The 109,441-nt window shown below is 64.8% G+C and carries 122 protein-coding genes, 5 pseudogenes and 1 riboswitch (2 of these 128 only partly in view); of the genes and pseudogenes, 79 read left to right on the forward strand and 48 right to left on the reverse strand.

The features are described 5' to 3' along the window. The 6 genes in view from SPHME3_RS0118735 to SPHME3_RS0118760 are tightly spaced (at most 21 nt apart) and all read left to right on the forward strand, a layout consistent with a single transcriptional unit that may run on beyond the window. Window positions 1-520, forward strand: the 3' portion of a protein-coding gene (locus SPHME3_RS0118735) for a sulfite exporter TauE/SafE family protein (protein WP_018251198.1). 263 nt of this gene lie to the left of the window's left edge; only the last 520 of its 783 coding nucleotides appear in the window; the start codon falls outside the window, past its left edge; the stop codon is at window positions 518-520. After that, a complete protein-coding gene (locus SPHME3_RS0118740; RefSeq protein ID WP_018251199.1) occupies window positions 520-1,329 on the forward strand; it encodes a TlpA family protein disulfide reductase in 810 nt (269 codons plus the stop codon). The genes SPHME3_RS0118735 and SPHME3_RS0118740 overlap by 1 nt, the downstream gene beginning before the upstream one ends. Further along, window positions 1,326-1,952, forward strand: coding sequence for a DsbA family protein (locus SPHME3_RS0118745; protein ID WP_018251200.1), 627 nt, complete (start codon window positions 1,326-1,328; stop codon window positions 1,950-1,952). Before SPHME3_RS0118740 ends, SPHME3_RS0118745 begins: the two co-directional genes overlap by 4 nt. Window positions 1,953-1,954: 2 nt before the next feature. Beyond that, entirely contained in the window at window positions 1,955-2,596 is a 642-nt protein-coding gene (locus SPHME3_RS0118750) for a DsbA family protein (RefSeq protein WP_026189135.1), read from the forward strand. Between the two features lie 21 nt (window positions 2,597-2,617). Further along, complete coding sequence (locus tag SPHME3_RS0118755) at window positions 2,618-3,505, forward strand: MBL fold metallo-hydrolase (protein WP_018251202.1); 888 nt, start codon at window positions 2,618-2,620, stop codon at window positions 3,503-3,505. After that, complete coding sequence (locus tag SPHME3_RS0118760; RefSeq protein WP_018251203.1) at window positions 3,502-4,458, forward strand: c-type cytochrome; 957 nt, start codon at window positions 3,502-3,504, stop codon at window positions 4,456-4,458. Before SPHME3_RS0118755 ends, SPHME3_RS0118760 begins: the two co-directional genes overlap by 4 nt. Before the next feature lie 32 nt (window positions 4,459-4,490). On the opposite strand, the pseudogene SPHME3_RS0118765 reads toward SPHME3_RS0118760, so the two are convergent. The 4 genes and pseudogenes from SPHME3_RS0118765 to SPHME3_RS0118780 form a co-directional block, all read right to left on the reverse strand. After that, window positions 4,491-4,919 (reverse strand): annotated as a pseudogene (locus SPHME3_RS0118765) (IS5 family transposase); the annotation flags it as partial. Window positions 4,920-4,985: 66 nt separating this feature from the next. Next, window positions 4,986-5,483 carry a hypothetical protein gene (locus SPHME3_RS0118770; RefSeq protein ID WP_018250504.1) on the reverse strand — a complete coding sequence of 166 codons (498 nt, stop codon included), beginning with the start codon at window positions 5,481-5,483 and terminating at the stop codon, window positions 4,986-4,988. Window positions 5,484-5,805: 322 nt separating this feature from the next. After that, on the reverse strand, window positions 5,806-6,963 hold the full coding sequence (locus SPHME3_RS0118775) for an IS110 family RNA-guided transposase (RefSeq protein WP_172436192.1): 1,158 nt from the start codon (window positions 6,961-6,963) through the stop codon (window positions 5,806-5,808). A gap of 77 nt (window positions 6,964-7,040) precedes the next feature. Then, window positions 7,041-7,370, reverse strand: a pseudogene (locus tag SPHME3_RS0118780) (transposase); the annotation flags it as partial. 141 nt (window positions 7,371-7,511) lie between these two features. Between SPHME3_RS0118780 and SPHME3_RS20855 the strand changes: the two are divergent. Continuing rightward, a complete protein-coding gene (locus tag SPHME3_RS20855; RefSeq protein ID WP_231376781.1) occupies window positions 7,512-8,030 on the forward strand; it encodes a hypothetical protein in 519 nt (172 codons plus the stop codon). A 40-nt stretch (window positions 8,031-8,070) separates the two neighbouring features. Here SPHME3_RS20855 and SPHME3_RS0118790 read toward each other — a convergent pair whose 3' ends face one another. Continuing rightward, on the reverse strand, window positions 8,071-8,475 hold the full coding sequence (locus tag SPHME3_RS0118790; RefSeq protein WP_101750172.1) for a MerR family DNA-binding protein: 405 nt from the start codon (window positions 8,473-8,475) through the stop codon (window positions 8,071-8,073). Window positions 8,476-8,547: 72 nt separating this feature from the next. Between SPHME3_RS0118790 and SPHME3_RS0118795 the strand changes: the two genes are divergently transcribed. Beyond that, on the forward strand, window positions 8,548-9,315 hold the full coding sequence (locus SPHME3_RS0118795) for a glutaredoxin family protein (RefSeq protein WP_017980773.1): 768 nt from the start codon (window positions 8,548-8,550) through the stop codon (window positions 9,313-9,315). A 21-nt stretch (window positions 9,316-9,336) separates the two neighbouring features. On the opposite strand, the gene SPHME3_RS0118800 is transcribed toward SPHME3_RS0118795, so the two are convergent. From SPHME3_RS0118800 to SPHME3_RS0118860, 13 genes are all read right to left on the reverse strand, one after another. Further along, window positions 9,337-9,663 carry a copper-binding protein gene (locus SPHME3_RS0118800; protein WP_017980774.1) on the reverse strand — a complete coding sequence of 109 codons (327 nt, stop codon included), beginning with the start codon at window positions 9,661-9,663 and terminating at the stop codon, window positions 9,337-9,339. Beyond that, window positions 9,663-12,800: an efflux RND transporter permease subunit gene (locus SPHME3_RS0118805; protein ID WP_018251208.1), complete on the reverse strand. Its 3,138-nt coding sequence runs from the start codon at window positions 12,798-12,800 to the stop codon at window positions 9,663-9,665. The genes SPHME3_RS0118800 and SPHME3_RS0118805 overlap by 1 nt, the downstream gene beginning before the upstream one ends. After that, on the reverse strand, window positions 12,797-14,296 hold the full coding sequence (locus SPHME3_RS0118810; protein ID WP_018251209.1) for an efflux RND transporter periplasmic adaptor subunit: 1,500 nt from the start codon (window positions 14,294-14,296) through the stop codon (window positions 12,797-12,799). Before SPHME3_RS0118810 ends, SPHME3_RS0118805 begins: the two co-directional genes overlap by 4 nt. Further along, window positions 14,293-15,510 carry a TolC family protein gene (locus SPHME3_RS0118815; protein WP_018251210.1) on the reverse strand — a complete coding sequence of 406 codons (1,218 nt, stop codon included), beginning with the start codon at window positions 15,508-15,510 and terminating at the stop codon, window positions 14,293-14,295. The genes SPHME3_RS0118810 and SPHME3_RS0118815 overlap by 4 nt, the downstream gene beginning before the upstream one ends. A gap of 897 nt (window positions 15,511-16,407) precedes the next feature. Further along, window positions 16,408-16,860 (reverse strand): DUF411 domain-containing protein, encoded by a 453-nt coding sequence (locus SPHME3_RS0118820; protein ID WP_017980778.1) that lies wholly within the window; start codon window positions 16,858-16,860, stop codon window positions 16,408-16,410. A gap of 68 nt (window positions 16,861-16,928) precedes the next feature. After that, entirely contained in the window at window positions 16,929-17,294 is a 366-nt protein-coding gene (locus SPHME3_RS0118825; protein WP_018251211.1) for a DUF305 domain-containing protein, read from the reverse strand. A 160-nt stretch (window positions 17,295-17,454) separates the two neighbouring features. Next, complete coding sequence (locus SPHME3_RS0118830) at window positions 17,455-18,192, reverse strand: PepSY domain-containing protein (RefSeq protein WP_017980780.1); 738 nt, start codon at window positions 18,190-18,192, stop codon at window positions 17,455-17,457. Between the two features lie 25 nt (window positions 18,193-18,217). After that, window positions 18,218-18,802: a c-type cytochrome gene (locus tag SPHME3_RS0118835; RefSeq protein WP_024310687.1), complete on the reverse strand. Its 585-nt coding sequence runs from the start codon at window positions 18,800-18,802 to the stop codon at window positions 18,218-18,220. Between the two features lie 15 nt (window positions 18,803-18,817). Continuing rightward, window positions 18,818-20,110 carry a copper resistance protein B gene (locus SPHME3_RS0118840; RefSeq protein WP_024310688.1) on the reverse strand — a complete coding sequence of 431 codons (1,293 nt, stop codon included), beginning with the start codon at window positions 20,108-20,110 and terminating at the stop codon, window positions 18,818-18,820. After that, window positions 20,107-22,140 (reverse strand): copper resistance system multicopper oxidase, encoded by a 2,034-nt coding sequence (locus SPHME3_RS0118845; protein ID WP_018251213.1) that lies wholly within the window; start codon window positions 22,138-22,140, stop codon window positions 20,107-20,109. The genes SPHME3_RS0118840 and SPHME3_RS0118845 overlap by 4 nt, the downstream gene beginning before the upstream one ends. A 67-nt stretch (window positions 22,141-22,207) precedes the next feature. Next, window positions 22,208-22,777: an RNA polymerase sigma factor gene (locus SPHME3_RS0118850; RefSeq protein ID WP_018251214.1), complete on the reverse strand. Its 570-nt coding sequence runs from the start codon at window positions 22,775-22,777 to the stop codon at window positions 22,208-22,210. Between the two features lie 10 nt (window positions 22,778-22,787). Further along, entirely contained in the window at window positions 22,788-23,228 is a 441-nt protein-coding gene (locus SPHME3_RS0118855) for a periplasmic heavy metal sensor (protein WP_017980786.1), read from the reverse strand. Next, window positions 23,225-23,494 carry a hypothetical protein gene (locus SPHME3_RS0118860; protein ID WP_020486670.1) on the reverse strand — a complete coding sequence of 90 codons (270 nt, stop codon included), beginning with the start codon at window positions 23,492-23,494 and terminating at the stop codon, window positions 23,225-23,227. The genes SPHME3_RS0118855 and SPHME3_RS0118860 overlap by 4 nt, the downstream gene beginning before the upstream one ends. A 127-nt stretch (window positions 23,495-23,621) precedes the next feature. Here SPHME3_RS0118860 and copC point away from each other — a divergent pair, with 127 nt between their 5' ends. The 3 genes from copC to SPHME3_RS0118875 are packed head-to-tail and all read left to right on the forward strand — an operon-like array spanning window position 23,622 to window position 25,243. Then, window positions 23,622-23,990 (forward strand): copper homeostasis periplasmic binding protein CopC, encoded by a 369-nt coding sequence (gene copC / locus SPHME3_RS0118865; protein ID WP_026189136.1) that lies wholly within the window; start codon window positions 23,622-23,624, stop codon window positions 23,988-23,990. A 4-nt stretch (window positions 23,991-23,994) separates the two neighbouring features. Next, window positions 23,995-24,921 carry a copper homeostasis membrane protein CopD gene (copD, locus tag SPHME3_RS0118870; protein ID WP_017980789.1) on the forward strand — a complete coding sequence of 309 codons (927 nt, stop codon included), beginning with the start codon at window positions 23,995-23,997 and terminating at the stop codon, window positions 24,919-24,921. Between the two features lie 52 nt (window positions 24,922-24,973). Then, a complete protein-coding gene (locus SPHME3_RS0118875; protein ID WP_017980790.1) occupies window positions 24,974-25,243 on the forward strand; it encodes a flagellar biosynthetic protein FliQ in 270 nt (89 codons plus the stop codon). Window positions 25,244-25,288: 45 nt separating this feature from the next. Here SPHME3_RS0118875 and SPHME3_RS0118880 read toward each other — a convergent pair whose 3' ends face one another. The 3 genes from SPHME3_RS0118880 to SPHME3_RS0118890 form a co-directional block, all read right to left on the reverse strand. Next, window positions 25,289-25,621 (reverse strand): four-helix bundle copper-binding protein, encoded by a 333-nt coding sequence (locus SPHME3_RS0118880; protein ID WP_017980791.1) that lies wholly within the window; start codon window positions 25,619-25,621, stop codon window positions 25,289-25,291. Between the two features lie 89 nt (window positions 25,622-25,710). Beyond that, window positions 25,711-26,589, reverse strand: a complete 879-nt coding sequence (locus SPHME3_RS0118885; RefSeq protein ID WP_017980792.1) for a DUF4396 domain-containing protein — start codon at window positions 26,587-26,589, stop codon at window positions 25,711-25,713. 70 nt (window positions 26,590-26,659) lie between these two features. Then, window positions 26,660-27,973 (reverse strand): hypothetical protein, encoded by a 1,314-nt coding sequence (locus SPHME3_RS0118890; RefSeq protein ID WP_017980793.1) that lies wholly within the window; start codon window positions 27,971-27,973, stop codon window positions 26,660-26,662. A 331-nt stretch (window positions 27,974-28,304) separates the two neighbouring features. Between SPHME3_RS0118890 and SPHME3_RS0118895 the strand changes: the two genes are divergently transcribed. Together SPHME3_RS0118895 and cueR are read left to right on the forward strand one after the other, a co-directional pair. Beyond that, the gene (locus SPHME3_RS0118895; RefSeq protein WP_371262954.1) at window positions 28,305-30,662 is read left to right on the forward strand and encodes a heavy metal translocating P-type ATPase; all 2,358 of its coding nucleotides are present in this window, start codon (window positions 28,305-28,307) and stop codon (window positions 30,660-30,662) included. Continuing rightward, window positions 30,659-31,042, forward strand: coding sequence for a Cu(I)-responsive transcriptional regulator (cueR, locus tag SPHME3_RS0118900; protein WP_017980795.1), 384 nt, complete (start codon window positions 30,659-30,661; stop codon window positions 31,040-31,042). Before SPHME3_RS0118895 ends, cueR begins: the two co-directional genes overlap by 4 nt. 52 nt (window positions 31,043-31,094) lie before the next feature. On the opposite strand, the gene SPHME3_RS20335 is transcribed toward cueR, so the two are convergent. Beyond that, a complete protein-coding gene (locus SPHME3_RS20335) occupies window positions 31,095-31,616 on the reverse strand; it encodes a DUF6118 family protein (protein WP_017980796.1) in 522 nt (173 codons plus the stop codon). A gap of 212 nt (window positions 31,617-31,828) precedes the next feature. Between SPHME3_RS20335 and SPHME3_RS0118910 the strand changes: the two genes are divergently transcribed. Continuing rightward, the gene (locus SPHME3_RS0118910; RefSeq protein WP_017980797.1) at window positions 31,829-33,076 is read left to right on the forward strand and encodes a cytochrome P450; all 1,248 of its coding nucleotides are present in this window, start codon (window positions 31,829-31,831) and stop codon (window positions 33,074-33,076) included. 73 nt (window positions 33,077-33,149) lie between these two features. Here SPHME3_RS0118910 and SPHME3_RS0118915 read toward each other — a convergent pair whose 3' ends face one another. Next, the gene (locus tag SPHME3_RS0118915) at window positions 33,150-33,566 is read right to left on the reverse strand and encodes a MerR family transcriptional regulator (protein ID WP_017980798.1); all 417 of its coding nucleotides are present in this window, start codon (window positions 33,564-33,566) and stop codon (window positions 33,150-33,152) included. Between the two features lie 62 nt (window positions 33,567-33,628). Between SPHME3_RS0118915 and SPHME3_RS20860 the strand changes: the two genes are divergently transcribed. The 3 genes from SPHME3_RS20860 (at window position 33,629) to SPHME3_RS0118925 (ending at window position 35,731) form a co-directional block, all read left to right on the forward strand. Beyond that, entirely contained in the window at window positions 33,629-34,045 is a 417-nt protein-coding gene (locus tag SPHME3_RS20860; protein WP_017980799.1) for a mercuric transporter MerT family protein, read from the forward strand. Further along, window positions 34,045-34,266, forward strand: a complete 222-nt coding sequence (locus tag SPHME3_RS21725; protein WP_081609171.1) for a GDCCVxC domain-containing (seleno)protein — start codon at window positions 34,045-34,047, stop codon at window positions 34,264-34,266. Before SPHME3_RS20860 ends, SPHME3_RS21725 begins: the two co-directional genes overlap by 1 nt. A 262-nt stretch (window positions 34,267-34,528) precedes the next feature. Then, window positions 34,529-35,731: an aspartyl protease family protein gene (locus tag SPHME3_RS0118925; RefSeq protein ID WP_081614886.1), complete on the forward strand. Its 1,203-nt coding sequence runs from the start codon at window positions 34,529-34,531 to the stop codon at window positions 35,729-35,731. On the opposite strand, the gene SPHME3_RS0118930 is transcribed toward SPHME3_RS0118925, so the two are convergent. Beyond that, window positions 35,725-36,141: a MerR family transcriptional regulator gene (locus tag SPHME3_RS0118930; RefSeq protein ID WP_004212867.1), complete on the reverse strand. Its 417-nt coding sequence runs from the start codon at window positions 36,139-36,141 to the stop codon at window positions 35,725-35,727. The two genes, SPHME3_RS0118925 and SPHME3_RS0118930, sit on opposite strands and share 7 nt — an antisense overlap. 78 nt (window positions 36,142-36,219) lie before the next feature. Between SPHME3_RS0118930 and SPHME3_RS0118935 the strand changes: the two genes are divergently transcribed. From SPHME3_RS0118935 to copM (SPHME3_RS20340), 21 genes are all read left to right on the forward strand, one after another. Further along, window positions 36,220-36,846, forward strand: a complete 627-nt coding sequence (locus SPHME3_RS0118935; RefSeq protein ID WP_004212870.1) for a cation transporter — start codon at window positions 36,220-36,222, stop codon at window positions 36,844-36,846. Continuing rightward, window positions 36,846-38,813, forward strand: a complete 1,968-nt coding sequence (locus SPHME3_RS0118940) for a cytochrome c/FTR1 family iron permease (protein ID WP_018251218.1) — start codon at window positions 36,846-36,848, stop codon at window positions 38,811-38,813. The genes SPHME3_RS0118935 and SPHME3_RS0118940 overlap by 1 nt, the downstream gene beginning before the upstream one ends. A gap of 73 nt (window positions 38,814-38,886) precedes the next feature. Beyond that, window positions 38,887-39,183 carry a hypothetical protein gene (locus SPHME3_RS0118945; RefSeq protein ID WP_007406840.1) on the forward strand — a complete coding sequence of 99 codons (297 nt, stop codon included), beginning with the start codon at window positions 38,887-38,889 and terminating at the stop codon, window positions 39,181-39,183. A gap of 60 nt (window positions 39,184-39,243) precedes the next feature. Continuing rightward, window positions 39,244-40,521, forward strand: coding sequence for a TolC family protein (locus tag SPHME3_RS0118950; protein WP_013039111.1), 1,278 nt, complete (start codon window positions 39,244-39,246; stop codon window positions 40,519-40,521). Then, window positions 40,521-41,699, forward strand: a complete 1,179-nt coding sequence (locus tag SPHME3_RS0118955; RefSeq protein WP_004212877.1) for an efflux RND transporter periplasmic adaptor subunit — start codon at window positions 40,521-40,523, stop codon at window positions 41,697-41,699. Before SPHME3_RS0118950 ends, SPHME3_RS0118955 begins: the two co-directional genes overlap by 1 nt. A 3-nt stretch (window positions 41,700-41,702) precedes the next feature. Continuing rightward, window positions 41,703-44,948 (forward strand): efflux RND transporter permease subunit, encoded by a 3,246-nt coding sequence (locus SPHME3_RS0118960; protein ID WP_018251219.1) that lies wholly within the window; start codon window positions 41,703-41,705, stop codon window positions 44,946-44,948. 53 nt (window positions 44,949-45,001) lie between these two features. Further along, the gene (locus SPHME3_RS0118965) at window positions 45,002-45,490 is read left to right on the forward strand and encodes an SRPBCC family protein (protein WP_026189137.1); all 489 of its coding nucleotides are present in this window, start codon (window positions 45,002-45,004) and stop codon (window positions 45,488-45,490) included. Next, window positions 45,487-45,861, forward strand: a complete 375-nt coding sequence (locus SPHME3_RS0118970) for a hypothetical protein (protein ID WP_026189138.1) — start codon at window positions 45,487-45,489, stop codon at window positions 45,859-45,861. Before SPHME3_RS0118965 ends, SPHME3_RS0118970 begins: the two co-directional genes overlap by 4 nt. Window positions 45,862-45,906: 45 nt before the next feature. Further along, the gene (fliE, locus tag SPHME3_RS0118975; protein ID WP_026189139.1) at window positions 45,907-46,248 is read left to right on the forward strand and encodes a flagellar hook-basal body complex protein FliE; all 342 of its coding nucleotides are present in this window, start codon (window positions 45,907-45,909) and stop codon (window positions 46,246-46,248) included. Window positions 46,249-46,279: 31 nt separating this feature from the next. After that, window positions 46,280-47,167: a bestrophin family protein gene (locus SPHME3_RS0118980; protein ID WP_019368194.1), complete on the forward strand. Its 888-nt coding sequence runs from the start codon at window positions 46,280-46,282 to the stop codon at window positions 47,165-47,167. 5 nt (window positions 47,168-47,172) lie between these two features. Continuing rightward, window positions 47,173-47,556, forward strand: a complete 384-nt coding sequence (locus SPHME3_RS21635; protein WP_018251224.1) for a hypothetical protein — start codon at window positions 47,173-47,175, stop codon at window positions 47,554-47,556. A 3-nt stretch (window positions 47,557-47,559) separates the two neighbouring features. After that, the gene (locus SPHME3_RS0118990; RefSeq protein ID WP_018251225.1) at window positions 47,560-48,246 is read left to right on the forward strand and encodes a ZIP family metal transporter; all 687 of its coding nucleotides are present in this window, start codon (window positions 47,560-47,562) and stop codon (window positions 48,244-48,246) included. Then, window positions 48,243-48,851, forward strand: a complete 609-nt coding sequence (locus SPHME3_RS0118995) for a cation transporter (protein ID WP_007406859.1) — start codon at window positions 48,243-48,245, stop codon at window positions 48,849-48,851. The genes SPHME3_RS0118990 and SPHME3_RS0118995 overlap by 4 nt, the downstream gene beginning before the upstream one ends. Further along, window positions 48,848-51,349 (forward strand): heavy metal translocating P-type ATPase, encoded by a 2,502-nt coding sequence (locus tag SPHME3_RS0119000; protein ID WP_018251226.1) that lies wholly within the window; start codon window positions 48,848-48,850, stop codon window positions 51,347-51,349. The genes SPHME3_RS0118995 and SPHME3_RS0119000 overlap by 4 nt, the downstream gene beginning before the upstream one ends. Next, window positions 51,346-52,095 (forward strand): HAD-IIB family hydrolase, encoded by a 750-nt coding sequence (locus SPHME3_RS0119005; RefSeq protein WP_007406852.1) that lies wholly within the window; start codon window positions 51,346-51,348, stop codon window positions 52,093-52,095. Before SPHME3_RS0119000 ends, SPHME3_RS0119005 begins: the two co-directional genes overlap by 4 nt. 113 nt (window positions 52,096-52,208) lie before the next feature. Beyond that, a complete protein-coding gene (locus tag SPHME3_RS0119015) occupies window positions 52,209-52,664 on the forward strand; it encodes an MgtC/SapB family protein (RefSeq protein ID WP_018251228.1) in 456 nt (151 codons plus the stop codon). A 98-nt stretch (window positions 52,665-52,762) separates the two neighbouring features. Further along, window positions 52,763-53,140 carry a hypothetical protein gene (locus SPHME3_RS0119020; RefSeq protein WP_007406863.1) on the forward strand — a complete coding sequence of 126 codons (378 nt, stop codon included), beginning with the start codon at window positions 52,763-52,765 and terminating at the stop codon, window positions 53,138-53,140. A 12-nt stretch (window positions 53,141-53,152) separates the two neighbouring features. Beyond that, window positions 53,153-53,761 carry a DedA family protein gene (locus SPHME3_RS0119025; RefSeq protein WP_007406854.1) on the forward strand — a complete coding sequence of 203 codons (609 nt, stop codon included), beginning with the start codon at window positions 53,153-53,155 and terminating at the stop codon, window positions 53,759-53,761. Between the two features lie 245 nt (window positions 53,762-54,006). After that, on the forward strand, window positions 54,007-54,357 hold the full coding sequence (locus SPHME3_RS0119030; protein ID WP_018251229.1) for a DUF3147 family protein: 351 nt from the start codon (window positions 54,007-54,009) through the stop codon (window positions 54,355-54,357). Between the two features lie 5 nt (window positions 54,358-54,362). Continuing rightward, window positions 54,363-54,677: a hypothetical protein gene (locus tag SPHME3_RS0119035; protein WP_196801635.1), complete on the forward strand. Its 315-nt coding sequence runs from the start codon at window positions 54,363-54,365 to the stop codon at window positions 54,675-54,677. Further along, complete coding sequence (copM, locus tag SPHME3_RS20340; RefSeq protein ID WP_050794225.1) at window positions 54,664-55,059, forward strand: CopM family metallochaperone; 396 nt, start codon at window positions 54,664-54,666, stop codon at window positions 55,057-55,059. The genes SPHME3_RS0119035 and copM (SPHME3_RS20340) overlap by 14 nt, the downstream gene beginning before the upstream one ends. 418 nt (window positions 55,060-55,477) lie before the next feature. On the opposite strand, the gene SPHME3_RS0119045 is transcribed toward copM (SPHME3_RS20340), so the two are convergent. Genes SPHME3_RS0119045 through SPHME3_RS0119055 form a run of 3 tightly spaced genes read right to left on the reverse strand, consistent with a single transcriptional unit; the run spans window position 55,478 to window position 61,115 of the window. Then, window positions 55,478-58,714 carry an efflux RND transporter permease subunit gene (locus SPHME3_RS0119045; protein WP_018251231.1) on the reverse strand — a complete coding sequence of 1,079 codons (3,237 nt, stop codon included), beginning with the start codon at window positions 58,712-58,714 and terminating at the stop codon, window positions 55,478-55,480. Further along, window positions 58,711-59,859, reverse strand: a complete 1,149-nt coding sequence (locus SPHME3_RS0119050; RefSeq protein ID WP_018251232.1) for an efflux RND transporter periplasmic adaptor subunit — start codon at window positions 59,857-59,859, stop codon at window positions 58,711-58,713. Before SPHME3_RS0119050 ends, SPHME3_RS0119045 begins: the two co-directional genes overlap by 4 nt. Then, window positions 59,856-61,115, reverse strand: coding sequence for a TolC family protein (locus tag SPHME3_RS0119055; protein WP_007406848.1), 1,260 nt, complete (start codon window positions 61,113-61,115; stop codon window positions 59,856-59,858). Before SPHME3_RS0119055 ends, SPHME3_RS0119050 begins: the two co-directional genes overlap by 4 nt. 195 nt (window positions 61,116-61,310) lie before the next feature. On the opposite strand from SPHME3_RS0119055, the gene SPHME3_RS0119060 reads away from it, so the two are divergent. Next, window positions 61,311-61,523 carry a hypothetical protein gene (locus SPHME3_RS0119060; protein ID WP_043058994.1) on the forward strand — a complete coding sequence of 71 codons (213 nt, stop codon included), beginning with the start codon at window positions 61,311-61,313 and terminating at the stop codon, window positions 61,521-61,523. A gap of 152 nt (window positions 61,524-61,675) precedes the next feature. Here the strand turns inward: SPHME3_RS0119060 and SPHME3_RS20870 are convergent, their stop codons facing one another. Both SPHME3_RS20870 and SPHME3_RS0119065 read right to left on the reverse strand, forming a co-directional pair. After that, window positions 61,676-61,867: a DUF1289 domain-containing protein gene (locus tag SPHME3_RS20870; protein WP_037569978.1), complete on the reverse strand. Its 192-nt coding sequence runs from the start codon at window positions 61,865-61,867 to the stop codon at window positions 61,676-61,678. Next, window positions 61,867-62,991: a nickel/cobalt efflux transporter gene (locus SPHME3_RS0119065; RefSeq protein WP_018251236.1), complete on the reverse strand. Its 1,125-nt coding sequence runs from the start codon at window positions 62,989-62,991 to the stop codon at window positions 61,867-61,869. Before SPHME3_RS0119065 ends, SPHME3_RS20870 begins: the two co-directional genes overlap by 1 nt. Window positions 62,992-63,128: 137 nt before the next feature. On the opposite strand from SPHME3_RS0119065, the gene SPHME3_RS0119070 reads away from it, so the two are divergent. Next, complete coding sequence (locus SPHME3_RS0119070; protein WP_007406864.1) at window positions 63,129-63,398, forward strand: metal-sensing transcriptional repressor; 270 nt, start codon at window positions 63,129-63,131, stop codon at window positions 63,396-63,398. A gap of 68 nt (window positions 63,399-63,466) precedes the next feature. After that, window positions 63,467-63,637, forward strand: a riboswitch (yybP-ykoY riboswitch). A gap of 4 nt (window positions 63,638-63,641) precedes the next feature. Further along, entirely contained in the window at window positions 63,642-64,205 is a 564-nt protein-coding gene (locus tag SPHME3_RS0119075; RefSeq protein ID WP_018251237.1) for a manganese efflux pump MntP, read from the forward strand. A gap of 57 nt (window positions 64,206-64,262) precedes the next feature. On the opposite strand, the gene SPHME3_RS0119080 is transcribed toward SPHME3_RS0119075, so the two are convergent. From SPHME3_RS0119080 to SPHME3_RS0119120, 9 genes are all read right to left on the reverse strand, one after another. Beyond that, window positions 64,263-64,460, reverse strand: coding sequence for a hypothetical protein (locus SPHME3_RS0119080; RefSeq protein ID WP_018251238.1), 198 nt, complete (start codon window positions 64,458-64,460; stop codon window positions 64,263-64,265). After that, window positions 64,457-64,774 (reverse strand): DUF7673 family protein, encoded by a 318-nt coding sequence (locus SPHME3_RS0119085; protein WP_018251239.1) that lies wholly within the window; start codon window positions 64,772-64,774, stop codon window positions 64,457-64,459. The genes SPHME3_RS0119080 and SPHME3_RS0119085 overlap by 4 nt, the downstream gene beginning before the upstream one ends. A gap of 20 nt (window positions 64,775-64,794) precedes the next feature. Then, entirely contained in the window at window positions 64,795-65,448 is a 654-nt protein-coding gene (locus tag SPHME3_RS0119090; RefSeq protein ID WP_018251240.1) for a hypothetical protein, read from the reverse strand. Next, on the reverse strand, window positions 65,445-66,380 hold the full coding sequence (locus tag SPHME3_RS0119095; RefSeq protein WP_018251241.1) for an ArdC family protein: 936 nt from the start codon (window positions 66,378-66,380) through the stop codon (window positions 65,445-65,447). Before SPHME3_RS0119095 ends, SPHME3_RS0119090 begins: the two co-directional genes overlap by 4 nt. Window positions 66,381-66,819: 439 nt before the next feature. Next, window positions 66,820-67,443: a hypothetical protein gene (locus tag SPHME3_RS0119100; protein ID WP_037477083.1), complete on the reverse strand. Its 624-nt coding sequence runs from the start codon at window positions 67,441-67,443 to the stop codon at window positions 66,820-66,822. 207 nt (window positions 67,444-67,650) lie between these two features. Beyond that, the gene (locus tag SPHME3_RS20345; RefSeq protein ID WP_018251243.1) at window positions 67,651-68,484 is read right to left on the reverse strand and encodes a DUF3800 domain-containing protein; all 834 of its coding nucleotides are present in this window, start codon (window positions 68,482-68,484) and stop codon (window positions 67,651-67,653) included. Window positions 68,485-68,606: 122 nt separating this feature from the next. After that, window positions 68,607-68,885 (reverse strand): hypothetical protein, encoded by a 279-nt coding sequence (locus SPHME3_RS0119110; RefSeq protein ID WP_018251244.1) that lies wholly within the window; start codon window positions 68,883-68,885, stop codon window positions 68,607-68,609. 1 nt (window position 68,886) lies between these two features. Further along, complete coding sequence (locus SPHME3_RS0119115) at window positions 68,887-69,876, reverse strand: caspase family protein (RefSeq protein WP_018251245.1); 990 nt, start codon at window positions 69,874-69,876, stop codon at window positions 68,887-68,889. 13 nt (window positions 69,877-69,889) lie between these two features. Then, window positions 69,890-70,261: a TIR domain-containing protein gene (locus SPHME3_RS0119120; protein WP_018251246.1), complete on the reverse strand. Its 372-nt coding sequence runs from the start codon at window positions 70,259-70,261 to the stop codon at window positions 69,890-69,892. On the opposite strand from SPHME3_RS0119120, the gene SPHME3_RS21180 reads away from it, so the two are divergent. Further along, window positions 70,236-70,913: a hypothetical protein gene (locus tag SPHME3_RS21180; protein WP_125972932.1), complete on the forward strand. Its 678-nt coding sequence runs from the start codon at window positions 70,236-70,238 to the stop codon at window positions 70,911-70,913. The two genes, SPHME3_RS0119120 and SPHME3_RS21180, sit on opposite strands and share 26 nt — an antisense overlap. Window positions 70,914-70,932: 19 nt before the next feature. Here the strand turns inward: SPHME3_RS21180 and SPHME3_RS0119125 are convergent, their stop codons facing one another. After that, window positions 70,933-71,535 (reverse strand): hypothetical protein, encoded by a 603-nt coding sequence (locus SPHME3_RS0119125; protein ID WP_018251247.1) that lies wholly within the window; start codon window positions 71,533-71,535, stop codon window positions 70,933-70,935. Beyond that, entirely contained in the window at window positions 71,532-71,798 is a 267-nt protein-coding gene (locus tag SPHME3_RS0119130; RefSeq protein ID WP_026189140.1) for a hypothetical protein, read from the reverse strand. Before SPHME3_RS0119130 ends, SPHME3_RS0119125 begins: the two co-directional genes overlap by 4 nt. 288 nt (window positions 71,799-72,086) lie before the next feature. Here SPHME3_RS0119130 and SPHME3_RS0119135 point away from each other — a divergent pair. The 15 genes and pseudogenes from SPHME3_RS0119135 to arsH form a co-directional block, all read left to right on the forward strand. After that, a pseudogene (locus tag SPHME3_RS0119135) lies at window positions 72,087-72,416 on the forward strand (transposase); the annotation flags it as partial. Window positions 72,417-72,493: 77 nt separating this feature from the next. Next, window positions 72,494-73,651 (forward strand): IS110 family RNA-guided transposase, encoded by a 1,158-nt coding sequence (locus tag SPHME3_RS0119140; protein ID WP_172436192.1) that lies wholly within the window; start codon window positions 72,494-72,496, stop codon window positions 73,649-73,651. 322 nt (window positions 73,652-73,973) lie between these two features. Next, a complete protein-coding gene (locus SPHME3_RS0119145; RefSeq protein ID WP_018250504.1) occupies window positions 73,974-74,471 on the forward strand; it encodes a hypothetical protein in 498 nt (165 codons plus the stop codon). A 66-nt stretch (window positions 74,472-74,537) separates the two neighbouring features. After that, a pseudogene (locus SPHME3_RS0119150) lies at window positions 74,538-74,966 on the forward strand (IS5 family transposase); the annotation flags it as partial. 18 nt (window positions 74,967-74,984) lie between these two features. After that, window positions 74,985-77,330: pseudogene (locus SPHME3_RS20350) on the forward strand (efflux RND transporter permease subunit); the annotation flags it as partial. 25 nt (window positions 77,331-77,355) lie between these two features. Then, window positions 77,356-78,039, forward strand: coding sequence for a ZIP family metal transporter (locus SPHME3_RS0119160; protein WP_018251250.1), 684 nt, complete (start codon window positions 77,356-77,358; stop codon window positions 78,037-78,039). Further along, a complete protein-coding gene (locus SPHME3_RS21640; protein ID WP_018251251.1) occupies window positions 78,036-78,275 on the forward strand; it encodes a hypothetical protein in 240 nt (79 codons plus the stop codon). The genes SPHME3_RS0119160 and SPHME3_RS21640 overlap by 4 nt, the downstream gene beginning before the upstream one ends. Then, a complete protein-coding gene (gene copM / locus SPHME3_RS21645; RefSeq protein WP_231376782.1) occupies window positions 78,211-78,468 on the forward strand; it encodes a CopM family metallochaperone in 258 nt (85 codons plus the stop codon). The genes SPHME3_RS21640 and copM (SPHME3_RS21645) overlap by 65 nt, the downstream gene beginning before the upstream one ends. Continuing rightward, window positions 78,468-79,385 carry a cation diffusion facilitator family transporter gene (locus SPHME3_RS0119170; protein ID WP_018251253.1) on the forward strand — a complete coding sequence of 306 codons (918 nt, stop codon included), beginning with the start codon at window positions 78,468-78,470 and terminating at the stop codon, window positions 79,383-79,385. Before copM (SPHME3_RS21645) ends, SPHME3_RS0119170 begins: the two co-directional genes overlap by 1 nt. 30 nt (window positions 79,386-79,415) lie before the next feature. Continuing rightward, window positions 79,416-79,766 (forward strand): DUF3147 family protein, encoded by a 351-nt coding sequence (locus SPHME3_RS0119175; protein WP_018251254.1) that lies wholly within the window; start codon window positions 79,416-79,418, stop codon window positions 79,764-79,766. 78 nt (window positions 79,767-79,844) lie between these two features. Next, complete coding sequence (locus SPHME3_RS0119180) at window positions 79,845-80,177, forward strand: ArsR/SmtB family transcription factor (RefSeq protein WP_018251255.1); 333 nt, start codon at window positions 79,845-79,847, stop codon at window positions 80,175-80,177. 11 nt (window positions 80,178-80,188) lie between these two features. Beyond that, window positions 80,189-80,617, forward strand: coding sequence for an arsenate reductase (glutaredoxin) (gene arsC, locus SPHME3_RS0119185; protein ID WP_018251256.1), 429 nt, complete (start codon window positions 80,189-80,191; stop codon window positions 80,615-80,617). Further along, window positions 80,617-81,903 carry an arsenic transporter gene (locus SPHME3_RS0119190; protein ID WP_018251257.1) on the forward strand — a complete coding sequence of 429 codons (1,287 nt, stop codon included), beginning with the start codon at window positions 80,617-80,619 and terminating at the stop codon, window positions 81,901-81,903. Before arsC ends, SPHME3_RS0119190 begins: the two co-directional genes overlap by 1 nt. Beyond that, window positions 81,903-82,334: an arsenic resistance N-acetyltransferase ArsN2 gene (arsN2, locus tag SPHME3_RS0119195; RefSeq protein ID WP_018251258.1), complete on the forward strand. Its 432-nt coding sequence runs from the start codon at window positions 81,903-81,905 to the stop codon at window positions 82,332-82,334. Before SPHME3_RS0119190 ends, arsN2 begins: the two co-directional genes overlap by 1 nt. Next, window positions 82,334-83,074, forward strand: coding sequence for an arsenical resistance protein ArsH (gene arsH, locus SPHME3_RS0119200; protein ID WP_018251259.1), 741 nt, complete (start codon window positions 82,334-82,336; stop codon window positions 83,072-83,074). The genes arsN2 and arsH overlap by 1 nt, the downstream gene beginning before the upstream one ends. Window positions 83,075-83,335: 261 nt before the next feature. Here the strand turns inward: arsH and SPHME3_RS0119205 are convergent, their stop codons facing one another. Further along, window positions 83,336-83,722 (reverse strand): type II toxin-antitoxin system VapC family toxin, encoded by a 387-nt coding sequence (locus SPHME3_RS0119205; RefSeq protein ID WP_018251260.1) that lies wholly within the window; start codon window positions 83,720-83,722, stop codon window positions 83,336-83,338. After that, on the reverse strand, window positions 83,719-83,964 hold the full coding sequence (locus tag SPHME3_RS0119210; RefSeq protein WP_026189142.1) for an AbrB/MazE/SpoVT family DNA-binding domain-containing protein: 246 nt from the start codon (window positions 83,962-83,964) through the stop codon (window positions 83,719-83,721). Before SPHME3_RS0119210 ends, SPHME3_RS0119205 begins: the two co-directional genes overlap by 4 nt. 318 nt (window positions 83,965-84,282) lie before the next feature. Here SPHME3_RS0119210 and SPHME3_RS20360 point away from each other — a divergent pair, with 318 nt between their 5' ends. From SPHME3_RS20360 to SPHME3_RS0119260, 10 genes are all read left to right on the forward strand, one after another. Then, window positions 84,283-85,965: a Mu transposase C-terminal domain-containing protein gene (locus tag SPHME3_RS20360; protein WP_018251262.1), complete on the forward strand. Its 1,683-nt coding sequence runs from the start codon at window positions 84,283-84,285 to the stop codon at window positions 85,963-85,965. Beyond that, the gene (locus SPHME3_RS0119220) at window positions 85,962-86,891 is read left to right on the forward strand and encodes a TniB family NTP-binding protein (RefSeq protein WP_018251263.1); all 930 of its coding nucleotides are present in this window, start codon (window positions 85,962-85,964) and stop codon (window positions 86,889-86,891) included. Before SPHME3_RS20360 ends, SPHME3_RS0119220 begins: the two co-directional genes overlap by 4 nt. Before the next feature lie 3 nt (window positions 86,892-86,894). Then, on the forward strand, window positions 86,895-88,103 hold the full coding sequence (locus SPHME3_RS0119225; protein WP_026189143.1) for a TniQ family protein: 1,209 nt from the start codon (window positions 86,895-86,897) through the stop codon (window positions 88,101-88,103). Window positions 88,104-88,208: 105 nt separating this feature from the next. Next, window positions 88,209-88,478 (forward strand): HU family DNA-binding protein, encoded by a 270-nt coding sequence (locus SPHME3_RS0119230; RefSeq protein ID WP_018251265.1) that lies wholly within the window; start codon window positions 88,209-88,211, stop codon window positions 88,476-88,478. A 150-nt stretch (window positions 88,479-88,628) separates the two neighbouring features. Continuing rightward, window positions 88,629-89,348 (forward strand): S1 family peptidase, encoded by a 720-nt coding sequence (locus SPHME3_RS0119235; protein ID WP_196801637.1) that lies wholly within the window; start codon window positions 88,629-88,631, stop codon window positions 89,346-89,348. A 59-nt stretch (window positions 89,349-89,407) separates the two neighbouring features. Next, the gene (locus SPHME3_RS0119240; protein WP_156021424.1) at window positions 89,408-89,578 is read left to right on the forward strand and encodes a hypothetical protein; all 171 of its coding nucleotides are present in this window, start codon (window positions 89,408-89,410) and stop codon (window positions 89,576-89,578) included. 1 nt (window position 89,579) lies between these two features. Next, window positions 89,580-90,215 (forward strand): hypothetical protein, encoded by a 636-nt coding sequence (locus SPHME3_RS0119245; protein ID WP_018251268.1) that lies wholly within the window; start codon window positions 89,580-89,582, stop codon window positions 90,213-90,215. Between the two features lie 424 nt (window positions 90,216-90,639). Then, window positions 90,640-91,119, forward strand: coding sequence for a YciE/YciF ferroxidase family protein (locus SPHME3_RS0119250; RefSeq protein ID WP_018251269.1), 480 nt, complete (start codon window positions 90,640-90,642; stop codon window positions 91,117-91,119). Window positions 91,120-91,187: 68 nt separating this feature from the next. After that, complete coding sequence (locus tag SPHME3_RS0119255) at window positions 91,188-92,174, forward strand: aldo/keto reductase (protein WP_030541330.1); 987 nt, start codon at window positions 91,188-91,190, stop codon at window positions 92,172-92,174. Continuing rightward, window positions 92,171-92,995 (forward strand): SDR family NAD(P)-dependent oxidoreductase, encoded by an 825-nt coding sequence (locus SPHME3_RS0119260; protein ID WP_018251271.1) that lies wholly within the window; start codon window positions 92,171-92,173, stop codon window positions 92,993-92,995. Before SPHME3_RS0119255 ends, SPHME3_RS0119260 begins: the two co-directional genes overlap by 4 nt. A 147-nt stretch (window positions 92,996-93,142) precedes the next feature. On the opposite strand, the gene SPHME3_RS20365 is transcribed toward SPHME3_RS0119260, so the two are convergent. The 4 genes from SPHME3_RS20365 to SPHME3_RS0119280 form a co-directional block, all read right to left on the reverse strand. Next, window positions 93,143-93,838 carry a sigma-70 family RNA polymerase sigma factor gene (locus SPHME3_RS20365; RefSeq protein ID WP_018251272.1) on the reverse strand — a complete coding sequence of 232 codons (696 nt, stop codon included), beginning with the start codon at window positions 93,836-93,838 and terminating at the stop codon, window positions 93,143-93,145. A 144-nt stretch (window positions 93,839-93,982) separates the two neighbouring features. After that, complete coding sequence (locus tag SPHME3_RS0119270) at window positions 93,983-95,581, reverse strand: ABC1 kinase family protein (protein ID WP_018251273.1); 1,599 nt, start codon at window positions 95,579-95,581, stop codon at window positions 93,983-93,985. Continuing rightward, a complete protein-coding gene (locus SPHME3_RS0119275; protein ID WP_018251274.1) occupies window positions 95,581-96,219 on the reverse strand; it encodes a TetR/AcrR family transcriptional regulator in 639 nt (212 codons plus the stop codon). Before SPHME3_RS0119275 ends, SPHME3_RS0119270 begins: the two co-directional genes overlap by 1 nt. Window positions 96,220-96,381: 162 nt before the next feature. Then, complete coding sequence (locus SPHME3_RS0119280; protein ID WP_018251275.1) at window positions 96,382-97,326, reverse strand: MlaD family protein; 945 nt, start codon at window positions 97,324-97,326, stop codon at window positions 96,382-96,384. A gap of 240 nt (window positions 97,327-97,566) precedes the next feature. Between SPHME3_RS0119280 and SPHME3_RS21790 the strand changes: the two genes are divergently transcribed. From SPHME3_RS21790 to SPHME3_RS0119310, 6 genes are all read left to right on the forward strand, one after another. Then, complete coding sequence (locus SPHME3_RS21790; RefSeq protein ID WP_350027542.1) at window positions 97,567-97,830, forward strand: PaaI family thioesterase; 264 nt, start codon at window positions 97,567-97,569, stop codon at window positions 97,828-97,830. Next, complete coding sequence (locus SPHME3_RS20515) at window positions 97,827-98,231, forward strand: PaaI family thioesterase (protein WP_018251277.1); 405 nt, start codon at window positions 97,827-97,829, stop codon at window positions 98,229-98,231. Before SPHME3_RS21790 ends, SPHME3_RS20515 begins: the two co-directional genes overlap by 4 nt. 33 nt (window positions 98,232-98,264) lie before the next feature. Further along, window positions 98,265-99,503 (forward strand): HlyD family secretion protein, encoded by a 1,239-nt coding sequence (locus SPHME3_RS0119295; protein ID WP_018251278.1) that lies wholly within the window; start codon window positions 98,265-98,267, stop codon window positions 99,501-99,503. Beyond that, the gene (locus tag SPHME3_RS0119300) at window positions 99,503-101,029 is read left to right on the forward strand and encodes a DHA2 family efflux MFS transporter permease subunit (protein ID WP_018251279.1); all 1,527 of its coding nucleotides are present in this window, start codon (window positions 99,503-99,505) and stop codon (window positions 101,027-101,029) included. Before SPHME3_RS0119295 ends, SPHME3_RS0119300 begins: the two co-directional genes overlap by 1 nt. Next, window positions 101,029-102,456, forward strand: coding sequence for an efflux transporter outer membrane subunit (locus SPHME3_RS0119305; RefSeq protein WP_030541334.1), 1,428 nt, complete (start codon window positions 101,029-101,031; stop codon window positions 102,454-102,456). The genes SPHME3_RS0119300 and SPHME3_RS0119305 overlap by 1 nt, the downstream gene beginning before the upstream one ends. Before the next feature lie 100 nt (window positions 102,457-102,556). After that, entirely contained in the window at window positions 102,557-102,988 is a 432-nt protein-coding gene (locus tag SPHME3_RS0119310) for a MarR family winged helix-turn-helix transcriptional regulator (protein ID WP_018251281.1), read from the forward strand. A gap of 65 nt (window positions 102,989-103,053) precedes the next feature. Here the strand turns inward: SPHME3_RS0119310 and SPHME3_RS0119315 are convergent, their stop codons facing one another. Continuing rightward, on the reverse strand, window positions 103,054-103,623 hold the full coding sequence (locus tag SPHME3_RS0119315; RefSeq protein WP_018251282.1) for a DUF4142 domain-containing protein: 570 nt from the start codon (window positions 103,621-103,623) through the stop codon (window positions 103,054-103,056). Window positions 103,624-103,989: 366 nt separating this feature from the next. Here SPHME3_RS0119315 and SPHME3_RS0119320 point away from each other — a divergent pair, with 366 nt between their 5' ends. Then, the gene (locus SPHME3_RS0119320) at window positions 103,990-105,339 is read left to right on the forward strand and encodes a DUF4403 family protein (RefSeq protein WP_231376783.1); all 1,350 of its coding nucleotides are present in this window, start codon (window positions 103,990-103,992) and stop codon (window positions 105,337-105,339) included. A gap of 107 nt (window positions 105,340-105,446) precedes the next feature. Here SPHME3_RS0119320 and SPHME3_RS0119325 read toward each other — a convergent pair whose 3' ends face one another. After that, complete coding sequence (locus SPHME3_RS0119325; RefSeq protein WP_018251285.1) at window positions 105,447-106,103, reverse strand: recombinase family protein; 657 nt, start codon at window positions 106,101-106,103, stop codon at window positions 105,447-105,449. A 234-nt stretch (window positions 106,104-106,337) separates the two neighbouring features. Here SPHME3_RS0119325 and SPHME3_RS0119330 point away from each other — a divergent pair, with 234 nt between their 5' ends. From SPHME3_RS0119330 to SPHME3_RS0119355, 5 genes are all read left to right on the forward strand, one after another. Further along, complete coding sequence (locus SPHME3_RS0119330; RefSeq protein ID WP_018251286.1) at window positions 106,338-106,586, forward strand: AbrB/MazE/SpoVT family DNA-binding domain-containing protein; 249 nt, start codon at window positions 106,338-106,340, stop codon at window positions 106,584-106,586. Next, window positions 106,579-106,971, forward strand: coding sequence for a type II toxin-antitoxin system VapC family toxin (locus SPHME3_RS20380; protein ID WP_018251287.1), 393 nt, complete (start codon window positions 106,579-106,581; stop codon window positions 106,969-106,971). The genes SPHME3_RS0119330 and SPHME3_RS20380 overlap by 8 nt, the downstream gene beginning before the upstream one ends. Window positions 106,972-107,211: 240 nt before the next feature. Continuing rightward, on the forward strand, window positions 107,212-107,994 hold the full coding sequence (locus SPHME3_RS0119340; protein ID WP_026189148.1) for a DUF5131 family protein: 783 nt from the start codon (window positions 107,212-107,214) through the stop codon (window positions 107,992-107,994). Window positions 107,995-108,018: 24 nt separating this feature from the next. Further along, window positions 108,019-109,059: a three-Cys-motif partner protein TcmP gene (locus SPHME3_RS0119345; RefSeq protein WP_018251289.1), complete on the forward strand. Its 1,041-nt coding sequence runs from the start codon at window positions 108,019-108,021 to the stop codon at window positions 109,057-109,059. 60 nt (window positions 109,060-109,119) lie between these two features. Next, window positions 109,120-109,441, forward strand: a protein-coding gene (locus tag SPHME3_RS0119355) for an IS3 family transposase (protein ID WP_156002604.1) whose coding sequence is annotated in 2 segments (ribosomal slippage) — window positions 109,120-109,384 and window positions 109,384-109,441 — 1,173 coding nt in all; it runs 850 nt beyond the window's last position. Because the reading frame shifts where the segments join, the coding sequence is not laid out codon by codon here.

Genomic DNA, 109,441 nt, shown 5'->3' on the forward strand with positions numbered 1-109,441 from the left:
CGGCGCCCTGTTCGGCTCTACCGCGGGCAAGGCCGTCGACGGCGGCAAGCTCCTGTTCCTGTTCGCACTGGTCATGGTCGTCGTCGGCGTCCTGATGCTGCGCGGGCGCGGTGACACGGGCAACCCGGGGGCGGAGTGCAACCGGGAAAAGGCGCCGAAGGTGCTGGGCTACGGCCTCGGCACCGGTCTGTTCTCGGGCTTCTTCGGCATCGGCGGGGGCTTTCTGATCGTCCCCGGCCTGATCGGATCGACGGGCATGCCGATCCTGAACGCCGTCGGCACGTCATTGATCGCCGTCACCGCGTTCGGGCTGACGACGGCCGCCAATTACGCATTTTCGGGTCTGGTGGACTGGCCGCTGGCTTTCGTGTTCATCGCCGGTGGAGTTGTCGGCGGCTTGATCGGCACGCGCATCGCGAAGCGCCTCGGTACGGGCGGCACGCTCACCACGGTCTTCGCCGTCCTGATCTTCGTGGTGGCGGCCTACATGCTCTGGAAAAGCGCGGCCGCGTTTCTCTGATGGCGGGTGCGATTGCCATCGGGCCGCTGATGCTGGCCGTCGATCGCGGGCTTGCCGTGCTGTGCATCGTCGTGTTCCTTGGCCTCACGACACTGGCCGGTCGGTTCCGCTTCCCTCGCGTATCGACGGTCTCCACCAGCGCCATCGTCGCTGGACTGGTCACGGCACGGATCGGTTACGTCGCAGCGCATTGGTCGAGCTACACCGGCGCTCCGCTGTCCATCCTTGCCGTGTGGCAGGGTGGCTTTTCCCCCGTTGCAGGGCTTCTGGGCGCTGCGGCGATGCTGGCGATCCGGCTTGGCCGCTCAAGCGCGCTGGCGGCAGGCTGGGGAGCGTTGGCTGTTGCGGGTGGCCTCTGGTTCTCGCTTCAGGCGCTGATCCCTCCCGTGACCTACGGCCCGTTCCCCTATCATCTCAACCTGACAACCCCGTCCGGCGCGCCGCTTCCACTCGATCGCTTCCGTGGCAGGCCCTTCGTGGTCAACCTGTGGGCGACATGGTGCGGTCCGTGTCGGCGTGAGCTGCCGATGCTCGATGCGGTTGCGTCGCGCCCTGGCGAGGTCCCGATCCTTCTTGCCGATCAGGGCGAGGCGCAAGCGATCGTCAGCGGTTTTCTCGGCCGTGAAAATATCGGAGCGCGCCATGTCGCGCTCGACCCCGATCGTGGCCTTTCTCAAGCCCTGAAGGTGGCGGGGTATCCCGCAACGGCCTTCGTTGCGGGCGACGGCACGATCGTACAGCTCCAGCTCGGTGAATTGTCACGCGCTGCGCTCGCCGATGGAATCGAATTAGCAAGGAAACACCGATGAATCGTCGCAACCTGTTGTCTCGGGGCCTCCTGGCCGCGCTTGCCTTCGCCGCGCCGATCACGCCTCTCATCGCCCAGCAGCCCGATCTGTCGCGCAAGGCGGTCGTTGACGATCCCGTGGCTCCCAAGCGCGCCGGCAGGACCTACGACGTCACGGTTGTCGAGTTTTTCGACTATAACTGCCCCTATTGCCGTCGCATGGAGCCGGTGCTGAACGCCCTGCTTCGCTCCGACCCGAAGGTACGGGTCGTGTACCGGGACTGGCCGATCTTCGGACCTGCCTCGCGTGAGGCGTCACGCGCGGCTGTCGCGAGCCAATGGCAGGGCAGGCATGCCGCCTTTCACGAGGCCCTGATGACCTCGCCGGCGCGGCTCGACAGCGCGGGCGTCAAGGCAGCGGCTGCCAAAGCCAAGGTCGACTGGCCCCGTCTGCAACGCGATTTGAAGAACCGTGGCGCCGAAATCGACGCGCTGCTTACGCGCACCGATAGCATCGCCCAGGCGATCGGTTTCAACGGAACACCAGCGCTGATCGTCGGCTCGCAGGTCGTCGCCGGTGCTGTCGATCTCCCGACGTTGCGTCGTCTCGTCGCGGAAGCGCGCAAAAAACCAGCGGCGCGCTGACCATGCCCGGGCCGCTCAATCGGAGACAGCTTGCCGGCTTGGGCGCGGTGGTCGTGGGTGGTTGGGCAGTCGGGCAGGTTCTACGGCGTACCGCCCCGATCGGGCGCGACGTCGGGCCGACCGCCGACCTGATCCTTGCCGGTAACGGCTCGCCCGAGGACGGACCTGCCGATGCTACGCTCCGGCTTGCCGTGTTCACCGACTATCGTTGCCCGGCCTGCCGTCATGGATTTTCCGCCCTGGAAGAGGCTGTGCAACGCGACGGCAAGGTGCGGGTCATCTACAAGGATTGGCCCATCTTCGGTCCGCCATCCGAACGTGCCGCAAGCGTGGCGCTCGCGTGCGCCGAACAGGGAGTTTACCCGACCGTCCATCGTGCGTTGATGACGGACAGCCGCACGATCGACGACGACGTGTTGCGGGACGTCGTGATGCGCGCTGGCGGCGATTGGCTGCGCGCGATGACCTGGCTTGCCGCCCACGCGGACGCTGTCGCAGCCCGCCTGCGGGCGAACGGACAGGAAGCCTATTCGATCGGACTGGCGGGCACCCCGGGTTATCTTGCCGGTCCCATGCTGGTGATGGGCGCGATCGACGCCAGCGATTTCCAACGGCTGTTCGCGCGTGCGCGGGAAGAAAGCTGACGATGCGAGAGGATACGAAACATGATCGAGTATAATCACAAGGGCATGACGGTTGCGTCGCTCCATGACGAGCGCACCGGCAGCTTCCAGTATGTCGTGGTCGACGAAGCCACGAAGACCGCCGCGATTATCGATCCGGTCCTCGACTTCGATCCCCGTGCCGGTGCGACCGCAACCGACAATGCCGATATGATCCTCGAATATGTCCGCGCCAAGGGACTTACTGTGGAATGGGTGCTCGATACCCATCCCCATGCCGATCACTTCTCGGCCGCGCCGTATCTCGCGGAAAAGACAGGGGGCAAAACCGCGATCGGCACCAAGGTCGTGGAGGTGCAGAAGCTCTGGCAGGACATCTACTGCCTGCCTGACCTGCCCGTCGATGGTAGCCAGTGGGATCGCCTGTTCGCCGATGGCGAGCAGTTCAGGATCGGCTCGCTCGACGCGCACGTCATGCTGTCGCCCGGCCACACGCTCGCCTCGATCACCTACGTCGTCGGCGACGCGGCGTTCGTCCACGACACGCTGATGGTGCCCGACAGCGGCACCAGTCGGGCTGACTTTCCAGGCGGCAACGCGCGCGCGCTGTGGCGCTCGATCCGGGCGATCCTCGAACTGCCGCCCAGCACCGCGACCTATGTCGGCCACGACTACGGCAAGGACGGGCGCGAAGTCTTTGGACGATCGACCGTGGCGGACCAGCGTCGTGACAACATCCATGTGCACAACGGCATCGGTGAGGCCGAGTTCGTCGCCACCCGCGAGAAGCGCGACGCAACCCTGCCGCTGCCGGACCTGATGCTTGCCGCGCTCCAGGTGAACATCCGCGGCGGTCGCCTGCCGGAGCCGGAGGCGTGCGGCACAGCGTTCCTCAAGGTGCCGCTCAACCACTTCGGCGCGGGCAAATGACCGAACCAACGCCGCCAACGCCCGGTGATGATGGCGATGCCCAGCGTATCATCTTCGCCATTACCGCCGCGCTGCTCGTCCTCGTCGTCACCTACAAGGTAGGGCAGTCTGACGCGCCCGTGCAGGCACCCGTCGAGGTAGCAGCGGACGCCGCCTTTTCGCCACCGGCGGAAAGCACCATCCCCGCCGGGCCGGACGGCGACGCGATCCGGCGCGGTCGACTGATCTTCACCGCGAGCGCGGCTCATGCCGGCCAGTACGTCGGCAACGGCCTGACGTGCAGCAACTGTCACCTCGATGCCGGGCGGAAGGCCGATGCGTCCCCGATGTGGGCGGCCTGGGTCAGCTACCCAGCTTATCGCGCGAAGAACGGCCGGGTGAACACGATGGAGGATCGCATCCGCGACTGCTTCCTCTACTCGATGAACGCGCCCGCCTCGAAAGCCGGCGCCCCGCCGCCCTATGGCGACGATATCTACCGCGATCTCCAGAGCTATTTCGCCTGGCTCGCGACCGGCGCGCCATCCGGCAAGCCGCTGCCCGGTCGCGGGTTCATAAAGCTCGCCACAACCCCGATCGGGCACGATCCGGTTCGCGGCGCGATTGTGTTCGCCGGCCAGTGCGCATCATGCCACGGTGCGAACGGCCAAGGGCAGGCGAACCCGGACGGCAGCTATACTATCCCGCCGCTGTGGGGAGCGCGCTCCTACAATTGGGGTGCGGGCATGACCGGGCTGGCGTCGGCTGCCGGGTTCATCAAGGCCAACATGCCTTATGGTGAGGGCAACACGCTGACGGATCAGCAGGCGTGGGATGTCGCCGCCTATGTCGATAGTCGCGAGCGACCCCGCGATCCGCGGCAGACCGGGACTGTCGAGAGCGCACGTAAGCAGTTTCACCCCAAAGGGGACTATTATGGTCAGGAGATTGACGGAAAAATGCTTGGCAGCTGATCGCTCGGCTTCCTAGGGTCAGGACTCATTGGTCATAGCCAGAAGATGACGGTGGCCGCGAGGGCGACGGCAGAGAAGAAGACGGTTGGGCAGCGGTCGTAGCGAGTTGCGACGCGGCGCCAATCCTTCAGACGGCCGAACATGATCTCGATGCGGCTGCGGCGCCGGTAGCGGCGCTTGTCGTATCTGACCGGCTCGTTGCGCGATCTGCGGCCCGGGATGCAGGGCTGGATGCCTTTGGCTTCCAGGGCGTCTCTGAACCAATCGGCATCATAACCACGGTCGCCAAGCAGCCACTGTGCTTTCGGCAGATCGTCGAGCAAGGCTGCCGCGCCGGTGTAGTCGCTGACCTGCCCGGCGGTCATGAAGAAGCTCAAGGGCCGCCCGTCCGCATCGCTGACGGCGTGCAGTTTGGTGTTCATGCGGCCTTTCGTGCGGCCGATCAGACGGCCGAGATCCCCTCACATGGGAGTTCTCAGGTCAAGAGGCTGTGCGGTAGAGCGTGCAGCCTCTTTCCTTCCGCACAATCATATCTGTTCTACCTTGCCGGTTCGGCTGCCAGCCGCAGCAATGAACCAAAACAGCGCGCCTGCAATAGCGCCTAATAGGGCAATTTGGCCGACGTAGTAGAAGTTCATCAGCCATCCGTAAGCAGTCAAAGATCCGTCGATGACGGTTGATCGTCCATCAATGCTCGCATTATCCGGTCGACTTATTAACGCGAGCACGAGCCAGGGAAGAGCGGCGACCACTGCACCAGTCGCAGCGCAGTTGATGATTGTCGCATTGACGTGTCGGCGTAACATGAAGAACGCCGGGAGCCCGATGATAAAGGCTGGAGGGTAAGCGCCAAACACGGCAAATGCCACAGCGCTCCGCCAGATCCGTTCGAGCGGATCGGTGATGCCCTCATATGCTGGCATAGCAATAGCCATCAACAAGGCGGCTGCGCCCGGGACCACTACAAAGGCGAGGATCACCCGCCAAATTGAAGGATAGGTGCGCTTGGCTCGTGCGGCGTACATGACGCCAGCTTATCGCTTTGTCGTCGCCATTCCAGATCAATCGTCAGGAATGGTCAGAGCGTCAGGCCATGGTCGTCCTCCTCAATTTCTGGATCACTGGCCTGAGCCTGTTGCAACAAGCGTCCCGGTGACCGGTCCGCTCTAACCTCACATCCGGTCGCCGCTCGTGCGCGGCTGCACCACAATCCCGCTTGCGTCGGGTCTGGCTCAGGAGACGGGACCAACCTTTTTTTCGGCATCTGAAGCCAACAGGGACCTCCGGTCCGTCCACCTGGATCCGGCAGGGACGATGCCCTGCGGGAACTCGTATCGGGTTACGTGCTCATGCGGCCTTCAGCAGCGCGCCTGCGGGCACCACGCCGGCCGAGACGAACTGCCACAGCGCGATCAGCAGCTTGCGTGCGACTGCCACGATCATGACCCGCCGCGCGCGACCACCGTTCGCGCCCACCCGCTCCGCGTACCACTTCGTCAGCTCCGAGTCCGGCTGATGACGCAGCCACAGCCAGGCGACCTGGATCATGGTCGTTCGCAACCGCTTGTTGCCCGCCTTGGACACGCCCTGCTCCCGGTCCATGCTGCCGCTTTGCCACGGTGATGGGGCCAGCCCGGCATAGGCGGCGACCTGTCGTCGATTGCTGAAGCTGCGGAAGAACGCTTCTGCGTGCAGCACGCCGGCGAACTCAGGACCGATGCCGCGCAACTGGATGAGCCGGGGACCAGTGTCCGCCTCACCGGCGGCATCCGACCGCGGCTCGAGCAGCGCGTCGCGCTCGGCTTCGACCTGCTTGATCTGGCCGACGACCATCTCCAGCCGGTCCAGCTCGCGCTCGATCTCGCGGCGAACATGCCGGGGCAGCGGTCGTCCATCGCCGGTCACCAGTTCGTCCAGCCGCGCCCGCCGGTCGGCGCGCAGTGGCTCGTAGTCGCCGACCCCTTGCGCGAACAGCAGGCCCTTGATGCGGTTGACGTGCCGCACCCGCTCCACGACCAAAGCCCGCCGCTCGCGCGAGATGCGTCGCCGGTCCTCGTCCTCGACGCTCGGCACCGCCACCATCGCACACACCCGCGGCTCCCCGCGCTTGTAGGCCAGCAGCGTGCGGACCAGCGCCTCGCCGTCGAGCTTGTCCGTCTTGGCGCGCCGGCTGCGTCGTGAAGCGGCAATCGAGGCGGCGTCGACGACGTAGCTCTCGATACCCTCGCGCACCAGGCAGCGGTGTATCCAGAAGCCGTCGAGGCCCGCCTCCTGGATGACGACCAACGGGTACTGCTCGCCCATCCGCGCCTCGGCCTTCGCCTGTAACTGCGCGAACCGCTCCAGGAGTGCCGGCACGTCGCTGCCCTTCACCTGATGCCGCGAGATCCGCTCGCCGCGACCCGGCGACAGCGACGTCACCAGCCAGGTGGAGCGGCTCAGCTCCAGCGACACGAAGATTGCGTTCAGCTGCGTGCTGACGGCGGCATGGCATGAGACGGACACGGGCACGGGCAACCTCCTTCACGACAAAGCGGGAAGGTCAGTCTGCCTCAACCGGCGCCAGCCCGCGCCCATGGGATCTTTTTTACCCGCAGACTCGATGCCGTGCGGTGTGCCTTCAGGTAGGTCGCGTCGATCATGACGGTCTTCGGCACGGCCTCCGCTGCCGCGAGACCTTCCATCATTCGCAGGAAAATACCCCTCTCGCTCCACCGCTTCCAGCGATTGTAGAGCGTCTTGTGCGGCCCATAGTCCTTCGGTGCATCACACCAGCGTAGCCCGTTGCGATTGACGAAAATGATGCCGCTGAGCACCCGCCGATCATCGACCCGAGGCTTGCCATGGCTCTTGGGAAAGAACGGTTGCAGACGCGCCATCTGCTCATCCGTCAGCCAGTACAGGTCGCTCATCCACTCTCTCCTCACGGAGCCTGAATCAGATCGCGCCTCCCACATCAATGGGTCCTGACCCTAACCAGTGTCACAACCGAACGGTTTTGACACCATTCCTTGAGTAGCCAAGTCAGCTAATCGCTTAGTGACCTAGCCGTAATGGATAAGTTGAGTCACTGCTGTTTTCTGCTTTCGTTCTCCACGATACTGAATCATAGAATTGTTATGCCAATCGCGCGTGAACATCGCTGGCTCTACCCGATTGACTGGCGTGAACTATCTGCCTTCATCCGGTTTGGCCGCGCCAAAGGACGCTGCGAACATTGTCAGCGCCCGCATGGTCGTCATGTGCTGCATCTGGGCGATGGTGTTTGGTGGGATGAGGACATAAGCAGGTGGCGCAACGGGCAGGGCAGGTGCGTTCGCCGCCTGCCGCCGCCCGACGCCCTCTTATGCGCGCAACCTGGCTTCGTCGGCATTGATCCACCTTCACAAGTGCGGATCACGCGCGTGGTTCTTGCTAGCGCGCATCTGAACCATGATCCGAGCGATAACCGACCACGCAACCTCGCTGCACTCTGCCAGCGGTGCCACATGCGCCACGACGCCAGCGAGCATCGCCGACGTCGGTGGATCAACGCCTTCCGTATGCGTGCGATCGGCGATCTATTTGCCTGATCCGAAATCTCCTGCTGACCGCCTGGGAGCTAATCAAAGATCACTCAGTCGGTGAATCGAACGCTGTCAGGATTGGGCACGGCCCTGCCGATCCCGAGCCGCACTCGCTGGCAAGCCGACGCAGCGAAGCACGCGCCTGTTCAAGCTCGGCGATCTTCGCATCCAGCGCCGCCATCTGCTCATGGGCGAGCTGGCGCGCACGCGCGCGATCGTCGGTCGCATCCAGCGCCAGAAGCTCACCGATCTGCTCGAGCGTGAAACCGGCTGCCTGCGCCGAGCGGATGAAGCGAAGGCGGCGGGCGTCATCGGTGCCGTAGCGCCGGATGCCGCCTCCGGCGCCAGCCCCGGTCGGCCGGTCTGGCTCGTCCAGCAAACCGCGACGCTGATAGTAGCGCACCGTTTCGACGCCGACGCCGCCCTCGCGCGCGAGCGCCGCGATCGTCATGCCGGTCATGCCTTGACTCCGTACTATGGTACGGACCCTATATAGGCGGGGCGAGGATATTGGAGAAGCGGCATGGCGAGCGCCCCCGCCAAACAGGCGACGATCTACCGGATGGTGATGCCGGAACATACCTGCCCTTTCGGGCTGAAGGCGAAGGATCTTCTGCGCCGGGAAGGCTATGCGGTCGATGACCATTGGCTGATGACGCGGGAAGAAACCGACGCTTTCAAGGCGAAGCACGGCGTCAAGACGACCCCGCAGATCTTTATCGCCGGGGAGCGGGTCGGCGGCTATGACGATCTGCGCCGCTTCTTCGGCAAGATGGTCCGCGACCCCAAGGCCGTCACCTATCGCCCGGTGATTGCCGTGTTCGCGATGACGGCGCTGATGGCGCTCGCCGCCAGCTATGCGGTACTCGGCACGCCCTTCACGGTGCGGGCGGGTGAATGGTTCATCGCGTTCTCGATGTGCGCTCTGGCGATGCTCAAGCTCCAGAACGTCGAGAGCTTCTCGAGCATGTTCCTCAACTACGATCTGCTCGCGAAGCGCTGGGTGCCCTATTCCTATGTCTATCCCTACGCGGAAGGAGCGGCGGGCGTCCTGATGGCAGCCGGCGCGTTGACCTGGCTGTCGGTGCCCGTCGCGCTCGTTATCGGTACGATCGGCGCGGTGTCGGTGTTCAAGGCCGTCTACATCGACAAGCGTGAGCTGAAATGCGCGTGCGTGGGCGGGGACAGCAACGTGCCGCTCGGCTTCATCTCGCTCACCGAAAACCTGATGATGGTCGCGATGGCGCTGTGGATGATCGCTGCGCCGCCCGTGCTGGCGATGGCGCACTGACGCGAAGGTCGGCACGCGTCGTCAATGCGGGCTGATCGCCGTAACTTCTGCCGTCATACCCTTCGCCTTGGCGGTGAATGCGACCCGCTGCCCCGACCGCAGTCCCTTGAGCAGGGTCGGGGGGGATGCCCGGAAGGTCATCGTCATTGCGGGCCAGCCGATCGTCGGGATCGGGCCGTGCTTGATGGTTACGGTTCCACCTTTCGCGTCGACGGCAGTGATCGTCCCCGATCCGCTGCCGGATTTTACAGCCGATGCAGCCGGCCTGCTGCCTTGAGCAAGAGCGCTCGCTGCGATCGGCGTGACTAGTAGCATGAATGCGGCGCGCATGGAGAAAGTGGCTTTCATCAGATCTTCCTTTCGGGGCGGGTTGAAGCTCGCCGCCGCAAGAGCAAGTAGGCGGCTGGCAGGATGAACATGGAGAGGAAAGGGGCGGTCAGCATTCCACCGATCATCGGCGCGGCGATCCGGCTCATCACCTCCGATCCGGCGCCATGCCCGATCAGCACGGGGAACAGCCCGGCGACGATGACAGCGACGGTCATCGCCTTGGGACGTACCCGCAACAGCGCGCCCTCCCTGATCGCTTCCGATACTTGCTCGCCCGACGGTGACGGCCCGCGCTCGGCCAATGCGTGTTTCAGGTAGATCAGCATGACGACGCCGAACTCCGCCGACACGCCGGCGAGCGCGATGAACCCGACACCTGTGGCGACCGATTGCGCATAGCCGAGCAGCCATAATGTCCAGATGCCGCCGGTCAGCGCGAAGGGCAGTGTGCCCATGATAAGCGCCGCCTCGTCGAGGCGACCGAAGGTAAGGTAGAGGAGAAGGAAGATGATCGCGAGTGTCGCCGGCACGACGAGCATCAACCGAGCCTCGGCACGCTGCAGATACTCGAATTGTCCGGAATAGGCGATCGAGACGCCGGGGCTGAGCCGAACATCTTTGCCAACAGCACGGCGCAGATCGGCGACCGTGGAGGCCAGGTCGCGCCCGCGCACGTCGACATAGACCCATGTCGAGAGTCGACCATTTTCCGTCTTGAGCATCGGTGGACCTTCCGCGATCGACACGGATGCGACGGTGCCGAGTGTGATCTGCTGACCCGATGCGGTGACGATTGGGAGAGTTCGCAGTCCCTCCAGACTGTCACGCAGCTCGCGGGGGTAGCGGACGCTGATCGGGTAGCGGGCAAGGCCCTCCACCGTCTGGCCGATCGTCTCGCCGCCGATCGCGCCGGACACAATCTCCTGCACATCGGCGATGTTGAGACCGTAGCGCCCCGCGGTCACCCGATCGATATCGACATCGACATAGCGGCCTCCGGTCAACCGTTCTGCCAATGCCGAGCTGACGCCCGGCACGGTCCTGGCGACACGTTCGATGCTGCCGGCGATGCGGTCCAGCTCGGAGAGGTTGGACCCCGACACTTTCACCCCGATGGGACTCTTGATGCCGGTCGCGAGCATATCGATCCGATTGCGGATCGGAGGCACCCATACGTTCGTGAGGCCGGGCACGCGCACTGTGCGGTCCAGCTCCTCCACCAGCTTTGCCGGCGTCATCCCCGCGCGCCATTGATCGCGCGGCTTGAATTGGATGGTCGTCTCGAACATCTCGAGCGGTGCCGGGTCGGTCGCGGTCTCGGCGCGCCCGGCTTTGCCGAACACGGTTTTGACCTCGGGAACGGTTTTTATCAGCCGGTCTGTGCGCTGGAGCAGGGCCGAGGCGCTCGCGGCCGAAAGGCCGGGAAGCGCGGACGGCATGTAGAGCAGATCGCCCTCATCCATCGTCGGGATGAACTCGCCACCCAATCGGGTCAGCGGCCATGCCGTCGTCGCCAGTACCAGGGCGGCGATGCCGATCGCCGCCCAAGGCCGCGCCAACACGCGGTCGAGCGCCGGGCGATAGGCACGGGTGAGCACGCGGTTGATAATGTTGTCGTTCTCGGCCGGAATGCGTCCCCGGATCAGCCATCCCATCAGGACCGGCACGAGCGTTACCGACAGGATCGCCGCTGCCGCCATCGCATAGCTCTTGGTGAAGGCGAGCGGGGCGAACAGCCGTCCCTCCTGCGCTTCGAGCGTGAACACCGGCACGAACGACAGCGTGATGATGACGAGGCTGAAGAACAGCGCCGGCCCGACCTCGGCCGCGGCCTCGGTGATGACGCGCCAGCGTTCCTCGCCCGCCAGTGCCACGCCCGGATGGTCGTGTTCCCATCGCTCGATCCGCTTGTGCGCGTTCTCGATCATCACGATCGCGGCATCGACCATCGCGCCGATCGCGATGGCGATACCGCCCAAAGACATGATGTTGGCGTTCACCCCCTGCACACGCATGACGAGCAAGGCCGCGAGCACCCCCAGAGGCAAGGTGACGATCGCGACCAGCGCAGACCGGACATGCCACAGAAACAACCCGCAGATGATCGCGACGACGACGAACTCCTCGATCAGCTTGCCCGTCAAATTCTCCACCGCGCGGTCGATCAATTGCGAGCGGTCATAGGTGGTGACGATCTCGACGCCGGGGGGAAGGCTCGCTTTCAGTTCCGCGAGCTTGGCCTTGACGGCTTCGATCGTCTGCCGTGCATTCTTGCCCTGACGCAGGATGACGACTCCGCCCGCGACCTCGCCTTCGCCGTTCAGCTCGGCGATGCCGCGGCGCATCTCGGGGCCGATCTGGATCGACGCGACGTCGCCCAAGGTAACGGGGACGCCGGCACCGGCGACCTTGAGCGGGATCGCGCGGAAATCGTCGACGGTGCGCAAGTAACCTGACGCGCGCACCATATATTCGGCTTCGCCCAGCTCGAGGACGGACCCGCCGGCCTCCTGATTGGCGCGGCGAATGGCATCGACGGCCTGAGTGTGCGTGACACCGAATGCGGCGAGCCGCGTCGGGTCGAGCAGCACCTGATATTGCTTCACCATTCCGCCGATGCTCGCCACCTCCGCAACGCCGGGCAGCGTTTTCAGTTCATAACGTAGGAACCAGTCCTGCAAGGATCGGAGCTGCGACAGGTCACGGCGGCCGGTGCGGTCCAACAGCGTGTATTCATAGACCCAGCCGACCCCCGTCGCATCAGGACCCAGCGCGGCCTGCGCGCCTTGGGGAAGCCGTCCCTGCACCTGGCTCAGATACTCCAGCACGCGTGAGCGCGCCCAATAGAGGTCGGTCCCATCCTCGAAGAGGACATAGACGTAGCTGTCGCCGAAGAACGAATAGCCGCGCACGGTTTTCGCGCCAGGCACGGACAGCATCGTCGTGGTGAGCGGATACGTCACCTGGTTCTCGACGATCTGCGGGGCTTGGCCCGGCCAGCTCGTGCGGATGATGACCTGCGTGTCGGACAGGTCGGGGAGCGCATCGACGGGGGTGGCACGCATTGCGAACACCCCGGCCATGGCGAGCGCGATGGCCGCCAGGACGACGAGGAAGCGGTTCGCGACCGACCAGCGGATGATCGCGGCAATCATCGCCCAGCCTCGCGCGTCATGCGGCGCAGCGTTGGACCATCGGCGGGTTGATCAAAGCCGAACCGCACCCGCTCACCCTTGCGATACCCACGCACCAACGCGGGATCGGCGACGCGGAACGTCATTGTCATGGCCGGCCAGCCGATCGCCGGAACGGGCTGATGGGACAGGGTGACGGAACTGCGATCGATCGCCTCGATGCTGCCGACCGTCTCGTAGATCGACGCGGTGGGTTTCACGGCCGGCTTTGTTGCGGGTGACGCTTCGACACCAATCGGACGCGCATCGAGGCCAGCGAGGCTCGCTTCGGAGTCGATCAGGAACTGGCCCGACGCGACAACCTTCTCACCCTCGGTCAGGCCGGCGACTATCTCGGTTTTGCCGCCGCCTTCTGCGCCAGTGCGAACCTCGGCGGGTCGAAAGCGTCCACCCGGCCCTGCCAACATGACGAGTGTGCGCCGGCCGGTCCGGATCACGGCCTCACTCGGAACAAGGAGTGCATCGCGGCTCCCCTGGTCGAGCGCCACGCTGGCGAACATACCGGGGCGCAACCGGCCGGCACGGTTGGGGAGCTCGACGCGGATTGTGAGCGTGCGGCTCGCTGCCTCGGCCTGGGGCAGGATCGCAGCGATGCGGCCCCTGAAGCTTTCGCCCGGGAAAGCCGCCAGCGTGGCGATGACGGGCGTGCCGATCCGCAGGTTTCCTGCGAGGGCCTCAGGGACAGCCGCGTTCAGCCACACGGTGGCGAGGCCGTTCACCTCCGCCAGTGTCTGTCCTTGCGCGACCGTCATCCCCTGTCGGACGCCGAGCGTCTTGATGACGCCCCCCACGGGCGTGCTGATCGTCGTCACACCTTGCGGTCGGCCGCGCCACTCCGCCGATGCAATCGATCCGGCGGGCATCCCGAGAAGCAACAGGCGCTCTCGTGCCGCCCGCGTGAGCCCGGCATCCCCGGTGCGGCGCACGGCGAGATACTCCGCCTGCGCGCCCGCCCATTCGGGCACAAGGATATCGGCGAGCGGGGCGCCTGCCGGCACGACATCGCCTGGCGCGCGCGCATAGACGCGCTGAACGAAGCCGCCGCTGCGTGCCTGCACGACCGCAACGTTGCGGTCATTGAACTCGATGCTGCCGGTTGCCGAGGCCGAGTTTGACAACGATCCGCGTTCGACCGTGACGATCCGCGCGCCGACCCGCTGGAGGCTGGCCGGATCGATCGCTACGCCCGGTGCGGCGCTACCGCCTGCGCCCTCGTCGGCATAGCGGGGGATCAGTTTCATCCCCATCGACGAGAGACCCGGGCCGTCGTGCCGCTCCCCCGGGATCATCGGATCATACCAGTAGAGGATCTTCTTCTGCGGGGCTGGGGATGCCGTTTGATCGGCAGCCGAGGACGTGCCAAGTTTCGCGAGCCCGAAGCCCACGCCCCCTGCGACCAGCACCAGCGCGCTTACCGCGGTGACAAGGCGGGCGCGGGTAATGGTAGTGTCGCTCATCGATCGGCGCTCCCGAAGGTAATGGTGAGGCGGACAGAGTCTGCGGCGACGAGCGCCTCACGGTCGAGCACGGTCAGCTCGGCGTCGGCGAGCGCGGTCTTGGCTTCGATGGCATCCGCAAGACTCGCGCGACCGGCAGAGTAGCTCGCTATCTCCAGATCGGCTCGCTTCCGAGCGAGCGGAAGGAGCACGTCGCGCGCGCGCTGCCATTGGCTGTGATGCATTTGGTGGTCCGCCAGCGCGGCCTCCAGATCGGCTGCCAATGTGCGCCGGGTTTCTTCGCGCGCGGCCTCGGCCTGCGCCTGTGCGGATTTGCGGGCTTCGATGCGCGGGTTCTGACGCGATCGAGCGAACAGCGGCAGGCTCATCGAAACTCCCGCCGACACCATGTCGCCATACCGGGGGTCACGGCGTTGATAAGCTACCTCTACCCCCCAATCGGGTCGCTTCTCCGCTCGCGCCGCATCCACGTCGGCCTGGGCGCGCTGAATACCGGCCTCGGCGAGAACCATGTCGGAGTGAAGGCTGAGCGCGTCCCGCAGCCGCGCCGGAGCCAGATCGATCGCGGGCATATCGCCGGCAATCTCGGGCGCCGATACGCCGGTCCAGCGAGCCAGCATCGCGCGGGCGCGCGCAACGGCGGCCATCAACTCGTCGCGGCGGTCGTCGAGTGCCGCGATCTCCTGATCGGTCGTCAGTGTCTGACCAGGGCGGACCGAACCGGTCGTCACGGCGGCCCGCGCAGCGGAAGGGAGAGATCGAAGGAATAGCAGAACGGTGTCGAGGGCAGCTAGTCGACGCTCGGCATAAGCAAGGTCGATCCATGCCTGCCCCGCTCCCAATCGCACCTCCCGGAGCTTGGTCGCTTGCGATGCTTCTGCCGTTGCGATCACGGCGCGTGCCTGCGCTTGCGCGGCATGACGCTTGGCAAGGTTGGGTAGGTCCTGTTGGAAACCGACACGCCCCATCGTCATGTCGTCTCTGGATAGGGAGAAGGCGGGTGGCCCAGAGACAGGATAATTCTCGATTCCGATCGACACACGGGGGTCCGGAAGGCTTCCCGCCGCACGTGCATCGGCTTGGGCGGCGCTGACCCCCGCGCGACCGGCAACCGCTCCCGGGGCGTTGGCAACCGCATCGCGCAGCGCTTGGTCATAGGTAAGTGTCTGCGCGTGCGCGGCGCTCGTCGTGAGCGCGGCGACCGCGAGCATCATGGATGCGCGCATCCCTCTAGTCCCTTCATGTCATAATGATGGCCGGGCTCCAAATGGTTGATCGGAGCCCGGCACCTGTTCAGGCTCGCCAGCTTAAGTTGACTGGCCGCCCTTCATTGACATGCAGGCGTCGCGACCGCGTTCCATCATCGGGCACACGCAGGCGCTCGACTGGGGAACGTCCGTAACCCATACGCGACGTGGGGCTTGAAGCGGCGCCCGCGGGCCCGGCTGGTAATTGGAACGCCACTCCCAATGACCATTGCTTTTATTTTCAGATGTGGCCGCCGTCGCTGCCGACGCGGCGAGGCTAGCGGCAAATACCGCCAAGATGAACGTTTTCATGTCACTTTCCAATTTGATCGAGATTTAAAATCGGCAGAGCCGCAACCGGCGAACGGCTGCAGCCTGACACGGCTTGACTCGATCAAACGGTAGGCGGTTCGGGCTCGGGAGCGACGTTGAGGCCGGCAAGTGCCCGGCTGGCAGGCCAGATAACGATTTGAGATGCGATCGAGCGCTTCAGCACTCTTGCCGGCTCCTCAAACGTCATGGGAACAACGCATCCCATTTGGGCGATACACGCCAGCGTCAGTCCTTTGCATGGGTGTTCCGATGACGGATCCGGGGTCGCCATACCCGCGCAATCCATGCGGGATGGGGTGACATGGCTCATCGCCATCTTGGGTGAGAGCGATGGGCCGGCCGCATACGCAATTCCTTGGCCCAAAAGGCCAAGCAACGCTCCAACAAGAAGCAAGAGAGAAAGACGAGCTTTCAACACCCGGATACTATCCCAATTGTCAACGCCGAGGTCAATACGGGTGGTTTGCCGGGTGCCGTAGTGCCGGCATGAAGCGCCGGGGAAGATTTGCCGCTCACAAGACAACCTGTCGTTTAGGCGCCGTGGCTAGCAAAGACACGCCGGCCAGCGGCACCGAACGCAATGACGTCATAGGGCTGGGTTCTCATGCCGGGCACCTCCATGCCCGGTGAGCCCATCGGCATTCCGGCCACGGCCAAGCCGCGCACGCCTTTAGGATGCTGGGCCAGCGCGCGCTTCATGTCCGCGATCGGGACATGTCCCTCAAACGCCATGCCGTCGATGATCGCGGTATGGCAGGACGCGAGGTCAGCGGGCAGGCCGATCTTACGCTGCAGCACCTCACGGCGATCATCGTCGATGATCTGGACCTTGCGGCCGAACTGCTGACGCACCTGCGCCGCCCATTTCTCGCAACAGCCGCAACCCGGATCGCGGTGCATGGCGATGTCGGCCGCGGCCGATGCGACCGCTGGGATGGTCATTAGCAAGGCGGCGACGGCGCCACGAACACCATTCTTCATCATCAGCTCCTAAAAGGAAATCCCCGCCCTGCCGGGGGGTAGGGGGATCGACAGGGCGGGGCAGCGCTCCCTTATTGCGGGCGCTTGCCGTGCTTGCTGAGCCACGCCTGCAGCTCGGCAATATCCTTTTCCTGTTTCGTGATCGTCATCTGCGCCATGCGCTTGGTCTCGGCGTCGCGCGCGTCACGCACCGCAACGCGCGACATGGCGATGGCGCCTCGGTGATGCTCGATCATCTTGCGCGTCCACATTTCGGCCGCGTCGCCCTGCTTGGCCGCCATCATCTTCTGATGCATGTCCATCTCGGCCTGGCCGTAGGGATTGCCGGCCATCATGCCCGCCATGTCGTCGTGGTTCATGCCGGCCATCTGACCGTGGTTCATGCCCTGCATTCCGCCGCTCTGCTGCGCGAGGGCGGGCGTGGCGAGCAGCGCCAAAGCTGCGAATGTTGGTGCGAAGCGCATTATTGATCTCCCTGGGTTCTAAGACTTCTACGCGTGCGAGGCGGCTATCCCTCACCCGGGGTGCTAGAACGCGCGAGAAATTGTCAGGAAACAGGACTTTATTTCCGAGGGCTACGCTCCTGAGCCGCGTATATTATGCCTCGATCACGATGTTGCGACGCCGCGTTTTGGGCCATCGCATGTAGAGAAGCACTGCCCCCCCTAACCAAAGCGCAAGCCCACCGATCGCGAAGGCGAGCAGCCAGGGCGTGTTGAAGTTCTCGTGATTCGTCCAATCCATGATGTGAAGGCCCCAGAAGAAGTCGTAGAGCCGCCAAGTGCCGGTTCGGACAGCCGAGATCCGACCGGTGTCGGCCGCGACAAAGACGCGGGTGGAATCGAGGTCGGCGAACGCGACGCGCCAGGCGGGGAGCGTGCCGCGATATTCGGGGCTGGCGCGCTCGATCCGCTCTACCTTCGCCGCTGGTCGAGCACCGCCACGCCATGCCAAACGCGCGATCTCCTCGGCCTCACGAGCCGTTGGTGCTGGCAGCGCTTGGCCCGTCGCGGCGTCGAACAGGCGCGTTCCCTTGGCTGTCGCGACCTCGGCGACCGGGCGGCCAAGCCACATGCGATAGGTGATGGCCTCGATGGGCGCATCTGCTGCGCCTACGATCGCCGATGGTGGGGCGAACGTGCTGCCGCGGGGAAGGGGCGCCGCGGCTTTGCGGTCAACGAGGTGATCGCCATGCACCCGATCGATCGGCAGGAAGCTCATCAGGGCGCCGCTTGCGAACCATAGCAGGAGCTGCGCGCCGATGATGATCGCGAGCCATTTGTGCGTGCGGCTCGCGAGTAGATGCAGCCTCAGTTTCGCGCTTTTCAGAACCACTCCTCCCTCAACCTCGTCGCCGGGGTCACTTCATACCCGGCATGTCCTTCATCATCTCGTCGTGATCGGCCGGGGCGCTCGCGACCAGTGCCTTATACTGTTCGGGCGTCATGCCGGGGAGCTTGCGGACGAACGCGACCATATTCCAAATTAGGGGGTCGGGATGCGTCTTGCCCCATGCCGGCATGGCGCTGAGCTTCACCCCGTGCTTGATGATCCAGAATTGCTGGGCGGGGGTGAGATCTTGAGCGCGCGCGAGTTCCGGCGCCTGTGGATAGAGGCCCTGGCTCATCTCGGATTTCTCGACGCCGGGGCCGAGATGGCAACCGGAACACATTTCTCCGTAAAGGCCCGCGCCGACTGACACGCGCTGCGCCGATGCCAGATCGGCCGGGGGTGTTATGCCGCGCGCGCGTGCCTCAATCGACCGATCGCGCAGGCGTTCGAGCATTGAATAGACCGCCGGCGTGTGCGGTTCGTCGGCCGCGATGTTATACACGCCAAGGTAGATAAACGCGGCTGCGCCCAGCGCCAGGACGATCGCCAGGGCGCCTACGAACGGCAGGCTCGGGAAGTGCTGCCTTATCGAGCGCCTGCCGTCTTGAGCCATCTGTTCCTCCATCGATCAGAACCAGACACGAACGCCGGCGACGATGCTCTTGGACGTTGCGCGATCCCCATCGGCGCGCGCGTAGCGGGCGGTGTCGCCGAAGCGGCGATCCCATGACACGCCGACATAGGGGGCGAACTCGCGCCGGATCTCATAACGCAGCCGCAATCCAAGCTCGGCGTTGGATAGGCCCGATCCGATCCGGTTTTCCGGCACGTCCTGCGCAGCGAAATTGAGCTCGGCGCGCGGTTGCAGGATCAGCCGCTGGGTGATGCGCTGGTCGTAATAGCCCTCAAGCCGCCCTAGCAGGTCGCCCTTGTTGGACAGGAATACCGCGCCCTCTAGCTCGAAGAAGCCCGGTGCCAGCCCCTCCAGCCCGACGGTCGCATAGGTGCGTTTCGGGGACGGCCCCAAATCCTGGCGGACACCCGCTTGTAGATTGAAATAAGGGCCAATGGTCCGGCTATAGAGCGCCTGCACCTCGGCGCTCTCGATGCCCTCGCGGAAGGCTCCCTCGCCCTCAGACTTGATGAAGAGGCGGTTGATGTCACCCCCGAACCACGCCTCGCCATCCCAGCGATAGCCGTCACGACCGTTGCGGAATTGATACTCAGCGAGGTTCAATAGCACCTGGCTGAAGTTTTGACCGCCGTGATGCTGCTGAAGGTGATGGCGACCCATCGCCATCGCGTCCGCGCCGTAAACGCTGTCGGCCGCATGGTCGGTCGGCAGGGGCGGGGCGGGGGCGTTTCCTGCGGGAAGCGCGGTGCCAGTCTGCTGCACCCCATCGGCCGCCATGCCTGGCATTCCGGCCATTCCCGACATGCCCTGCATGTCGTGGCCGCTGTGCTGGTCGGCTGGCATGGTCATCCCCGGCATCGCCGAATGGTCCATGCCCTGCATCGGCTGCTGGGAGCCCTGAGGGACCGTTTGGCCGTTTCCGGGCATCTGCATCCCCGGCATGGCTTCCATGCCCTGCTGTGAGCCTTGCGGAGCCGCATGGTCCATGCCGGGCATAGACGAGTGATCCATGCCCGGCATGGTCCCGTGATCCATACCATTCATGCCGGCCGTTGGCGCGGCGCGGCGTTTCGTCGTCGAAGCTGATGGTCGCCTCGCAGGAGCTGACCTAGTCTTGGCCGGCTTGCCTTTGGCCGTGGGCTTCACCACCGGCTTCTTTTTCGCAGGCATCGGCATGGTCATGCCCGGCATTGCCGAATGATCCATGCCCTGCATCGACTGAGCGGCGACAGGACCGGCGATGCCGAGCATGGTGGTGGCGGCGAGCGCCGCGGTCAGCCGGTTCATGCCGCCTCTCCCGCGAACGGGCGAACGGTGACGACGCGCATCATGCCTGCGGTCATGTGGTAGAGATTGTGACAGTGGAACGCCCAATCGCCGGGTGCATCGGCGGTCAGATCAAAGGTCATCTTGCCTCCAGGCGGCACGTTGACGGTGTGCTTGCGCGGCGCATGATTGCCGTGCCCCGTCACCAGCTCGAAGAAATGGCCGTGGAGATGGATGGGGTGCGGCATCATCGTATCGTTGACCAACGTCACCCGCGCCCGCTCGCCTTTGCGGAACGGGATGGGGTCGGCGGGATCGCTCAGCTTCTGCCCGTCGAAGCCCCACATGTAGCGCTCCATGTTACCGGTCAGATGGATCTCGAACTGACGCGACGGCGCGCGCACGTCGGGGTTGGGCGCGAGCGAAACGAGGTCGCGATAGGTGAGGACGCGGTGATCCAGGCCCTCCAGACCCTGGGGCGGTTCACCGCTACGGTCCTTCGGCATCGGGGAGATGGTCTGCACGCCCGGCCCCATCTTCACGCCCGGCGCATTCTTCGGGTCGCGCATGTTCATGTTCATGCCGCCACCCGACCCGTGGTCCATCCCGGCCATGCCGCCAGCCTGGCCCGATCCGCCCGACATGGCACTATGGTCCATGCCGGCCATGCCAGCACCGCCCGCTGCCATTTGGCTATGGTCCATCCCGGGCATTACAGCGCCGCCCATCTGGCTGTGGTCCATGCCCGACATGCCGGACATGCCCGCCATCGCTGCGCCTGCCGCGACCGTCCCGTGATCGGTCGGCCCCTTCCAGCCCGTCAGCTTCCAAAGATTGCGCGAGGCGTTCTGCATCAAGGTGGGGTCCGGCCCGCGCGTGGCGACCGGGCTCTCGTCCTTCATGCCGGACATGCCCTGCATCCCGCCCATGCTCCCCATGTCCATGCCCATATCGGTCATGGTCAGCAGCGTGCGCGGACGAAGCGGCGGGACCGGGGCGACCATCCCCTCACGCGGGGCGAGCGTCGCCCGGCCCATGCCGGAGCGATCGATAGCCTCGGAGACGAAGCTGTAGGCCCGGTCCTCGGGCGTCACGATCACGTCGAACGTCTCGGCAACGCCGATCTGGAACTCGTCGATCTTCACCGGACGGACATTCTGCCCATCGGCCTGCACGACGGTCATCGGCAGGTCGGGGATGCGGACGTTGAAGTTGGTCTGCGCCGCGGCGTTGATGATCCGCAAGCGGACCCGCTCGCCCGGCTTGAACAGCCCCGTCCAGTTGTCATACGGCCCGTAGCCGTTGACCAGGAAGGTATAGGTCGAGCCGGTGACGTCGGCGATGTCGGCGGGGTCCATTCGCATCTTTCCCCACTCGATCCGGTCCTTGAGCGGCATTTCCCGACCCGCGAGCAAGCCCGCGAGGGTCGGCCGCTGATAGTTGAAATAGGCGCCGCCCATCTGCTTCAGCTTCCGGAAAATCTGCTCGCCGGTCATCTGGCTGTGGTCGGACAGCACGATCACATGCTCGCGGTCGAACGCGATCGGATCGGCACCGGCCGGGTCGATCACGATCGGCCCGTAAAGTCCGCCCTGCTCCTGCTCGCCGGAATGGCTGTGATACCAGTAGGTGCCCGACTGGATGATCGGGAACTCGTAGATGAAGGTCGAGCGCGCCTTGATGCCGGGGAAGCTGATGCCGGGCACGCCGTCCATCGCGAACGGCACGAGCAGCCCATGCCAGTGGATCGAACTGTCCTCGTCGAGATTGTTGGTGACGGAGAGGCGGACCTTTTGCCCCTCCTTCAAGCGAATGAGAGGGGCCGGCACCGTGCCGTTGACGCCGATTGCGGGCGTCGACTTGCCGTCGACGGGAAGTCTGAAACTGTCGATCGTCAGCGCGATGTCAGTGCCCGAGACGGTCGGCAGCGGTTTGACGATCCCGCCCGAGACAGGCTGCGCCCACGCGGGCATATAGGCGGTCAGCGCCATGCCACCGCCAGCAAGGGCGGCGCCGCGAAGCATCTGGCGGCGATCGATAGTGCGGCTCATACGGTCCTCAAGGCTCTCGAACGGGAGTGTCCCTCTAGCCTTGATACGCAGCTCAGGGCGCTATCCCTCAGCGCCCGCCCAATCGCTCCAGCAACTTCGATCGCGCGCGATAGAGGCGGGTTTCTACCGCCTTTTCGCTGATCGACAACACTGCCGCGGTTTCAGCCTGGCTCAACCCCTCGATCGTGCGCAGCACCAAGGATTCCTTCAATGCGGTCGGCAAGCCCGCAATGGCGCGCGTCACGCGGTCGAGTTCCTGTCGGTCGCCCGTCGCGTCGTCGATCGCCACCTGGTCGTCTGCAATGGCTTCGGCTTCCGGGCCGATCGGTGCGGCGAACGCCAGAAAGCGCCGCACGGTGCGCTTGCGCCCCCAATCGCGGCACTTGTTGATCGCGATCGTCGATAGCCACGCGCGCATCGATCGATCGCCGTCGTAGCGGGGCAGGGCCTGATGCGCCGCGACGAAGGTCTCCTGCAGAAGGTCCAGCGCCTCGTCGGCCTCGCCGACGCACGCGCGCACCATGCGGAAGATTGACTGCCGATGGCGGCGCATGATCTCGGCGAAGGCGGCTTCGCGCCCGGCGATGCTGAGGGTCGCCAGCTCGCCGTCCGTAAGCGTGGTCCAGTCGAGGCTCACGCGCCGAACCTCAACGTGCGTCGTCGGTGAGCGCCTTCACCACGGCCTGATCGAACTGGCCGGTCTGATTGGGCCGCAAGAGCTGGCGCATGGCGAAGATGTGCGCCAGCGTCGCTTTCTGGAGCTCGCCCATGACGGCGTGGCTCTGGTCGACCGCTGCGGCGACGCGCGGCCCGTTGCCATGCTCGGCCTCGATCGCTTCAGCGAGCCGGGCATTGTTCGCCCGCAATTCCAGCTCGAATGCGCGCCGCTGCACGGCGAAACGCTGCTCCAGCACTTCAAGTCGCGCTTCCTGGTTGGCGTCCAGCGCCAGCTTATGATGCAGCACGTCGTGCAGCTCCGAGCCGGGCTGGGCACGTGGCGGAAGTAGCGCCCGCCCCACGAACACACCGATGATCGCGGCGATGAAGCACGCGACAATGCCAAGCAGAAGGCGGATGCGGCCGCTCATTGCACGCCGACGAGCAGCGTGGAGGGCGCGAGCGGCGACACCGGCCCCAAGGGCGATAGCGAAGCCGCGCTGGCTTCCTTCGCGGGCACACCGGCACCGAAGATGCCCATGACGAGCGCCGCAGCGATCGTCATTGCCCCAACGCCTAAGCCGGCGCGCGCCGCTGGACGTGCGGCGACCCGCGCCAGCACGCGATCTTCCATGCCATCAAGGCTCGCGGGCACGGGTGCTTGCGCCAGCCTCATCAATACTGCGTCGAGGTCCATGTCGTTCACTCCACCCCTCTAGCATGGATTACGCAAGCGACGCGCCCATCCCTCAAATCCATCCGTGAGGGGTGGTCGATCGGGGCGCGTAATGAAGGACAGGAACCCTCCTGTCGAAAGGCCCCCTATGCGCCGCCTATCCGTTCTGACTGCTGCTGCCGCTCTCGTCATGTTCGCCGGAACGGCGAACGCCCATCCTAAGCTGGTGTCGGCATCGCCGGCCGCCAATGCGACGGTCGCGAAGCCCGCTCGTATCGAACTTCGTTTCAGCGAGAAGCTGATGCCAGCCTTCTCCAAGGCCGATCTCACGATGGCAGCGATGCCCGGCATGGCAGCCATGAAGATGGCCAGCGCCTCCGCGCTCTCGTCCGATGGCCGGACCCTCGTCATCACCCCGAAATCGCCGCTCCCATCGGGTCGGTATAGCGTCGCGTGGAATGTCGTCTCGACCGACACCCACAAGGTCGCAGGAACCTACGTCTTCGCGGTGAAGTGAGGCGATGGGGGACTGGTCGCTTATCGGCGTCCGCTTCGCGCTCTACGTGACGCTGGCTGCGCTGTTCGGCCTTGCCGCATTCAGCCTTTATGGGCTGCGGGCGCGCGAGCGCGGCGACGCGCTCGCGCTGCGTCCCTGGTTCATCGCCAGCGCTGGCCTGAGCCTGTTGTTTTCAGGCGCCTGGGTCGTGCTGATGGCCTCCTCAATGGCCGGAACGCCGGCCTGGCCGATCGACCGTGAAGCAGTCGGCGCGCTGCTCACCGGCTCTGCGATCGGAGCAGCATGGAAGCTGCGCATGGTCATGGTGGCCCTCGCGGCGCTGGCAGCGCTGGTCGCGGGCGGGCGCGGCATCTGGCTGAGCATCGTCGCGCTCTGCTCGGCCGTGGCACTCGCAACGCTGGCGTGGACCGGACACGGCGCGATGGACGAAGCCGTGATGGGCTGGGTCCACCTCATCGTCGACATTCTCCATCTGATCGCCTCGGGCGCTTGGGTTGGCGCACTACTGGGGCTGCTCCTGCTCGTCTCCCGACCCGCGGCGCGCGTAGACGCGGCGCATCTGGGGCTGACGCACCGCGCGCTGCACGGGTTCGGCGCGATCGGGACGGTTGTGGTCGGCACGATCCTCGTCACCGGCCTGGTCAACGGCTGGATGCTGGTCGGGATCGGCAACCTCGCCACGCTTCCTGCGACGCTCTATGGTCAGCTCCTGATCGCAAAGCTGGCGCTGTTCGTCGCCATGCTAGGGCTCGCCTCGCTCAACCGCTTCCGGCTCACGCCGGCATTCGAGCGGTCGATCGCAGCGGACGATCACAAGGGCGCCCTCGGCGCGCTGCGGACAAGTCTGGCGATCGAAACCGCCTGTGTCATCGCGGTTCTCGGGCTGATCGCCTGGCTCGGGACGCTCGCGCCGCCTGCATCGGCGATGTGATGCGCGGCCGGGGAGCCCTCGCGGTCCCCGGCCGTTCACGGGGCCGCGCCTGATGGATCAGTCGATCCTGCTCGACGAGACGGGGAGGATGCTGGCCGTGGCCGGCCTGATCTGCGTGGTGCTGCTCGTGCCGATGATGATCGTCGGGCTGATAATCAGCATCATCCAGGCGGCGACGTCGATTAGCGAACAGACGCTGAGCTTCGTGCCTAAGCTGATCGCGCTAGGCGTATGTTTGGTGATTTTCGGGAGCGCAGCGACCGAGCTCCTGACCAAGTTCACGGCCGAGCTGTTCGCTGTGATCGCGAGCATGGGCCGTTGATATGCAGATAGCTGCGCGGGCGGGCGACCGCCCGCGCAAGCCCCGCTATGCCGCCATCCGATCGCAGGAATCGGCGCACTTCCGGCACGCTGCCACGCAATCCTCCATGCCGCCCAGGGCCTCGCAGCTCGCTGCGCAAGCCCGGCAGATCTCGGCACACTCGCGGCAGATATGCTGATGGTGGGCGGACTTGCGCGCCATGAAGTCGATCGCAACCGCGCAAATTTGCGCGCAGTCGGCCATGATCTTCATATGCTCGGGCGCGGCGTGCTGGCCGCCCATTTCGAGGCAATGGTTCATCGCCATGTGAAGACAGGTCACATGGCATTCGTGGCAGGCGTCCATGCACGCCTTCATGCCGGGGTCGATCTGGTGCATCGCATTATCTCCGTATGAGCCCCCGCCTGTTCCTAGATACGCGCGCCGCGCGATCACCCCTTGCCGCGATCTCCGTCGTTCGCGGCAAGTTACATGGCCCACCGACCGAACAGCGTCGCAACGATGATGCCCGCGCCAAGCATGATGAGCGTCAACACTGTCATCGCGGCGATCTGAGGTCCGGTCACGCGCGCGCCGGCCGCCATGCCGCTCATCCCTGCCATTGCGTCGTGTCCCATGTCCGGCATCGGCGTGGCCGATTGCCGGTCCGCGCCGACTTCGTGTCCGCCATGCCCCAGCGCGCGCACCGTGCCCATGCCGTGCTTCAAGCGCACGCCAACCAGCCAAAGGTTGATCGGATAGGCGACTGCGAACCCGACGAGTGTCGCCAGCGACATGACGCCCCAAAAGCGGAGCGAGCTGGCGTGCATCGCGGCCATGTCGCGGCTCATCAACACCACCATCGTCGGGATCATGCCGGCCATGACGGCATTCATCGACAGCCATTCGGGGATGAACGACATGCGAAGCGCGCCCCAATAGGAACCGCCCGCCATGTCGCGCATGAAAAGCGCCTGGAAAATCAGCAGTCCGAACGCGAAGCCGAACACATATTCCGCGATCACGTCCTGCCACATCGGCAGGCCGAGCGCCGTGGTGATCGCGGCTGCGGCGATGACGCCGGTTGCATCGCCCGCCATGCAATGGATGGCCGAGCCGAACGCCTGCTTCCAGAGCGGTCGAACGAAATCCTCGTGCCGCTCGTTCGCCGGCTCCTGGCAGGACAGGACATAGGCCGCGGCCATGATCGGGCCACCATAGAGCGTGACCAACAGCCACCCCCATTTCATCACGCGCAGCTCGGGGTTGCGGGTGAAGGCATCCCACGCGACGTAAGCGACCGAAAGGGCGGTCAGCACGAACCACCCGATCAGCACGGCGTCGAGCCAGGGGGCCGGGGATGGCATCGTCACGGCAGCACTCCTCTACATGCTAGAGGATACGCGGCTCTCCGGATCATCCCTTGCGCGGAGCGGGCTAGGCGAGCTTGCTGGAAACGGCCTTGATCGCTTTCAGTCCCGATCCGAACCGCGCGATGGCCTCCCGGTTCTTCTCCAGCTCGCCATAGGGCAGGTAGGATATGTCGAGGTCGGCTACGCGGCTGAACGCGGGCCGCTGCAACTGCGCGCGAACGTCCGTCTCGCGCGCGTCGGGCGCGACAAGGAACAGCCCCGCGGTCGCGTGAAGGTCGCCACCGCTCAAGGCCAGGTCGAGCATCCTGACGATGCCCGAATAGATCGAGGTCGAATGCTCCACCTCGAACGCCGCGGCGACATGATCGCCGGCCTTCTCAAGCCACAGCACGTCGATCAGCCGGATCGAGTCAGCGCCCTTCGACGTCGCGATCGTGTCGGGCAGGCGCTCAAGGCATCCTGCGCCCAAGGGTGATCCGTCGAAGGCGCGGCTGCGGTCGTTCGCGGCGATCCATACGTCATAGCCGAGCGCCAACCCTAGATCGCGAAGCCATGCCTGGATTTCGGTATGGGTGCGCTCGTTCTCGCCCTCGCGCTGAGCGGCCTTGCTGAGCGTGCGCGCTTCCTCGCGCGCCGCCTCAAGCCGCTGCCCCCAGCTCGCCAGCGTCGCGCCGCTCACGTCGAGGGGCGGAGCCGGATAGCGATCGGAGCCGATGTCGAACAACAGACCGCCGATCGCGCCTAAATCATTCGATAGCAGCTCGCGGAAGCGGTCGTTGAGATCGAGGATGCCGGTCCGCATCGCCAGAAAATGCTCCCAGCTCCCGAGCTTCACATTCGCCCCCGTCAGCGCGTTGTAGCCCTTAACGATTGCGGTGTTGAAGGGCGGCACCAGCGTCGGGTGAAGGAAGTAGAGGAGGTTGGCGACCGCCGGACCCAGCCCCTTGATCTTCAAACGGTCGATCGCGTGGATATGGCTGATGATCTCCTCGGCCGTGTCGCAACAGGAACAGGCGTCGAGCAAGCGGCCGAACGCGCGCTGATTGTCGGGGCTCTCGTAAATGTCGGGGATGCGGAGCTTCGGCTTCCAGAGGAACGCATGGTCCGCGCCCTTGAAGATTTGCCGCTGCTCGGCGACGGAATGGACGACGGTTTCGAGCGACGATCCGCGGTAGGCGACGCCGAACGTGCCGCGCTCGATCTCGCCGACAACCTGGGTGATGCCGCGCCGGATTGATCGGAAGTTCTTCAACCGCTCGTCCCAAAGAAACCAGCTCCGATAGGTCGCGCCCTGATCGTCACGCCAGCGGGCAATTAAGCGGCGCACCAGGCCGTCATGGTCGGTGCCAGTAGAAAGACTGTCGATCTGCGCTGCCATATGTCCCCGATTGCCCCCGGCCCGCGTTTGGCGAGCTAGTAATAGACCTAAGCTGCGGCCCTTATGGCGTCGAGGGTGTAGAGCTGGCCCCCGCAATATGAGGGCAACGCCGCTCCCGCGCGTAGATTCAACATACACGCCAGCGGTGCCGACAGGGCCTTGACCCTAACACGGTGTCATACCCTACATGCTCTCGGGTCGAAGGAGTCTTGCCATGAACGACCCTCATTCCCATTCCCAAGCCGGGGGTTGCGGCTGTTCGAAGCCTGCGCCTGAATCGGTCTCCACGCCCTCATCCTGTTGCGGGGGCGGCTCGGCCGCTCCCGCAAAGATCGAGCACGAACATCATCACACCGAAGCGGGCGGCTGCTGCTCGGGCAGTAAGGACAACGATGCCGCAGCAGCAGTGATCGACGCGGTGTGCGGCATGACGGTCGATCCCGCAAAAACGACACACCATGCCGAGCACGCTGGTCATGCCTATCATTTCTGTAGCGCAGGGTGCCGGAGCAAGTTTGTCGCCAATCCTGACGCCTATCTGAGCGATAAGCCGAAACCGGAGCCGATGGCGACGCCGGGGGCGATGTGGACGTGCCCGATGCACCCGCAAATTCGCCAGGAAGGGCCGGGAACTTGCCCAATCTGCGGCATGGCGCTCGAACCCGAAGAACCGTCGCTCGACGATACTCCCAACCCTGAGCTGGTCGACTTCACGCGCCGACTGTGGGTGGCGGGCGCGCTCACGATCCCGCTGCTCGTCGTCTCGATGTTCGCGGAAATGTTAGGCCTGCATGTGGTTAGCCCTGCGGCCTCGCCTTGGGTCCAGCTCGCACTCACCGCGCCGATCGTGCTGTGGGCGGGCTGGCCGTTTTTCGAGCGGGGGTGGACATCGCTTCGTACCCGCCATCTCAATATGTTCACACTGATCGCGATCGGCGTAGGTGCCGCCTTCCTCTATAGCGTGGTCGCGACGCTCGCGCCGGGCATCTTCCCAGCGACCTTCCGCACGCATGGGAGCATGGTTCCCGTCTATTACGAGGCGGCCGGCGTCGTGGTGACACTGGTGCTGCTCGGGCAAGTGCTCGAACTGCGCGCTAGGGCGGCGACAGGGCGCGCGATCCGCGCTCTCATGGATCTCGCCCCCAAGACGGCGCGACGCTTGCAGCCTGACGGTTCTGAAGAAGAAGTCGGGCTTGCCGACGTGGCAACCGGTGACCGGCTGCGGGTCCGCCCCGGTGAAGCCATCCCGGTCGATGGCGTCGTGGTCGAGGGTCGTTCGTCGGTCGACGAAGCCATGCTCACCGGCGAACCCGCGCCGGTCCTCAAGGAAGTCGAGGCGATCGTTACCGGGGGCACCGTCAACGGGACGGGCAGCCTGGTGATGGAAGCCCGCGCGGTTGGTTCGGACACGATGCTCGCGCGTATCGTCCGCATGGTCGCGGAAGCGCAGCGAAGCCGCGCCCCGATACAGGCGGTCGCCGATCGGGTTTCAGGATGGTTCGTGCCGCTCGTCGTGCTGATCTCGATTGCGACCTTCATCACTTGGTCGCTGGTCGGCCCTGAGCCGCGCATGGGCCATGCCCTGCTTAACGCCATCGCAGTGCTGGTGATCGCCTGCCCGTGCGCGCTCGGGCTCGCCACGCCCATGTCGATCATGGTCGGCACGGGACGCGGCGCTCAGGCCGGCGTGCTGGTGAAGAACGCGGAAGCCTTACAGGGGCTGGAAAAGGTCGATACCCTTGTCATCGACAAGACGGGTACGCTCACGGAAGGCAAGCCCAAGCTGATCGCGGTCGAGACGGTCAGCGCGGTCGGAGAGAACGACATGCTCGCGCTTGCCGCGGCCGTCGAAGGCCAATCCGAACATCCGCTCGCGCACGCAATCGTCGTTGCCGCCAAAGAACGAGGATTGCAGCTCGGCACAGTCGCGGACTTTGCCTCGCAAACCGGGCTGGGTGTCAGCGCCACGGTGGGCGGCCGCTCGGTCGTGATTGGTAATGCGGTGCAAATGAGCCGGATCGGCGCTGATCTCAAGCCGGTCGACGCCGCGGCCGATCGTCACCGTGGCGAAGGCGCGGGCATCATCCTCGTCGCGATCGACGGGGCGCTCGCCGGTCTGCTCGCAGTCGCCGATCCGGTGCGCGCATCGGCGCGCGACGCTATTGCCGCGCTTCGCAAGGAGGGCCTGCGGGTCGTCATGCTCACCGGCGACAATCGTGGGACGGCCGATGCTGTCGCGCGCGCCGTGGGCGGTCTTGATGACGTGCGCGCCGATCTGCTGCCGGAAGACAAGGCGCGTATCATCGGCGAGCTGAAAGCGAGCGGCGCAAGGGTCGCAATGGCGGGCGATGGGATCAACGACGCCCCGGCGCTCGCCGCCGCGGATGTCGGCTTGGCGATGGGAACGGGAACAGACGTGGCGATCGAAAGCGCCGGCATGACGCTCACGCGCGGCGATCTCTCGGCGATCGTGCGCGCCCGCAAGCTCGCTCGCGCGACGATGCGAAATATCCGCCAAAACCTGTTCTTCTCGTTCTTGTTCAACGGAATCGGCGTGCCGGTTGCGGCCGGCGTGCTTTACCCGGTTGCCGGTATCCTGCTGTCGCCGATGCTGGCCGGTGCAGCGATGGCGCTCTCGTCCTTCACCGTGGTCCTGAACGCACTGCGGCTCAACGCGGTAAAGCTGTGAACATCGGAGCGGCGTCGGACGCCAGCGGCGTCTCCCAACGCATGATCCGCCACTATGAAAAGATTGGTTTGGTGCCCGCGCCGCCACGGCGCGGGAACTACCGGGACTACGCCGACGCTGACGTTCATCGGCTGCGATTTATCGCCAACGCGCGCGACCTGGGGTTCCCGATCGAGGAAATCCGCACGCTGCTGGGGCTGTGGTCGGATCGCGATCGGTCGAGCGCGGAAGTGAAGACGCTGGCGGAAGCCCGCGCTGCCGAACTGGGCCGCAAGGTCCGCGTCTTGGACGCCATGCGCCGCTCGCTTACCGGGCTCGCCCAAGCCTGTCATGGCGATGATCGGCCTGATTGTCCGATCATCGAACGCTTGGCTGAATAACTTGCGCGGCTAACTTTTACTCCACTTGAGCGTGATCGTGCGTCGCACCGTTTCACGCGTTTCGCGCTGCGGCTTTGCCGCACCCCTCGATCGCCGCGCGGTTGGCCGTCACGATCCTGTCGGCCCCGACGATGGCGCGGAACGCGGTGGGACTGGCGCTCTGGATCATACGCTGCCCGGCTTCCCAGCGGGGCAAGTCGAGCGTCCGCGCCGCCATGCGCTCGGGCCATTGCCAGCTCGCCGGTGCGATCTCGCGCGCGACCAGGCCCGGCACGATCGCCCATGCGAGGATGCCGGCCGCCACCCCACCCAGGGCAAACCATAGCTGCCGATTCTTCTGGTCGGCGCGTGTCCATGCGGACCCGGCGATGGCGCGAAGATCGGCCATGATGCGGGCCTTGTCCTCGCCCGCCTTGGCGAGCGCCGCCTGATCCTCGCGCCGGGCGGCGCTGCCCGCCGCGGCGATGCGCTGCGCCATCTGCTCCGGCGTCATCGCCAGCGCCGGGGCCGCTTTCAGGAATTGGCCGATGCGCGCGACGTTCTCGCCTGCCGTGTTCACGTTCTGCTGGAGCACGCCAAGCGTCTCGGTATGGTCGGGTATGTCGATCGCCGCGCTCGGCCGCCAAGCCCTCCACGGCGCAGCGCCAGCTCGCCGCGCATGGCCTCGAACGCCTCGGCCGCGCCTGCTCCGCCCTGATCGTCCTCGTTCGTCACCTGTCGTGAGCCTGCAACCCGTGATATTCCTCCGAGTTAATCAAAGGAGACCCAACAATCACCGGACCGGTCATGCCTAAGACACCACACACGAAAGGCCCGGACGAAACCCTTTCTCTCCTCGCCGATCCCTATCGGTTCATCTCCAGGCAGTGCCAGCGCCTAGGCGCAAACGCTTTTGAATCCCGTTTCCTGCTGAAAAAGACCAACTGCCTTAAGGGGGCCAAGGCCGCCGAAATCTTCTACGATACGACCCGCTTCGAGCGCGAAGGTGCCATGCCGGTCGCTATTCAGAAGACACTGCTGGGCCAAGGCGGCGTTCAGGGTCTGGACGGCGAGACCCATCGGCACCGCAAGCAGATGTTCATGGGCCTGATGACACCAGAGCGCGTGCGGGCGCTGGCGCAATTGTTCGAGGCCGAGTGGCGCAGGGCGGTGCCGGGCTGGACGCGCAAAGGAGAGATCGTCTTCTATGACGAGTTGCATGAGCCGCTGACGCGAGCGGTATGCGCTTGGGCGGGAGTTCCTCTTCCGGACGATGAAGCCGGCAACCGCGCGGGCGAGCTGCGGGCGCTGTTCGACGCCGCCGGCTCGGCGAGCCCAAGGCATCTTTGGTCACGGCTGGCCCGTCGTCGCGTCGACGCATGGGCGAAGCGGATCATTGAAGGCATTCGGGCCGGGAGCATCGGCTCGGGCTCGGGGACCGCGGCTTACGCGATAGCCTGGCATCGCGACCGGCACGACGATCTTCTTTCGCCGCACGTCGCAGCGGTCGAACTGGTAAATGTCCTTCGCCCGACCGTCGCGATCGCAGTGTACATCACCTTCGTCGCCCACGCGCTGCAAACCTGTTCAGGGATCAGGGCGGCCTTGGTTCAGCAGCCGGACTATGCCGAGCTCTTCGTCCAAGAGGTCCGCCGATTCTATCCCTTCTTTCCCGCTGTGGTGGCGCGCGCGAGCCAAGATTTCGAGTGGGAGGGGATGGCCTTTCCGGAAGGGCGTCAAGTGGTGCTAGACCTTTATGGGAGCAATCACGACGCAGCGACCTGGGCCGACCCCCAGGAGTTTCGCCCTGAGCGTTTCAGGGCTTGGGACGAAGACTCCTTCAACTTCATTCCGCAGGGCGGCGGCGATCACTATCTCGGCCATCGCTGTCCCGGCGAATGGATCGTCCTCGCGATCATGAAGGTGGCGGCACACCTCCTCGTCAACGCGATGCGCTATGACGTACCGGACCAAGACCTGAGCATCGATTTCGCCAGGCTGCCAGCGCTTCCGAAAAGCGGCTTCGTGATGCGCAACGTCCACATAGGTGGCTAGGGCCGCGTGCCGTGGTGATGGTGATCGGCTCCGTTATCGACCGTTTGCGCGAGTACGGGGTGCGATGCGACATCTACGCAGTCGAATGTTGGTTCAGCAAGTCGATCACGGCGCACCTCGCCGCCCCGTCGCCTTCGCAACGGTCGATGGTCGCAGCCAGCAGGCTTTCTAGTTGCGCCAGATCCTCCATCTTAGCGCGCACACGCTCTAGATGGTGAGCCGCGATCTCGCGGACCTCACTGCATGACGCCTGCGCAGAACCGCCAAGAGACAGGATCGCGCGCACCTCGGCCGGGGAGAAGCCGAGTTCGCGCGCGCGACGGACGAACCCAAGTGCGCGGACGTGACCGGTCCCATATACCCGCCGCCCGCCGCTTGTGCGGGGTGGCGTTGCGAGAACACCAACGCGCTCGAAGTACCGGATCGTCTCGATATTCACGCCAGTCCGGCGAGACAGCTCGCCGATCGTGATGCTTTCCTCAACGCGCATATATTGCTTGCTCCTGTAGTCACTACAGGATGCATAACGGGCTAACCCGCTAGAGGCGATAGATGAACCAAGAGACCATCCCGCGTGAACCCCTAGGCGCACCAACGTCACGACGTCGCGCCGACACGGGGCTATCCGCCCTCGGCGCGCTTGCGAGCTTAGCCGCTGTTCTAGCTGCGGCGTCATGCTGCGTCCTGCCCCTCGCACTCGCGGCGCTCGGCCTGGGGGCGGGCCTGTCCAGCAACTTCGCCGCGCTGATACCACTACGGTGGCCGCTAACGGCGACCTCCCTCATCGGCTTGGCTGCTGGGTGGTGGGCCTACGCGCAGCGGCGGAGGTCCTGTGCTGGGGACCGGTCCTGCACAATGCCGCTGCCCTCGCGCGCGACACCTATCCTGCTCGCGATTGGAACGGTTCTGACGCTTATCGCGTTCGCCTGGGACCTCCTAGAAGCGCCGCTGATGAACGCGCTTTCCTGATGCAGCTCACCTCAACCCTGACCTGTCCCAAATGCGGCGGGGTGGCCACCGAAAGGATGCCCACCAACGCCTGCCAATTCTTCTATGATTGCCGGCATTGCGCGGTGGTGCTGCGGCCCCTGGCTGGCGACTGCTGCGTGTTCTGCTCATTTGGCGATGTCCCATGCCCTCCGATCCAGGAAGCGAAAGCAAACGGGACTGTGGCGGGCTGCTGCGGGTGAGGCGATAGCTTCACGTTTCTTCGTGAACTGGGGTCCTGCTCGCCAAGGTCGCGCAAGCGAAATTGCCTACTTCGGTCTTATTCGACCGGTTCCTGACCTGCCTCAACTGCTCATTTTCGAGAGGGCATTTGAACAGGATAGCATTTCGGGCGCTTCAAAAACCCTTGCTCCTCCAGTTGCTAGAGCATGTAACCGCAATTTGCTCTCCTGCGGACGGGGGGCTGGAGGTGGCTTTTTGACGGCCCGTGTTGAAGCAATCGGTATGTCTCGACGCTCATTAGTGGCGCGGTTGGTGGCCTGTGGAACCGGCTTGGTGCTCGGTTCTCCAACGCTCGCGCGACAGACTTCCCGGTCTGCGGCCTCGTGGAACTTCGGCGCGGCTCACCTCGAATGGGAGCCGCTGGAAGTCGGCACGGGTGATACCCTCCTTGTTTCGGCACAAGTGCGCGGAGTGCCGGCGCGGGCGGTGCTCGACAGTGGCAGCGGCGCGTCGATCATGAGCACGGCGCTCGCGGCGAAGCTCGGCTTGAACAATGGTGAGCGGCGCATGATTAGCGGGCTGAGCGCCAAGGCCCCGGTGCTGCTGGTCCGCGACATCGACGTACAGCTCGCCCGCGAAACCCGTCGCTTACCCTTTGCCGTTGTTGGTGATCTGAGTTCAGTGTCGGCGGCCTTCGGACGACCGATCGACGTTCTCCTCGGTGCCGATATGTTCACGGGCAGCTGCATCGCGCTCGATTTCGCGAACAGGCGTATGGCGGTCGTCAAGTCAGGCACGTTTCTCGCCGGCCCCGACTGGCGCGCTGTCGCGCTCGGACGCGGTGCCAAGCAGGAGCTGTTCATCCGGGCCTCCGTCGAGGGCCTGTCTCCCGTGCCCTTGATGATCGATCTTGGCAGCTCGGCCGCGCTGATGCTCTCGTCGGCCTATGCCCGCGATCAAGGGCTGTTGAACGGGAAGCTCGTCTCGACCGCGGCGATCGGCGGCGTCGATGGTGTGCGTATCAACGATGCTTTCACGATCCAGAACATCAACATCGAAGGGCTTGGCGTCTCGAACGTCCCCACACTCGGGATGAGAGCTTGGCTCTCCACCAGCACGGTTGGCAATGTCGGCCTACCGCTGATCGCTCAATTCGACGTGGTGTTCGACGTGACCGCCGGATTCGTGTGGCTCCGGCCACTCGGTCCTCGTCGTCGCCTGCCGATGCTGAAGGACCGTAGCGGCCTTGGCCTCGCAGCCTCACCAACGGCGCTCACCGTTGTTCATGTGGCGGCGAACAGTCCCGCGGAAAAGGCTGGCTGGGCGGTCGGCGACCGGATCGTGGCGGTGAACGGCCATTCGATCGATGCGAACTATACGCGTGGGGAGCTCTGGCAAGTGCGCTCCCGGCCTGCTGGCACCCTCGTAAAGCTGACGATGGCCTCGGGTGATGTGCGCGAGCTCAGGCTGGCCGATTATTATTGATCGGCTTGAGGGTGGCCTTTGCCGATCGCCTTCATGATCCGACAATCGGCCATGCGCGCCTTGGTGCAGCTCTGGCTGAGCATTGCCAACTCATCCCGCAACACCGCGAGTTGCGCCAGTCTCTCCTCCACATCCTTGAGGTGCTGAGCAGCGATAGCTGAGGCGGCACCACAATCCTGGTCCGGGTTCTGCGCCAGCCCCATCAACGAACGGATCTCGTCGACGGAGAAGCCAAGCCGGCGACCGTTGCGGATGAAGTGCAAACGCTCAATGTCACTGGCATCGTAGGTTCTGCGACCCGACGCCGTGCGAGGGGCGGATCGGAGCAACCCGATCGACTCATAAAAGCGGATCGTCGTCACCTTCGTCGAGGTCTCGCTGGCGAGCTGCCCAATCATCACCGGCTTCATCATGCCATCCTTGCTTATGCGAACGTGTCGCACATTTCGCTTGCTTCTACAGCGACTGGAGGTGGTAAGGAAGGCCGCATGAATGCTTCTACCGAAAGCTGCGGGTGCCACGGGGAGCCCGCGCGCGCGCAAACCGATCCGGCCTATCGCCGTGCGCTGCTGACCGTCGTGGTGCTCAACCTCGGCTTCGGAGTCGCCGAGCTGTTCGGCGGGTTCATCGCCGATAGCCAAGCGCTGAAAGCGGATTCCCTCGATTTTCTCGGGGACGGGTCGATCAGCCTTATCGGTCTTCTCGCGCTTGCCTGGTCCGCACGGGCGAGGGCAAAGGTCGCGCTGACGCAGGGGTTGTTTCTCGGTGCGCTTGGCGTGGGCGTAATCGGTTTCGCGATTTGGCGCGCCCTGAACGCAACCGCGCCGGATGCCGAACTGATGGGCACAATCGGCGTTGTCGCGCTCGCGATCAATGTCGTGTCCGCCTTGGTGCTTGCGCGTTTCCGGGAAGGGGACGCCAATGTTCGCGCGATCTGGCTGTTCAGCCGCAACGACGCGCTCGCCAATGTCGCGGTGATCGCCGCGGCCGGTCTGGTGGCGTGGACAGGAAGCGCCTGGCCGGACCTCGCCGTCGCCGGCCTCATCGCCCTCCTGTTCCTCCACTCCGCTTATGAAATCGTCACTGGCGCTCGGCGCGAACTGGGAGAGCGGTAGTGCGTCTGCTCACCTTGATCCGGGCAATGCTCTCGCTGCGGCTGCTCGCCGCGCTCGCTGCGCTGCTGATCCCTGCTGCGGCATTCGCCGAACCCGGCGACGTGCAAACCGCATGGCGGCTGCTCGACTATATGGCCGTCGATTATGGAGGCGCGGTCGCGAACGGTCGGATCAAGAGCGCGTCGGAATACGCCGAAATGAATGAGTTTGCCGCGTCGGTCTCGACACGGCTTCAAGGCCTGCCGGCGAAGCCGGAGCGCCAAGCCCTCATTCAGCGGGCCGCCAACCTCCAAGCGGTAATCGCGGAAAAGGGATCGACTGAACAGGTGGCAACACTGGCGCACGGGCTCGCGGCCGATCTGCTGCGCGCCTACCCGGTGCCGCTCGCGCCCGATAAGGCTCCGAACCTCGTCTCCAGCGATGCACTGTTCCGACAATCCTGCGCGTCCTGCCACGGGATGACGGGCAACGGCCGTGGCCCTGACGCCGCCAAGCTCGCTACGCCCCCGATTGCTTTCACCGATGCCGAGCGCGCGCGCCAGCGCAGCGTGTTCGCGCTCTATCAGGTGGTGACGCAAGGCATCGACGGGACCGCGATGCAGAGCTTCGCCGATCTGCCCAACGATCAGCGCTGGGCGTTAGCATTCCGAGCCGGGAGCTTCGCCTTCACGGATGCGCAGGCGCGCGAAGGCGAGCGGCTTTGGAAATCCGACCCGACCCTTCGCCGGCGCATTCCGGACCTGAAAACCCTGGTCGCGCTCACCCCGGCCGCGCTCGGCGCGGCGATCGGCGACGCCAAGGCTGACGCCGTGCTCGCGTTCCTGCGTCGTCATCCCGAACAGGTGATACAACAGGCTCCCGGCTCGCTCGCGGTCGCCCGCGCCAAACTCGCCGAAAGCGTGGCGGCTGCGCGGCGCGGCGATGCGCGCATGGCGAAAGAGCTGGCGCTGTCGGCCTATCTCGATGGGTTCGAGCCGATCGAGCCAACACTCACCGCGCGCGACGCGACGCTGATGGGTCGAATCGAGGGCGCGATGGGGGAGTTCCGCGCCTCGATCGACCGGGGCGCGTCGCCCGATGATCTCGCGGAGAAGGTCGCAGTACTGGGCGGCCTTTTCGACGATGCGGAAGCGGCGCTCGCGCCTGATGCCGCCACCGAAGCGTCCACGTTCCTGGGCGCGTTCACGATCCTGCTGCGTGAAGGGCTCGAAGCCCTGCTCATCGTTGTCGCCATGATCGCGTTCCTGCGTAAAGCCGAGCGCGGCGAGGCGCTGCGGTACGTGCATGGCGGCTGGGTCAGCGCGATCATCGCGGGCGGGATCACCTGGGCGGTCGCCACCTATGCGATCGGGATCAGCGGTGCGAGCCGGGAGCTGACGGAAGGGTTTGGCTCGCTGTTCGCCGCGGTCGTGCTGCTCTCGGTCGGGATTTGGATGCACGGCAAGGCGCAGGCCGATCAGTGGCAGCGCTATATTCGCGAGAAGATGTCGCGGGCGCTCTCGGGCGGGTCGGGCTGGTTCCTGTTCGGGCTGGCGTTCGTCGTAGTTTATCGCGAGGTCTTCGAGACGATCCTGTTCTATGCCGCGCTTTCGGCGCAAGGTGACAACGGGATGCTTCTCGCGGGGGCCGGGTCGGCGATTGGACTGCTCAGCCTGATCGCTTGGGCCATGCTTCGCTACAGTCGCAAGCTGCCGATCGCGCAGTTCTTCCGCTATAGCTCCTGGCTCATGGCGGTCCTGACCGTCGTGCTGGCGGGTAAAGGCGTCGCCGCGCTCCAGGAAGCCGGCCTTATCAACATCGCACCGCTCGCGGACGTGCCACGGCTGTCGATGCTCGGCGTGTTTCCCACTTGGCAATCGGTGCTGGCGCAACTCCTGATGGCGGTCGCCATTGCGGTCGGGTTCGCCTGGAACGGGCGCGACCGATCCCGCTCGGGTTCCGGCTCAGTGACCCTTGGTTCGAATTAGTGCAATGACATGAAAACCCTTCCGTGATAGAGGCAAGCTAGTGCGAGCCTTTTTGCCTTTCCTGACATGCCTGATGCTGGTCCTGACCAGCTTCTCCGGCATGGCCCATGCCGCCGATCTGGCGGGGGGAAGCATCGCGGGCGTTGAGTTCACGGTCCATACCGCCGGTGACATCGATCAGGTGCCATCGGACTCGGACAAGAATGTCCCGCATCATCACAATTATTGTCACGGACACGACGTCGGCGCGCCTGCGCGCACGACGATGGAATATACCCCCGTCCTCACAGTGCCCAAGCCGACAATCTCCGCCTCTGCGTCGCTCGACGGCCGCACCGGCATGGTCCATTTGAGGCCCCCCCAAGCCTGACGTCCGATTTGGGCGTGCGTTGGCGCGCCCCTGTCGATCATCGTCAGGAGTCCTATTTTCATGAATCGTATCCTCGCGGCCATGCTGGCCGCAGCGTCTTGCGCCACGATGGCGCAGGCGCAGGTCGGACCGTCCGCGCCTGTTGCGCAGGATGCGCCGGTCTACACGCTTGACCAAGCGGTCAGTGCAGCGGGCGGTTCGGCCCCTGCTGCGGAAGCGGCGACAGCTGGAATCGACGCGGCCCGTGCAGGTCGCACAGTCGCCGGCTTGCGGCCCAATCCGGTGGTTCAAGGCCAAGTCGAGAATGTCATCGGCTCCGGGCCGTATCGGGGGGTCCGCAGCGCGGAAACCACGGTCGGCTTTGCGATCCCGATCGAGCTAGGCGGCAAGCGCGGCGCCCGCGTCGCGGTCGCCAATGCGCAATTGTCCCGGGCCGAGATCCAGGCCGCGATCATCGCGGCGGATGTCCGGCTTCAGGTAACGCAGCTCTATGTCGAAGCGGTCGCGGCCGATCGCCGGGTAATGACAGCCCGCGATCAGGCCCGGATCGCCAGCGATGCGCTGCGGGCCGCGAGCGTTCGCGTGCAGGCAGGGCGGGCATCGCCACTCGAGCAACAGCGCGCGGATGTCGCGCGTATCAATGCCGACGCCAATGTGGAGCGGCAGCTTCGCTTGGCCGAGGCGGCCCGCGCCAATCTGGCGCGTCGGATCGGACGGCCGATCGACGGCCTGCTCGATGACACGCTGCTCGATCGCCTTCCCGATGTGAACGTCTATGGGCCGTTGGCACCGGTCAACACGACCGGCACACTCGCGCTGGCGGCAGCCAACGCGGATTTCTCCATTGCCGAAGCCGGCGTGCGGCTCGCGCGCGCCAATCGCGTGCCTGACCTGAACGTCGGGCCGTCGATCCGCCGCCTGGAAGCGACCAACGACATGGCGGCGGTGTTCAGCGTGTCGATCCCGATCCCGGTGTTCAACAATGGTCGCGCCGCGATTGCGCAGGCGACCGCGCAGCGGACCCAGGCGGATGCGCAGCGCCGCGTGACCGCGCTCGACATCGAACAGGCGATCACGGACGCGCAGGCGCAGGCGGCCAATGCCGCAACGACGGCTCGTGCGGCGTCGGGGCCGGCGCTGGCGGCTGCACAGGAGGCCGCCCGCATCGCGCGGATCGGCTATCGCGAGGGCAAGTTCGGCCAGCTCGAATTGCTCGATGCTGAACGCACGCTCGCCGAAACGCGGGTCGCCGCGATCGACGCGCTTGCCAATTACCAGAATGCCCGCGCGCAAGTGGAGCGACTGACCGCTCGTGCGCCCAATGGGGGGAATCAGTGATGAAGAGCTTTTATCTCGCGGGCGCGGCGTCGCTCGCCCTGCTCTTGGCTGCCTGCGGCGGCAAGGATGGCGGAAACGAGGCAACTGCCGAAGGCGCAGCTGCCAATGAGACGGCAGCGGGCACGGAAAAGGGCGGTGCTGAAGGCGGTCATGCCGGTGAAGGCGTCGTCACATTGGGTGCCGACCAGATCGCCACAGCGGGCGTCCAGGTCGGACGGCCGATCATCGGCGGGGCCGGGACGATCGAGCTGCCCGCGATCATCGAGGGCGACCCACAGGGAACGCAGGTCGTCTCGGCCGCAATTGCGGGACGCGTGGTCGCGCTCACCCGTAACCTCGGCCAATCGGTCGGACGCGGCCAGACCATTGCGGTCATCGAAAGCCGCGAGGCGGCGCAGATCAAGGGCGAGGTCGAGGCGGCGCGGGCGCGGCTTCAGCTCGCTAATTCGAACCTCGCGCGCGAACAGCGGCTGTTCGCGCAGAGAGTCTCCCCTGAACAGGATCTGATCGCCGCCCGCACAGCGGCGACGGAGGCGCGGATCGCCCTGACGCAGGCGCAGAGCATGGTTTCGGCGGCGGGTGTCGGCGGCGGCGGGCTCAACCGGCTCGGCATTGCCGCGCCGATCTCGGGCCAGATCATTGCGCGCCCCGTGACGCTGGGACAAACGGTCGCGGCGGATGCCGAACTCTATCGCATCGCCAACCTGAGCCAGGTGTCGATCGCGCTTAATCTCAAGCCCGAGGATGCGGGCCGGGTGCGTCCCGGCAATACGGTGCTGGTGAAGGCGGCAGGCCGTCAGGCGACCGCCCGCGTGACCTTCGTGTCGCCGGCGCTTGATCCGCAGACGCGGCTCGTGCCTGCGCTCGCCACCCTCGACAATCGCGGTGGCGAATGGCGGGTCGGCGAGCCTGTGACGGCAGCCGTGCAGCTCACGGGCAGCGGCGGGAGCGGGGCGGTCCGCGTGCCGACGACGGCGGTCCAGAGTTTCGAGGGCAAGTCGGTCGTGTTCGTGCGCACGCCCACCGGCTTCAAGGCGACCCCGGTCCAGCTCGGCGATGCGTCGGGCGACACGGTGATCGTCCGGTCGGGCCTGACCGGCAACGAACAGATCGCCACCACCGGAAGTTTCACGCTCAAGGCCGAGATCGGCAAGGGCGAAGCGAGCCACGAGGATTAAGCCATGATCGCCCGTATCGTAACCTGGGCGGTCGAGAAGCGCTGGCTAGTCCTGCTCCTCACCGTCATCGTCGCCGCCATCGGCGCGTTTTCCCTCTACCGGCTACCGATCGACGCGGTGCCGGACATCACCAACAATCAGGTCCAGATCAACGTCCGCGCGCCTGCCCTCTCGCCCGAGCTGGTCGAGAAGCAGGTGTCGTTTCCAATCGAAACCGCGCTCGCCGGCACCCCCGGCCTGGAATATACGCGCTCGTTGAGCCGCAACGGCTTCGCGCAGATCACGGCGGTCTTTTCGGACGCGACGGACATCTATTTCGCCCGCCAGCAGGTGGGCGAGCGTCTGCGGGGCGTGCAAGAGAATCTGCCCGACGGCGTGAACCCTGAAATGGGTCCGATCGCGACAGGCCTGGGCGAGGTGTACATGTACACCGTTCGTCTCGATCATCGCGAGGACGACAAGCACAAGCCCGGTGAACCGGGCCAACAGCCCGATGGCAGCTACATCACGCCAGAGGGCGAGCGACTGACGACCGAAGAGGACAAGGCGACCTACCTGCGCACCGCGCAGGACTGGATCGTGACGCCGCTTCTGAAGACCACACCGGGCCTCGCCGGTGTCGACTCGATTGGCGGTTACGCCAAGCAGTTCCTCGTCGTGCCCGACGTGCAGAAGCTGGCCTCGCTCGGCATCACGCTGACGGACCTGGGAAATGCGCTGGAGCGCAATAACACCAGCGTCGGCGGTGGCTTCGTCAATCGCAATGGCGAAGGTCTGGCTGTTCGCTCGGATGCGCTCGTTCGCAATGCCAGCGAGTTGGCCAGGACCGTGATCGCGACACGTAACGGCGTGCCGATCACGGTCGAACAAGTTGCGACTGTGAAGACGGGTCAGGCGATCCGCATGGGTTCGGCATCGGAGAACGGTACCGAAGTCGTCGTCGGCACGGCGATCATGCGGATCGGCGAGAACAGCCGCATCGTGTCGACCGCGGTCGCTGAGAAACTGAAGACGATCAACGCTTCGCTGCCTCCTGACGTCGTAATTCAGCCGGTGCTGAACCGCACCGAGCTGGTCAATTCGACGATCAAGACGGTCGCGAAAAACCTGTCCGAAGGCGCGGTGCTGGTCATCGTCGTGCTCTTCCTGCTGCTCGGCAACTTCCGTGCGGCCCTGATCGCGGCGTTGGTCATCCCGATCACCATGATGCTGACAGGCTTTGGTATGCTGCGCGCTGGGGTCTCGGCCAATCTGATGAGCCTTGGGGCTTTGGACTTCGGTCTGATCGTCGACGGCGCCGTCATCATCGTTGAAAACGCGCTGAGGCGGCTTGCCGAACAACAGCATCATGAAGGTCGCTTGCTGACCGTCAAGGAACGGCTTGCGACCGTGGCAGCCGCCGCTCGCGAGATGATCCGCCCCTCGGTTTACGGGCAGGCAATCATCATCCTCGTCTACGTACCGCTGCTCACGCTGACCGGCGTGGAGGGTAAAACGTTCGGACCGATGGCGCTGACCGTCATCATCGCGCTCGCCTTCGCCTTCATCCTCTCTCTCACCTTCGTGCCGGCGATGATTGCGATCTGGCTGTCGAAGAAGGTCGAGGAGAAGGACGGCCGCATCATCACGTGGCTGAAGAAGCGCTACGAACCCGGTCTCGACCGGGCCATGAAGCGCCCGACGCTGACGATCGGTGCGGGTGTGGGAAGCCTTGTGGTGGCGGCGCTTGCTTTCACTACGCTCGGCTCGGTGTTCCTGCCGCAGCTCGACGAAGGCGATTTGCTGATCCAGTCGCTCCGCATTCCGGCAACGTCGGTCCAGCAGAGCCAGGCGATGCAGGTGCCGATCGAGCGGATGATGTCGAAGCAGCCGGAGGTGCAATTCGTCTATTCCAAGACGGGCACCGCCGAGCTGGCGGCCGACCCGATGCCGCCGAACGCGACCGACATGTTCGTCATCCTGAAGCCGCGCAAGGATTGGCCGGATCCTGAGCTTCCCAAGGAGGAGCTGGTCAGCCGGATCGAGGGTAATCTCGCGAAGATTCCGGGAAATGCCTACGAGATCACCCAGCCCATCCAGATGCGCTTCAACGAGCTGATCGCCGGCGTGCGCGGCGACATCGCGGTGAAGGTGTTCGGGGACGACTTCAACCAGATGAACCGGACGGCCGAGCAAATCGCGGCGGTGCTGCGCAGAACGCAAGGCGCAGCGGACGTGAAGGTGGAGCAGACGACCGGTCTTCCCATGCTCGACATTCGCGTCAACCGCGACGCGATGGCGCGGTTGGGCGTTACGGCTCAGGATGTGCAGGACACCGTGACTGCGACGATCGGCGGGCGAACATCGGGCCAGATCTTCGAGGGCGACCGTCGCTTCCCGGTGGTGATCCGCCTGTCGGAGGCGCAGCGCGCCGACATCGGCCTGCTCCAGCAGGTGCAGGTGCCGGTGGCAGGCGGCGGCTATGTGCCGCTGTCCAGTGTCGCTGACATCAAGGTCGTCGACGGTCCCAATCAGATCAGCCGCGAAAACGGGAAGCGGCGCGTGGTGGTGCAAGCCAACGTGCGTGGTCGCGATGTCGGTAGCGTCGTTGCAGACGCGCAGGCGGCGATCGGCAGCCAGGTCCGGCTGCCTGCCGGTGCCTATCTCGAATGGGGCGGTCAGTTCGAGAACCTGCAATCGGCGAGCGAGCGGCTGAAGCTGGTCATTCCGGCCTGCTTCATCCTGATCCTGTTGCTGCTTTATGGCGCATTGGGATCGGTCCGCGATGCCGCGATCGTCTTCACCGGCGTGCCATTCGCGCTGGTGGGCGGCGTTCTGCTGCTCTTCCTGCGCGGCATGGACTTTTCGATCTCGGCGGCGGTGGGCTTCATCGCCCTGTCGGGCATCGCGGTCCTCAACGGCCTCGTCATGGTCAGCTCAATCCAGGATCTGATCCGGTCGGGGCTATCGCGCGAGGAGGCGGCCCATGTCGGCGCAATGCAGCGTCTGCGGCCCGTCGTCATGACCGCGCTCGTCGCAAGCCTCGGCTTCGTGCCGATGGCGCTTGGCGAGGGGGCGGGCGCGGAGGTGCAGAAGCCATTGGCGACCGTCGTCATCGGCGGCCTGATCTCGGCGACGCTGCTGACGCTGTTCGTGCTGCCGACGCTCTACGCCCGGTTCGGGCAGAAAGTGATCGAGAAGCCCGAGCACTACAATGAGGAGCATGAAGGGGACGACCACGGTCAGACCTTCGTGAACAACTTGGCCTGATGGGTGCGCGGGGCGATCCGCGATCGCCCCGCTCATCTCTGGGAGATGGGGATATGCCTCGCACCATAACCAGCTCAATGCTTCACGGCGGGCCACTGCGGATCTGGTCGGCGATCACCGATCCGGATCATCGTCGGGCTTGGAGTCCGCTCGTATTCCTCGACAACCCGTGCCAGCTTGGCGAAACGGAATGTACCTTCGCGATCCAGGGCATCACCCGGCCAATTCGGACGCCGGCCCGGGTCGATCAATTCGATAAGCCGCGCGCCTTCGCTTGGTCCTGCGGCATCCCTTATCTGTTCACGCTCGAAGAACGGTACGAGCTGGCAGGGGACGATGGTGGCACTAGGCTAACACATAGCTGCACGCTGGGCGGGGCGCTGTCTCTGCCGTTCGCGGCGATGATGTTGCGTCGTCTGCGGTCCCTGATGATCGAGGCTGATGATCGCCTCGCAACCTATCTGCGCTGGCGGGTGGGTCAGCCTGCCCGTGGGATCAATCGTCAGCGCGTCCCCTCCCGCTACAGGAGGAAGGCGCGATGATGCCGTTGAAGCGGGTACTGCCCGCCCTCATCCTCGTTGTCGGCCTGGCGGCTTGCACGGAAAGCAAGCCGCCAGCCCCGCCAACGGAGCAGCAAATCCATTCGTCCGACAGCGCCGTGGCGACCGGGGAAATGGGGCGCCATCCCTATCGCTGTTCCGACGGGGAACCGCTGTTCGTCGACTACAAGGACAACGGCCTGCAGATCGATTTGCGGCGCTCCAGCAGCGCCGTGCCCATGACGCTGACCGCGCCAGCGCAGGGCCTCCAATATGTCGGCGAGACAGCCACCGCGACCTTCAAGGGGTCGCAGCTCACCGTCGTGGATGGCGAGGGCCGCACCCGAATCTGCGAACGGGAGGGCACCCGATGAACCGTCCTGTCTTCCGACACGTCGCACTGGAACGGGAGAGAAACGATGTCTGACACGTCGATCTCGAATGTGATGGCCATTCGGGCCGAAGTGATCGCGCGAAGCCGCGCTTTGCGTGCGGCGCAGCCGACGGCACCGCCCGGCGTGACGCCGACCGCTCCGGCGTCGAACTTTGCCGACACCCTCAATGCCGTGGTCGCGAAGGTCAACGAGACCCAGGAGCAGGAGGATGTCGTCACCGAAGCATATGAGCGTGGCGAAACCACCGACATTGCAACCGTCGCGCTCATCCAGAGCCGCGCATCCATTACTTTCGAGGCGACCCTGCAAGTCCGGAACAAGCTGCTGTCCGCTTATCGGGACATCATGAACATGCCGATCGGATGACGATTGCTAAGAGATTTAGGGCGTAATTGATATGATAGTCGGCGCGAGGCCACGTTTTAGGCAGATCATTATCGAGGTTTGGAAGCCTCTCACGATCCTGTTCGTGTGGGACGTGGCGGTGACGGCATTCCACATGATGACCCCGATCAAGGAACCGCCTTTGCCGACGGCGCTGTTCGGCACTGCCATCGCGCTCTTCATGGGGTTTCGGACCAACGCAGCTTATGCGCGCTGGTGGGAAGCGCGAACCCTTTGGGGCGCGCTCATCAATGCGTCGCGCAGCCTGGCCAGGATCACACGCAGCCTGACCAAGGGGGAACCCGAGGGCAGTGAGACGCGGCACAACATCATCCTGCGGCAGATCGCCTTCGCGCACTCGATGCGCTGCCAGCTTCGCCGACAGTCGCCCTATGAAGACATTGCCCGGATCGCCGGAACGGACGTCGCCGATATGGCGGTCGCTCGCCTGAACCCTGCCAACGCGCTCTTGGAGGACATATCGGGCAATTACGCCGACGCGCTCGCGGAAGGTCGGATCACCGAGATCCAGCAGGCAACTGTAGAGCGCGTCCTGATCGACATCGCCAATGCGCAGGGTGGCATGGAGCGGATCAAGAACACGCCGCTGCCCAATGGCTTTCGGTTTTTCCCGAACCTCTTCACGCGCGTGTTCTGCGTGCTGCTTCCGATCGCGCTGGTCGAATCCCTGGGCCTTGCCACGCCGATCGGATCGACGCTGATCGGACTCGTCTTCCTCGCGGTGCTGAGCATCGGCGAGGATCTGACCGATCCGTTCGCCAATAGCGTCCACGATGTCCCGCTCACGGCCATGTGCCGCACGATCGAGATCGACCTTCTTCAGACGGCGGGACTACCGGCCCCTGAGCCGCTGACGCCCGATCACGGCGTGCTGTGGTGAGGGCGGTGCGCGCCTTGCGGCACCTGCCTGGCCTGACAGCCGCGCGCATCGGCGCCGTTCTGTTCGCGGGTATGGTCGTAGGGGCGTGCAACCCCGCTCCAAGCCAACCGGCCGAGCCGGCGCATGAAAAGCATCTGACGCCTCGATTGATCGCGCAGCGCATCATGTATTGCGACGATGGATCGCGCGCCGATGTCGACTTCATCGACGACGGCCTGAAGATGGGTGTCACCTGGCTGCCCAAGGGCAGAACCGAGATCCTGCACGCGCAACGGACCGGCGAAGAATTTCGCGGCGACCAGTCGCGGGCAGTCGTGGCGGGCGGGTCGATCGCCTTCACGCAGCGCGGGAAGATCCGCGTCTGTCATCGAACACCGGAGGAATCATAGGATATGCAGGCATTGCTCTACACGCTTGCGCCTGTGTTGGCGGTCGTGCTCGGCGCGATCATCGCGAGCCGCACAAAGTTAAATCCTGGCCTCGTGGCGGGGCTACAGCATCTTGCTGCCGGCGTCGTGTTCGCGGCGGCAGCGACTGAAATCCTGCCGCAGGTCAAGCATGAGGCTTCGCCCAGCGCGACGTTGATCGGCGGGGCGGCGGGCGTCGTAACGATGCTGGGTCTCAAGGCTTTCGAGGCCCGCTTCAAGGGGCCGATGGCGCTGCTCGCCGCGATCGGCATCGACATCCTGGTCGATGGCCTGGTGCTCGGCCTTGCGTTCGTCGCGGGCGAGAAGGCGGGATTTCTGCTGACGATCGCGCTGACACTCGAAGTGCTCTTCCTGGGTCTGACACTGACCAACGAGCTGGCGGAAACCTATCGCTCGCGCCTGCGCATCATCGTGATCGTCTCGGCATTGGCGCTGCTGCTGCCGATCGGCGCGCTCGCTGCCGTTCCTGTCGCCACGCTCTCGCCGGTAATGGTCGCTGGCTTCCTGAGCTTTGGGCTGATGGCGCTGCTCTACCTCGTCACGGAAGAGCTGCTGGTTGAGGCGCACGAGAAGCCTGACACCCCGCTCATCAGCTCGATGTTCTTCGTAGGGTTCCTCGCCCTCCTGACGCTCGAGGAGATCATGGGATGAATGCGAGCAACGACAACGCGGGCACGCAGGAGCGTCGCACGCTCTGGATCGTGCTGCTGCTGAACGCAGCAATCGCAGCGGGCTTTTTCGTATCCGGCGCGTTCGCCGATTCAAGTGCGCTCATCGCCAACGGCGTCGACAATCTGTCCGACACCGCCGTTTACGCTCTCAGCCTCGTCGCGCTGACCCACGGTAAGACGTGGAAGACGCGCGCCGCGATCGCATCGGGGGTAATGCTGCTGATCTTTGCGGGCGGCATCCTGATCGATGTCGGGCGACGCTATGTGCAGGGGAGCGAGCCGATCGGACCGACCATGATGGTCATGTCGGCGATCGCCGGCGTCGTAAACTACCTCTGCCTGCGGCTGCTCCAGCGGCTCAAGGATCCGGACGTTAACCTACGGGCCGCCACCACCTTCAGCTTCAATGACTTCATTTCCAATGGCGGCATCCTGATCGCGGGCGTGCTGGTGCTGTGGCTGGGCACCAACTGGCCGGACCTTCTGGTCGGCTTCGCTACCGCCATCATCGCCATCAAGGGCGGTGTCGAAATCCTGCGCGACGCGCGCGCCGAAACCAAGAAAAGCGAAAGGAGGTCGTCATGAACGACAAGCTCGAACTCGATATTCCAGTATTGTTGCCGGACCTTCCTGACGCGGCCGACGCTTGCCTGGACCGTCTCGTATCAACCCTGTCAAAGCGCGAAGGCGTCGAGCGGGCGCATGTGATCTGCCTCGATGGCGACACGCCGGCGGCCCTGTGCATCCATTTCGACGCCGCCAAGCTACCGCTGCCGCGATTGCGTGAAATGGTGCGGGCCGCAGGTGCCGAAATCACTGAACGCTACGGTCATGCGATCTGGCAGGTGACGGGGATCAGTCACGAACGGCGGGCGCGCACGGTCAGCGATGCGCTATGCGCGTTGCCCGGGGTGGTACAGGCAAGCGCCAGCACCAGCGGGTCGGTCCGGGTCGAATATGATCGCCGAGAGACCACAGAAGAGGAAGTGCGCGCTGCTCTTCGCAAGCTGAAGGTGAGGGTTGGCAAGCGGGTCGCCGCCGATGACCATGCCGGCCACGACCACGGCCCCGGGGGCCACGACGCGGGCGAAGAGAAGCACGGCCCCGGCGATGGTCACGACCATAGCCACGCCGAATTTCTCGGCCCCAATACCGAGCTGATCTTCGCGCTTGCCTGCGGCGCGCTGCTGGGGATCGGCTATGCGATCGAAAGGCTGGTTGCCGGCGCACCGGAGTGGCTGCCCACGGCCTGCTATGTCGCAGCCTATTTCTTCGGCGGGTTCTTCACGCTGCGCGAGGCGATCGACAACCTTCGGATGAAGAAGTTCGAGATCGACACGCTGATGTTGGTTGCTGCCGCCGGCGCCGCTGCGCTGGGCGCATGGGCCGAAGGCGCGCTGCTGCTGTTCCTGTTCAGCCTTGGCCATGCGCTTGAGCATTACGCGATGGGACGCGCCAAGAAGGCGATCGAGGCGCTGGCGAAGCTCGCGCCCGAAACCGCGACCGTGCGACGCGACGGCCAGACCAGCGAAATCCCGGTCGAGCAAATGGTCGTTGGGGATGTCGCCATCGTCCGCCCGAACGAGCGCCTGCCTGCTGACGGCTTCGTCATCACGGGCACCAGCGCGATCAACCAAGCCCCGGTGACCGGCGAGAGCATCCCGGTCGACAAGGTGCCGGTCGCGGACGCGGCAGCCGCCCGCGCCAAGCCCGATGCGGTCGAGGCGGAGAGCCGCGTCTTTGCCGGCACGATCAATGGCGGCGGCGCGATCGAGATCGAGGTGACGCGCCGATCCAACGAGTCCGCGCTCGCCAAGGTGGTGAAGATGGTGAGCGAGGCGGAGACGCAGAAGTCGCCGACGCAGCGCTTCACCGATCGGTTCGAGCGCATCTTCGTGCCCGCCGTCCTGATCCTGTCGGTGCTGCTGCTGTTCGCCTGGGTGGTCATCGACGAGCCGTTCCGCGACAGCTTCTATCGCGCGATGGCGGTACTGGTCGCAGCGAGCCCTTGCGCGCTCGCGATCGCGACGCCGAGCGCGGTCCTGTCCGGCGTCGCGCGCGCGGCACGTGGCGGTGTGCTGGTGAAGGGCGGTGCGCCGCTCGAAAACCTCGGATCGCTCAAGGCGATCGCCTTCGACAAGACCGGCACGCTGACCGAAGGGCGCCCGCGCATCACCGATGTCGTGCCCGTCGACGGCACCGACGAAGGCGAGCTGCTGTCGCTGGCCGTCGCTGTCGAGGCGCTGAGCGATCACCCGCTGGCCCAAGCGATCGTCAACGACGGCCGCGAACGCCTGAATGGGCGCCCGTTGCCCACCGCTGGCGACCTCAAGAGCCTGACCGGTCGTGGCGTCACCGCGAGCGTGGATGGCGAGACGGTGTGGATCGGCAAGGCCGAGATGTTTGGGGGCGAGGGCATACCGGCGCTGGGGCAGGGGGCGCAGGACGCGATCGCGAAGCTGCGCGAGAACGGCCGCACGACGATGGTCGTCCGCAAGGGAGACCGCGACCTAGGCGCGATCGGCCTGATGGACACGCCCCGCGAAGCGGCCAAGACCGCGCTGCGCCGGCTGCACGAGATGGGTGTGTCGCGGATGATAATGATCTCCGGCGATCACCAGAAGGTCGCCGAAGCGATCGCCAACGATGTCGGAATCGATGAGGCGTGGGGCGACCTCATGCCCGAAGACAAGGTGGCCGCAATCAAGAAGCTTGCCGGCGAGGACAAGGTCGCGATGGTCGGCGACGGCGTGAACGACGCGCCCGCGATGGCGAGCGCCACGGTCGGCATCGCAATGGGCGCGGCGGGGTCGGACGTAGCGCTCGAGACGGCCGACGTAGCGCTGATGGCCGACGACCTGGCGCACTTGCCGTTCGCGGTCGGCCTGAGCCGTCATACGCGCGGCATCATCCGTCAGAACGTGTTCGTCAGCCTGGGCGTCGTCGCCTTCCTCGTGCCTGCCACCATCCTCGGCCTCGGCATCGGGCCAGCGGTGGCGGTCCATGAGGGATCGACACTGCTCGTCGTCATCAACGCGCTCCGGCTGCTCGCCTACCGCGACCCGGCGGGGAACGCGGCATGAAGTGGCTGGTCGCTTTCGACCTCGACGGCACGCTCGCGGAGAGCAAACGCCCGTTATCGGAGGATATGGCCGCGATCATCGCCCGGTTGCTCGCCGTTACCGATGTGGCGGTGATCTCGGGCGGGGACTGGCCACAATTCGAAAAGCAGGTCGCGTCGCGCTTGCCTGCGGACGCAGCGCTCGACCGCCTCTGGTTGATGCCGACCACCGGCACCAAGCTCTATCGCTTCATCGATGGGGCTTGGTGCGTGGTCTATGCCGAGCTGTTCGACGATGCGGAGAAGGCGAAGATCCGCGCGGCCTTCGACCGGGCGCTGGCCGATGCCGGCCTCGCCGATGAACGCATATGGGGCGAGCGGATCGAGGATCGCGGCAGCCAGATTACCTTTTCGGGGCTGGGGCAGGCGGCGCCGCTGAAGGAAAAGGAGGGATGGGACCGGGATCGGAAAAAACGCACTGCATTGCAGGCGACCTTGCGCGCAGTGCTGCCGGGCCTCTCGATCAATCTTGGCGGTACGACATCGATCGACGTGACGAGGGCAGGGGTCGACAAAGGCTACGGCCTGAAGCGCCTGAGCGCCGAAAGCGGCGTGCCGCTCGACGGCATGTTGTTCATCGGCGATGCGATCTTCCCCGGTGGAAATGACTATCCCGCCGTCGAGATCGGCCTCGACACGGTCAGGGTGCGCGACGTTGCGGAAACCGCCGCCGTCGTGGCCGCCATCATCGCATGTCTGCACCGGTAGGTTCGCAGATGTTCACGATCCTCGCCTTAATCACGAGCGCCTTCAAGGCGCTCGGCCCAACATTCGTTTTTAACCTCCGATTTGGAGCGATCGCGTAGAACAGGCAGGCCGGCATGTTTCAAAGCTCATGGTGGGAGATAACCACCCATATCATCAGTCTCGCCGTCGCCTACGCGCTTGCCCTTCCGGTTGGCTGGGATCGCGAGAAGGACGCCCGTAGCGCAGGCATCCGCACATTCCCGTTGGTTGCCATCGCCAGTTGCGGCTTCGTGCTGGTAGGCATCGCGATCCTCGGCCGCACGTCCCCGGCGCAGGCCAGGTTGCTCGAAGGTCTGATTACAGGCGTCGGTTTCATTGGGGGCGGCGCGATCCTGAAGAAGGGTAGCAAAGCCTCGGGTACGGCAACAGCGGCCAGCCTGTGGGCGACTGGCGCGCTCGGGGCGGCCGTCGGCTACGGCCTATACGATATCGCCTTCATCCTGAGCTGCACCACCTTCCTGACCCTGCGCTGTTCTCGTCCGCTCAAGCGCGCTACCAATGGCGACGCCTGTACTCCGGCAAGTCCATGACGACCTCTCAGGCGAGCCGATGGACACATCCAGTGCAAGCCCTCACCCGACGTTGGGCGCCGGCGCGGACTATCCCGGCGCGGGACCGCCAACACCGCTTGCTGCGCTGGGCGACGCTGTTGGAGCGCAATCCTCACCAGATCATCGGCCTGCTGCCTCCCTCTTGGGCAGGCGGTGACGCGCGCGGCCCGATGATCGATCGGCCGAGCGCGATCGATGTCGCATGGGACGATGTGGTGCTGCGTGTGATGGGGCTGGCGGGTCGATCGCGCCGTGAAGCCAAAGCATTCTTCGGGCTGTCGGACGCGGAATTGGATCGAATTGTCGCTGGGTCGTGGCGGTGTCCGATCCGCCCCGCTTGGCAGGTCGCCGCGCGGATCAGGAACGTCGAGTGCCCGCGACTGGAAAACGCGATCGTAGGATCGGTCCTCGCCCTCATCCTCGTGTTCTGCGCCATCTTCTATTGGATCATCTGACGAGGCTGTCTTGTGTTCGACATCATAACATCGATCCTATCGGCACTCGGCGGCTTTGGCGTCTTCCTGCTGATGCTGGCCGAGAACGTCTTTCCGCCGATTCCATCGGAAGTGATCCTGCCCCTTGCGGGCTACACGGCCGCGCAGGGGCGCGGCTCGCTGTGGGTGGTCGTTATCGCTGGCACCCTCGGATCGGCCGCAGGAGCGATCCTATGGTACTATGTCGGGCGCTGGATCGGCATCGATCGGTTGAAGCGCTTTGCTTCTCGCCACGGTCGATGGCTGACGTTGACGGCGGACGAGATCGATCATGTCGATCGCTGGTTCGACCGCTATGGCCGTTGGGCGGTTCTGTTCGGACGAATGGTCCCGGGAGTCCGGACGTTGATTTCGGTGCCAGCAGGGGTCAGCGGAATGCCCCTCGGTCCGTTCCTGCTTTCCACGCTTGCCGGCTCGGCAATATGGACCGTGATCCTCGTGCTAGCCGGCTACGAGCTGGGCGAACGCTATAATCAGGTGGCGAGCGTCATCGAACCGGTCAGCAACGCCGTGCTCTTGCTGGCCGTCATTTGGTATCTCTGGCGGGTCGCGACCTTCGGGCGATCCGGGGATCGCCATTGATGAATGTCAATGGCTCGTCTCCCGTTTTTCCCGCCGGACTTTGGCTTACGGCAGCTTCGATGCTGGTCTTCGTCACGCGCTACGCCAGTGCCCTTGGCCTGGTCCCGCGAGGAACCACGTTCATTCTCATCAAGTGGATCGGGAGGCTTTACCGCATCGGGTTTCGCGCATGGCGTCGCAACGGGGGGAAGTGGCGCTGGGCCGCATCATCAAGATCCACCGCCACAAGGTAAGCGAAGCATCCTATGTACTATCTTGCAGTCAAGGCCATCGTCTCGGGCATACTAATCGCGGCAGCGTCGGAAGTGGCGAAGCGCTATCCCGGGTTCGGAGCGCTGATTGCGTCGCTACCGGTCGTCTCGGTCCTTGGCATGATATGGCTGTGGCACGACCGGCCTGATGCGATGAACATGGCGGCCCATGCGCAGGCGACCTTCTGGTTCGTACTCCCCTCGCTGCCGCTATTCCTACTGATACCAGTCCTTTTGCGTCACGGAATTGGCTTTTGGCCAGCCTTGGCCGCCGGATGCTGCCTGACCGTCCTGCTCTATATCGCGATGGTTCTCGCACTCCGGCGCTTTGGCATCGCTTTGTGATTTCCATGAACAACGAGCGGGTGAACAGAATGACAGACCTCAAGGAACGCGCGCTCATTGCCGCTGTCGCGACCATCGCTCTGACTGGATGCGGACTGATTAAACCACGGGATGCTGGCTATTTCCGTTTCCACGCGGAAGAGGCGAGGCTGGTTGTCACCCGCTGCGAGCGGGGCCAGGAAACCGGCAGCGACTGCGAGGCCGCGGCCCAGGCCGTGGCCGAGCTCGATGCGGCTGCGCGCCGGCAACCTCCGGCCAGAGCCGGACGCCAGCGCGGACATGATGCTACACTGGAGAAGGAACGTGATGATCGGAATTAACGGCACGCTCGCGCTGATGGTCGCAACGGCCGCTGGACTGACGCCACCTGCTGCGAGCGCACAGCACGCTCAACACGGTACGAGCGTGACCCGGGGAGCTGATGCGGGAAAGCGGGCCGACACGCCCGCAACCAGAGCCTACCGGGCCGCGAACGCCAAGATGCATGGCGCTATGGACGTGGCCTTCACTGGTGATGCCGACGCCGACTTCATGCGCGCGATGATCCCCCATCATGAAGGCGCGATCGCGATGGCCGAGATAGAATTGAGGTACGGGCGCGATCCCGCTGTTCGCCGGCTTGCAGCCGAAGTAGTGGCGACGCAGCGGCGCGAGATCGCCGAGATGCGGGCGTGGCTTGCCCGGCGCGAAACCCGCAAGTAGCGGCCCGAAGCCTTACCGCCGTCAATGATGGCGGCGGTAATGCCTCGGACGGGAATGACGATCATAGTGCCGATCGCGCACGTAGTGGCGAGACTGGTATCGCGGAGAGTCGGCATAATAGCCGCCACCATAATAGGGCTGCGCATAGCCATAGCCGTGATTTGACACGACCACACGTCCATGTCCGCCGTAGCTACCATGACCTGTGGAATGACGGCCACCATGGTGCTGCGCCATCGCAGTACCAGGGACCAACGAAGCCAGCAGCCCCGCTGCAATCCAAAATGTCTTACGCATGTCTACTCTCCTACCATCGGACGATAGGATCGAACGACGGCGTATTTGATATTAGGGCTTCTACTTGAACCGACACTGAACTTGATGCCGGTCAACGATACCAGAACGTGCGCATGTAGACTCAAATCTGGGCCTTTGTGGTGCCGACAGTCGAACCTTGTGCCTTTGAGCCTCTCAATCGCATGGACAACGCTGTGATGGCTGGCAGGACAAGAAGGGTCAGGATTGTCGATGTTATAAGCCCCCCGATGACGACCGTTGCGAGTGGGCGTTGCACTTCTGCTCCTGTGCCGGTCGCAAGCGCCATCGGCACGAAGCCAAGAGACGCGACCAGCGCGGTCATCAGCACCGGACGGACGCGCTCCATTGCGCCGCCCACGATCGCATCGTCGTCGGCCGCACCGTCTTCGCGATACTTTCCGATCGCACTCATCATCACGAGGCCGTTGAGGACGGCAACGCCCGATAGGGCTATGAACCCGACCGCTGCGGTGATCGAGAAGGGGATACCGCGCAGCAGCAGCGCAAACACGCCCCCTGCGAGCGCCATCGGCACCGCCGAGAACACGATCGCCGCCGACACGAAGCTGCCGAGCGCCATGTAGAGCAGGGCATAGATCGCGATAAAGCAGATCGGCACGACGATCAGCAGGCGCAACCGAGCCGATTGCAGGCTCTCGAAGGTGCCGCCCCACTCAGTATACATGCCGGCGGGAAGCTGCATCTGGCCGATCCTCGCCTGTGCTTCGTCGACGAACCCGCCAAGATCGCGCCCGCGGACGTTGATCTGCACGACCACCATCCGCTTGCCATTCTCGCGACTAACCTGGTTCAACCCCTGCGTGTAGTTGAACCGGGCGACCTGGCTGAGCGGGATCGAGCGCGCCACCTGACCCTCGGCAGTGGGCAGCATCACCGGGATCGACCCCAGTGTCTCAAGGTCATCCCGTTGCGCATCGGGGAGGCGGACCACGACGTCGAACCGCCGGTCTCCCTCGAACAACAACCCGGCCTCGCGCCCGCCAAGCGCAGCCGAGACCGTGTTCGCCACCTCCTCAACCGACAGGCCATAACGGCCCGCCGCTTGCCGATCGATCTGCACGTCGAAGGTCGGCGCGCCGGACGTCTGTTCGGCACTCACGTCACCAGCGCCCGGGATGGTGCGCATGACGGAAGCGATGCGCCGCGCCTGTTCGCTCATCGCGTCGAGGTCATCGCCGTAGAGTTTGATCGCGACGTCGGCGCGAACGCCGGCGATCAGCTCGTTGAAGCGCATCTGGATCGGTTGCTGAATCTCTGTTCGGTTGCCGATCAGCGGTTTCATCCGCTCCTCGATGCGGCGAAGGATGTCCTCCTTGCTCTTAACCTCCGCCGGCCACTCGTCCTCTGGCTTTGGAATCACATAGGTATCCGACGCATTGGGCGGCATCGGATCGGTGCCGAGATCGGCGTTGCCGTTCTTAGAGAAGACCAGCGCCACCTCCGGCAGCGTCTTCAATGCATTCTCGATCTGAAGCTGCATCTGTGTCGACTGATCGATCGACGCCGATGGCACGCGGAAGTTGGTGACGGTTATGTCCTTCTCGTCGAGCTGCGGCATGAACTCCTCGCCGAGCAAGCCAAAGCTCAGCACTGCCGCGACGAACACGCCGACACCGCCCAGAATGAAGGGCATCGGCCGAGCTACGCCCCTGCCCAGCACGGGGGCGTAGCGTTCCTTGAACCAGCGGATCGGCTTCACTTCCGTCTCGCTGACCCGGCCCTTGACGACGATCGCGATCATCGCGGGAACGAAGGTCAGCGACAGGACGAAAGCGGAGGCGAGCGCCACCATCAACGTGATCGCCATCGGCGCGAACGTCTTGCCCTCAACGCCCTGGAAGGTGAGCAGCGGCACGAAGACGAGGAAGATGATGAGCTGACCATAAACGGTCGGCCGCACCATCTCCTTGGCCGCGAGTGTCGTTTCCTCCATCCGCTCGTCGCGGGTGAGAAGCCGGCCTTCATGCTCCTGGCGCTCGGCGAGGCGGCGAAGCGCATTCTCGACGATGATGACGGCGCCGTCGACGATCAGCCCGAAGTCGAGCGCTCCAAGGCTCATCAGGTTGCCCGATACGCCCAGCCCGTTCATGCCGGCGGCCGTCATCAGCATAGTGATCGGGATGACCGCAGCGGTGATGAGCGCGGCGCGGATGTTGCCGAGCAGCAGGAACAGCACGACGATGACGAGCAGCGCGCCTTCTGTGAGGTTCTTTTCGACCGTCGCGATCGTCGCGTTGACCAGCTTGGACCGGTTGTAGACCGGCTCGGCGAACACGTCGGGCGGCAGCGCCTTGTTGATCTGCGTCAGCTTCTCGGCGGCATCGGTCGCGACGATGCGGCTGTTGTCGCCCACCAGCATCAGCACGGTCGAGATGACCGCTTCCGATCCCATGCGACTGCCGGATCCGGTGCGGACCGCACCGCCGATCACGACCTGGCCCACGTCCTTGACGCGGATGGGAACGCCGTTCCGGGTTGCCACGACGGCTTCCTGAATGTCATCGATCGATTTGAGGCGAGCATCGGCGCGGACAAGGAAGCTCTCGCCGGCACGGCGGACGTAATTGGAGCCGGCAGAGAGATTGGCCCGCTCCATCGCGTCCGCCAACTCCGTCACCGACAGCCCATAGCTAACGAGCGCGTTCAGGTTTGGCTCGATCAGATATTGCTTCACATAGCCGCCGTTGGAATCAACCCCGGCGACGCCGCGCACGGCGCGCATCTGTGGGCGGATGATCCAATCCTGCACCGTGCGGAGATATGCCGCCTTCGCCAGCTCGGTGGTCAGGCGTTCGCCCTCGGGCGTGAGATAGCTGCCGTCCGACTGCCAGCCCGGCTTCCCATCGACCGTCTTCAAGCCCTTGCCGTCGGGGTGACGGAAGGCGACCGAATAGAAGAAAATCTCGCCGAGCCCGGTGCTGAGCGGTGCTAGGATCGGCTGCGCGTTGGAAGGCAGGCTGTCGCGCGATTGTGCGAGCCGTTCCGTCACCTGCTGGCGCGCGAAGTAAATGTCGGTGCGGTCGGTGAAGACCGCCGTTACCTGGCTGAAGCCGTTGCGCGAGATGGAGCGGGTCATCTCAAGCCCTGGGATTCCGGCCAGCGCCGTTTCCACCGGGAACGTCACCTGCTTTTCGATGTCGACCGGCCCAAGCGTCGGGGCGAATGTGCTGATCTGGACCTGTCGGTTGGTGACGTCGGGCACAGCGTCAATCGGCAGCTTGGTGATCTGCCATAAACCAAAGCCAATGACGACGAGGGTCAGGACGGCGACAAGCCATCGCATCCGGACCGAAAGGGAGAGGATGCGGCCGATCATTCCGCCGACTCCTTCTCGATCTCCGCTTTGAGGAGAAAAGCGTTGGTGGTGGCGATCTGCGTGCCGGCGGCGAGGCCGCCGGTGATCGCCACCATCCCGCCTGATCGGCTGCCGACCTGAACCGGCTGTGCGCGGAAGCCTTGGCCGGTGCGGACGAACACTACGGTATCGCTGCCAAGCGTCTGCACCGCGTCTTGCGGCACCATCACGCCACTCTTGGCGGCCCCGCCGCTGGCGAGGATACGAGCCTGCACAAGCTGGCCCGGGGCGAGTGTGCTGCCGCCAGAGGTCGGCGTGATGACGACGGTCGCGGTCCGCGATTGCGGATCGACGACGCCGGTCGACGAACGTACGCGGCCCTCGATCTTGCGGCCATCGGTGGTGGTCAACTCCACCCTGTCACCTTCTCGGACCCGGCCTGCATCGGCGGGGGGAACGCTAGCCGTGATCTGAAGCCGGCGCGGGTCGGCGACGCGGAACAGCTCGGTTTCAGCCGCGACGAACTGGCCGAGATTGGCACCAGCATTGGTGACGCGCCCCGAGACGGGGCTGACGACCGCAACCGATCGGCCGTCACCTGATACGCGGGCAGCGCCTGCGGCGGCGCTAGCGCGCCGGGCATCGGCCTGGGCGACCGCCAGATTGGCTTGTGCGGCTTCATAGTCAGCGCGGGGGGTGACGCCCTGGGCAAGCAAACCGCGTTCGCGTTCGAGCTGGCGAGCGGCGAGAGTGACGCGCGCGGACGCGGCCGAGCGATCGGCTGCGATCTGCGAAGCATCGCGGCTCTCGACCAGAGCGAGCGTCTGGCCGGCTCGCACAAGATCGCCGATGCGGACCATGATACGGCTGACCGTGCCCGGTGCGCGCGCGGTCAGCACCGCCTCGGCGTCGGGCGTCGCCTCGACCGTAGCGGAGGCAAGGATCGCGGCGTCCAGCTCGCCGGAGGCCGCCGGGGCTACAGTGATCTGCGATGCCGAAAGTGCCTGCTGCGTCATCGCGACCGTGTTCGACGGCTTGGCTGGCGCTGCGGCCTCCGTAGGGGCAGGGGCGGGCGATTGGGTGAGGCGCGCAGCGCCGAATCCAAGCGCGGCGGCAGCGACCAGGCCAATGGCGGCGCCGGTGTAGAGGCGAGTTTTATCGGTCATTGCACCGCTTCTCCGGTGATGGTGAGGCCCTGCAGACGGGCGAGATTGGCGCGGGCGTCGAGGCGCGCTGCGGCGGCATCGAGGATGAGGCCGCGGGCGACTCCGAGATTTTGACGTGCGGCGAGCAGTTCGATCAGCGGGCTTTTACCTGCCTCGTAAGCGATGCGGGCGAGGCGGTAGCCTTCTTCGGCGGTTGTCAAAGTCCGCTGCGCGGCAGCGGCACGAGCGTCGGCTGCCTCGACCAGCGCTAGACCGGCGCGTGTCCCGGCCTCGGCTTCGAGCCGGGCCGCGGCGGCGCGCGCTTCTGCTCCTTGCAGCTCAGCGCGTGCCGCCGCGATGTTGCCCTGGTTGCGATCGAAGAAGGGGAGCGGGACCGATATGCCGGCGACTAGGGCAGGGCCGCTCGCGACGCGGAGTTGACGCACTCCAAGCTGCGCAGTGACGTTCGGAATGGCGAGGCGCTGTTGCACCGTCACCGCCCGCGCAGCGGCGTCTTGTTCGGCTTCCGCGACCCGCACCGTCGTCGCCTGCATCGCGTCAATGGGACCGAAAGCCGGCTTGGCATCGAGCCGATCGAGGAGTGACTCCGAAAGACCGGTGAAGGGGGTGGTCATACCGGCGAGCGCCGAAAGACGTGCCAGCGCGACCGTCTTGAAAGCGCGCGCGTTTTCGAGGTCGGCCTGAAGCGTGTTCAGTTCGGTTTCGGCCTGCACTTGCCGGAGACGGGCTTCCTTGCCGGCGCCGACCAAAGCGCGGGCAACCCTCAAGACATCGGTCGCCTGTTTAACCTCTTCTTCGGCGATGGTGATGCGACGATCGGCGATTTCGGCACCAGCATAAGCGCGCGCCAGCTCAGTCGCAAAGACGAGACGGCCGTCACGATCGCGCGCCTTTGCCGCAACGATCCCGGCTTCACCGGCGGCGATCCGAGCGGATCGCTTGCCGCCCAGTTCGACAGGCTGATCGACCTGGAAAGTCGTCTGTTGTTGATTGCGCGCATTGCGATCGTGGTCGCCCACGAAATTCTCTGCATAGACATTGATCGAGGGGTTCGGTCGGGCGCGCGCTTGTAATGCCAAGCCGCGTGCTCGGGCGACGTCTGCTTCTAGCGCCAGGACGCGCGGCACATCACGCGTCTGATTTAGAAGCTGTGCAAAGGGGGGTGCGGTCTGCGACCACGCCGCACCTACGGGCGATAGCGCCGCAAAGGCGCCGGTCAGCGCAACGGTGCGCGACCGGCGAAAACTGCCGTTCATAGTGCATGATCCTCTAGGGTAGTCAGTCGACGCGCGCGGCGTCGGCGAGACTCAACCGCGAGGCGGACGCAGAAGCTTAGATGGGTCGATCCCGCTGGGGAGCGATGGAGTTAATATCGACCACACGCGAGCGGCGACGATGGCCGCAACCGGCGCAGCCCTCGCGCCATCGAAAGCAACCCAGTGGCCTGCGGCGTGGGCAAGAAGGTGAGCTGGCCCGTCGCCGTCGGCCTGCTTTGCCGGAGCCTGATCGTCATGATCGATCATAACCGCATGGTCGTGATCGTCATCAGAATGGGTATCGACCATGGCGACTTGAACCGGGCCGTGATCGTGAACCATGGCGCTATGCCATCCCGATACTGCGACAAGCCCGAGGACAGCGGCCAGCGCCAACACGACTCCTAGGATCGCAACAGAGGAACGCTGCACCGCCATCATTTGCAGCGTAAGCCGACGCAAAAAACGGGGCAAGGAAATCACTTGCCGGTCAATTCGAGCGTTCACGCTATTTCAGCCTGCTCGACATTATACCAGCGCCTTGGCGGCGAGACACGACATCAGGACGTGCCCCCCTTTGCGGAACGGTCGGTCAGCTTTGCCAAGCGGTGTGGCAGGTCGCTCATGACGCGGCGTGCATCACCAGGTCGCAGGTTACGCCAACGCCGGACCTCGTCGCGCGTGCGGCCACACCCCCGGCACCATCCGGTGCGGGCATCGAAACCACATAGATCGACGCAAGGCGATCGCATCAGATCGCGCCGATCCGACTGAGGCCTTGCAAGCCGGAATAGGCCATGTAGCCCGCGATCACGAGCATCAGGCCCGCCGACGCATAAGGCGCCTTGCGCGCGAAGTCGCCGAACCCTGACCAGCGCTTGCGGATGTGCGTGACGCTGAGCGATGCGATGACGCCGGCGCTGACCATCGTCACGGCAAGGCCGACGCTGAACGCGCTCACCAGCACGACACCGAGCGCGAGACGCTTGAGCTGGAGGCAGAGCAGGAGGACGGTGACGGCTGCGGGGCAGGGGATCAGCCCGCCCGTCAGGCCGAACAGCGCGATCTGGCCGGTCGTTACCTGACGATCGGCGAACCGGCGGCTGATATCGGCGGCGTGGGCGCGCTCATGCGCGTTCATGTAGGCATCGTCGCCCGTGACCTTCAGTCCATCATGCCCGTGGCCGTGATCGTGCCCGTGTTCGGCGAATGTGAGGTCGTAGTCATAGCTGTGGCCGCCGTGGCCCAGCGAGACGCGCGCGTTGAAGGCGTGCGGTTCCGGGATCTCCTCGACGCTTTCGATGTAATCGCCCCGATCGACGAAGCGGAATGTCTGCGAACGGCCTTCGCCGCGATCCGTTGTGAGGATAACATCCGCCGCTTTCCAGCCACCCTTGGCAAAGCTCGCCCGCCAGCGCGGCGGCACGCCATCCTCGAAAATCTCCAGACGCATCATGCCGTGGCCGGTGTCGATCGTGCGGATCTCGTCCTCGCCGTGATGGTGGTGGTGATCGTGCGCGGCTTCGGCCTTCTGATCGGCACGCGTGCGCCAAATCATCCATAGACCGATGCCAAGAACGATGACGGCCGAGCCGAGCAGGAGGTAAGGCTCGGTCGTTTCGGTGTTGATGCCGCGCCCGAGATATTGCCCGCCAAGCGCGATGCCCCACACGATCGCGGTGTGCGAAAGCGCCGCGCACAGGCCGAGCAGGACGGCTTGGCCAACAGTGCCACGCACTGCGATAATAAACGCAGCCATCATGGTCTTGGAATGGCCGGGCTCCAGCCCGTGCAGCGCACCGAGCAGCAGCGCGGTCGGGATGAACAGCCAGAGATTGGAGCTGCCCTGTTGAACGAGTTCGGCGAAAGAGGTCATGGTGCGTCCCGGCAAGCCCGGCGGTCGCGACCGATCGGACGTGAAGTTCGGGCAGGTCCATATCCCCCCATGGGGATAGAGTCTATCCCCCCGGGGGGTTGCTCGACAAAGTTCGTCCGTTTGTCTTATAGGGTGACATGGCCCATTACGATCATTCCAATCATCCCGCGATCATCAAGCGGCTCAACCGTGCGACCGGGCACCTGAAAAGCATCGTCGGGATGATCGAAGAGCAACGGCCGTGCGTCGATATCGCGCAGCAGCTTCAGGCGGTGGAGAACGCGATCGCCAGCGCCAAGCGCGCGCTCATCAACGATCATATCGATCACTGCTTGGTTCACGCCGAAGAGGGCGAGGGGACAAAGGTGGCGGTGGAGCAGTTCCGGGCGATATCCAAATACTGGTGATCGCCTAATCGGACAGGGTTGATCGGATTCGGCTTGTACATATGCCCCCCAGGGGATACGGGCGTCTCACTCTTGGGGAGTAGCTACCCGCTGTTGCGGGGCCATCGTCAACATCCTTGAACCTTCCGGTTCGTGGCGATGGCAGCAGATTTTGATCTGCCCGGCGAGACCAACGATGCGCTACCTCTCTCGTGGCCGGAGGTGGATTGCGTCGTTCGGTTGACGGCCCTTGGACGTATATCAATGACGGGTTTGCTAACGCTCGGCGCTCTTGGCGCCAGCTTGTCGGTCGACGCCTTCGCTGCGGCGGTGGGGAAGGGTGCGACCAATCAGCGCAATCGTTGGCGCGATGCCTTACGTGTCGGCGCCGTGTTCGGCTTCTTCGAGGCGATCACGCCGGCGATTGGCTGGGCGATCGGCCTGGCGCTGAGCACTTGGATCGCGGCAGTCGATCATTGGATAGCCTTCTTCCTGCTTTTCGGCGTCGGCGGGCATATGATCCATGCAGCGACGAAAAGCGACGTGGACGCGGGTCAGCGCGCTCAGACCGGCGTGTGGCGACTGGTCGTTACCGCGCTCGCCACCAGCATCGATGCAACGGCGGTGGGTGTCAGTCTCGCGGTCATGCAGGTCAATATCCTGACCGCGTGCCTCATCATTGGCGGGATCACCACGGTCGTCGCCACGATCGGCGTCATGCTCGGCAAGCACGCGGGACGGTATATCGGCCGCTATGCAGAGATGCTGGGCGGGCTGACGCTCATCCTCATCGGCGGCACGATCCTCTACCAGCACCTCACCGCCTGACCTCAAACCAGCGCGCCGCTTGCTCGCTTGGCGGGGAAGCGGCGCGCGATTTCGCAGCTAGTCCGCGATAAAGCTGCCGCGTCCTCCCCGGAACGCGCCGACGACATTGCCACGATCCCAATGGCCGGACAGGATGCCGCGCCGGGGGATGCTTCCGACCGGCTTGCGGCGCGCGGCGAGTAGCCGCGCGCGGCGTGTATCGCGATCGATGGGCAAGCCCGTCATGATGTCGATGGCGGTGCGCAGCGGGGTCATGCGGGCCGCCACTGCTCGACCAGCGCCGCCATCGCGTCGCGGTAGCCCCAAGCATCGGGATAGACGGACGGCTCGGCCGCCAGATGCGCCATGACGATGAGCATGTCTTCCGAGATGCCGGGATCGCAATTGCAGAGGTGAAGGACCGGAAAATGGCCCCATGCACTGCCGTCCCACCATGCCAACAGGAAGTCGGCCGCACGCGAGGCTTGGCCGGTATCGGACCCGGCGACGACGATCAGGCGGGCAATGGCCTCGCCAACGTCCTCGAAGCTGACAGCCCGGATTGCGGGGCGGCGTTGGGGTGGGCTCATGACTATTCGCTTCTGCTCCTTCAAGCGTGGAAGGGGACGGGGACCAACAGCGCATCATCGATCGGCTCGACGTCGCGCAGCTCCACCATCACGATCTTCTCTACCCGCTCGGCGCCGGTCGGATCGAGATAAACATAGGTGTGGCCTGCAAACACCGGGCTGCACAAGCGCCAGATCACGCCTTTCCGACCGATGCGGCGTTCCGCGCGCCCGTCATAGGATGCGAAAGCGCCCGCAATCCGGACCCGCTGCGCGATCCGCAGCCAATTGGCTGCGCCGTCGATGACGACGGCCAGTTCCTCCGGCGAAAGAGCCGGTCGGCCGATGCCGAACGTCGCTTGGGGATCGCGCGCGATCCGGGACAGCTTCTCCTCGACCGGTTCCGGTTTCCAGTCGCTGACTGGCCCGGGGGCGGCCTTGTACATATGCGTTACCGGCTTCCCGCCGAACAGGTCGGGTTGTACGCCGACAAGGCGGCGGTGGAACATCGCCTTGTGATAGTCGCGCCGCCATTGCGCTTCGGGGGTCAGCGGCTTCGCATTTGGGCCATCGCGCATGATCGCGACCAGCTCGTTAAACTCCTCCTCGCTCACCGTGGCGACGCTCGGGTCAAAGACAATGCGCGCCGCCACGCCCCGGCCCCCGTCGGGGCCGGGATCGTCGGCGGCGGTCACGCCGCCGCCTCCAGTTCGGGCGCTGTCTCGACCGCCATGCGGCTCAACAGCCAGTCGGACGCGTCCTGCGCGAGCCGTGCGGCGGTGAAGATGCACTTCTTGTCGTTGCGGAGCGCTTGAAGCCAGTTCGCCAGATAGGCGGCGTGGTCCTCGCGATCGTGGAGCTTGATGCCGATGGTGGCGCTGACGAACGCGGCCCCAAGCTCGGCGACCAGTTCCTCGCGAGCATAGTCCTCGCGCTTCGTGGAAATGAGGGAGGGGCGGGCAAGGCGGTCAACGTGCCCCGTCGCATGGCAAAGCTCGTGCGCTAGGGTCGAATAATAGTCGTCGCTGGTGTGGAAGTCGGCAAACTGCGGCATGACGACATGATCGCCGCTCGGCTGATAATAGGGCTGGGAACCGAAGTGCTTGAGGGTGACGGGCACGCGGGCAAAGAGCGTGTCCAGTTCGGCGTCGCGCTGGTCGGGATTGGTCGCGGTGATGACGGGCAAGGGGGCAGGATATTTCGCCTCGATGCCGTCGATCTGCTCGGCATTGAAGACGGTGTAGCGCTTGAGGAACGCCACCTGACGCTTGCCATCCTCGCCTCGCTCTGCGCCCTCCTGTGCCTTGCTGTCGGCGTTCACCTCGATCTTGTTGGCATAGACGACGGTTGAGCCCTTCTCGCCCTTGCGGACGCAGCCGCCGAGCGCGAGCGCCTGCTTGAAGGTCAGCCAATGCGGGGAAGCATAGCCCTTCGTCATGGCGGCAACCCAAAGGGTCAGGACGTTGATGCCGCGATAGGGAACCCCCGTCGAGCGCAGCGGGATGGCGGGTGCGGTGCTGCCGTTCCACGATTTCGACCAAGGCCGGGTGCCCGCCTCGATCATGGCGATCATCTGATCGGTGATTTCCTGATAGATGTCGGCCCGGTTGTCGGTGATCCGTCCCATGATTGTCTTCCTTTCCTCTGAGGCTGAAAGCCGGTCGCAACAGCAACCGGCTCTGCCTTTCCGGCGAGGAACGGGATGGGGAGGGAGGGCGAGAATCTACCGCTGGCGCGGGCGAGCCGCCCTAGCGTGGCCGACGCCCTGCAGGGCGTCGAGTGCCACGCTTGGCGGATTACACGGGCGGTCGATTGTCGTTCGGGAACGAAAGGGCAGCCGCCCTTGGTGTTCCCCGGCGCTGGATGGCCTCCGGGGGAGGGCAGCGGCGCGAACGGGCTTACGCCGCGCCCTAGGCGCTTCGATCAGGTGTACCACGTGGCACACCTTTCACGCGAGGATCGTCACCCAATAGGGCCGAGACGGCGGTACGGCGGCTTGGTCGGCGCAGAGAGCGAAAGGAGCGGTGCTTGCAGGGTCGCACCCGGCTTCACGCTGATCCTAGACGTTAGCGTTCTGTAGCAACCCTGTTGAATAGAGCGCCATCTATAAGCTGGATCTCTGCCGTTTTGAGGGGCCGCACACCCTCTTTGGTGAGAACCCATGTCATGTCGTTGGATTGCCCCAGCGTGATACCTGACACCTGCTTTCCTTCGAGATGGTAAATCCACACCTCCCCTCGGGTGATGTTACCTATGCGGTCTTTCGCTCGGATCGTACCTGCAACATGGCCAGCGGCGCCCACAATGAGGATGACAATGGTCCCGCACCCCACCCGAGCCATAAACAATGTCAGAGGATCAAAAAACGGCGGCCTATGCGATGCAGCCCTGGCGCGGTCGAAGAGCTTGCCGGCAATCAAAGTAAGCGCCGTCACGATCAGCAGCGGCAGGATCGCTGTAAGCCACGCGCCGGTTGTGGTGATAATGGCACCGAGGCCCTCCACCGCAACTGCAATGTTCGAACCGCCAAGATTGGTCGGATCGATGGCAAAACGGCCGAAATAGGCCTGTCTGTAGGTCCACCCGGCAAAATAGATGGCCGCTAATATGGTGGCGATCACGAAGGCGGAGTCAAACGCCTTGGTGACGAGTTCACGCGGTGAGGAAGATGTTCCAGGGCCTGCGGGCATTTGTCCTCCTTACGGGAATGGCTTTGCGAAGCGGCGTATAGATCCCACGTACACGGGTGGCTGGATCGTCGAGCTGACGAACGCGGCCCCAGCTCGGGAACCAGTTCCTTGCTGGCGTAGCTGTGCCACGTGGCACACCCCTCTTCATCGCTGGAACGATGCGTCCGACCCGGCCGAGTGATATGCCGGCGGATTGACCCGCCGGAGTCAGGCCGGCGTGTCGTCGTTGCCCGGTGCAGGCTGTGCGAGACCTGTATCGACGACGGCGGGTAGGGCTTCCACCGTTTCGACCTCGGTAGCGGCCGTTTGCAGGCGGATCGAGCTTCGCACCGATGCCGCGTCGAGCCGGTCCTGAAAGTAGGTCTGCGACCAAGCCATGTCAGCCCATTCGTCGGGGCGCGCCTGATAGGCGCCGACGCGGCCGACCAGACCACATAGCCAGTCGGCGCACTGGCATGTCTGGTAGCGTTCGCTCTCGACTTGGAAGGGCGGCTCGATGATGCGACGCCGGGGGGAGGGGCCACCATACATGGCTTGGCTCGCGCGAGTCAGGATGGCGTCGCGATCCTGATGCTCGTCCATGACGATGACCATATCGGCGTCGTTCTGATCGGCATATTGGTTGAGGCGCTTCATCGCCTCGCCCAGGACCGTGAGGTAAAGCGCCTGCGCCTTAAACTCCGCGACGGGGCGGTTCTTCTCGAGGCCAACGTAGAAGACATGCCCGCCGCTTGCGCGGATCTTGTTGAGGATGCGATTGGCCGCCGTGCGAACCTGCCGGTATTTCTCGACGTTCATGCTGGTGAAGAGGGCCGAGCCCTTCTTCTCCCATGTCGCGGGATGCTGGCCGCTTTGCCCGATCTCCCAAGCCAGCATGTTGCATTTGAGCTGGTAGAACCAGGTCGAGAATTGCCGCACGGATGAGTAGGGGAGGATCATGCCCCCGAGCCCGAAAACGGGACTGTCATTGTAGGCGGGATCGTCGCGCGCGACATACGGGCCGATGTGGCCAAACTCGTCGAGATAAGCGAAATACAGCATGCAGGTCCCCAGAATCGCGAAAGCCCACGCTAAGCGTGGGCCTCGGAATTGGGGCAGCCCGTGAGCCGCGTCCGTCAACAGATATGAGCGATGAGCCTGGTGTTGTCAAGAACGGACGCTGATTACTCCCCTGAGCGAAAGGCGTCCTCAATGATGGGCAGGTATCGCTCCACCTGCTCCTTGTCGCTCTCCTGCTCATCGGCGGGAAGATCGGCATAGTCGGTCGCAATCTGCTTTTCCCAGCGTTCGACAAGATCGGCGGGGATCAGCAACGAGCCGTCCTCCTGTTTGGTCGCCTTGCCGTGCATGTAGCGCTGCCAATGCGACCAGCGCTCATGTTCGATCGCGGCGAGGCGTTCGACCAAGGTCTTACGGGCGTCAGCGGCGAGAGGCTTTGCCATGTTAGATCAGCCCGCTTTCCACCAGACTTCGATAATGCTCGCCCAATACAGTCAGCTCGCAGGCTTTGCTGCCCATCGCTGCGTGCCACATATGCGGTGCATCGACGGGGCGCACGAGGTTGACCCTCACATACCGTTGGAGCACCGCGAATATCGCGGTTTTCTCCGGGTCCGGCGGTGGAATGGAGGGGTCGTTCTTCTGCTCCTCCGACCGCTCGGGCTCAAATGCCGGATCGAGAGGGAATTGGTAAGTGGCGGTCGGAAAATGCTTCGCCAGCGCCTGAAGATCGGTCAGCGCGATCGGGGGTGCCGCCTTGCGCAGCGACACGAAGGTTTTGACATTCGTCTTGAACACCGGGCGCTGCTTCCACGGCCCAAGCGACTGGTCGATATGAGCATAGACGCTGCCCGGCGTGACGTCGCCCAGCAGGTTGGCGGCGGCGCCGCCGAGCGCGTCGACGAACAGGCTGGTGAACACGCCGGCACCGCCCCCTTCGACCTCCATCGCATATTGCTCGGCGGTGGACGCTGTGAGGATGGTCATGCCGTCGCGGATTTCCGCAGCGGGATGGGTGGGACGTTCCCCGGCAGCGCCACTATGGCAGCTATCGAGGATGATGATCTTGTTCTTCGCCCCGGAATTGGCAGCGAGCGTCATGATGTCTGAAAGCGGCAGGCCATCGTCGCCGCTGCGGCTGTCGCTGGTGCAGAGGTAGCCGCCGGTGTCCTCGATGAAGCCATGCCCGGCGAAGTAGAACAGGGCGATGTCCGCGTCGTCGGCATAGAGTTCGCGGACAGCCGCCTTCAGCTCCTCGCGATCGACCAGATCGCCGGGACCGGTGCCGGTCAGGAGCTTAGGTGTAGCGAAGTTGACGGTGCCGTCGGCGTGGCGCTCGAGCATGGCCTTCACCGAGTGCGCGTCGTTCACGCACCCGCTGAGGTTCCCGATTTTCTCGTAATGGTCGATACCGACGATCAGGGCCTTGCGCACCGTCGCCTCCGGCTCAGAGTGAATCGATGAAGTTGGTGATGTTGGCGTCGCTCCAGGCAACGGTGCTGACGCCCGCGATCGAGGCGCGATCATCCTTATAGGCGTAGATGCCTTGGATCGGCTTGCCCTCTTCCTGGGCGCACTGGATTTCCCACTTCTGGCCCGTCGAGGCTGCCGAGTTCTTGCTGACCAGAACGATCACACCATGCGAGCGCTTGATCCGCGTGCGGACACGATCCTTCCAGTCTTTGTCGTATGGCTCCTTCACCGACATATCGATAAACTCGAATGGCTGCCGCGGATGGAGCGACTGCCCTTTGAGGAAGTCACGCTGCCGTTCATCCTCGATGGCGAACGCGATGAAGAGCACTTTCTTATCAGCCATTTCCAACATCCTCCATTATGGTTCTATTTCGATAATGAATCAGCGAACGCCCGACGACTTTAAGCATGAGCTGCAAGCTCTGGATACCGCCCATGCTCAAAACGAAGCTGCACGCGACAGCTTTGTTGCACTTGCACACACGGCGCTATTTGCCGCTTCTGTGTCATTTGTAGGAAGCGCGGTTCCGCTTGCCAAGGCGGTGTGGCCGTATGCCTTGGTTGCCGGATGGGCGATCGATGTTTTGGGGCTTCTTGCCCTGACGGTGAGCTTCGCGACGGCGCGTAAGGCGGTCGATGCGCGGCGAGCTGCCCTCTACGACGATATCCCGCCGGTAGCGGCTTGGTCCGAACGTCTCAACGGGTTCGCGCTATGGTCATTTCCCGCCGCTCTTCTATGTTTGTTCTCTTTTGTCACAGCGAACGTGGTCAGTATCAATGAGCGAGAAGCCAGCCCCTCCGCCAGCACCGCCGCCATCCCGATCGGGCGGATCGAGGGGGATAGCGCCGCCGCCACGCGCGCCGTTGCCGCCGGGGGGCGTGTCGCAGCCTCAAACGGGCGTTGTTCCGGCGCCACGGGCTCCGGTCGCCCCACCACCGCCGCCGCCGCCTCCGGCGCCTGCCAAGAAGTAGGTTGCGGCGCACCGCGCAGATAGGTGTGCCACGTGGCACACCTCATCGTCGTGTAAGGCGATCCAGTTCGGCGTGGGTTCGGGCGGTGCGCGCTGCGCCACGATTGGCCGATAGGGCGCATAGCGCGGCAAAGGCGACGAGGCCGCATCCGATCAGCGTGAAGGTGCGCGCGTCCCCGTCATCGCCCGACAGGAAGACCGCTCCCAAGCCGATGACGAGCAGGATCAGGCTGAAGCAGATCTCCGTCGCGACGCTGGCGAGCGGGGTGGGAAGGTCGCGCAAGCGGATGCCCCGCGTCTGATTATGCCAGTCGCGGACCAGCATGGGGCAGTCCGGAATGGGCTCGCATACGGCACGAACGCGGTCGCCGACGGCCAAGGCGATATAGTCGCTCGCGCACAGCTTGAGCGTGTGGCCGTTGACCTCGAACAGCATCGCGAACTCGCGGGAGGTATTCACGAAGGTATGCGTCTCCGCGCGGGTCAGGCCGGTCCGGTGGATCGTATCACCGGGATGCGAAATGGGCACGGCGGGGTCTGCGCGGTGGGTCGTGTGTTGGGTCACGCTTACGTCGGTCGTGTCGTGAAAACCGATGATATACGAGACCGGCCCTTCGATGGCGACGAACCGTTGCTGCTTCCTCATAGCCAACGTCCTTGCAAGGCTGCGTCAAACTCGACGGCCAGCGTGACGGCGCCGGCGACCAGCGCGGCGAGCGCGAGCCGCGCCCGGATGCCGGGGCGCAAGTCGTGCGTGATGGCGATGGCGGCCCCGATCGCCACCCCGAGGATCAGCGCTGGCCCCAGCTCGTAGAGGACCAGGCCGGGAAGGCGGTTGGGGAGCAGGTAGGGGAAAGCACGGATGAGGCGACCGGCCAGGACGGCGCCGACGACAAGGGACAGCGCCATGCCCCAACGGCCGATCAGGACGGCGGCGGGAGAACCGCGCTCAAGCATTGGAGCGGTTCCCCGCATGAGCAACGCCTGCCCGCGAGGGCGGCCCTTTGTGGCCTAGTCTGATCGTCACCCGCACGGGCGGAAACCCGGCGACGGGGTTCCGCGGAGCGGCGTGGCACACGCCAGCGCAGTAGAGCACGGGCCGGCGGCAGGCCTCGCTTACTGCTTGATCGTCCCTAGGGTCAGGACCCATTGATGTGGGAGGCGCGATCTGATTCAGGCTCCGTGAGGAGAGAGTGGATGAGCGACCTGTACTGGCTGACGGATGAGCAGATGGCGCGTCTGCAACCGTTCTTTCCCAAGAGCCATGGCAAGCCTCGGGTCGATGATCGGCGGGTGCTCAGCGGCATCATTTTCGTCAATCGCAACGGGCTACGCTGGTGTGATGCACCGAAGGACTATGGGCCGCACAAGACGCTCTACAATCGCTGGAAGCGGTGGAGCGAGAGGGGTATTTTCCTGCGAATGATGGAAGGTCTCGCGGCAGCGGAGGCCGTGCCGAAGACCGTCATGATCGACGCGACCTACCTGAAGGCACACCGCACGGCATCGAGTCTGCGGGTAAAAAAGATCCCATGGGCGCGGGCTGGCGCCGGTTGAGGCAGACTGACCTTCCCGCTTTGTCGTGAAGGAGGTTGCCCGTGCCCGTGTCCGTCTCATGCCATGCCGCCGTCAGCACGCAGCTGAACGCAATCTTCGTGTCGCTGGAGCTGAGCCGCTCCACCTGGCTGGTGACGTCGCTGTCGCCGGGTCGCGGCGAGCGGATCTCGCGGCATCAGGTGAAGGGCAGCGACGTGCCGGCACTCCTGGAGCGGTTCGCGCAGTTACAGGCGAAGGCCGAGGCGCGGATGGGCGAGCAGTACCCGTTGGTCGTCATCCAGGAGGCGGGCCTCGACGGCTTCTGGATACACCGCTGCCTGGTGCGCGAGGGTATCGAGAGCTACGTCGTCGACGCCGCCTCGATTGCCGCTTCACGACGCAGCCGGCGCGCCAAGACGGACAAGCTCGACGGCGAGGCGCTGGTCCGCACGCTGCTGGCCTACAAGCGCGGGGAGCCGCGGGTGTGTGCGATGGTGGCGGTGCCGAGCGTCGAGGACGAGGACCGGCGACGCATCTCGCGCGAGCGGCGGGCTTTGGTCGTGGAGCGGGTGCGGCACGTCAACCGCATCAAGGGCCTGCTGTTCGCGCAAGGGGTCGGCGACTACGAGCCACTGCGCGCCGACCGGCGGGCGCGGCTGGACGAACTGGTGACCGGCGATGGACGACCGCTGCCCCGGCATGTTCGCCGCGAGATCGAGCGCGAGCTGGACCGGCTGGAGATGGTCGTCGGCCAGATCAAGCAGGTCGAAGCCGAGCGCGACGCGCTGCTCGAGCCGCGGTCGGATGCCGCCGGTGAGGCGGACACTGGTCCCCGGCTCATCCAGTTGCGCGGCATCGGTCCTGAGTTCGCCGGCGTGCTGCACGCAGAAGCGTTCTTCCGCAGCTTCAGCAATCGACGACAGGTCGCCGCCTATGCCGGGCTGGCCCCATCACCGTGGCAAAGCGGCAGCATGGACCGGGAGCAGGGCGTGTCCAAGGCGGGCAACAAGCGGTTGCGAACGACCATGATCCAGGTCGCCTGGCTGTGGCTGCGTCATCAGCCGGACTCGGAGCTGACGAAGTGGTACGCGGAGCGGGTGGGCGCGAACGGTGGTCGCGCGCGGCGGGTCATGATCGTGGCAGTCGCACGCAAGCTGCTGATCGCGCTGTGGCAGTTCGTCTCGGCCGGCGTGGTGCCCGCAGGCGCGCTGCTGAAGGCCGCATGAGCACGTAACCCGATACGAGTTCCCGCAGGGCATCGTCCCTGCCGGATCCAGGTGGACGGACCGGAGGTCCCTGTTGGCTTCAGATGCCGAAAAAAAGGTTGGTCCCGTCTCCTGAGCCAGACCCGACGCAAGCGGGATTGTGGTGCAGCCGCGCACGAGCGGCGACCGGATGTGAGGTTAGAGCGGACCGGTCACCGGGACGCTTGTTGCAACAGGCTCAGGCCAGTGATCCAGAAATTGAGGAGGACGACCATGGCCTGACGCTCTGACCATTCCTGACGATTGATCTGGAATGGCGACGACAAAGCGATAAGCTGGCGTCATGTACGCCGCACGAGCCAAGCGCACCTATCCTTCAATTTGGCGGGTGATCCTCGCCTTTGTAGTGGTCCCGGGCGCAGCCGCCTTGTTGATGGCTATTGCTATGCCAGCATATGAGGGCATCACCGATCCGCTCGAACGGATCTGGCGGAGCGCTGTGGCATTTGCCGTGTTTGGCGCTTACCCTCCAGCCTTTATCATCGGGCTCCCGGCGTTCTTCATGTTACGCCGACACGTCAATGCGACAATCATCAACTGCGCTGCGACTGGTGCAGTGGTCGCCGCTCTTCCCTGGCTCGTGCTCGCGTTAATAAGTCGACCGGATAATGCGAGCATTGATGGACGATCAACCGTCATCGACGGATCTTTGACTGCTTACGGATGGCTGATGAACTTCTACTACGTCGGCCAAATTGCCCTATTAGGCGCTATTGCAGGCGCGCTGTTTTGGTTCATTGCTGCGGCTGGCAGCCGAACCGGCAAGGTAGAACAGATATGATTGTGCGGAAGGAAAGAGGCTGCACGCTCTACCGCACAGCCTCTTGACCTGAGAACTCCCATGTGAGGGGATCTCGGCCGTCTGATCGGCCGCACGAAAGGCCGCATGAACACCAAACTGCACGCCGTCAGCGATGCGGACGGGCGGCCCTTGAGCTTCTTCATGACCGCCGGGCAGGTCAGCGACTACACCGGCGCGGCAGCCTTGCTCGACGATCTGCCGAAAGCACAGTGGCTGCTTGGCGACCGTGGTTATGATGCCGATTGGTTCAGAGACGCCCTGGAAGCCAAAGGCATCCAGCCCTGCATCCCGGGCCGCAGATCGCGCAACGAGCCGGTCAGATACGACAAGCGCCGCTACCGGCGCCGCAGCCGCATCGAGATCATGTTCGGCCGTCTGAAGGATTGGCGCCGCGTCGCAACTCGCTACGACCGCTGCCCAACCGTCTTCTTCTCTGCCGTCGCCCTCGCGGCCACCGTCATCTTCTGGCTATGACCAATGAGTCCTGACCCTAAGACGGGTCAGGCGATCCGCATGGGATCGGCGTCGGAGAACGGCACGGAGGTCGTCGTCGGCACCGCGGTGATGCGGATCGGACAGAACAGCCGCAACGTCGCGACCGCGGTCGCCGATCGGTTGAAGTCGATCAACGCCTCGCTGCCACCCGACGTAGTGGTGCAGCCGGTCCTCGATCGCACAGCCCTGGTCAATTCCACCATCAAGACGGTGGCGAAGAATCTCGGCGAAGGCGCACTGCTCGTCATCGTCGTGCTGTTCCTGTTGCTCGGCAACTTCCGCGCCGCGCTGATCGCCGCGGCGGTCATCCCGGTCACGATGATGCTGACCGGGTTCGGAATGTTACGGCTGGGGGTTTCGGCGAACCTCATGTCGCTCGGCGCGCTGGACTTCGGGCTGATCGTCGATGGTGCCGTCATCATCGTCGAGAATGCGTTGCGGCGTCTCGCCGAGCAACAGCATCACGAAGGTCGCCTGCTGAGCGTCAAGGAGCGGTTGGAGGCGGTCGCGACCGCGGCGCGCGAGATGATCCGTCCGTCCGTGTACGGGCAGGCAATCATCATCCTCGTCTATGTGCCCTTGCTGACGCTGACCGGCGTCGAGGGCAAGACGTTCGTGCCGATGGCGCTCACCGTCATCATCGCGCTGCTGTTCGCGTTCGTCCTGTCGCTGACCTTCGTGCCTGCGGCGATCGCCATCTGGCTGTCGCGGAGGGTGAACGAGGAGGACGGGCGGATCATCTCGTGGCTGAAGCAGCGCTACGAACCGGGCCTTGAGAAGGCGATGAAGCGACCGTCGATCACCATCGGCGCCGGCGTCGTCAGCCTCGTCGCCGCGGCGCTTGCCTTCACGACGCTGGGACAGGTGTTCCTCCCCCAGCTCGACGAGGGCGACCTGCTCATCCAGGCGCTGCGCATTCCGGCGACATCGGTGCAGCAGAGCCAGGCGATGCAGGTGCCGATCGAGCGCATGGTCTCGAAGCAACCCGAGGTGCGGTTCGTCTTCTCCAAGACGGGCACGGCCGAGCTGGCTTCGGACCCGATGCCGCCCAACGCGACCGACATGTTCGTCATCCTGAAGCCGCATGCGGAATGGCCCGACCCCAAACTGGAGAAGGCCGCGCTGGTCGAGCGGCTGGAGACGAAGCTCGCGCAGTTCCCGGGCAACGCCTATGAGATCACGCAGCCAATCCAGATGCGGTTCAACGAGCTGATCGCCGGCGTGCGCGGCGACATCGCGGTGAAGGTGTTCGGCGACGACTTCGCCTCCATGAACCGCACCGCCGAACAGATCGCCGGCATCCTTCGCCGGACGCAAGGAGCGGCTGACGTGAAGGTCGAACAGACGACGGGACTTCCCATGCTCGACATTCGCGTCAACCGCGACGCGATGGCACGGGTCGGCGTCACCGCGCAGGATGTGCAGGACACCATCACCGCCACGCTCGGCGGTCGCGAGTCCGGCATGATCTTCGAGGGAGACCGGCGCTTTCCGGTGGTCATCCGCCTGTCGGACGCCGAGCGCGCCGACCTGGGGCTGCTCGAACAGGTGCAGGTGCCGGTCGCCGGCGGTGGCTATGTGCCGCTGTCCAGCGTCGCCGATATCGGCGTCGTCGACGGGCCGAACCAGATCAGCCGCGAGAACGGCAAGCGCCGCGTCGTCGTCCAGGCGAACGTCCGCGGACGCGACGTCGGCAGCGTGGTCGCGGATGCGCAGGCGGCGGTCGCCGGCGTGCGCCTGCCGGCGGGCAGCTATCTCGAATGGGGCGGCCAGTTCGAGAATCTCGAATCCGCCAGCCAGCGGCTCAAACTCGTGGTGCCGGCGTGCTTCGTGCTGATCCTGCTGCTCCTCTACGGGGCCTTGGGATCGGTACGCGATGCGGCGATCGTCTTCACCGGCGTGCCCTTCGCGCTGGTGGGAGGCGTGCTGCTGCTGTTCGTTCGCGGCATGGACTTCTCGATCTCGGCCGCGGTGGGATTCATCGCATTGTCGGGTATCGCGGTCCTCAACGGCCTCGTCATGGTTAGTTCGGTGCAGGAGCTGATCCGGTCGGGCATGGACCGGGCCGAAGCGGCGCGGACGGGCGCGCTCCAGCGATTGCGCCCGGTCGTCATGACCGCGCTGGTCGCCAGTCTCGGCTTCGTACCGATGGCATTCGCCAGCGGAGCCGGCGCGGAAGTGCAGAAGCCGCTCGCGACCGTCGTCATCGGCGGCCTGATCTCGGCGACGCTGCTGACGCTGTTCGTGCTGCCGACGCTTTACGCCCGGTTCGGGCAGCAAGCGGTCAAGGTCGACGACGCGGATAGGGCGGACGACGGCGCGCCGCTGCCGCAACCCGCATGATCGCGTCTGGCAGGGGGGACTGACGATGGCGGCGCTCAAGTTCGCACTGATCCCCATGATCGCGATCATGATCGGCGCGCTTCTCGCCGGGTGGCGCACACCCGGCGAGAGGCTGGTCGCCGCCATGCAGCACCTTGCAGCCGGCGTCGTATTTGCCGCGGCGGCGACCGAAATCCTGCCGCTGGTGATGCACGGGGGATCGCCGGCTGCGACGCTGATCGGCGGTGCGATCGGCGTCGCGGTAATGCTGGGCCTCAAGGCGGCGGAAGGCCGGTTTGACGGCCCCGTGGCGCTGCTCGCCGCGATCGGGCTCGATCTTGCTATTGACGGCCTGGTTCTGGGTCTGGCCTTCATCGCCGGCGAGAAGGCGGGCACGTTGCTGGCGGTCGCGCTGACGCTCGAAGTGCTGTTCCTGGCCCTGACGCTCACCAATGATCTGACGAGCCGGTATCGCAAGATGAAGGCGATCGGCCTAACCTGCGCGCTTGCGCTGCTGGTGCCGATCGGCGCACTCGTCGTGCAGCCCGTGGCGCTGCTGTCGCCGGTGTGGATCACGGGATTCCTGAGTTTCGGCCTGATGGCGCTGCTCTACCTCGTCACCGAGGAGCTGCTGGTCGAGGCGCACGAGAAACCGGACTCTCCGCTCATCAGCGCGATGTTCTTCGTCGGCTTTCTCGCACTGCTGCTCATCGAGGAGATCGCGATGTGACCGGCCTGACCTTGAGCGGTGTCGATGTGCGCCGCGATCCATCCCGTAAGGAGAAGAAAATGTCGATCACCACGGCGCGATGGTCCTTTCTGGCCGCTGCGATTGCCCTGTCTGCGTGTTCCGGCGGCAAGCCGGCGGGCCAGTTCGGATCGAACGAGTCCGGTGCGACCGATGCCATCCACGGATCGAGCGCACGGCACGGCCGGCATGGCGATGCCGTCGACCGGCGATCCTGATACCGACTTCCTTCGGGGCATGATCCCGCACCATGAAGGTGCGGTCGATATGGCTCGCGCCGAGCTTGCCAACGGCACCGATCCGAAGGTGCGCGCGATGGCGGAGGAGGTGATCCGGACCCAACAGGCCGAAATCGTGAAGATGCAGGCCTGGCTCGCCGAACGGCAAGCCACAAAGAAGGGGACGCGATAATGGCACACGATCACGGCGAAGCCGGGCACAGCCACGACCATACGGCCGGCGCCAACGCCAAGATGCTCAGATGGGCGCTTGCCCTGACGGCGACCTATCTCGTGGCAGAGGTGGTCGGCGCCTTCGTGTTCAACAGCCTCGCGCTGCTGTCCGACGCAGCCCATATGATGACCGACGTCGCCGGTCTGGTCATCGCGTTGATGGCGATCCATCTCGGCAAGAAGGCTGCCGACGACAAGCGGACGTTCGGCTACAAACGACTGGAAATCCTCGCCGCGACCTTCAATGCGATCCTGCTGTTCGTCGTCGCCATGTATATCCTTTACGAGGCGATCCAGCGCTTCCGCGAGCCGCAGTCGATTCAGTCGACCGGCATGTTGATCGTCGCGGTCATTGGCCTCGTCGTGAACTTCGTATCGATGCGTCTGCTGACCGCCGGCAAGGACGAAAGCTTCAACGTCAAAGGCGCCTACCTGGAAGTATGGGCCGACATGATCGGCTCGGTCGGCGTCATCCTTGGTGCCCTCGCGATACGGTTCACGGGCTGGACGTGGGTCGATCCAGTCATCGCCATCGGCATCGGCCTGTGGGTGCTGCCGCGCACCTGGGTTCTGCTCAAGGGAACGATCAACGTGCTGCTGGAAGGTGTCCCCGGCGGGTTGAAGCTGCCGGAGATCCGTTCAACGATCGCCGCCATTCCGGGTGTCGCCGGCGTTCATGACCTGCACGTCTGGTCGATGGCTTCGGACGAGATCAATTGCACCGCCCATGTGACGCTCGGCGAGGGCGTCGATCCCGATAGCGTCAGGGTTGCAGTGACCAGAACACTCGACGAGAGGTTCGGGATCGAACATTCGACGATCCAGACCGAAGCGCCATCGCAAGCCTGTGAGGATGACCAGCACCTTCATCGCTAGCCATCTCGGCGATCGAAAGTCACAACCGGTATGCTCTATGTCGTCATCAAGGCAATGATCTCCGGTGCGATTATCGCGGCGGTTTCGGAGATCGCCAAGCGCAGTCCCGGCGTCGGCGCACTTGTCGCATCGTTGCCGTTAGTCTCTGTGCTGGGAATGATCTGGCTGTGGCGCGACACCCAAGATCGGGTGCTGATGGCGTCTCACGCCGGGGCGACTTTCTGGTTCGTGCTGCCATCGTTACCGATGTTCCTGCTGATCCCCGCGTTGCTCGGGCGCAACGTACCATTCTGGCTAGCGCTGGGCGCGGGGTGCCTCCTTACCATCCTGCTCTATCTCGGCCTGGTATGCCTTGGTCCACGCCTCGGCCTGCGGTTATAGGCCATCAGCGCAGGTCTCCCGCAATGTTGAGAGGCAACGCACACTAGACCAACGCCATATATCCGCTATGCTGGATATATGGAAAACGACTCGGCTATCACTGCGCTGGGCGCACTCGCACAGGGCACCCGCCTCGACGTGTTCCGCCTGCTGGTGCGGCACGAACCGGACGGCATGGCCGCAGGCGATATCGCCCGCCAGCTCGACGTGCCGCAGAACACCATGTCGGCGCATCTCGGAATCCTCGCCCGTGCGGGTCTGGTCCGCTCCGAACGGCATAGCCGCTCGATCATCTACCGTGCCGATCTGGACGGCCTGCGCGCGCTGACGCTGTTCCTCGTCAAGGATTGCTGCGCCGGCAATGCGGAGCTGTGCGCGCCGCTCGTCGCCGAACTCGCCCCCTGCTGCTGAAAGGACATCCCGTGGCCGTCGATATCGTCATCTATCACAACCCCGAGTGCGGCACGTCGCGCAACACGCTGGCGATGATCCGCAATGCCGGCATCGAGCCGCATGTGGTCGAATATCTGAAAACCCCACCCGCACGCGCGCTGCTAGTCGAGTTGATCGACCGCGCCGGCATGAGGCCGCGTGAGCTGCTGCGCGAGAAGGGGACGCCCTATGCCGATTTGGGCCTGGGCGACACGTCGCTGTCCGACGACGCGCTGGTGGATGCGATGATGGCGCATCCGATCCTCATCAACCGGCCGCTGGTTGTCTCGCCGCTCGGCGTGAAGCTCTGTCGGCCGTCCGATGCCGTGCTTGATCTGCTGCCAAGCGATCAGCTCGGCGCGTTCGCGAAGGAAGACGGGGAGAAGGTGGTCGATGCTTCGGGCCAGCGCGTCGCCTGATGCTCCTTGCCGTCCTGATCTTCGTCGCGACGATCGCGCTCGTCATCTGGCAACCCAAGGGACTCGGCATCGGGTGGAGCGCGATGGGCGGGGCCGTCGTGGCGCTGCTCGCGGGGGTGGTCACGCTGTCCGACGTGCCGGTGGTGTGGGGCATCGTCTGGAATGCGACCGCTGCGTTCGTCGCGATCATCGTCATCAGCCTGCTGCTCGATGAAGCCGGGTTCTTCGAATGGGCCGCGCTCCACGTCGCCCGCTGGGGCCGGGGGCATGGTCGTCGGCTGTTCGTCCTGATCGTGCTGCTCGGCGCGGCGGTATCCGCGCTGTTCGCCAACGACGGCGCGGCGCTGATCCTGACGCCGATCGTCATCGCCATGCTGCGGGCGCTCGGCTTCAAGGACAAGGCGACGCTGGCGTTCGTCATGGCCGCCGGGTTCATCGCCGACACCGCCAGCCTGCCGCTGGTCGTGTCGAACCTCGTCAACATCGTGTCGGCCGATTTCTTCAAGATCGGGTTCGGCGAATACGCGGCCGTGATGGTACCGGTCGACCTCGTGTCGATCGCCGCGACGCTGGGCGCGCTGCTGCTGTTCTTCCGGCGCGACATACCGACCGACTATGACGTGGGAGCGCTGCGCGCGCCGCGCGACGCGATCCGCGATGCCGCGACCTTCCGCGCCGGATGGATCGTTCTCGCGCTGCTGCTCGCCGGCTTCTTCCTGCTCGAACCGCTCGGCGTGCCGGTCAGCGCCGTGGCCGCTGCCGGCGCGATCCTGCTGCTGGTGATCGCGGGGCGGGGCCAGGTGATCCCAACGGCCAAGGTGCTGCGCGGCGCACCCTGGCAGGTCGTGATCTTCTCGCTCGGCATGTATCTCGTCGTCTACGGCCTGCGGAACGCCGGCCTGACCGATCATCTGGCGGCGCTGCTCGATCGCACGGCGCAAGGGGGCGTGTGGGGCGCGGCGCTGGGTACGGGCGTGATCGCGGCCGTCCTGTCGTCGGTGATGAACAACATGCCGACCGTGCTGGTAGGCGCGCTCTCGATCGACGCCACCCACGCCACGGGCGCGATCAGGGAAGCGATGATCTACGCCAACGTGATCGGCTGCGATCTCGGCCCCAAGCTGACGCCGATCGGTTCGCTCGCGACGCTGCTGTGGCTCCACGTCCTTGGACAGAAGGGCGTGCGGATCGGATGGGGCTATTACTTCCGTGTTGGCGTCACGCTCACCGTGCCGGTGTTGCTCATCACGCTCGCGGCGCTCGCGATCCGGATCAGCCTCGCGTGATGGGACTGACCATCACGACACTCGAACCCGCCGAGCTGGCCGGGTTGGCATGGTTCCTCAACGCTGCGAGCCTACCGAGCGCCGACCTCGCCGACCCTGGCCGCCTGTTCTTCCGGTTCGAGGCCGATAGCCTCGTCGGCTATGGCGGCCTGGAGGGGGAAGGGGCTGACCGCCTGCTCCGCTCGATCGTCATCCTTGCCGATCGCCGCGGGCATGGCCTGGGGCGGGCGTTGGTCGCCACCCTCGAACGACAGGCGCGCGACTTCGGGGTGCGTCGCCTCCATCTGCTGACGACGACGGCCGCGCCATTCTTCCGGGCGCTTGGCTATGCCGACGCAGATCGCGGCGCTGCTCCCCCGGCCGTCGCCGCATCGCGCGAGTTTACCGCGCTATGCCCGGCGTCGGCCGCCTATCTCGTGAAAGCTCTCTGATGCCGCTCCGCACGCTTGCCGATCCCGATACCCTGCCGGCACTCGATCCCGCCTATGCCATCCAGCGGCCGGCGCTGGGGCTTGGCCCGCTCGATTCCGCGCCGCGTATCCTTCTGCTCTATGGTTCGCTGCGCGAACGGTCCTTCTCCCGGCTGTGTGTCGAGGAAGCGGCGCGCCTGCTCCGGTTCTTCGGCTGCGAGACGCGCATCTTCGATCCATCGGCCCTGCCGCTGCCCGACCAACATGCCGGCGACGACCATCCGGCCGTCCATGAGCTGCGCGAGCTGTCTCTATGGTCGGAGGGTCAGGTGTGGTGCAGCCCGGAACGTCACGGGCAGATCACCGGCATCATGAAATTGCAGATCGACCATCTGCCGCTGTCGATGGGCGGGATGCGCCCGACGCAGGGGCGGACGCTCGCGGTCATGCAGGTGTCGGCCGGATCGCAGTCGTTCAACAGCGTCAACACGCTGCGCGTGCTGGGTCGCTGGATGCGGATGGTGACGATCCCGAACCAGTCGAGCGTCGCCAAGGCGTTCAATGAGTTCGATGACGACGGACGGATGAAGCCATCGAGCTACTATGACCGGATCGTCGATGTGATGGAGGAGCTGGTGCGGTTCACGGTGCTGCTGCGCGCGCATACTGTGCAACTGGTCGATCGCTATTCAGAGCGAAAGGAAGCCGGGGTGCCGATCAATACTGCGATGGACCTGTCCAGCATCGCGATTGCGCCGTAGGTCTCACAACTGAACTGCCTAAAAGAATTGACTATTTCCGATGCTTGCGAAGTGATGAAGCTCTCGCCGCGCTGGCTCACTCGACCCAGCTCGAAGCCAAGCGAGGCCAATTAACAGCGTAAACCACGACCATATTTTACATAATCTATGTTGTCGGACTGATAGGTCGATGTCGTACCGCCGATTGCCAAGCGCTTGGAAGAGCATCGCTCCACGCCCTGCCGCGTAGATGCCAGTGCTCCTGCCGCGCTCTTCGTCGTTTCAGCGGATCGCCACCACCTTGACCCCGGCTGCGTCCGCAACCTTCTTCCAGCTGCCGTCGCTCGTCCAGGCGGGCAGTCCGTCGCGCTGAGCAAGCGCGAGGCAGAATCGGTCACCTAGGCTGAGTCCCGCTTCGGCGGTTACGCCCCGCAACCGCCCGGCGAGCGTCGCGAGCGCGCCATCCGCCGCAACTACGCTCAGAGGAAGAGGGTGAAGCATCGCGTCGACGTCATGGGCAGGCATGCCAGCAAAGATGAAGTGACTCACCACTTCGGCATAGTTGACGCTGCTGACCCGCGCGCCCGCGATCACTCCGGCGACCTTGGTCGCGCCTTTCTCGCCCTTGAGCATCGCGATAAGCGCCGAGGCATCAAGGACGACGCTCACTCGCCGCTGTCCTCTCGGCGCCGGGCGAGGAAGGCGTCGACCGACGCGTCCGGATTGCCCCCGGTGAACTGTTTGGCGAGTGCCTGCGCGCGCGCGACTGCCTGAGCTGCGGTTCGCAGCACCACGCCGTCGGGTGTCTCGTCGAGATAGACTGCGCCGCCTTCAGCCAGCCCTAGCCGTTTGCGCATGTCAGCAGGAAGGCTCATGCGCCCATTAGGGGTGATGTTAACTTGAACGGTCATTTGGGCGTGCTCTTCTACGTTCGGTTCGACATATCACGATAGTATCGGCTGCCATGGTAATCAACATTTTGCGGGCTGTGCCACATTCCCGGTAACGTGCCACACCGCCAATGCAATGTCAGGTTCGGTAGTTAGCGATAAGCCCGATTCCTGCTAGAAACGTGATGGCGCGGAACGAGGGCTGCTGTCGCAGTTCCTGAATGGGTGGACTGCGGCCTTGATTGCCGCTTCGCCTGGGCATTCTGCTCCCGAAACGCTGGACTCATGCCCTGAAAAGATAGACTCTGTCCGCAGTCCAAGCGGCAGGGTTGTGAACCGATGCGCGAGGCGGGAACGGACGATGCGAGTGACGCAGCCTGGAGCGAGGCCCATCGCCGTGAACTCGTGATCCGGCCTCTTGCCGCCAAGGTCACGATCAATGCCCAGACCGCAGCGAACGCTGCAGCCAACTTGGGTCTCGGACGCTCCCGCCTGTTTGAACTGATCCGGGCGTACCGCGCTTCACCGGAGCTCGCCTCGCTTCTCCCGGGCAAGCGCGGTCGGGTACGGGGCGAGCGCCGGTTGCTGAGCGAACAGGAAGACCTGATCGGCCGAGCGCTTCGCGAGGTTTATCTCACCGCGGAGAAGCCGAGCGTAGCCAGCTTGCGACGTTGGCTGCGTCACGAGTGCCTGAAGGCCGGCGTCCCAATCCCGAGCGTCAAGGCGCTGCGCGCTCGCATCGCGGCGCTCCCGCCGAAGGACATCATCGCCGCGCGCGAGGGCGCCAAGGTGGCGGCCGACCGGTTTCGGCCGGTGCGCGGCCGCCTTGAGGCAGGCTACGCACTCGAACTCGTGCAGTCCGACCACACGCTCGTCGACGTAATCGCAGTCGACGACGTGTATCGTCGGCCGATCGGCCGGCCGTGGATCACGCTCATGATCGACATTGCGAGCAGGACGGTGCCGGGCTTCTACCTCACGATGCTGCACCCGTCGGCGGTGTCGGTCGGGATGGCCATGCGCCACGCCGTGCTGCCGAAGGACCCCTGGCTCGCCGAACGCGGCATGTCTGCGCCCTGGGGCAATCAGGGCTTGATGGACCGTCTTCACCTCGACAATGCGCGGGAGCATCATTCGAAGGCATTGAAGCGCGGCTGCCGTGCCTACTCGATCGCGCTCGAGTACCGGCCTCGCAAGCGTCCCCATTATGGTGCGCACATCGAGCGGCTGATCGGGACGATGATGGGCGCCGTCCACCTGCTGCCCGGCACCACTTTTTCCAACGTCGCCGAGCGCGGCGACTACCAGGCCGAAGGCAAGGCGTGCATGACGCTGGCGGAGATCGAGGCCTGGCTCGCGGCGGAGATCATCGGGCCGTACCACGCCGATATTCACCGCGGGCTCGGCATCCCGCCTGCGACAGCTTGGGACGAAGCGGTCGAGCGACGGACGGAACTCATGCGGCTGCCCGCTGATCCGGCCACGTTCCTGTTCGACTTTCTGCCCTGCGAGGTGCGAGCGGTCACGCGCGAAGGGATCGAGCTGTTCAACACCCACTACTGGGATGATGCCCTGTCCTGTCATTATACTCGACTCGGCGGCAAGCTGCCCGTCCGGTGGGACCCGCGCGACCTGTCGCGGATCTGGCTCGAGCTGCCGGATGGTGATCATCTTGAGGTGCCGTACCGCGACCTTCGCCGGCCAGCGATCACCCGATGGGAGCAGCTGGAGGCGCAGCGTACCCTGCGCGAGCGGGGTCGCGGGGCCGTCAACGAGCAGCTCATCTTTGATGCCGTTGAGACGCAGCGCTTCATCGTCGCCGAGGCTGCCCGCAAGACCAAGGCGGCCCGGCTGGCCATGCAGCGCACCGCGACGGCGCTCGCGGACGCTCAACGCGTCCGCGCGGCCAAGCACTCTGATCTGCCCAAGCGTGCCGAGCCGGCGCCTGTGTCTGGCCAACTACCGCCACCCGCGCCTTCAGCGGGCGACCTCCCGTTCCTGGTCGACGAGAAGAGAGGATGACCAGATTCGCGCATCTGGCGGAAGGCTACCGCGACCAGGCGCTCTGGCCTGACGATGAGCGTATCGCATGGATACGCAAGGATCGCTGGGTCGGTTTTCCGAAGGCGGAGAAGGTCCGGTTGATGCTGGGCGAGCTGCTGGCGCACCCGCCTCGCACCCGCATGCCCTGCCTTCTCGTTTTCGGGCAAACAGGGATGGGCAAATCGCATATCGTCGAGCGGTTTGCGGACGAGAACCCGCGCACCTTCGATGACAGAACGGGGCTGGCGACCATTCCGGTCGTCGCCGTGCAGCTGCCGCCGGAGCCGACCGAGGGCGAGTTCTACGACGAAGTCCTAGCCGCGCTGGGTGCTGGCTTCGCCGGTGGCTCCGACATCGGACGCGCCCGGCAGCTTACGCGCCGATTGATGGGTCAGGTCGGCGCGCGCATGCTGCTGCTTGACGAGATCAACCACATGCTGGCCTGCACACCGCGACAGCAACGCATCTTCCTGAACACTATCCGCTACTTCGCCAACGATCTGCGCATTCCATTGGTCTGCACGGGCAACCACGAGGCGAGGGCGGCGCTCTTGACGGACGCCGCGCTTGCCGATCGCTTCGATGCGATCGAGCTCGTGCGTTGGCGAGACGACGAAGCCTTTCGGCTGCTCTTGGTGACGCTGGCCGCCATCCTGCCGCTCCGAAACCCGTCGCCGCTCGCCGAAGACTTGTTCAGGGCCAGGCTGCTGGAGCTGACCGATGGAAATACCGGCCGTATCTTCCGGCTTGTCGAGAACCTCGCCGTTCGGGCGATCCGGCGGAGCGCGGAGACGATCGGACCCGAAGACCTGGACGCCGATGACCTTGTGCTGCCGAGCGTCACCATGAAGGAGATCGCGAAACGCCAAGGGCGGCCAGTGTCGGGCGCGGCGGGCACTGCATGAGCGATGGTCGTCGACGCATCCCCGCTGCCGGTCGCCCCGCGTGCGCATCCCGACGAACTGATCTCGTCCTGGCTGGGCAGAACTGCGGCGGTCTACGACATGGACGTGGACCGGTTGCGTGCCAGCCTGCTGCGGAACGGCGACGTCGCTCCTAACGGTGTGGACGTTGGACTTGATCCCGACGAGCGGGATCGGATCGCCGAGGCGTTCGGACTGGCCCCGGGATGCGTCGCTGCGCTTGACCTCGGGCAGGCTTGGCCGAACCTTGCCGTGGACTGGCTACGCTGCATCAACCGGGCGAGAGACGCCCCGGGTCCTTTGCTTCTTTGCTGGTGTCCTACCTGTCTTGAAGAAGGTCGCAGAGCGGGGGGCGCTTACCTTGATCGTGAGGCAGCTCTTCCGCTGGTCCTCTGTCATCGTCACTTGCGATGGCGATACGAAAGCTGCCGCAACTGCGTGCCCACTCGCCAGCCGACCTTTGTGCACATCAACGGCGCGACCGAACTGATCTGCCCCGACTGTCGCAAGCTCCTTCAGACCGTTGTCCATCGTGTTCCCGCCAGCGAGTGGCCGAGTGACGATCGGCGCGGCGCCCGACAGTTCGAGATGCTGCTGGCATTTGAGAAATGCTTGCGAGCCGCCTGGCTCGGCCATTCGTCGCACTGGTTCGGGGTAGGCGAGGTCCAACCGTCCGAGTTCCTGGCGCTGCTCGACGATCTGACAAAGGCGCTGCTCGCGCGCAATCTGGACCAAACCAGCCTGATCAACCGCTTCCAATGCGAGTTCATCGGCGCTGTTCCGCACCACCGGCCTCGCAGTTGGGCGGACGCTTCCTTCCCCAAGCTTTCACCGAGAATGAGGGCCAAGGTACTGTGCGCGGTGATCGCAATTATCTCACGCGAGGAGATTAGCGTGCTGTTCTCCCTTTGGTACTGGACCAGGTCGTCGGGTTCCGAGGTCAAGGCCCAGAAGCTTGAGTGGTTGTTCGAGAACGCCACGACACGCGTGCAGGCCATGCTGATTCGAGGCAGCGAGCGGTGGCCGGCGGCCCTGCGGGAACGCATGCGCGTTCTGCATGGAGCGTCGGGTATCGACGTCGATAATGTGCTTGCACGCTTCGAGGCTATCCGGGCGGAGCTCGGCTTCACCAGCCTGGTCAGGCGCCCCGGGGATCCAGGTTGGCGCGGCAGTCTGGCGGACCTTCCTGCCTGAGGGCTCACGGCTGAAGCGGGACGGCGATCCCGTTCAGCGACGGTTTGCCGCGGATGGCTTCGCCGCTATGACATCGGCTCGGCAAACAGGGGGGAAGCGGACAGCATGAACACCAAGGATCTCGCCAAGCAGGTCGCCGACCACCTCGGCACGACGGAGAAGCAGACGCGCGACCTGCTCGACGCGGTGCTGAACGCGATCAGCCAGGCCGCCGCGGCGGGTGACGAGATCAACCTGCCGGGCTTCGGCAAGTTCAAGGTGAAGAGCATGAGCGAGCGCAGCGGCCGCAACCCTGCGACCGGCGAGCCGATCACAATCGCCGCGTCGAAGAAGCTCACGTTCGCGCCGGCCAAAGCCCTCAAGGATCGGCTCTGAGCGTTAGTGGCCGCGCGTAACCGAAGGCCGGCTCCGAAACCGGCCAATTTGAAGGAGGCGCTCGAGCGCGTGCCTTGGGCGTCGCGCGGGCGGGAGACGCCGATCTCCCGCCTCGCACGATCGATCGTACCCGTCGGCAACAAGGCGGGCGTGCCGAAGGGCGACCTCGCGCTCCATATCGCGATCCAGGATCCCGCCCATGAGGACTGGGTCATGGACATTCAGGGTACCGCCTTTCAGGTTGGGCGCGGCAAGCTCTACACCTGCTGGCACGTCGTGGAAGCGCTCCGCTTGAAGGAGCATGAAGCGTACCTCTGGGCGAACAGCCGGCTGAACGGCGTAGAGGCGCAACGGCCGTACCCGTTCGCGGCCGTCATGCGCTACTATGACCAACGGTTCGAGAACGGCGGACCGGGGATCGACGCCGGCATCCTGATCTGTCCTGCGACCGAGAGCGAGGAGGCGCCCTACGACGTGCCGCCGGTGGCCTGGGGAGACTCGACCAAGGTTGGAATCGGCGACCGGGTGCTGATCGGCGGCTTCCCGCTCGGCAAGGCGATGTTTTTCTCCAACGCGACCAACCGCGGGCTGGTCCAGCCGTCCTTTTTCGAAGGGATCATCAGCGCGGTGATCCCGGCCATACAGCGCGGTGAGACGCGACTGTTCCAGATCAGCTCGGTGGCGCTCGGCGGCATCAGCGGCGGCGTGGTGTGTGACGCGAAGACGGGTGCTGTGCTCGGCATGGTGACGAGCGGGCTCACCGTGGGCGAGATCAGCCTGCCGATCACCTACGCAATTCCCAGCGAGGTGCTCCGGCCCTTTGCCGATGCAATCAGCTTCGACGTCGGCGACGGGGAACGATGGCGCTAGTCGGACCGGTGCCATGGACGCCGCTTGCGCGGCGGGAATGGGAGGCGCATATCACTGTCATGGCGACCCGGTCCGATACGATCACCACTAAGAGCAGCAAGCCGGGCGTGCTCGGGCGCAGCGCAGCGACGGGCCGTTACGTTCTGGCGCCTGTGGCGACCAAGAAGGCGACCGTCTCCGACCAGCGTATCGCCGCGGCAGTGAAGAGCGTTCTGGCCAAGAAGAAGTAGCTTGCCGGCTGTCCAGACGTCGACGGACGACGTCTTCATTAATTGCCCGTTCGACGATGCCTTCGCGCCGACGTTCCGGGCACTGATCTTTGCGATCCTCGTCTGCGGCTTTCGCCCGCGCTCGGCGCGCGAGCTGGATGACGGTGGCCAAACCCGGATCGACAAGATCTTCGCGCTGATCGAGCAGTGCCGCTACGGCATCCATGACCTGTCACGCACCGAGCTGGACGCGGTCAACAACCTGCCGCGCTTCAACATGCCGTTGGAACTCGGGCTGTTCCTTGGCGCCAAGCGCTACGGCGGCAAACATCAGAAGGCCAAGCGTGTCCTGATCCTCGACGTGGAGCAGTTCCGCTACCAGCGTTTCATCTCAGATCTGGCCGGTATGGACATCCATGAGCATGGCGGCGACCCGGGTCGTGCGCTCCGCGAGGCGCGTGATTGGCTCGCCAACGTGTCACGCCGCGAGCTGCCCAGCGCCGACCGCGTGCAGCGCGTCTATGAGGCGTTTCTAGCCGACTTGCCCGATCTGGCGGCCGTGCTAGAGTTCGATCCGGATCGGATCCCGTATGTCGACTTCGAGCGGATCGTCGGCCGCTGGCTGATCGAAGCGCCGGCCGCGATCGGGGCGGCGTAAGACACATCAAAAGCCGTTACGCTCCCGGTCCGATAACATAGATTATGTTAAGCATCTGAGCGATATTTTCCGCGGGCTCCCGTCACTGCAGCGCCTCCGTCCAATCACTTCAGCCTGGAGCCACCGTCAGCATGCTCCTGTCGGGAAGGCTCTCAAGAAGGTCCGCTTCGGCTCGGTTCGGACCGCTTACGACGCTATTCACGCCTGCAACGCCGGTCCGAGCTTCCCGCATGCCTGCCCTGCCGCGCTGGTTCACGCAGCCCGCTCCTGCAAGCCGCAGGAGGTGCAGGCCGGGAGGTCGGCCATGAGCTCCAAACATTGATTGCGCTCTGATCGAGGAAGGACCGACGGAACAGAACGGAGCGACGAGATTAGAATCCCTCACCGTGCCTGAACGAGGCACGGCAGGACGAGGACGAACCTGATGAACGAGAACAACCTGAAGAAGCTGGTCGCGCAAGGATTGTCCGCGATGCGGGCCGGCAGCGACGTCGCCGCCAAGGCGACCGACGAGATCAACAACGACGCGCGCCACCCGGCGCTGCGATCCGCGCTCGAAGAGGGCAACCGGACTTCCCGCCAATGGGCGGACCGCATCCGTCGCGCCGCCGAGCAGGCGGGCCCGGCCGATCAGCAGGACAACCCTGTGCTCGAAGCGCATTACGAGGTGAGCCGCAGGATCCGCGAAGCGGCACCGGACGATGCCTCACGCGACCTCGGCATCATCGCCAGCGGGCAGCTCGCGCTTCATTACTGGATCGCTTCGTTCGGGACCATGGCCAATTACTGCCGGCAGACCGGCATGGACGATGCGGCGCGCGACATGAAGGCGTGCGCGGACGAGGCCAAGCAGGCCGACGAAAAGCACAGCCAGCTCGCCGAGCAGTTGCTGTCTGAAGGCTGAACCGGTGCCGGCCCGCCTTGCTACCGACGACTGGCCAACCGGCATGATCTTACAACAGGAGATAATTGGTGCTTGAGCAACGAAAGCTGGGCGACGGGCTGCGCGTATCTGCGCTGGGCCTCGGTTGCATGGGCATGTCCGAATTCTATGGGCAGGCCGACGAAGCCGAGGCGGTCGCGACCATTCAGCGCGCGATCGATCTCGGCGTGACGTTTCTGGACACCGCCGACATGTACGGGGTAGGCCGTAACGAGGAGTTGGTCGGGCGTGCGATCCGCGATCGCCGCGACGCGGTGGTTCTCGCCACCAAGTTCGGCAACGTTCGCGGCGAGGACGGCACCTTCAAGGGCGTGTGCGGGCGCCCGGATTACGTCCGCTCCGCCTGCGAGGCGAGCCTGCGACGGCTCGGCGTCGAGACGATCGACCTCTACTATCAGCACCGCGTCGACCCCGACACGCCGATCGAGGACACGGTGGGCGCGATGGCCGGGCTGGTCCGCGAGGGCAAGGTGCGCCACCTCGGCCTCTCCGAAGCGGCGCCCGCCACGGTCAGGCGCGCGCACGCCGTGCATCCGATCGCGGCGCTGCAGACCGAATATTCGCTGTGGAGCCGCGATCCCGAGGGCGAGATCCTCGACACGGTGCGCGAGCTCGGCATCGGCTTCGTGCCGTACAGCCCGCTCGGCCGCGGTTTCCTGACCGGCGCGATCCGGCGGGTGGAGGATCTCGCGCCTGACGACTATCGCCGGCACAGCCCCCGCTTCCAGGGCGAGAACTTCCAGCGCAATCTCGATCTCGTCGCGGCGGTCGAGGCGATGTCGCGGGAGAAGGGCTGCACCCCTTCCCAGCTGGCGCTCGCCTGGGTGCTGGCGCAGGGCGAAGACATCGTGCCGATCCCGGGCACCAAGCGCCGCGGCTACCTGGAGGAGAATGTCGGCGCGCTCGACGTGACGCTCACCCGAGGCGAACTGGAGCGGCTCGACCGCGCGGCGCCGAAGGGGGCAACGGCGGGCGAGCGCTACGCCGCGCCGCAGATGCAGGCGCTGAACCGATGAGCGGGAGCGACGGACACGGCCTTGCCGGCCGCGTCGCGATCGTGACGGGCGGCGGTCGCGGGCTGGGCCGCGCGATGACGCTCGGGCTGGCGCAGGCCGGCGTGCGGGTCGTCGCCACCGCCGCGCGCGAACTCGCCGAGGTCGAAGCGGTCGCACGGGAGGCAGAGCGGGCATGCGGCGACGATCGGGTGCGGCCGCTGCTCGCCGACGTGACGCGGGTGGAGGATTGTGCCGCAGTCGTGCGCGCGGCGCTCGTGCGCTTCGGCCGGCTCGACATCCTGGTCAACAATGCCGGGCGCGGCATGAAGTATGTGAGCGACACCTTCCTGACAGAACCGACCCGGTTTTGGGAGGTCGCCCCCGACACTTGGCGCATGGTGACCGACACCAACGTCAACGGCCCGTTCCTGATGGCGCGCGCCGCCGTCCCCGCCATGCTGGAGGCGGGATGGGGCCGAATCGTCAACATCTCGATGAACCGCGAGACGATGCGACGGCGCGGCTTCTCGCCCTACGGCCCGTCCAAGGCGGCGCTGGAATCGGAGACCGCGATCTGGGCGCAGGACCTTGCGGACAGCGGCATCACGGTGAACGCGCTCCTGCCGGGGGGCGCGACGCTGACCGGCATGATTCCCGAAGGACTGCCGGATAGTGCACGCGACGGACTGCTGTCGCCCGAGATCGTGGTGCCGCCCTTGCTCTGGCTCTGCTCTGACGCTGCCGCGGCGGTGACGGGTAAGCGCCTGGATGCCCGGCGGTGGATGGGAGAGCAGCCCGGAAGTCAGCGCACAACTGACACGCTGGAGGATGTAGGCTGTTAGGGCAGACCACAGGACATATCCGCTCGGCCAGCCGTGGTCTCTTCGTCCTTTTGTGCGATATCCCTAGCGACAGGTCTTCTGCTAACCGAGACGGTAAAGGACCTGAAATTGGCCGCACGAAGCCGGGATCAAGAGATCCCGGCCCACTCAGCCTACCAAACAGCGGTCGGCCGCACGCTTCGTCCGCCAGCTTTGCAGCAGCTCGATCTGTCTCTCGTGCACCTCGTCGATAACTGGTGGCTCGGCCTGACAGGTTGCACCGGCCGCCACGACCTGAGATTCCGTTTTGTATCCCTTATCGCTGTTCATGTGATCTAGGAGTGCGCGCAGCATCTGCCGCCCTCTTACCACGCGGCTCTTGATTGTGCCGACGGGAACCTGCTCGATTGTGGCTGTCTCCTCATAGCTCAATCCCTCGATCCCGATGAAATTGATGCACCGCTGCTGCTCAGGCGTCAGGCGCGGCCATAGACGGCGAACATCGCTCAGCGTCACAACGGATTCCTGGTTCGACGCCACCGGAATGTCGGCGAGTTCGGCGGTCTCGCTAACTTGTACCGTGCCTCGACGGCGTACCTGCGAAAGAAATGAGTTGCGAAGGATCCGGAAGGTCCACGCCTTCATATTTGTACCGGCTTCGAAGGATGCGCGGCTGCGCCAGGCTTTCAGCACGGTTTCCTGAACAAGGTCCTGTGCAGTATCGGGATTCCTGGCCAGCGATCGCGCATAGCGCGCCAGACTAGGCATAAGCGCGCTGAGCTCGGCACCGAAGTCCGACCAGCCCTCAGATGGCAGATGCGGCTCGTCAACCGTTTGTTCGGACACGCGGAACCCCTCGCTCAATCGAACCGGTCAGCTGCTTTGGTACCAACCGGTTTACTTTCGGAAAACGCCAAGCCGATTGGTTCGTTCCGCTCGTCGGAGATGAAATATCAGTAGCGAAACAATCGCGCGCGACTGGGTACATGAAAGGCTGACAACAAGAGGTCAGCGCCGCTGCCTGTTCGCGTACCAAGCGCAGCCGGCAAGGAGTATCGCAGAAGCCATCAGGATTGCTCCAACAACATCATGGTCGTGCTGGAGGATCGCGCCGGCGACCAGCAGGCCGGCGGACAGGACGTTGGGATCTGCGCCCCGGGGCAATGCCGGTGGTGAGGAGACGGCACCTTTCTGCAACTCGATCGGCAGCGCACCCGACCGCGCAACCCGCTCGGCGAAGGCCACCAGCTCGGGCGAGGCGGCGGCCAGACGGCCAAGGCTTGTCGCCAGCCGGCGTCCGCCACGCTTGAGGCCGGCCGGGCCGATCCGCTCCCGCAGCAGTTCGCGCGCGATCGGTGCGGCGCGCGCGGTGATGTCAAAGCCGGGATCGAGCCGTCGCACGAACCCTTCGGCGATCAGCAAGGTGCGCAGCAGCAGGGCGAGGTCCGGCGGCAGCGCCAGACGATAGGTTCGAAGCAGCGCGAACACGCGGCCGAAGATGTCGGCGAGCTCGATCTGCTGGAGTACCGCCCCGCGGAACTGGCCGATCAGCGCGTCGAGGTCGCGGGTCAGCGCCTGGCGATCGACATCGGTCTCGCCCGACCATTGCAGCAGTACGTCCGTCACCGATCGTGTGTCCTCACCCGCGATGGCAAGGACGAGCGTGACAACCTCGTTCCGCCGGGCGGGACTGAGCACGCCGACCGCCCCGAAGTCGATGAACGCCAACGACCCGTCGGCCAGAACAAAGACGTTGCCGGGATGGGGGTCCGCGTGGAACCGACCGTTGAAGATGATCATCCGCAGCACCGCATCGGCATATCTGCCGGCGACGTCAGCACCGCCCTCACCCGCCACGTCAAGAACCTCGCGGACGGGCATGCCGTCAAGCCGCTCCTGCACGTTGATCCGGCGGCCGACCTGATCCCAGTAGAAGGCCGGCGTCCGGACGCCGAGCGGCTGCAGGAACGCGCCGATGCTCTCGCAGGCTGCCGCTTCTGCGCTGAGGTCCATTTCCTGCGACAAGCTCTCCGCGAAAAACCGCAGCAGTTCGTCGGGCTTGAGGCGGCGGATCTCCGGTGAGTGCCGGGCCGCGAGCCGCGCGATGCGGCGGAGCAGCCGTAGGTCGGCATCGACGCGTTCCGCGATCCCCGGCCGGCGTACCTTGACCACGACCTCGGTCCCGTCGCGCAAGGTTGCAGCATGAACCTGCGCAATCGACGCCGCCGCGATCGGCTCGCGGTTGAAGTTCGCGAACACATCAGCGATCGGGGAGCCGAGCGCGGCCAGGATCGTCGGCTCCAGCGCCTCGAACGGCAGCGGGGTCACGCGATCCTGCAGCGTCGACAGCGCCCGCACCCATTCCGGCCCGAGCAGGTCTTCGCGGGTGGCGAGCACCTGCCCCAGCTTGACCGCGACAGGTCCAAGGTCTCGCAGCAGCGCGACGACCCGCTCGGGCGTACCGAGGTCTACCGGCTGCTCTGAGCGACCGGGCAGCAGGCCCAGGCGCGAGGCGAGCCCGTTCAGCCCATGGCGCCCCATGATCTGGATGAGCTCGGCCAGCCGCGCGCGCTCACCGATTTGAGACTCGTCGTCGGTGGTGGGCATCACGCGCTGCAACCATCCTCCTGCCGCGGGCGGCAGCCATCGAGGAACAGGTCGATGCCGCGCGAAATGCGATCCCGCGCTGCCTCGTCGTATGCTGGAGGAGACAGCCCCAGCGCTGCGCGGCGCATGGGTGCGACCACGACGAGCGTGACGAACTGCTCGGCAGCGAACACGGGGTCCGCCAGCGACAGTTCTCCCTTCGCATCGGCGTGGGCGAGGATCGACGCCACCCATTGGACGGCCCGCTGGTAACCGAAGTCATGGATGTTCGCCGCTAGCGCGGGAAAGCGCACGGCTTGCGCGATGACGACGCGTTCCATGGACGCGATCCGGGGCGTCAGGAGCCACTCGAGCAACCGATCTGCGATCACGCCAAGTCGCGATCCAATGTCGGGTTCGTCGCTGCCCGACGGTTCGAGCGCCCGCAGCTGCGTGTCGATCTCGTCGAGAATGACCGCCTCGAACACACGCGCCTTGCTGCCAAAGCGCGCGTACAGGGTCCGCTTGGAAATGCGCGCCTGTTCGGCGATCATGTCGGCACTGGCGCCGTCGAACCCGTGTTCGAAAAACAGCTCGCGAGCGCTCTTGAGGATGTGCGAGGTCAGGCGGAGCGCATCCTCAGTGGTCGGTCTGCCCATTTTCCTCGGACGCCGACGTTTCTTTTCGTCATCGCTCAATCTCGTTCTCCTGGATCGAGAGTAGCGCGATCCGGACCGGTTGGCGAGAAATCAAACGGAGACGGTCGGTTGCTCACCCGCCAGCGAGATCTCAGCCAATGGCTGTCCTTGTATCGCGGCCGATCACTGCCGTGGCCTCGGCTTGTAGATGGGAAGGGACGGAGCCCCCACGCCCAGTCCCTCCTGATCGATGCGAACGGCCGCATCCCTGACAGCACCGACCTTGTTCCTCGCTGAACGAACCGTTTCACGCAGTTGGGCCTGTTTGGCGGCCGTGCCGCGTATCGTGGGTCGAATAGCCTCTAGCCGAGCCGTGAATCGATCGGCACCGTCTCGGGCTCTCAACAATGTTCGGTTCGCTCTCGCGAGGACGGTCGCGCGGCGTTCGTCCGCTGCCGCTCTCAGTTGTTGGGCGCTGTCGCCGGATCGCTGCAAGGCGTCTCCCACGGCAATCACGCGGCCGCGCGCACCGGTGAGAGCATCGGACGCTGCTCCGGCTTTGTCAGCCCAACCAGCGGAACTCTCCGCGAGCGCCGCCAGCCGATCGCTGGCCCGCTGCTGCTGAGCGGCGTCGAGGTTGCGCGAGACAGAGTCCACGGTGCGGCTGATCTTCTCGACCAGTGCGACGGGGTCCCCTCCGCCGCCAAGGAGCCCGCCTTCCTTGGTGGGGATGACGGGAAGCTCCCCGTCGTTCGCCGCAACGATCGGGGGCGCGCCAGAGGTTGCACCGTCGAGGCTGATGTTCGCGGTGCCGGCCAGTGCCGATCTTGCGATCGACGCTTTCACGCCTGCGACGATGGGGATCCGCGGTTCAAGGCTGACGGTGACGAGAACCGCTGACGGGTCCTCCTTGTCGAACCGTATCGACGTGACGTGACCGGCCGGTACGCCCGAGAAGGTCACCGGCGACCCCTTCTCCAGACCGGCAACGCTTCCGGTAAAGCGGATCAGATAAGGGTTTCCGTCTTCATTGCGTGCATCAAACAGCCAAAGGGTAAAGACGAGGAGCGTACCCAACAGAAGGCTGGTGACCGCGAGCACAAGGAATTTATTCGACCGCGTTTCCATGAGAGACCATAACCATTAGGAAGCCGGACCAAATTTGTAAACCGTACCGTTTCCAAGGTGGCAAGGCCTGATCAGGACGAGGATGGAATCGTGGCTGGAGACTGGAGCCTGCAACCAGGCGACATACCGTGGGGCAACAGGCTTGGCCTGGAGTTGGTTTCGATCGGCGATGGCCTCAGCTCGCTACGTGTCGGTTGGCGTGAGGAGCTGGCCGACGAGGACGAGACTTTAGCAACGGGCGTGTTGACGAGCCTTATCGATCAGGCCTGCGGCGTTGCCGTAATGTCCCGACTGGGAAGGCGATTGGCAATCTCGACCCTCAACCTGAAGGTGGACCATGTGCGGTCCCCCGAGGCGAGATGCTCCGCGACAGCGTGGGCGCATTGTTACGACGCTACCGAGCGCCGTGCGTTCGTACGGACCGAAGTCTGGGATACCGATCCTTCTCACCTGATCGCGACTGCCCAAGGCGTCTTTTCGATCAATCGGGCTGTCGGGCCATGACCGGCTTCGCGCAGCTGCTAGGCTCCATGATTTCAGAGAGCGGTGACGCCTTTGTTTTGACGCCAGTGGAGTACATGATCGGCAGCCCTCTCCTTCCCGCCTTGCATGGCGGAGCTGTGGCATCCTTTCTCGAAGTGGCAGCGAAGCGTGCCCTTGCACGCAAACTTCCGCCCGGGCACTTCCCGAAGCTCATCAGCGTGAACCTCCAGTTCCTTGCCTCTGCTCGGCTGGATGCACTTGTCACGACGCCGAAGGTCAGGCGTGTCGGACGTCGGATCGCAGTCGTTCACGCCGAAGCATTCCGCCGCGAAGATCCAGCGGCTGTTTGTTTCGCGCAGCTTGAGTTTGCTGTGCACGAGCCCATCAGAGTGGGTGGCAGTGCCGATCGCCACATACTATGATACGGTCCGGTTTACATACGTTAGGGTTGCTGAGTGGCTGACGAGCATGCTGAAGATCGAGGCGGCGATGCGCCGCATGACGACCGGAATGCGCATTCCCAGCCAGAAGCTAGGTCGAAGGACGGTGTCGAGGAGAACGACGGCGTAAAGAAGCCCTCGCTTCTCGAGCGCTATCCGATCATCCGCTACGTCCTCATCGCCGCGCTCGTTGCGGGCATCGTCGCGGCGGTCGTCTGGTACATGAACTACCGCGCGAGCGGCCAATACCTGCAGTCGACCAACAACGCCTATGTGCGCGCGGACTTCGTGACCGTTTCACCGAAGGTGGGCGGCTATGTCGAGCGTGTCCTCGTCGCCGACAACCAGCCTGTCCGCCGCGGCCAGCTGCTCGCCGTCCTCGATCCTCGTGACTACCGCGCCAATGTCGAACAGGCGCAAGCTCAGATTGCCGCGGCCGGCGCCAACATCACGACCGCGCGCCGGACGCTTGACGAGCAGCAGGCCACTGTCGCTCAGGCCGCCGCCCAGGTTGCGAGCGCCGAGGCTGCCGCGGCAGCGGCAGAAAACGAGGTAAGACGTTACGAACCGCTCACTCGGACAGGGGCGGAATCGCGCGAGCGCCTCGCCAACCTCGTCCTGCAGCGTGATCGAGCCGCCGCGGAGCTGCGCGCGCAGCGCGCCGCCTACCTCGCCGCCCGTCGCAGTGTCGCCACACAAGCGGCTCGCATCGGCCAGGCGGAGGCGCAGCGCGGCACCGCGCAGGCGCAGCTTGCGCGCGCCTCGACGGACCTCGGCGCCGTCGAGATCCGCAGCAGCATCGACGGCGTTGTTGCCGACAAGGCGGTCCGGGCCGGGCAATATGTCCAGCCTGCGACCCGGCTGATGTCGGTGGTGCCGGTTGATCAACTCTACATCGAGGCCAATTTCAAGGAGACCCAGGTCGCGCTGATGCGCGTCGGGCAACCCGTGACCATCAAGGTGGATGCACTGGACGGCGCCGAACTGCGCGGCCGGGTTGCGAGCTTCTCGCCAGGCACGGGCGCGCAGTTCTCGCTCATCCCGCCCGAGAACGCGACCGGGAACTTTACCAAGATCGTTCAGCGAGTGCCCGTGCGGATCAGCATTGAAGCGGGGCCGGAGGCGCGCCGGGTGTTGCGTCCCGGCCTGTCGGTCGAGGTTACGGTCGACACGATCAGCGCAAAAGGAAGTCGTGACCGGATCGAACAGGAAACCGAGCGGCTTAAGCACGACGAGACGCAGGGCGGGCGCTGATGGCGGCCGAACGCGCCGGCCTGCGCGACTGGCTCGCCGTCGCAGCGGGCACGATCGGGTCGTTCATGGCGCTGCTCGACATCTCGATCGTCAATGCGGCCTTGCCCACCATCCAGGGCGAGATCGGCGCGAGCGGAACGGAGGGCACCTGGGTCGCGACCGCCTATCTCGTGGCGGAAATCGTCATGATCCCGCTTAGCCCCTTCCTCGTGCGTCTGTTCGGTCTGCGCAACTTCCTTCTGGGTGCGGCGATCAGCTTCACCGGCTTCTCGATCATGTGCGGCATCTCGACGACGTTGCCGATGATGATCGCCGGGCGTGTAGGGCAAGGCTTCACCGGCGGTGCGCTGATCCCGACCGCGATGACCATCATCGCGACACGGCTGCCGCCATCGCAACAGCCGATCGGCACCGCCGCGTTCGGCGGCACCGCGATCCTCGGTCCGGTGCTCGGGCCGATCATCGGCGGCTGGCTCACCGACAATTACAGCTGGCACTACGCCTTCTTCCTGAACGTGCCGGTTTGTGCCGGGCTCGTCCTGCTCCTGCTGTTCGGGCTCAAGCATGAGCGTCTGCGGCTCGACCAGCTGCGCCATGCCGACTGGTTCGGGATCGCAGGGCTCGCAATCGGCCTGGGTGCGCTCACCGTCATGCTCGAGGAGGGGCAGCGCGAGATGTGGTTCGAATCCGCCATGATCGTGAAACTCGCGATCGCCACGGTCTTCGGCTTCGCGCTCATCACGATCGGACAGGTCCGCTCCGCGCATCCGGTGCTCAAGCTGTCACTGATCTTCAGCCGCTCCTTCGGCAGCGTATTCGTCCTCAGCCTCATCATCGGCGTCGTGCTCTACGGGGTCACCTTCCTCATCCCCCAGTTTCTCTCGTCGATGGCGGATTACAGCGCGCTGCAATCGGGCAAGGTGGTCTTCGTCTCCGGCATCCCCGCCCTGATGCTGATGCCGTTCCTGCCGCTCGCGTTCAAATATCTCGACGTCCGGCTGGCGGTCTTTGTCGGCATGACGCTGATCGGCGTCAGCTGCGCGATGGACTGGCATCTCACCGCGCGGTCGGCCGGTGGGGACCTGACGAACTCTCAGCTCGTGCGCGGCTTTGGGCAGATCTTCGCCATGATGTTCCTCAACCAGGCCGCGATCAGCGCCGTGGCGCCCGAAGACGCAGGCGATGCGTCCGCGCTGTTCAACGCGGGGCGAAACCTTGGCGGATCGATCGGCCTGGCGCTGATGGCGACCCTCCAGGACCGGCAGACCTTTCTGCATTTCAACCGGCTGGGCGAAACGGTGTCGGCCAACGCGGCGACCACGCAGGAATGGTTCGCTAAAGCCATGGTCATGCCGTCCGGCGAAGCCGGCGCGTATCGGCAGCTCGCCGGTCAACTTCTCGAACAGGCTACCGTCATGGCCTATAACGACCTGTTTTTTGCGCTGGGCGTCGCGATCGCGATCACGACGCCGCTGGCGCTGTTCCTCCGCCCGATCTCCTCCGACACGCAGATGGCGATGCACTGATGAAGCGACTTGGCTGGGCCATTCTCCCCGCACTCCTGACTGGATGCGTCGTCGGCCCCAACTATGGAGGCCCGCCGGGCGTTGCGAGCGGGGAGCGCGCCGGGTCGACATTTCGCCGCGCGGATCAGGCCGTCACGTCACCGCAGACCCCTGTCGCACGCTGGTGGGAAGGCATGGGCGACGCGCAGCTCACGATGCTGATCGACCGGGCGCTTGCCTCTAATCCGGACGTGGCGATCGCCGAGGCGCGCATCCGCAAGGCGCGCGCCAGCTTGCGCGAACAGCGCGCGAACCAGCTTCCCACCGTCTCGGGGTCAGGGACTGCGATCGTCGCCGATCTTCCCGCCGGCTCGCTCGCGCTGCCGACGCAAGGCGAGCAATCCGATCGTACCAGGGCCGAATTCTACAACGCCGGCCTGGACGCGTCTTGGGAGATCGATCTGTTCGGCGGCCGACGCCGTGCCGCCGAAGGTGCCGAAGCCCAGGCGCAGGCAGCCGAAGCCAATAGGGCCGATGCGCAGGTTCGTCTCTCGGCGGAGGTTGCCCAGAATTATGTGACCTTGCGCGAACTTCAGCAGCGTCTGATCCTGGCCCGCCGCTCCGCAGCGCTTCAGCAGCGATCACTCGCCCTGCTTCAACAGCGTGAGCAACGCGGTGCATCGTCGCGCGACGAGGTGGTTCGGCTCCAGACCGAGCTGACCCGCACGGAGGCCGGGCTGTTGCCGCTCGAAGGGCAGATCGCAACCACGCTCGACCAGCTTGCCCTGCTCACCGGCGACGAACCCGGTGCTCACGACGCCTTGCTGTCTTCCCCCGCGCCGATCCCGATGATCCCGAGGAATGTCGCGATCGGCGATCCGGCCGCCATGCTGCGACGCCGGCCGGACATTCGCGCAGCCGAGCGGCAGCTGGCGGCATCGAACGCGCAGATCGGTGTCAACGTCGCCCGGCAGTTCCCATCAGTCAGCATCATGGGTATCATTGGCCTCGGTGGTCCCAATATTGCCGATGTGATCGATCCTGACAGCGTCGCGGGCCTCCTCCTGCCGCGAATCAGCTGGAGCTTCCTCGACTTCGGCCGTAACCGTGCCCGGGTCGAGCAGGCGCGGGCCGACCGCGACGAGGCGGAAGCACAATACCGCAAGGCGGTTCTCGGCGCGCTGTCGGACGCGGAAAGCAGCCTGACCCGCTTCGGGAATCAGCGCCGGAACCTGTTTTCGTCTATCGAGAGCCGGCACGGCGCCAAGCAGTCAGCGACCTATGCCGGGCAGCGATACGCGCAGGGAGCGATACCGCTGACCACGTCCATCGATGCCGAACGCGCGGCGCTGGCTGCCGACCAGTCGGTGCTGGAAGCCACTGGCGAGCTTGATCGTGCCTTCGTTGCCCTTCAAAAGGCGATGGGACTTGGATGGAGCCAGCCGTGACGGTCTTCCAACTATGCGAGCGGAGGGCGCCGACCGCGTGACGGCTCCGCTTCTGCCGCCCCCTGCCCAGTATCTGCGTGATGACGCGATCAGGGGAGGAATGGACCTGATGTTCTTCGCCCACAGATCCCATCTGGCGCATGCCGACGCCGAACTGGCGACGCGTAACCTCGGGCGGGCGCATCACCGCGCCCTGTATTTCCTCGGCGGGTACCCGGAAATCTCTGTCAGCGAACTGCTGGACGTTCTTTGCGTCTCGAAGCAATCGCTTGGCAGGGTAATGCGGGATCTGATGGATCGCGGGCTCGTCTGCGGCCGTGTCGGGGAGCGCGATCGTCGTCAAAAGCTGCTTTCTTTGACCGATGAGGGGCGAGCGCTCGAAAACGCGCTTTTCGAGGATCTCAGGCGCAACATGGCGAACGCTTACCAAGCGGCAGGAGAAACAGCCGTCACGGGCTACTGGATCGTAATGCAGCAGCTCATGCGCGGCGAAGCACGGGAGCAATTCCGCCGGCTGCACTCCAGGCAGTGATCGCCGCAAACAAGTGCCGGACCAGGTCGAAGGGGGCTTCGTCGACCTGGCCCGGCGGGTATCACCTATCCTGCAAGCCCGGAGGGAGTAAGCGACTTGCCGGTGGTGAGCTCGTTTTCCAGCACAGGGACCGCAGTACCGGCAACCTGCTGCAGCGCCGGGTCGGTCCCATCCTGTGCATAGCCCTTATGCACCGCCCACGCAGCCTGCTGAACCTGCGCCGACTGGGTCAGATACAGGTTGTCGAAAGCGCTCTTCGGCGCCTTCTGGAGCAGCTTTAGGAGGGCGGCGCGGTCGGCGGACAGGTTCGAGGGCGGCGCCTTGATCGTGCGCTGATCATTCTTCAGCGCTGCCAGCAGCGCCTTGTGGCTGCTCTGCGTTTCCGCCAGCACGCGCTTTGCGTAGGCCTTGACGTCGTCCCGCTGCGCGCGCGTCGCGGCGAGCTGCGCGGCCTTGATCTGGTAGAGGTTGGCGTCGGCCGCGGCGAGCACGTAATTAGGGCCGCTCTGGCCCGAGATCGGCGAGACGCCGACGTCGGCGCTGGTCATCGTTCCCGAAGTGGCGGGCGAAACGGCCTGCGCCAACACCGTAACCGGCGCCAGGGTGAGCAGCGCAGCGACAATCGCAATCTTCATAGAGGGCCTCCGTTGGTGTTGTCAGGCATTGACCGAAATCAACCGGCCGAACGATAAAGAAACGGAACGGTTCCCTTTTGCGAAACTGATTTGGCAAACCTATGGGATGGTGGCCGCTCGGACGGCTGGAGGTGCGCGGCGATGAAGAACACGACCGCTCGGGCAACCGTCTCAACGCCGAGTCGGTCGATAGCTGAAGCGGCAGGCCAGATTGCCGGGGCTTTTTTTCGCGAGAACGAACTCTCGAGTGTCTCGATCGTGTCCGCCCTGCTCTGCGTTGCATGCCTTAGTGGCTGCGACCGGACTCCTCGCGAGGCGCCTCCGCGAGCGACGGACACCATCAGCGTGCCCCCGCAGACTTCTACCATGGATGTCCCGATTGTTGCAGACATGGACAAGCTGGCGGCAAGCCTCGAACAGGCGGTTCCGCGTCGCCTCTGGTCGATCGACAAGCCGGGGCAGACCTGCCTCCCGCCGAAAAAGGTCAAGATCCTCTTCGCGAAGATCAAGACGCCCGCGATCCAGTGCCGCATCACCGGCACCGTCGTCCGAGGGCCGCTGGTGCTGGAGGGCTCGGGCAAAACGATCATTGTCACCATGCCGCTTCACGCCGCGATCAGCGCCCGCGACGTGGGCGGCGTGCTCAGCCGGGAAACGGCGGAGGCGGACGCCCGCGTCCGGGCCGTGGTCAGGCTCGACATCGCCCGCGACTGGTCGCCGCGCGCAACGGTGTCGATCGCCTACGACTGGACCGACGAGCCGCACGTCGACTTCCTCGGCCAGCGAATCGAGTTCACCAGCAAGGCCGACGCCAAGCTCGCCGGCGTCGTCGAGCGCCTGGAGCGCTCGCTGCCGCAGGAGCTCGGCAGATTGCAGCTGCGCGAGCAGATCGCGCAGGTCTGGGGGTCGGCGTTCACCTCCGTCCAACTGAACCGGGCGAACCCGCCGGTGTGGATGCGGATCACGCCCCGGCAGTTGAGCTACGGAGGCTACACCATTTCGCGCAACCGGGTGAACCTGGCGCTAGGGATGACGGCGGGGACGGAGACTTTTGTCGGCGATCGGCCGCCTGATCCGCAGCGCCGGCCGCTCCCCGACATGACGCGCACGCAGCCCGGACCCGGCCGCATCCTGTTCGCCATCCCCGTCATCGCCGACTATCCTCAGCTGGAGCCTGTGCTCGCCAAGGCATTGGCGAAGCGTTCCCGCCGGCCCTTCGAAGTGCCTGGTGTCGGGGCCGTGCGCGCGCAGTTTCACCAGGTGACCGTCTACGGCACCACGGGTGACAAGATCGCGGTCGGGCTTCGCTTCAGTGCGGCAGCCGAAGGTGGGGAGCCTGCGCAAGGCACGATCTGGCTTACCGCCACGCCGCGGAACGCCGTCAACGATCGCCGTGTAGCGTTCGACGATCTCACTGTCGCCGGTGTGGCCGACTCGGTCGGGACAAGCCTGCTCCTGAAGCTCGCCAACACTCCCGGCATATCAGGCACTGTGTCAGCCGCGCTGACCCAGAACTTCGAAAAGGATTTCGACAAGCTAATCGGCAAGATCACCCGTGCGATCGACGAAAAGCGGATTGGCGACATAATCGTGCGTGCCCGTGTGACGGACGTGCGGACGGGCCAGTTGAAGGCGGCGGGGCAAGGCGTCTACCTACCGGTATGGGGGCGCGGCACGGCCACGATTAGCCTTGCGCCAGTACGGGCCAGAAATTGAGATCTCGCTGCAGCCTTCACGGCTGCTTGACCGTCCCAGCGGCAACGCTGCCGCCTCTTTCCATCCTAGCAGAATTATTCAGAGGTCGAATTGAGTCCGGCTCTATCTCACGGTATCGTCGGACACGCATCGCTCTGCTTGGTCGCCCGGTGGAGGGCTGTAACGCGCTTGACTTGTGCGATGCTGCAGCCCGCTAGCGCCGCCGTTTTCGCTATGCTCATCCCTGCCTCACGAAGTGAGACAATGCGGCGATGATGGGCCAAGTCTGGTTTTCGACCGGTATAGCGTCCCTCCCGCTTGGCGATCGCTATGCCCTCCCGCTGCCGCTCGCGGCGCAGTTCGTAATCATCGCGAGCGGTCTGAAGCGCAACCCTCAACAACATGTCTTGAACGGCCTCTAGGACGATGCGCGTCACCCCGCCATTGTCCTCAGCAAGATCGGTAAGGTCCACAATTCCTGGTACGGCTAGCCTCGCTCCCTTGTCGCGGATAGCGGTGACGAGCCTCTCCGCCTCAGCCAACGGCAGGCGGCTGATCCGATCGATCTTTTCGGCGATAACGACTTCGCCCATTTGCAGGTCGGCTATCATGCGAAGCAACTCGGGCCGGTCAGGACGCGCGCCGGAAGCCTTCTCGCGATAAACAGCTGCGACATAATACCCCGCGGTACGCGAGGACACGACCATCGCCTCTTGGCGTTCAAGATCCTGCTCATCGGTGCTGACGCGCAGGTACACGCGAGCAGCGCGGACGGTCGTACTCATGTTGGCTCCGTTGGGTATACCCTTGTGAGCCAGTCATGCAGCAGTTGGCTCAGAACAGCAACTACCGGTCCTACGTAGCCTAGCTAAGCGGACCGGGTCTAAGTAGCTGCTCCATCATCGATGAACGCTCGTTCGGTGATCGGCCGTGTATCGATCCCTGCCTCCACGCTGGCGTCAGACTTTGCTCTCCGGTATAAGACCGTTGGACAGGTCTGAGCAGCGGGTTTGGTGCAGATGGAAGCACAGAGGGTCAAGATCGTGGACGGTGGTAAGCTCGTGATCCCGGCGGCAATGCGCCGTGAGCTCGGGATCACCACGGGTGACACCGTTCTCGTCGATGTGGACGATGGCGAGTTGCGGGTACGTTCCGTACCTAAGGCACTTGAGCGCGCTCGCGCGATCCTGCGCAAGTATGTGCCCGAAGGCGTCGGCTTGGCTGACGAGCTGATCGCGGAGCGTCGGCGTGAGGCGGAGCGTGAGTAGCAAAGTCGTACTCGACGCTTCCGCCCTGCTCTGCCTTCTGAACGATGAACCCGGGGCTGATCGGGTAGTCGACGTCCTGACCCGCAGCATCATCGGAACAGCCAACCTCGCAGAGGTCGTCTCCAAGCTACGGGACCGGGGATTGTCGCTCGACGAGGTGCGTGAGGCGCTCGGCGGGCTCCACCTCGACGTTCGGCCGCTCTCTCCCGCCCAGGCGCTTATTATAGGCGACTTGCGGCCAGCAACGAAGGCGCTTGGCCTATCGCTTGGCGACCGGGCGTGCCTTGCGTTGGCAATCGACCTGCAGGCTGAGATGTTCACGACGGACGGACCTCTGGCGAGCGCGGATGCCGGCATCACCATCACCAATGTGCGATCGCGGTAGTCGCGCATTCGTGCTTTTGGGTGCGGCGAACCGATGGGTGCGCAGAAAGGGTCTATGTGACTGAAAGGCAGCGGGTAAGTGCTCAATCTCGAGCGGTCTGCTCAATAGCGGCCTTCGGCGGGCTTACGATGCAAACTGACGTAGTTAGGGCCCGCCCAGCGGCGCTTGATCGAACTTCTGTGTTCCCTATCCGTTCTTTTGACGGTACAGTAGGCTTAGTGCGGGCAGGACCGGTGAGCCATGGCTGACACCGAAATCGAATGGACGGATGCCACCTGGAACCCGGTCGCCGGATGCTCGATCGTGAGCGCCGGATGCAGCCATTGCTACGCAATGGAGATGGCCCGTCGTCTCGAGGCGATGGGCGTCGGCAAGTACGCAGGACTTACACGGCGTAGTGGTCGCCGTACCATCTGGCAGGGCTTGGTGCGCGAGGACCAGGCCGCGCTGACGATCCCCCACCGATGGAGAAAACCCCGCAAAATCTTCGTGAACTCGATGAGCGACCTGTTTCACGAGGGCGTCAGCGACGCGTTCATTCAAGCGGTATGGCAGGTCATGCGCGAGACGCCGCGCCACCACTATCAGATCCTCACCAAACGCCCCGAGCGCATGGCAGCAGTCGTCACTCGTCTTATTGGCGACGTTCTGCCGAATGTCTGGTTGGGCACCAGCATTGAGGACGCCGAGGTGGTAGCGCGTGTCGACCACCTCCGCGCGGTGCCCGCTGCGATCCGCTTCATTTCATTCGAGCCGCTGATTGGGCCAGTTGGCACCATCGATCTCGCCGGAATCGATTGGGCGATCGTGGGCGGCGAAAGCGGTCGGTCGGCGCGGCCCATTCGGGAGGCGTGGGTGGATGAACTCCACCAGCAATGCCTCGCCTACGACACTGCCTTCTTCTTCAAGCAATGGGGCACCTGGGGCAAGGACAATAAGCGGCGTTCCAAAAAGGCGAACGGGCGCGAGTACCGCGGTCGGACGTGGGATGAGATGCCGACCGGCTTTACCGCGGCGCTCTAACGAGCTCGAAACAGCAGGATTGGAATGGCCGAAAAACCGTACAGCTGGGCAAGTGGCGCGACACTCGAGGACCACTCCCGCCGCAAGCACAAGATCCTCCGCGAGTACTTCGCGAACTATCTGGGCGTGCGCTGCCAGCTTCCACAGCAGACCCAATTTCGCCTCGCGATCGTTGACGGGTTTGCGGGCGGCGGTCGCTATGCCTGCGGAACGCCTGGGTCGCCGCTCATCTTCATCGAGGAACTGCGGCGCGCGATCGACACGATCAACACAATGCGCGCGGCGCAGGGGTTCGGTCTCGTGTCAATGGAATGTCTGCTGGTGCTCAACGACCAGAGCCCGGCAGCGATCGACAGCCTGCGCGGCAACGTCGCGCCGCTCCAGGCCGAGATCGCCGACAACGTGCCTCGGCTTCATCTTCGGGTCGAGTATCTGACCGAAAGCTTTGAAGACGCTTACCCCGCGATCAAGAAGCTTCTTGCGCAGGGCCGCTACCGCAACCTGATCTTCAACCTCGACCAATGCGGCCACAGCCATGTCGAGCGCACCACGATCCTCGACGTCATGCGCTCCAATCCATCGGTCGAGATCTTCTATACGTTCGCGATCGAGGCGCTACTCTCGTTCCTGCAGAAGTCGGACCCGGTGCAGCTCGCTACCCAGCTCCGCCCGTTTGGCATCGAGCCAAGCGACCTCGAGCAGCTCGAAGGGGCGATGAGTAAGAGCCTGTGGCTCGGCGCTGCGGAGCGGCTCGTCTTCGAGACCTTTCGGACCTGCGCGCCTTTTGTGAGTCCCTTCTCGATCAATAATCCGGGAGGTTGGCGCTACTGGCTGATCCACTTCGCGAACATCTATCGCGCACGTCAGGTTTATAACAACGTGCTGCACCAGAATAGTACGACGCAGGCGCATTTCGGTCGGTCTGGACTCAACATGTTGTCTTACGATCCAAGCCACGATGGCGGTGCGCTGTACCTGTTCGATCTTTCCGGGCGCGAGGGGGCCCGCAACCAGCTGCTTGCCGATATCCCGCGCCTTATCTCGGAGTCAGGCGATGTCATCTGAGCTGCCCCCTTCTGAGTGGTCCATCGACTATGACAGTCTGGATCAAGGAAGGGACGACGAATGCCTGCCAAGAAGCACAAGCCCGAGGAGATCATCGGGAAGCTGCGTGAAGTGGAGATCGTGCTGGGCCAGGGTGGCACGACCGCCGAGGCATGTCGGCGGATCGCGGTCAGCGAGCAGACCTACTACCGCTGGCGCAAGGAATACGGTGGGCTGAAGACGGATCAGGCTCGCCGGATGAAGGATCTGGAGAAGGAGAACCTGCGGCTGCGCCGCGCGATCTCCGACCTGACACTGGACAAGCTGATCCTGCAGGAGGCTGCACGGGGAAACTTCTGAGCCCCGCGCGACGCCGGCGCTGCATCGACCAGGTGAAAGAGGT

Origin of the sequence: Sphingomonas melonis DAPP-PG 224, from assembly GCF_000379045.1 — a bacterium.
In the GTDB taxonomy this organism is placed as follows: Bacteria; Pseudomonadota; Alphaproteobacteria; order Sphingomonadales; family Sphingomonadaceae; genus Sphingomonas; species Sphingomonas aquatilis.

Bases quoted from the DNA above. Each gene is read 5' to 3' on its own strand.
- SPHME3_RS0119070 (WP_007406864.1), top strand. From the start codon at position 63,129: ATGGCCCATTACGATCATTCCAATCATCCCGCGATCATCAAGCGGCTC.
- SPHME3_RS0118990 (WP_018251225.1), top strand. From the start codon at position 47,560: ATGCAGGCATTGCTCTACACGCTTGCGCCTGTGTTGGCGGTCGTGCTC.
- SPHME3_RS0118980 (WP_019368194.1), top strand. From the start codon at position 46,280: ATGATAGTCGGCGCGAGGCCACGTTTTAGGCAGATCATTATCGAGGTT.
- SPHME3_RS0118880 (WP_017980791.1), bottom strand. From the start codon at position 25,621: ATGCACCAGATCGACCCCGGCATGAAGGCGTGCATGGACGCCTGCCAC.
- SPHME3_RS0118855 (WP_017980786.1), bottom strand. From the start codon at position 23,228: ATGAGCGGCCGCATCCGCCTTCTGCTTGGCATTGTCGCGTGCTTCATC.
- SPHME3_RS0118820 (WP_017980778.1), bottom strand. From the start codon at position 16,860: ATGATGAAGAATGGTGTTCGTGGCGCCGTCGCCGCCTTGCTAATGACC.
- SPHME3_RS0118885 (WP_017980792.1), bottom strand. From the start codon at position 26,589: ATGCCATCCCCGGCCCCCTGGCTCGACGCCGTGCTGATCGGGTGGTTC.
- SPHME3_RS20515 (WP_018251277.1), top strand. From the start codon at position 97,827: ATGACCGGCTTCGCGCAGCTGCTAGGCTCCATGATTTCAGAGAGCGGT.
- SPHME3_RS0118815 (WP_018251210.1), bottom strand. From the start codon at position 15,510: ATGATGCTCGCGGTCGCCGCGCTCACGACGAGCGCCGCGCACGCGCAG.
- SPHME3_RS0119100 (WP_037477083.1), bottom strand. From the start codon at position 67,443: ATGCCCGCAGGCCCTGGAACATCTTCCTCACCGCGTGAACTCGTCACC.
- SPHME3_RS0118790 (WP_101750172.1), bottom strand. From the start codon at position 8,475: ATGACGATCGCGGCGCTCGCGCGCGAGGGCGGCGTCGGCGTCGAAACG.
- SPHME3_RS0119225 (WP_026189143.1), top strand. From the start codon at position 86,895: ATGGTCGTCGACGCATCCCCGCTGCCGGTCGCCCCGCGTGCGCATCCC.
- SPHME3_RS0118750 (WP_026189135.1), top strand. From the start codon at position 1,955: ATGCCCGGGCCGCTCAATCGGAGACAGCTTGCCGGCTTGGGCGCGGTG.
- SPHME3_RS0118740 (WP_018251199.1), top strand. From the start codon at position 520: ATGGCGGGTGCGATTGCCATCGGGCCGCTGATGCTGGCCGTCGATCGC.
- SPHME3_RS0118770 (WP_018250504.1), bottom strand. From the start codon at position 5,483: ATGTACGCCGCACGAGCCAAGCGCACCTATCCTTCAATTTGGCGGGTG.
- arsH (WP_018251259.1), top strand. From the start codon at position 82,334: ATGCCGCTCCGCACGCTTGCCGATCCCGATACCCTGCCGGCACTCGAT.
- SPHME3_RS0119340 (WP_026189148.1), top strand. From the start codon at position 107,212: ATGGCTGACACCGAAATCGAATGGACGGATGCCACCTGGAACCCGGTC.
- SPHME3_RS0118945 (WP_007406840.1), top strand. From the start codon at position 38,887: ATGCTGGTCCTGACCAGCTTCTCCGGCATGGCCCATGCCGCCGATCTG.
- SPHME3_RS0118955 (WP_004212877.1), top strand. From the start codon at position 40,521: ATGAAGAGCTTTTATCTCGCGGGCGCGGCGTCGCTCGCCCTGCTCTTG.
- copM (WP_050794225.1), top strand. From the start codon at position 54,664: ATGATCGGAATTAACGGCACGCTCGCGCTGATGGTCGCAACGGCCGCT.
- SPHME3_RS0118745 (WP_018251200.1), top strand. From the start codon at position 1,326: ATGAATCGTCGCAACCTGTTGTCTCGGGGCCTCCTGGCCGCGCTTGCC.
- SPHME3_RS0119220 (WP_018251263.1), top strand. From the start codon at position 85,962: ATGACCAGATTCGCGCATCTGGCGGAAGGCTACCGCGACCAGGCGCTC.
- SPHME3_RS0119310 (WP_018251281.1), top strand. From the start codon at position 102,557: ATGGACCTGATGTTCTTCGCCCACAGATCCCATCTGGCGCATGCCGAC.
- fliE (WP_026189139.1), top strand. From the start codon at position 45,907: ATGTCTGACACGTCGATCTCGAATGTGATGGCCATTCGGGCCGAAGTG.
- SPHME3_RS21725 (WP_081609171.1), top strand. From the start codon at position 34,045: ATGCAGCTCACCTCAACCCTGACCTGTCCCAAATGCGGCGGGGTGGCC.
- SPHME3_RS0118755 (WP_018251202.1), top strand. From the start codon at position 2,618: ATGATCGAGTATAATCACAAGGGCATGACGGTTGCGTCGCTCCATGAC.
- SPHME3_RS0119030 (WP_018251229.1), top strand. From the start codon at position 54,007: ATGTACTATCTTGCAGTCAAGGCCATCGTCTCGGGCATACTAATCGCG.
- SPHME3_RS0119315 (WP_018251282.1), bottom strand. From the start codon at position 103,623: ATGAAGATTGCGATTGTCGCTGCGCTGCTCACCCTGGCGCCGGTTACG.
- SPHME3_RS0119325 (WP_018251285.1), bottom strand. From the start codon at position 106,103: ATGAGTACGACCGTCCGCGCTGCTCGCGTGTACCTGCGCGTCAGCACC.
- SPHME3_RS0119160 (WP_018251250.1), top strand. From the start codon at position 77,356: ATGGCGGCGCTCAAGTTCGCACTGATCCCCATGATCGCGATCATGATC.
- SPHME3_RS0119230 (WP_018251265.1), top strand. From the start codon at position 88,209: ATGAACACCAAGGATCTCGCCAAGCAGGTCGCCGACCACCTCGGCACG.
- SPHME3_RS0119045 (WP_018251231.1), bottom strand. From the start codon at position 58,714: ATGATCGGCCGCATCCTCTCCCTTTCGGTCCGGATGCGATGGCTTGTC.
- SPHME3_RS0118950 (WP_013039111.1), top strand. From the start codon at position 39,244: ATGAATCGTATCCTCGCGGCCATGCTGGCCGCAGCGTCTTGCGCCACG.
- SPHME3_RS0119330 (WP_018251286.1), top strand. From the start codon at position 106,338: ATGGAAGCACAGAGGGTCAAGATCGTGGACGGTGGTAAGCTCGTGATC.
- SPHME3_RS0119180 (WP_018251255.1), top strand. From the start codon at position 79,845: ATGGAAAACGACTCGGCTATCACTGCGCTGGGCGCACTCGCACAGGGC.
- SPHME3_RS0118965 (WP_026189137.1), top strand. From the start codon at position 45,002: ATGCCTCGCACCATAACCAGCTCAATGCTTCACGGCGGGCCACTGCGG.
- SPHME3_RS0119050 (WP_018251232.1), bottom strand. From the start codon at position 59,859: ATGACCGATAAAACTCGCCTCTACACCGGCGCCGCCATTGGCCTGGTC.
- SPHME3_RS0119240 (WP_156021424.1), top strand. From the start codon at position 89,408: ATGGCGACCCGGTCCGATACGATCACCACTAAGAGCAGCAAGCCGGGC.
- SPHME3_RS0119210 (WP_026189142.1), bottom strand. From the start codon at position 83,964: ATGACCGTTCAAGTTAACATCACCCCTAATGGGCGCATGAGCCTTCCT.
- SPHME3_RS0119015 (WP_018251228.1), top strand. From the start codon at position 52,209: ATGTTTCAAAGCTCATGGTGGGAGATAACCACCCATATCATCAGTCTC.
- SPHME3_RS0118970 (WP_026189138.1), top strand. From the start codon at position 45,487: ATGATGCCGTTGAAGCGGGTACTGCCCGCCCTCATCCTCGTTGTCGGC.
- SPHME3_RS0118810 (WP_018251209.1), bottom strand. From the start codon at position 14,296: ATGAGCGACACTACCATTACCCGCGCCCGCCTTGTCACCGCGGTAAGC.
- SPHME3_RS0119055 (WP_007406848.1), bottom strand. From the start codon at position 61,115: ATGAACGGCAGTTTTCGCCGGTCGCGCACCGTTGCGCTGACCGGCGCC.
- SPHME3_RS0119130 (WP_026189140.1), bottom strand. From the start codon at position 71,798: ATGGCGCTGTCCCTTGTCGTCGGCGCCGTCCTGGCCGGTCGCCTCATC.
- SPHME3_RS0119280 (WP_018251275.1), bottom strand. From the start codon at position 97,326: ATGGAAACGCGGTCGAATAAATTCCTTGTGCTCGCGGTCACCAGCCTT.
- SPHME3_RS20870 (WP_037569978.1), bottom strand. From the start codon at position 61,867: ATGCGATCGCCTTGCGTCGATCTATGTGGTTTCGATGCCCGCACCGGA.
- SPHME3_RS0118800 (WP_017980774.1), bottom strand. From the start codon at position 9,663: ATGAAAGCCACTTTCTCCATGCGCGCCGCATTCATGCTACTAGTCACG.
- SPHME3_RS0119270 (WP_018251273.1), bottom strand. From the start codon at position 95,581: ATGCCCACCACCGACGACGAGTCTCAAATCGGTGAGCGCGCGCGGCTG.
- SPHME3_RS0118805 (WP_018251208.1), bottom strand. From the start codon at position 12,800: ATGATTGCCGCGATCATCCGCTGGTCGGTCGCGAACCGCTTCCTCGTC.
- SPHME3_RS0118925 (WP_081614886.1), top strand. From the start codon at position 34,529: ATGTCTCGACGCTCATTAGTGGCGCGGTTGGTGGCCTGTGGAACCGGC.
- SPHME3_RS0119080 (WP_018251238.1), bottom strand. From the start codon at position 64,460: ATGACCCCGCTGCGCACCGCCATCGACATCATGACGGGCTTGCCCATC.
- SPHME3_RS0118840 (WP_024310688.1), bottom strand. From the start codon at position 20,110: ATGAACCGGCTGACCGCGGCGCTCGCCGCCACCACCATGCTCGGCATC.
- SPHME3_RS0119120 (WP_018251246.1), bottom strand. From the start codon at position 70,261: ATGGCTGATAAGAAAGTGCTCTTCATCGCGTTCGCCATCGAGGATGAA.
- SPHME3_RS20855 (WP_231376781.1), top strand. From the start codon at position 7,512: ATGGATAAGTTGAGTCACTGCTGTTTTCTGCTTTCGTTCTCCACGATA.
- SPHME3_RS0119175 (WP_018251254.1), top strand. From the start codon at position 79,416: ATGCTCTATGTCGTCATCAAGGCAATGATCTCCGGTGCGATTATCGCG.
- SPHME3_RS0118910 (WP_017980797.1), top strand. From the start codon at position 31,829: ATGCCTAAGACACCACACACGAAAGGCCCGGACGAAACCCTTTCTCTC.
- copD (WP_017980789.1), top strand. From the start codon at position 23,995: ATGGGGGACTGGTCGCTTATCGGCGTCCGCTTCGCGCTCTACGTGACG.
- SPHME3_RS0118860 (WP_020486670.1), bottom strand. From the start codon at position 23,494: ATGGACCTCGACGCAGTATTGATGAGGCTGGCGCAAGCACCCGTGCCC.
- SPHME3_RS0119005 (WP_007406852.1), top strand. From the start codon at position 51,346: ATGAAGTGGCTGGTCGCTTTCGACCTCGACGGCACGCTCGCGGAGAGC.
- SPHME3_RS20860 (WP_017980799.1), top strand. From the start codon at position 33,629: ATGAACCAAGAGACCATCCCGCGTGAACCCCTAGGCGCACCAACGTCA.
- copM (WP_231376782.1), top strand. From the start codon at position 78,211: ATGCCATCCACGGATCGAGCGCACGGCACGGCCGGCATGGCGATGCCG.
- SPHME3_RS0119305 (WP_030541334.1), top strand. From the start codon at position 101,029: ATGAAGCGACTTGGCTGGGCCATTCTCCCCGCACTCCTGACTGGATGC.
- SPHME3_RS0119275 (WP_018251274.1), bottom strand. From the start codon at position 96,219: ATGGGCAGACCGACCACTGAGGATGCGCTCCGCCTGACCTCGCACATC.
- SPHME3_RS0118915 (WP_017980798.1), bottom strand. From the start codon at position 33,566: ATGCGCGTTGAGGAAAGCATCACGATCGGCGAGCTGTCTCGCCGGACT.
- SPHME3_RS0119085 (WP_018251239.1), bottom strand. From the start codon at position 64,774: ATGAGCCCACCCCAACGCCGCCCCGCAATCCGGGCTGTCAGCTTCGAG.
- SPHME3_RS0119075 (WP_018251237.1), top strand. From the start codon at position 63,642: ATGACGGGTTTGCTAACGCTCGGCGCTCTTGGCGCCAGCTTGTCGGTC.
- SPHME3_RS0119250 (WP_018251269.1), top strand. From the start codon at position 90,640: ATGAACGAGAACAACCTGAAGAAGCTGGTCGCGCAAGGATTGTCCGCG.
- SPHME3_RS0118875 (WP_017980790.1), top strand. From the start codon at position 24,974: ATGGATCAGTCGATCCTGCTCGACGAGACGGGGAGGATGCTGGCCGTG.
- SPHME3_RS0118930 (WP_004212867.1), bottom strand. From the start codon at position 36,141: ATGAAGCCGGTGATGATTGGGCAGCTCGCCAGCGAGACCTCGACGAAG.
- SPHME3_RS0119065 (WP_018251236.1), bottom strand. From the start codon at position 62,991: ATGACCTCTTTCGCCGAACTCGTTCAACAGGGCAGCTCCAATCTCTGG.
- SPHME3_RS20360 (WP_018251262.1), top strand. From the start codon at position 84,283: ATGCGCGAGGCGGGAACGGACGATGCGAGTGACGCAGCCTGGAGCGAG.
- SPHME3_RS0118890 (WP_017980793.1), bottom strand. From the start codon at position 27,973: ATGGCAGCGCAGATCGACAGTCTTTCTACTGGCACCGACCATGACGGC.
- SPHME3_RS0118995 (WP_007406859.1), top strand. From the start codon at position 48,243: ATGAATGCGAGCAACGACAACGCGGGCACGCAGGAGCGTCGCACGCTC.
- copC (WP_026189136.1), top strand. From the start codon at position 23,622: ATGCGCCGCCTATCCGTTCTGACTGCTGCTGCCGCTCTCGTCATGTTC.
- arsN2 (WP_018251258.1), top strand. From the start codon at position 81,903: ATGGGACTGACCATCACGACACTCGAACCCGCCGAGCTGGCCGGGTTG.
- SPHME3_RS0119035 (WP_196801635.1), top strand. From the start codon at position 54,363: ATGAACAACGAGCGGGTGAACAGAATGACAGACCTCAAGGAACGCGCG.
- SPHME3_RS0118960 (WP_018251219.1), top strand. From the start codon at position 41,703: ATGATCGCCCGTATCGTAACCTGGGCGGTCGAGAAGCGCTGGCTAGTC.
- SPHME3_RS0118935 (WP_004212870.1), top strand. From the start codon at position 36,220: ATGAATGCTTCTACCGAAAGCTGCGGGTGCCACGGGGAGCCCGCGCGC.
- SPHME3_RS0119345 (WP_018251289.1), top strand. From the start codon at position 108,019: ATGGCCGAAAAACCGTACAGCTGGGCAAGTGGCGCGACACTCGAGGAC.
- SPHME3_RS0119190 (WP_018251257.1), top strand. From the start codon at position 80,617: ATGCTCCTTGCCGTCCTGATCTTCGTCGCGACGATCGCGCTCGTCATC.
- SPHME3_RS20345 (WP_018251243.1), bottom strand. From the start codon at position 68,484: ATGCTGTATTTCGCTTATCTCGACGAGTTTGGCCACATCGGCCCGTAT.
- SPHME3_RS0119095 (WP_018251241.1), bottom strand. From the start codon at position 66,380: ATGGGACGGATCACCGACAACCGGGCCGACATCTATCAGGAAATCACC.
- SPHME3_RS0119300 (WP_018251279.1), top strand. From the start codon at position 99,503: ATGGCGGCCGAACGCGCCGGCCTGCGCGACTGGCTCGCCGTCGCAGCG.
- SPHME3_RS0119110 (WP_018251244.1), bottom strand. From the start codon at position 68,885: ATGGCAAAGCCTCTCGCCGCTGACGCCCGTAAGACCTTGGTCGAACGC.
- SPHME3_RS0118835 (WP_024310687.1), bottom strand. From the start codon at position 18,802: ATGGCTCAAGACGGCAGGCGCTCGATAAGGCAGCACTTCCCGAGCCTG.
- SPHME3_RS0119260 (WP_018251271.1), top strand. From the start codon at position 92,171: ATGAGCGGGAGCGACGGACACGGCCTTGCCGGCCGCGTCGCGATCGTG.
- SPHME3_RS21180 (WP_125972932.1), top strand. From the start codon at position 70,236: ATGAAGAGCACTTTCTTATCAGCCATTTCCAACATCCTCCATTATGGT.
- SPHME3_RS0118845 (WP_018251213.1), bottom strand. From the start codon at position 22,140: ATGAGCCGCACTATCGATCGCCGCCAGATGCTTCGCGGCGCCGCCCTT.
- SPHME3_RS0119000 (WP_018251226.1), top strand. From the start codon at position 48,848: ATGAACGACAAGCTCGAACTCGATATTCCAGTATTGTTGCCGGACCTT.
- SPHME3_RS0119170 (WP_018251253.1), top strand. From the start codon at position 78,468: ATGGCACACGATCACGGCGAAGCCGGGCACAGCCACGACCATACGGCC.
- SPHME3_RS0118760 (WP_018251203.1), top strand. From the start codon at position 3,502: ATGACCGAACCAACGCCGCCAACGCCCGGTGATGATGGCGATGCCCAG.
- SPHME3_RS0119125 (WP_018251247.1), bottom strand. From the start codon at position 71,535: ATGAGGAAGCAGCAACGGTTCGTCGCCATCGAAGGGCCGGTCTCGTAT.
- SPHME3_RS0118795 (WP_017980773.1), top strand. From the start codon at position 8,548: ATGGCGAGCGCCCCCGCCAAACAGGCGACGATCTACCGGATGGTGATG.
- SPHME3_RS0119145 (WP_018250504.1), top strand. From the start codon at position 73,974: ATGTACGCCGCACGAGCCAAGCGCACCTATCCTTCAATTTGGCGGGTG.
- SPHME3_RS0119320 (WP_231376783.1), top strand. From the start codon at position 103,990: ATGGATGTCCCGATTGTTGCAGACATGGACAAGCTGGCGGCAAGCCTC.